The sequence below is a fragment of the Haloarcula sp. JP-L23 genome (assembly GCF_011602445.1).
GTDB classification, from domain to species: Archaea; Halobacteriota; Halobacteria; order Halobacteriales; family Haloarculaceae; genus Haloarcula; species Haloarcula pellucida.
The window spans coordinates 1-115,343 of the sequence record NZ_CP050014.1 but is presented as its reverse complement, the minus strand read 5'-3'; the positions used below and the strand labels follow the sequence as shown (position 1 = coordinate 115,343).

Here is a 115,343-nt window from a genome sequence, read left to right as displayed (position 1 = left end):
TGAATCTGGTGGGCATCAAACTCTCGCTGGGCACCGTCGCCGCACTCCTGATGCTTATCGGGTACTCCGTTGACTCGGACATCCTGCTGAACAACCACGTCCTCCGCCGGTCGGGCGGGTTCTACGAGTCCACCTACCGGGCGATGCGGACCGGTGTGACGATGACGCTGACCTCCATCGCCGCGATGGCCGTCATGGCCGTCACCGCGACGCTGTTCGGTATCGAGTTGATGGCCTCCATCGGTATCGTCCTCGTGTTGGGGCTGACCGCCGACCTGATGAACACCTACATGCTCAACGTCACGCTGCTTCGCTGGTACAAGTACGAGGGGGTCAACCGATGAGCGCCCTCCGCGAGAACTGGCGCATCGCCCTGCTCGTCGTCCTCCTGCTTGGCAGTGCCGTCGCGCTGTTCGTCCCCGGCGGCGTGCCGGGGACGACGCCCGAGGAGGGGGCCGGCAACGCCTCGAAGGTGAGCAACCTCCAGTACGGTATCCAACTCTCCGGCGGAACGCGTATCCGTGCCCCCATCGTCGGCACGACGGCAGAGGGTATCGACGTGGCGCCGAACCAGACGACCGGGCTCGCACAGAACGTCTCGAACGAACTCGGTGTCGACCCCATCGACGTCGAAGTGCGGCCGGGACAGCGAGGGGAGAACGGCACCGTCGAAGTGTTCACGCGAAACGTCACCGACGATGAACTCCGGGCCGCCATCGAGTCCGAGGGGTACCAGCCCTCGAGGATACGGCCGGGCGTGACACAGGCCACCCGCGAGGAGATGGTCGAGAGCGTCACCGACAAGATTCGGACCTCCGCACTCAGCGGCGGCCGGGTACAGGAGGTCAGTGGGCCCGGTAGTTCACGAAGCTTCATCAGCATCACCGCGCCGGACCGCGAACCAGAGGCGCTCGTCGACATCCTCGAAGAACGCGGTGTCGTCCGAATGTACGCCGTCTACCCCGCGGACAACGGAACCTACGTCCGTGAGCAGGTACTCTCACAGAACGAGTTCGCCGGCGTGGCGTCGGACAACACGCAGGCATACGGTCCGGTCGCCAGAGTCACCGTCGAGCGGAGCACCGCAGAGCGGTTCAGTCGGGACATGGTCGACGCCGGGTTCGGACAGGCGCGCAACTGCGGCAACTACAACCACAGCGACATCCAGCAGACCGAGGGGCGCTGTCTCGTCGCGACGCTCAACGACGAACCGTTCTACGCCCGCGGTGTCGCACCCGGACTCGCGGAGTCGTTCCAGCAGAACACGTTCAAAGACGATCCGGTGTTCGTCCTCCCGGCCGACGACATGGAGATGGCCCGCGAAATCGAACTGAACCTGAAGGCCGGCCGACTACCGGCGCCGCTGAACTTCGAGGACTCGGACCAACTCTCGCTGTCGCCGGCACTGGCCGAGCAGTTCCAGCAGAACTCCGTCGTCACTGGATTGCTCGCCGTCGTCGCCGTCAGTCTGGTCGTCTACATCCGCTACGGTCGACCGGAGGTGGCCCTCCCGATGATCGTGACGGCGCTCTCGGAGGTGTTCATCCTCCTCGGATTCGTCGCGCTGGTCCAGTACCCGCTGAACCTCTCGCACCTTGCGGGGTTCATCGCCGTCATCGGGACGGGGGTGGACGACCTCATCATCATCGCCGACGAGATACTCCAGCAGGGGAAAGTCGAGACCGGCCGGGTGTTCCAGAGTCGCTTCCGCAAGGCGTTCTGGGTCATCGGCGCCGCCGCGGCGACGACCATCGTCGCCATGAGTCCGTTGATGGTGCTCTCGCTAGGGGACCTCTCCGGGTTCGCCATCATCACCATCGTCGGCGTCCTCATCGGCGTCCTCGTCACCCGTCCGGCCTACGGTGACATCCTCCGGAACCTCGTGCTGGACGAGGACTGAACGCCGGCGTCGTCGGCCTCTCTCGGTCGTCTCGTACCCACCCGCCCTCGTTTCACGTCGCCGTAGCGATATTCCTTGGTACTTAGTGACAAATTCATTTAGATTGACTTATAACTCCTCCCGGCGTATGTTCAGGTCCCGTTGGAACGCGGGGACACACTGGACGACGTATCTCAGACTGTCCGTTCAGGACGGAAAGGGATGCGTTGGGGGCAAGAACCGAGCAGTCCGTCACAGGATTCCGAGGTCACCGCTCCGAAGGAGAACCGCCACAGCCCATCGCCGATCCGGCCGGCAGGGTCGGTAGGAAGGTCAAGTACCGGACGTCACGTAAGTGACGCTCGGGAACCCAGCACGTCGGCAAAGGCTGGTGCGAGCCCAGCTAAAGTCCGCAAGGACAAGGCCGGTGCAAGCCCGGCTAAACGCTGACACGAGTGTTGGAAGGGCCGCAGGGGCTGTCGAAAACATCTCCCGTCCAGGTCCAAGCCGCGTTCGCGGGGTTTTCTTCTCAGAACTCGCCGAGCGTCGCCTGTTCGGCCGCCGCGAGGACGTCCTCGCAGGTCGACCACGACGCTCGCGCGCAGTCGGGCAGTTCGCCGTGTTCGTCGACGTAGTCCGCGAGGAACGCTCGCGTCGTCGGGTCGCTCGGATATCCGGACCCGACAGCGCCGTACGCCTCGGAGAGCGACGTGACGTGTGCGTCGCGGGCCACTTTCGCCACGATAGAGGCCGCGCCCACCAGCGGGTCCGTCTCGTCGGCGCCGTGTTCGGCGTCGACGGTCACCGTCGCGTCGACGCGGCCGGCCACGCGGCGACCGAACCGCTCGGCGTCGGTGTCGCCCGCGTCGACGGTCCCGGCGAGGCCGTCCGCCGCGACCCCTGCCAGCGCCTCGCCGTGGGCCGCGACGGTCAGCGTGTTCATGTCCGTCTCCGGGTCGTCGATTCGCTCGACCGGTACCTCGGCGACGGCAACGGCGTCGGCCGTTTCGCGTATCGACTCGTCCAGTCGCTCGCGACGGTCCGGCGCGATGCCCTTCGAGTCGCCCACGCCGTCCGGGAGCGCCGCCGGGTCGGCCCGGACCGCGGCGGCGAACATCGACCCCAGTACGGGTCCTTTCCCGGCCTCGTCGACGCCGAATCGCATGGCTGGTCGGTCTGGGGGCGCGACGATAGTCGTTGTGGTCGCTCCGAATCGACCGAAGCCATCGATGACATCCTCCTCGGAGTAAACGCCGAGGTTTCCCCGCGCTTGGGGTCGGGCTGGCCCCGACTCCAACGGGGGCAAGATTCCCGCCGGACGGCGGTACTCCGGTTCGTGCGTGATGCTTCGGGCCTCGGGAGAGGCGTGGTGTGCTTGGGTATCCGCTCGCACCGCACAGGCCGTGCCATCGGCCCGACTCGGACTCACGTCCAAGCCTCACTTGGGCAGGCTCGCGTTTTTGATGATGGAGGAACGCCAACCCACCTCCAGTTTTCCCGAGTGAGTTGCAGTGACACACGACCCCGGCCATCCTACACGTTGTGTACGTGAGGGTGTTGTCGGATTCATGCCCGGCCTGAACGCCGGGACTCTCTCCTCGAATCAGGTAGCTCACAACTATTCGCAAGATTGACATTCGTGAGCGTATTCCCGACCGACGATGGTCGAACTGGACCGCGTCTACCGGGCACTCGCCGCCGAAGAGCGCCGTCTCGCGCTCGCATGTCTAGACCACCACCGGCAGTTGACGTTGCCCGACCTCGCGGAACTGGTCGTCGAATGCCAGCACGATACGGACGTCACGGCACTCTCGGGCGAACAACTCCGCGATACGTACTTTCGGCTTTACCACACGCACATCCCTATTCTTGAGGAGTGTGGACTGGTCACGTACAGTCAGGAAGCGGATCTCGTGGCCGCGACTGACCGGCTTCAGACGGCGCTGACATCGGTCGCGGAGAACGTCGAGCGCCTGCAGTCGTTTCCGACGGACAGTATCGGCGACTGACGACGCGGTCGAGACCCGTCGGTCACGCGAGATTCGGCCTCACCGGTGACCCGTCCCATCGGTCCGTCCCCACCATTGTCGAGGAGACGATGGTGCGGTCTCTCATTTTTGCCGGCCCGGGGCATCGTTACCCCGTCCGTTATCGCTGCCCGGCGGTCGCCGGAGGAAGGGCTCGAACTTGACGTTGCCGACGACGTCGCTCTGTTCGTCGTCGTCGGCGTCCTGATACAGATACGAGCGCATACCCCCGCCTTCCCGTGAGCGACAAGTGTTCCGACACTCTGTCCGAACCGAGGAGCGAACAGGCGGGGGTCGAGCGGACAGTAGTGTGTGACAGTCCACCGTTCTATTGCAGTCCCAGATTTCCCACCGTTTCACTTTCACTCTGGATCGCTGAGTTATATATCCCTCACAACTGAAAAGTGGAGTACGGCGCGATGGGTGAGGTCACAAAAACGCTCGAACTGAAGCTTGTGGACCCCAACCTCCACAAGCGACAGAAGCTTCGTGAGACGCGGGACGCGTACCAGCAGGCACTTCAAGCCACGTTCGCCGCTGGCTGTGACACACAGTCAGCGGCCAACGATGTGGTTGTCGAGTACGATCTGAGTGGCTACGCGAAAAACGCTCTCAAAAAGTACGTCCCGCAACTCCACGACAGCTACGACGCCGACGAGCTTCACGACGACCATCCGGTGCGATTCACCAACGAAGGACTGCAACTTGACTACCAACCACAGAACGCTATCGAGTGGTACGCCAAAATCCCGCACCACGAGGATTACCACCTCTGGATACCGGCACAGCCCAATCCCGAACAGCGGGAGTGGCTGGAAGCGGTGTACGCAGACGACGCCGAGATGGGTGAAAGTCGGCTGTTCGAGCGGAACGGGACGTGGTATCTCCACGTCACCGCTACCCGCGACGTGGAGGACCAATCTGCGGCGTCCGCCGACGAGCGGACGCCGATAGGCGTGGACATCGGAGAAGCGAGTCTCGTCACGGTGTGTCACCGCGACGAACACGGTTCTCCGACGCGCCCCGAACTGTGGGCCGACGACGGCAAAACCGTTCGTCGGCTCCGCAAGACCTATTTCACAGCCACAAGACGGCTTCAGAAGCGTGGCAGTGAGCGAATCGCAGCGTCCTACGGTGACGCACTGTGGGACCAGATTGACGACGTGTTCCACCGTGTGGCCCGCGAGGTCGTGGCGTACGCCGAATCTGTCGAGAATCCAGTGCTGGTGCTGGAAGACTTGACGTACATCCGCGAGAACATGGACTACGGCGAGTACATGAATCGGCGGTTGCATGGATGGGGCTTTGCCAAGCTCCACGCACAGATTCGCTACAAAGCCGCCGAGAAAGGGATTCCCGTCGAAACGGTGAATCCCCGCAACACGTCGAAGGCGTGCCACGCGTGCGGTGACACGGATACCGGCCACGACAAGCGACGTTCAGATGCTCGAACGATGACTGTTGGGTCGGTGAGTACCAAGCCGACGTGAACGGGGCGATAAACATTGCAGACCGCTACCGTAGTGGAGAGAGTCACCGCCAAAGCGACCGGGCTTCCCGGCAGAAGGCTGGTGCCGATGACTCGGCTACGGATGGGGCCTCTTTGACCGGGCCACAAGACAGCCACACCGATGCTGAAACCCAGCAGGGGACGTGTGGAACGTATGCGTCTTGAAACCAACAGGCCGTGACACTCGGTCTAAAATCCTGTGGTGGGATTCCTCCGCATTCACGCGAAGGAGGAGGTCAATGTACGTGGCTTCCTCGGGCCGTCGGGACTGCCCCACCAGTTGTCCCTCGCGTCGACTTCGGGGTCGTCAGACGGAACTCGTCTCCCGCCATCGGTTCCGTTCCGGTTGTTGAGGCCGACGGCGACGAGGAACTGGTTCGATCTGAACGTGAGCCCGCTCCCGTCGCCGTCGATTTTCACTGCCTCGGGAATATCCCGCCGCGCTCGTGATATCCTCGATGACGTTGCCGGCGATAGTCGTATCTGCAGTCGTGGTGAGGGCCTGGCCTGTGATATTATCGCTAATTCCGATACTGACGCCCTGTGCGAACGTGAAGCCGAAGTCCTCCCCGTCGGATGGGTCGGAGTCGGTGTCGCTTGCCGCGACGAGATCGCGTATCTCGTTGTCGTCGACGTTGACGGCGTCCGTGTTGTGCTGGACGACAATGCCCAGCGACGCGAGGTCGCTCTCGACGCCTTCGATGGTGTTGCTGTTCACCGTCGTATCCGTTACGGTGCCGGGGTCGGCGTTATCGGCGTCGAAGAGGATGCCGTTGGCCGTCGGGAACCCCGAACTCTCTGTCGTCTCCTGATCGAGGTTCTGAATCGTGTTGTTCGCTATCTCGACGCCGCCGTGGTCGCCCTGGCCCACGACGATACCGGCGACGCCCAGTCGGCCCGGTGTCTTCGACGGTGTTGTTCACGATAGTGGCGTCGTCGAAGCCTCGTTCGAGCTTCACTCCGAGCAGGCCATCGGGGTTCGTCACCGTCAGGCCATCCAGCGTCACACCGTCGGCCTCGATACTGACGGCTGCGTTCGTTCCGCCGTCGCCATCGATTGTGGGGTCGCCGTCCGTCTCGATGGTCACTGAGACGTCGACGACGATTGGGTCGTAGGTTGCCTTGTTGAACGCAAGACAGCGTCGGGATAGGGTCAATTTCCCCCAGTCTCACAGCGTCAGAGACGAGTTTTTGAATTCAGAAGATGCAGTAGCGGCCACTCACGGTGTCTGCTGAAGGGTCAAAACTATGGTATCTTGCTCCGTTGGTTCGGTGACGACGGCGATGCCTCTCCCGGATACGTCCGGAGAAAGGGAGCAGGCGGCGAGCCCTTAACTCGCCGCCTGCGTCAGGTTATGGATGATGCACTTCCGTGTCAGCTCCCGGAACTGGCCGTGCCACGTCCGGGAGCGGAGCTTCTCGCCGTCGTCTTCCTTCAACTGCGAGAAGCCGGTTTCACTCATCCAGCGCTGGTTGTAGTCCTGGTTCATTCGGGCGTTGTGGGCCTTTTGCAACGGTGTTTGCTCTCTGTGCTTGATCAACGGTCGCGTTGAGTTGGAGCGACACTCCTCACGGAGGTCGCTCCACGAGTAGTTCGCGTCAGCAGACAGTACACGCAGGTCTTCCGCGTTCCGGCGGAAGACCTGCATCCCGATGTGGCCGTCCCACGCCTTCTGCGTCGTGTAGTGAACGTCCTTGATCGCTAGCGAGTTCACGTCGATCAAGATCGTTGTCTTCATCGACTGGAATGAGTAATTCGCGCGGTCGCGGTAGTGGTAGCTGGTTTGATCGCGCTGGAAGCCGCTCGCGTCAATCGCGGCTTCGCCACTCCAGCCCGCCTGCTCCGCGCTTCGGCGGAGCAGGCGGCGGAGTTCACGCATCCGGTACTCTTGTTCCCACCGGCACAGCGAGCTGTAGTGCGGTGCCTCGTTGAGGCCGAACACGGCGAGAATACCGGGCATCTCGTTGAGGTAGTCTTCAGTCTCACGGAGACTCTTCTCCAGTTCGACACGGTACAGAATCAACGCGATCTGTACCCACTCGGCGTACCCGTCCGCGCCATCCGGCGCGGCGGGTACGTCCGGATCGTCTACGTGTTGTTTGGCAAGGTCCCGACACATCCGTGCGAGCCGTCTGAGCGATGCCATATCGCCAGACGGCGTCCATTTCCCGGTTAGCTTGACGGAATCTTCCCGTAGGTGCGTCTGAGACTGCCGTTAATCAGCGGCAAAACAAGGCATCGTAGGTTGCCGAATCGGTCACTTTGAGCGTGTCGCCGTCGCCGGCGTCGTTGATGGCGCTCTGGAGCGCGTCACCTCCGCCAGAGACAGTGCTGTCTGCGGCCGCCGGCCCGGCGAGCCCGCCGAGGCCCAACACACCGGCCGCTATCGTTCCTCGTTTCAGTACCGCCCGTCGTGAGACACCGGTGTCGGTCTCTCGCATATAAACCAAGCAGGCTACCCCGATCCACTCACGGGTTATAACTACGGCATTCCGTTCAGACGGTGGATACGGGCGTTAGAACGGACTTAATTGCTTCTCCAGAGAGGCCGTCGTCCGTGGCTTCGCTACTCTTTGAGGAACTCGGCCTTCGCGAACGGTTCGTCCTCTCCCTCCACGTCGACGACGTCCAGCGCGGTCACCACGGCGCCGACCCCCAGCAGACCGGACAGACTCGGCTCCGTTCGCCCTTCGTCGCTGGAGACCAGTTCCTTCACGTAGAGGCCGCCCTCGCCGTGGATGCGGATGTCGGCGTGAGTCTCGTCGACCAGTTCGCCGCTGGCGGCGTACACGTCGCGGGTGCGCGTGAGGTCAGCGCGGCGGTGGGCCACCCGCTGTGGCGTCTCCTGTTCGACGGTCGTCCCTTCGAGTTCGTCCAGCGCCTCCCGCAAAGCGTCCTCCGTCACGGGTTCCTCGAACTCGACGTCCATCCGGTAGGTCTTCGAGGCGTCCAGTTCCTTCACGCGTTCGACCATCTCGTGGGTCGCCAGTCGGAGGCCCTCCACCTCGACTTTCCCATCGGCGAACTCGTTGACGTCCGCTTCGAGCGCGTCGGTGTCGACGTCGCGAGTGCGGGGTTCGTCGACCTCGATGACGAACGGGCGGCCGGATTCGAGCATCAGGGCGTCGACGTCCTCGCGGCCGGCACCGTGGAACGTCGCGCCGTCGCCGTCCATGGCCTCCTCGACGACGGGCGCGGTCAGTTGCTCGACGCTCTCGTCGTAGCGGTAGCCGGTGCCGTCACAGCCGTCACAGGGCTGGCCCTGCCAGCGGCCAGTGCCGTTGCAGTCGTTGCAGGGCCACTTCGTCTGGGGGATGTCACGCTTCAGTTTTCGGTACCGGCCGTAGACGAACGCGGAGTTGACGCGCGCGTCGACCTCGTCCGTCGAGAGGTCGAGCGTGAACTGGACCTCCGGCCGGCCGAACTCGACCTCGGCGCCGGTCAGGTCGCCGATTCGCTTGCCCACCTCGCGGTTGAGTTCCGTCTTCAGCGCCTCGCCGGCGTCCTCGTCCAGCCCCACGTCCTCCCGGAGGAGAGCGTCGTTCTCCTCCAGTAACGGCGGGACTTTCGTCCCGACCTGATACGTCGAAAAGTCGTAGCCGCGGACGGCGGTGGCGGCCTGTTGGGCCCACCACTCGATGCGGTCACACTCTCCCTCACAGACCCAGCAGTCATCACCGGCCTCGAAGTCGTCGTCGGCTTCGAGCGCGAGCGTCACCCGTAGCGCGTGGCCCCGTTCGGCGTTGGTCAGCCCGAAACTCCGGTCGGCAAAGAGCCGTCCGAGACAGGCGTCACAGAGTGGCCCGGTGTCCAGCGCGGCCCGCGCGTCCTCCAGTACGGTCATTGTCTGTGCGACGCGGCCGGTCCGTAACTGCGTTTCGACCTCGCTACGTCTCACGCGTCGTCGCGGCCGCTGTCGGTCGGGAATCCCTCCCGGGACTGCTGGAACAGGTTTCCGGGTACGTCCGTCACCGACACCGAGACGTCCCGCTGTGGGAACGGAATCTCGACGCCGGCCGACTGGAAGCGCTCGTAGATGGCGCTGTTGAGGTTGTGGATGGCGCGCGCGTTCAGCGCCGGGTTCGACACCCAGCACAGGAGTTCGAAGTTCAGCGCGGACTCGCCGAACTCCCGGAAGCGAACTCTGGGCTTGGGTCGGTCGATGACCAGTCCCTCTTCCTCGGCCACCGTCGTGAGTATCTCCTCGACGGCGTCGATGTCGGTGCCGTAGGCGACGCCGATGGGAACGCGGATGCGACGCTTTTGCTTCGGGGTGGACTCGTTGACGATGGCGGCGTTGGAGAGTTTCGAGTTGGGGACGGTGACGAGGATGTCGTCGCGGGTCCGGATGACCGTCGAGCGCACGGAGATGTCCTCGACGCGGCCGCGTTCGCCGGTCTCCAGCACGACGTAGTCGCCGACCTTGTAGGTCCCGTCCAGATACAGCGACAGCGACCCGAAGAAGTTCGCCAGCGTGTCACGGGCGGCCAGTCCGACGATGATACCGATGAGGCCGGCCGACGCCAGTAGCGGCGTCGGATTGATGTCCCAGAGGACGAGCAAGAGTAAGACGCTGACACCGGCGACCACCGCGCTCCAGACGTTCTGGAGGATGGGGACGACCTGTCGGTCGATGTAGCGCGTGTCCGTGGCGGCGTTCGAGGCTTTTCGCCCGACCCGCATCAGCGTCACCGCCCAGACGACGATGATGACCGAGAGCGTCCCGGCCTCGAGCGGCACCGCGAGGTCCGGTGAGACGTCGTACACCTGCGTCCCGACGTAGACGCCGGCGACGCTCAGCGTGACATAGAGCGCCGAGTGAACCCCGCGGAGGACGATGTCGTCGACCTCGCCGTCGATACGGGCGGTCACCCGCTTGAGGTAGCGGTCGCCGACGACGCGGACGAGGAATCCGAGAACGAGGCCAGCGATAATCAGTACGGCGAACCCCTGCCACGCGGGAAACGGGGCAAGGAGGTCAGCGACTCCACCCAGTTGCATACCACCTGTTGAACGGCAGCGGTATATATACTGGTGACTCCACACGCTGGAACAGAAGACCGAACCACCTTTGCTCGCGGCTGACCGCCCCGTAACCGTGCATCCGATTCTCGTCGCCGTCCTGTTGGGTCTGTTGCAGGGAGTTCTGGAGTGGATTCCCGTCTCCAGCGAGGGGGGCGTCGCCATCGCGTCGACGGCGCTCGCGGGACTCGACCCGGGCGACGCCACTCGGTTGGCGCTCTTCTTGCACGCCGGGACGGCCGTCGCCGCCGTTGCGTACTACCGCGGTGAAGTCAGGGACGTGCTGGACTCGCTGACTGCCCTCTCCCGGCGTCCTTTCGCCGACGAGACGGCGGACCTCTCCTTTCTCGTCCTCGCCACGATGGCGACCGGCGTCACGGGCCTTCCGGCGTACCTCGCGCTCGATGCGGTCGTCTCCGAACTCGAAGGCGGCCTGTTTCTGGCGTTGGTCGGCGGCTTGCTCGTGTTGACCGGTCTCGTCCAGCGATCCGCCGCCGCGCTGTCGCTGGGCGAGCGCACCCGGCCGGACTGGATCGACGCCATCCTCGTCGGCGGGTTGCAGGGGCTTGCCATCCTGCCGGGCGTCTCCCGTTCCGGGACCACCGTCAGCGCCCTCCTCTTGCGCGGCCACGACGGTGAGTCTTCCTTGCGCTTTTCCTTTCTCCTCTCGATTCCGGCCGCGCTCGCGGCCAACGCCCTCGTCCTCGCCGACACGGGGCTCCCGTCGATAGCGCCGGTCGAAGCCGTCGTCGCCCTCGCGGTCAGCGCCGCCGTTGGCTACCTCACCGTCGACGCCCTCGTCCGTCTGGTGCGGCAGGTCCCGTTCTGGGCGGTGTGTACGGTGTTTGGCGGCCTCGGCGTCGTCGGTGGCCTGCTGGTGGCGCTGTGAGCGCGGTGCTGGAACTTATATAGGTGCCGGCGACAACTCACGGACGACTGCGGCTATGAGTGGTGACGAACGGAAGATACTCGACACGTCCGGCGACTACCAGTACGTCGTCCGGGACGGCGACCCGGTCGCCGACCCGCAGTGGCGCTCCTGCCGGCTTATCGTCACCAACAAACGTCTCGTGCTGGCGACCAACGACGGCAAACAACCGATTCCCCACTCGAAGATAGCGCTCGTGGACGACGAATCGACGGTCCCCGACGGGGTGCCGGCCGACGCCACCGCGCTGAAAGTGGGTGGGAACGTCCTGCTGGTCGACGCGACGTCCCTCGACGACTTCGCGTTCGAGTACTGCCGGGCGACGCTCCACGGCGCGGTCATCCTCGCGCGCCACCCGGCCGTCGTCGGCGGCGTCATTCAGGACGACGCCGAGTGGACCAAGGCCCGCTTCCGACTGGACGACGAGGAGGTCCGCCTGCAGTTCCCCGGCGGCGGGTCGACCGTCTTCGACATCGAGGACGTCGGGACCATCGAGACCAGCGAGAGCACGGTCATGGGCGAGGCGCGTACCGTCGTCGAAGTCGAGCACACCGACGAACAGGACCGGAGCGTCGAGACGCACTTCTCCGGGATGCCCCACCACACGGACGCCCTCGGACGACTGTTCTCACAGGTCGTCGAGCGCCGCTCGGACGACTACGAACTCACCGAGATGGAGAGTCAGGTGTTGATGGCGCTGTACTCCGGCGTCTCGCCGTTCGAGATGGCCGAATTCGTCGGGACGACCCCCGACGACGTCGAGGAGATCTATCAGAAACTGCTCGACGTCGGTGCGGTGGACAAGGTCCGGACCCGGACGGAGGTCAGCCTGAACGCGCAGGGACGGAACATGGCGAGCGAAGCGATGAGCGGGGAGTAGCGAGGGGCACGAACGCAGTGAGTGGCCCTCGAAGCGACGCGGTGACCGAAGGGAACCGCGGAGCAGTAGGGAGCAGCCGAGCGCAGTGAGGGTCCTCGAAACGCGAGGCGGTGGGCGGAACGACCCGCCGAGCAGCCATGGCGCCGACTGACGGCAGGGACCGCCGATAGCGGACGGTGTCACGACGCTTCGGCGGTCGGAAAACGACGAACGAGGGACTAGCCGTCGCCCTCGCGGACGGCCTCCAGCGACGCGAAGAAGCCGAAGTACGCCACGACGCCGCCCAACAGCGTGAGGTAGTAGAGCCACTGCGGACCGCCCGGCAGGAGGTCGAAGACGACGGTGACGACTGTCACCCACGCGATGGCGAACACGAGGTCGACGAACATTCCGGAGCGGTGCTCACGGACGTGCTCGCCGACGGTTTCGAGCAGGCGTTTCCCCGAGACCATAGACATCGGTCAGGCCTCCGCGCCCTCTTCGTGCTCCTCGTGCTCGTCGACCACCAGCACGGGGACGTGCGTCGAGCGCAGAACGCGTTCGGTGACGCTCCCGAGCAGGGCCCGGCGGACGCCCGACCGGCCGTGACTGCCCATCACGACGAGGTCGACGTCCTTCGCGTCGGCGTAGCCGGCGATGACCTCGTGTGGCGCGCCGACCCGGACCTCCTCGTGGACGTCGATGCCGTGGTCCGCGGCGGCCGCCGCGACGATGCCGGTGGCCTCGTTGGCTTTCTCCTCTAGTTCGGTCATCTCGCCGAAGTTGCCTTGCTTGATGCGATCGACTTGCTCGGTGCCGAGACCGAAGTTCACCGCGTCGATGTCGACGACGTACAGCGCGTGCAGTTTCGCGCCGTACTTCTCTGCGAGGTCGACGGCGTGGTCGACCGCCACGTTCGCCGTGTCGCTTCCGTCCGTCGGGATGAGGATGTTCTCGTACATTGTTAGTCGTCAGCGGGCGTCTCGCCGCCGCTGCCGGAGACGATGTCTTCGGCGGTCTGTTGCTGGCCCATCGGTTCGGGGCTGTGACACTGCCGGACCATCCGCTTGGTCTCCATCGGCGGTTCCGGCGTCGCAAGCGAGACGGCGATGGTCACGATGAACACCAGCGGCGTCCCGACCAGCGCGGCGCCGATAGGCGGCACGTACTGTGCGTAGATGGGGACGAGCGCCTGCCCGGAGCCACCGGCGATGTTCGCAAGCGCACCGATGTAGGCCGGCAGGACGCTGTTGATAATCGACGTGATCCACAGCAGGAGGCCGACGGACATCCCCGCCAGCGCCCCCTGTCGGTTGGTGTTCTCCCACCAGAGGCCGAGGAAGAACATCGGGAACAGCACGGTCCCCGCGAGCGAGAACGCGTAGGCGACGAGTTCGCCGATGAGCGCCGGCGGGTTGAACGCGGTCACCGTCACGAGTGCGCCGATGGCGACGATGGTCGCGCGGCCGATGAGGACTTGTTGGCGCTGGGTCGCGTCGGGGTTGATGAGTTCGGCGTAGATGTCGTGGGCGACGGCCGAGGAGGCCGTGATGAACAGCCCCGCGGTCGTCGCGATAGCTGCGGCCATCGCGCCGGCCGCGACGAGGCCGACGAACCACGTCGGGAGGTCGGCGAACTGCGCGGCGAGGACGACGATGACGTCACCTTCCGCGCCGGTCATCGCCTGTTCGCCCGTGAAGACGGCGTCCGGCGAGATGTTGTTGACCTGCGCGAACAGGTCGACGCCGAACGCGGCCATCGCGGGGGCGGCCCAGTACAGCAGGAGGATGAAGAACAGCCCCCAGACCGTGGACCAGCGCGCGGTTCGTTCGCTCTTGACCGTGTAGAACCGCACGAGCACGTGCGGGAGGCCACAGGTCCCGAAGATGAGCGAGAACGCCGTCGCGATCCAGAGGTAGTACGAGGCGTTCCGGAACGGGGCCGAGAACTCTCGGCTCAGGTCGTTGATCAGCATCCCGTACTCTATCTGCGGGAGAATCGTCGAGTACCCCTGCGTGAAGCCGACGACGTAGACGCCGGCGAGGAACGCGACGATGAGGATGACGTACTGCACGGCCATGTTCTTCGTCGCACCCAGCATGCCCGAGAGCGCGAGGTAGCCGACGGTGATGGTCATCATCACGATTATCATCGGGACGATGTCCAGCCCGAAGACGTACTGGCCGACCAGCCCCATGCCGCGGGCCTGTCCGACCGAGTAGACGTACGCGATGAGCAGCGTCGTAAAGGCCGCCAGCGCGCGAGCCGTCGGCGAGTTGAACCGGTCGGCGACGAAGTCCGGCGCGGTGTACTTCCCGAAGCGGCGCATCTGCGCCGCGAGGAAGATGAGCAGGACGAAGTAGCCGGTGGTCCAGCCGACGATGAACGCGAGGCCGTAGAAGCCGGCCAGCGCGACCAGGCCGGCCAGTCCGAGATACGACGCCGCCGACATCCAGTTGGCGCCGATAGCCATCCCGTTCTCGATGTTCCCGATGCCGCGGCCGGCGACCCACATCCCCTCGGTGTCGGCCACCTTGAACACGTAGCCGATGACGAGGAACGACGCCATCATCAGGAAGACGATGATGGCCGGCACGAGTTTGAACGAGATGTCGAGCGCCTCGGCCTGCAACGGAATCGTCACTGGTCGACACCCCCGTCGGTGGCCGTCGCCTCGCCGGCCTCGCTGCTTTCACCCTCTTCGGGGCCGCCGGTGCTGTGGTCGATACCGTACTTCTCGTCGAGTTTGTCCCGCTGGCGGGCGTACACCGCCGCGAGGATGAGCGCGCCGGTCGGCGCGCCGAAGGCGACGAGGAAGTAGTGCAGCGGGAAGCCGATGACCGGCATCGTCGCCGTCATCGCGCCGGGGGCGATGGCGGTCAGCGTCACCGGCCCGAAGACGATGAGCGCCCAGACGATGAAACTCGTCCAGACGAGTTTGAGGTGATCCCGCATGAACGCCGTGCTGGGGCTCAGCAGGTTCACCTCCTCGTCGAGGTAGTTCGTGTTCTGGTGTGCCTGTGCGGCTTGCGTGGCGGTGCCGCCGTCCGTCTGGACTGACGGCCGCCCGTCCGAGTCGTGGGTGTCTCTGTCTGCCATGGTTGTGTCCGTGGTTTCGCTGTGGGGGGTGGTCTGCTGGAAAAGCGGTGCTGCTCAGTCGCTGCCGACCTTCGACTGGATGTCGCTTACCACGTCCGGGTTGCGGAGCGTGCTGGTGTCACCCAGTTCTTCGCCGTTGGCGATGTCTTCGAGGAGTCTGCGCATGATTTTCCCGGACCGAGTCTTGGGGAGTTCAGGGGTGAAGATGACCTGTTCGGGCCGGGCGATGGGGCCGATGGCGTCCTCGACGCCCTCGATTATCTCCTGCCGAAGTTCATCGGTCTCCTCGTAGCCGTCCTCGGTGATGACGTAGGCGTAGACGGCCTCACCCTTGATTTCGTGTTTGCCGCCGACGACGGCGGCCTCGGCGACCCCTTCGACGCCGACGATGGCGCTCTCTATCTCCATGGTCCCGAGGCGGTGGCCGGAGACGTTCAGCACGTCGTCGACGCGGCCCAGCACGGTGATGTAGCCGTCCTGATCTATCTTCGCGCCGTCTTCCGGGAAGTACACCCAGTCGGCCGGGTCGTCGCTGTCGATGTCGGAGTACTCGCGCCAGTACTCGTCGATGAACCGCTCGTCGTTGTTGTACAGGGTCCGGAGCATCCCGGGCCACGGTTTGTTGACGACGAGGTAGCCGGCCTGTCCCGCCTCGACGGGACTGCCGCTCACGTCGACGATGTCGGCGCTGATGCCCGGCAACGGCGGGCCGGCGGACCCGGGTTTCATGTCGCCGACGCCGGGGAGGGTCGTCAGCATCATGCCGCCCGTCTCGGTTTGCCACCACGTGTCGACCACCGGGCAGGACTCGTCGCCGATGTGCTTGTAGTACCACTTCCACGCCCGGGGGTTGATGGGTTCGCCGACGGTGCCAAGCAGTCGCAGACTGGAGAGGTCGTGGCTGTCGGGGTACTCCTCGCCCCACTTCATGAAGGCCCGAATCGCGGTCGGCGCGGTGTACAGTTGGGTCGCCTCGTACTCCTCGATGATTTCCCAGAGACGGTCCTTGTCGGGGTAGTCGGGGGTCCCCTCGTACATCATCGTCGTCGTCCCGAGTGCGAGTGGCCCGTAGACGATGTAGGAGTGGCCGGTGATCCAGCCGATGTCGGCAGAACAGAAGTAGGTGTCCTCGGGTTTGACGTCGAGTACGGCCTGAGAGGTCCACGCGGCGTAGGAGAGATAGCCACCGGTGGTGTGTTTCACGCCCTTCGGTTCGCCCGTCGTGCCCGAGGTGTACATGAGAAAGAGCATGTCCTCGGCGTCACGGGGGACTGGGTCGACCGTCTCGCCCTCGTGGTCGGCAACGAGGTCGTCGAAGGCCACCTGGTTGTCGGCGTAGTCGTGGTCGAAGCCGTCACCGTCACGAAGTCGCTCGGCGACGGCGACCGTTTCGACGCCGTGGTCGACGCCCGCTAAGCCCTCGTTGGCCTTCGAGAGGTGGTCGAGGGGGTCGCCGCGGCGGTAGTAACCGTCACAGGTGACCAGATACTCGGAGTCGGCGGCGTTCATCCGTGTCGCCAGCGCGTCGGCAGAGAACCCGGCGAACACCACCGAGTGCGGCGCGCCGATGCGGGCACAGGCCAGCATCGCGATGGGCAACTGCGGTATCATCGGCATGTACATCGTGACGACGTCGTCCTCGGAGACGCCCTCCGCCCGGAGCGCGGCCGCGAACTCGTTGACCTCGCGGTGGAGGTCCTCGTACGTGTACGTGATGTTGTCTTCCTCGACCGGTTCGCCGACCCACTCGATGGCCGCCTCGTCGCCTCGCTCGTCCAGATGCCGGTCCAGACAGTTCGCCGAGGCGTTCAGCGACCCGTCGGTGAACCACTCGTAGAACGGCGGGTTCGAGTCGTCGAGTACCTGGTCGTAGTCCTCCTCCCAGTCCAGCAACTCGGCGGCCTGCTCCCAGCACTCGGGCCAGTTCTCCTCGAACTCCTCGTAGATACCGGGGTCCGAGACGTTCGCCTGTTCGACGAACGACGCCGGGGGCTCGAAGACCTCCTGTTCTTCGAGTCGCGCTTCGAGTTGAACGTCATCATCTGACATGGTCTATCACCCACAATCAACGGGTCACTGATAAACGGGGGGTCTAACTGTCTGAATACTTGGTTGATACTTGTTCGCCAAGTGCCGTCGGCGGCTCGGTGGGCGTGTCGGCGAAAAATGCCGTCAGAAGCTTTTGCTGGGCCTTCCTGAGGTGGTTGTGGAACGTCGGGGCGGAGACGTCCAGCGACTCGGCGAGTTCCTCGGCGGTGGTCCCGCGAGGCCACTCGAAGTAGCCGCTGTGGTAGGCGGCCGCCAGCACCGTCGACTGTCGCTCGGAGAGGCGGTCCGAGAGGCGTTCGCGAAACCCCGTGTCGGTCTCGGCGGGCCGCTCCGTCTCGCGTTTGGCAGTCAGCGACGTCTCCGGGTATGCCTCGACGACGGCGTCGACCACCTCCCGGAGGTTGCTGTCGCCCGGTAGTTCCACCTCGATGGTCGCCGTGCCCTTCTCGGCGGCGAGGCCGCGGACCCGGGCGCCGTTCTCGACCAAATCGAGCGTCGGCGCGGCCGTCACGACGACTTCGAGGAGTGCGCCGTCGCCGTAGTCCTCGATGAGGCGCGCGTCGGCGATGTCGGGGTCCTCGGCCGCATACGAGAGCGCGGGCCCCGCGGGCGCGCCGTCGACCACCAGATAGTACAGCAGGGAGCGGCCGCCGACGGGGACGACCCCAGAGAGTTCGAGCGAGCAGTCGAGTGTGCGGGTCAGCGACACGGTGAACGCGCCGCCGTCGGTACACTCGAAGGCCAGTTCCGTGACCGTATCCGCGAGCAGGAGGCGCTTGCGCTCGACGGCGGCCAGCGCCGCCCCGACCTGTGCGCCCAGCGCTGCAAGCAGGTCCTGTTCGGCGTCGACGACGTGGACGGTCGTCCCGATGGCCAACACGCCCGCGGCGTCGTCGTCCCGGATGATAGGGACGAGCGCCATCGGCCCCTCGCCGTCCTCGACTACGCGAACCTCGTGGCTGTCCATCGCGGCCGCCGCGGCGTCCCCCCGTCCCTGCAGGTGGTCGTCGATGCGACTATCGCGGATACCGGCAGCCGTCCGCGGCGTCAACCCGTCGCCGGTCCGTTCGGCCACCCACGCAAAGCGAAACCCCTCTGTGTCCGCCAGTCGGTCACACACTGTCTGCTCTATCTCCTCGACGGTGGCCGCGACGGCCAGCGACTCGCCGACGTCGGCGGCGACTTTGATGGTCCGGCGGAGGCGGGCCGGCGTCGGGGCGTCTTCGGCACCTTCGATAGCCCGAATCACCGCTTCCCGGTTCGGGTCGTCGAGCAGCGGTTCCAACCGTGCGAGGCGGTCCCATCCGCCGAGCGCACAGACGACCTGTGGCGGCACGCCCTCCGAGAGCATAGTCGCCGCGAACCGCCAGCGCAGGTCGCGCGAGGAGACGTCCCCGAGGCGCGGCGCGGTCTCCGCGGCGCGGTCGGCCACCTCGCCGACGAGCATCTGCAGGCGACGGGCCGACACCGACAGGAGCGGTTCGTCCGCCGCTCTGTCGGCCGCGCTGGCGAACTTCCGCATGTCGTGTTCGACGGCGGCCGGCAGGTACGCCTCCCGGTCGACGCCGTCGTCGTCACGCACGCGCAAGAAGAAGTGGGACTCGGTACTCGTCACGTCGGCCAGTCGGACCCGAGTCATCTCCGCCGGGCGCAGTCCCACCTCCGCCCCGAACCGCAAGACGAGGTCCTCTCGGTGGGTTTCGGCGGCGCGCCGTAGCTGTTCGTATCCACGCGCACCGAGAACGTCCGTCCGCTCTGCCATGTCGTTTCGTCTTTTCGGAGACGTGCGAAATAAGTGTGCGGGCCGCCGAGTCGACAGAACTTGCCACGGAGTGGTACGTGGCTGTCTATGGACCGAGCTATCGTGCCGAAATATTTCGGAAATATCCACGAAGGCGAAACAGAACTCACCGGTCGGGCGTCGCCGACTGCAACTCCCCGAGTATCTCGGGGTTTCGGAGCGCGCTGGTGTCGCCCAGTTCCTCGTCGTTGGCCACGGCGGTCAGCAGGCGTCGCATCACCTTCCCCGACCGGGTCTTCGGCAGGTCGGGCGTAAACACCACCGTCTCCGGGGTGGCGACGCCGCCGATGGCGTCTTCGACGGCCGACTCGATGCGCCCGCGCAGGTCCGCCTCGGTGTAGCCTCCCTCCGGCGAGACGTAGGCGTAGAGCGCGGTGCCGGTCGTCTCGTGGGAGGCGCCGACGACGGCGGCCTCCGCGACGCCTTCGACGCCGGTGATGGCCGACTCCAGTTCCATCGTGCTGAAGCGCCGCCCGGCGACGTTGATGGCGTCGTCGACGCGCCCGAGGACGGTGACGTAGCCGTCGACGTCGACCGACGCGCCGTCCTCTGGGTAGTAACGCCACTCGTCCCCACAGGTTGCCGCCGCGCCCCACCCCTCTCCGGTTCGCAGGTCGCTCGGCATCCCCGGCCACGGGCGCGTGACGACGAGTTCGCCCGCCTCGTCCACGTCGACGGCCTCGCCCGCGGGGTCTACCACGCTCGTCTCGATGCCGGGGAGCGGTCTCCCCGCCGCGCCGGGTTTCATCGCGTCGACGCCCGGCAGCGTCGAGACGAGGATGGCGCCCGTCTCGGTCTGCCACCACGTATCGACCACGGGGCATTCGCCGCCGCCGATGTGCTCGCGGTACCACCGCCACGCCCGTTCGTCGATGGGCTCGCCGACGGTCCCCAGTAGCCGGAGACTGGAGAGGTCGTGGCGCTCCGGGTACTCCTCGCCCCACTTCATGAACGTTCGGACGGCCGTCGGTGCGGTGTAGAACACGTCGACGGCGTACCGGTCGACGATCTCCCAGACCCGGTCCTTCTCGGGGTGGTCCGGCGTGCCGTTGTACAGCACCGCCGTCGTCCCGAGTGCGAGGGGCCCGTAGACGATGTAGGAGTGGCCCGTAATCCAGCCGATGTCGGCCGAACACCAGTAGGTGTCTTCGGGCTTGATGTCCAGTACGGACCGGGAGGTCCACGCGACGTGGGCGAGGTATCCCCCGGTCGTGTGGTCGACGGCCTTCGGTTCGCCGGTGGTGCCGGAGGTGTAGATGCGAAAGAGGGTGTCGGTGGCGTCCCGTGGCACTGGGGCGACCGTCTCGCCGTCGTGGGCCGCCCGCAGGCTGTCGTAGTCGTAGTAACCGTCGCCTAAATGCACGTCCCGGCTCAGGATGTCCAGTACGACTACCGAGACGTCCTGCTCGACGGCGATTCGGGCGTTGTCGGCCTTGTTCTTCTGTGCGACGGCGCTCCCCCGGCGGTAGTAGCCGTCGCAGGTCACGAGCATCTCGGACCCGGTCCGCTCCATCCGCTCGGCCAGCGCGTCGGCCGAAAACCCCGCGAACACGACGTTGTGGACGACGCCGAGACGCACGCAGGCCAGCATCACGACGGGGAGTTCGGGCACCATCGGCAGGTAGACGGTGACGACGTCGTCTTCCTCGACGCCCTTCTCGCGGAGCGCGGCCGCGACGGCGTTGACCTCGCGGTGCAGTTCCCGGTAGGTGTAGGTCCGGGACTCGTCCAGATGCCCCTCCCAGATGAGCGCCAACTGGTTCTTGCGCTCGGGGAGGTGCCGGTCGATGCAGTTGTAGGCGGCGTTCAGCCGACCGCCGGGGAACCACTCGAACGGCGGGTCGTCGCCGCCCCGAAACACCTCGTCGTAGGGGTCCGCCCAGTCGAGCAGGTCCGCGGCTCGTTCCCAGCAGTCGGGCCACTCCCGTTCGAACGTCTCGTAGACCGACGAGTCGACGACGTTCGCCTGGTCGACGAACCACTCGGGCGGGTCGATGGCTGGTCGCTCACCGAGCGCGGTGTCACGGCCGGAGCCGTCGCCCCCTGTCATTGGTCGAAGATTTGGTGGCGCCGTGATAAGCGTTGACGCTAGGCTGTTCATCCACGTTCTCCACCTGTGTCTCGCTCGCACGCGAGAGATCCAGATGAATGTGTCACAAACCTGGTCACACTCACGAAGTAACAGACCAAAACGACTGATTTCGGTAGCTATGGCACCGTTTCGGTGTTAAACATTGGCTACTCAGGGTTTGTGTTATGTTGACATAGAATCTTTCAGAGACACAAAGCATTTACCAACCCCGCCAGAACAGATGTCCGTACCCCTACCCATGGCGCCAGAAGTGAGTACACCGGTTCGGTCTACGCGTGGCCGCGGTCGCCGCGCACCGACCACGTGGAAAACGGCTGACGCCGCCCGATAGCAACCAACAAACTATGACAGAAACTAACGAAAAAATCCGCAGCCTGTTCCTGACAGCGCTGATGGTGTTCTCGGTGTTCGCGATGAGCACCGCGTTCGCCGGCAGCGCTGCAGCAGCAGAGCCTAGCGTGGACCAGGCGGTCCACTATTCCGCCGGGAACGCTGCAACCCAGTTCACTGGGATTAGCGAAAATGATCCCGTTCTAGAAGTAACGTTCGAAGACCAAGTCACTCTCGGAGACAGTGCCACTGTCGATATCGGCCTCTCTAACGGCGAGGTCGTAGAGGATGTCGATATCAGTGGCGCTAGCAAGATTGGTGACCGGACCATCATCCTCCCTGCTGCACAGGACGATGGTTCAGCGTACACCCGAATCCAGAACGTCAGCTTCACAGGTGTCTACGACGGTGCAGACACCACTGGCGATGAGGTTGACTCTGACGAGGACTTCGATGCTGTCTACGCTCCGACGACTGTTGACGTTGAGGCCGACGAGCGTGGTGGAGACTTCACCGGTGACGACGAAGACGCCTTCCGCGGCGCCGCCGTCGTCATCCAGGCTCCCCAGGACACAACGTTCGATATCGTCTCCGAGCCTCCGGAAGACCACAGTATCAGCCGACAGCGTGGTACTGGGTCTGACTCGGTCAGCTACGTCCTCCGAACGGAGAACCTCGAACTCGGTGACTACAACGTCAAGACGGGCACTACCAACAGCTCGCTTACTATCAAGGACCTCGGCTTCAGCGCCACTGCCGACCAGAGCTCCTTCGGTGAGGACGAGAACATCGAAGTAACGGTCGAGTCGAGTGCTATCGACCGAGACGTCGATGCTGAACTCATCGACTCCAACGGAAACGTTGACGAGTCTGTTACCGGTAATATCGACGCCGATGGTGAGACCACCCTCACGTTCAACACGGGAGACGATGTCGATACGGGTAACTACACGGTCAATGTGACCGACGTCGAGACCAGCATCACGGCCTCGACCGACCAGTTCACCGTCGCTCAGACTGGCGACGAGGAGGCAACCTTCGCCAACTCTGTCGTCACGGAGGACCGGGGTGACATCGCCCGCATCCCCGTCCAACTGCAGAATACGGATGAGGCTACTGTCACTATCGGTTCCCCGGAAAGTGACGCCTACTCGCTGACTGCGACTGTCGAGGACGGTAACGGCGACGGCGAGGTCGTCGTCGAGTTCAACACTTTCCTGGCCGGAGCGGATCAGGCTTCTGGTGTCGTTGACGTCGCAAACGACGATGACGACATCGAGATCCACCAGGAAGTCACCGGTACGTACACCGACGATGCTAACACGAACCTTGAAGCCGCTACGTTCAACATCCAGGATGTTGACGGAGACAACAGTGCCGACACCATCGGCAACAACCTGATTGACGACGGGTCCTACGACGTGAACGTCACGGCTGGTGCGGATGCAGGTGACCGGAAGGACACCGGTGTCGTCGACAGTCAGGACGACGTCGCGACCCTCCAGCTTCGTGAACGTTCGACCGACAACGCGCAGGTCTGGACTGCACCGACCGACTCGTTCGACGACATCAGCGACGCCGCTGATGACGACAACGTCAGCGCGGTCTACGACCTCGCTGGCAGCGACAACCTGACCCAGACCGACACGGTTGCCTTCGAAGACACGCTCGTCGTGCAGGTTGAGGCATCTGGTCTGGAAGGTCTCTACGAGTACGGCGGCGGCGATGCCGAAGCCTACAGTGATGTCTCCAACAACTTCGACGACGATCGGAGTTCTGTGACCGGCGCCGATCCTGAAGAGGACAACACCCTCGACGAACTCTTCAAGCTCGAGCTTGAGGAGGAGGACCCCGGTCAGAACACTGACGGGACCAACTTCCTCGTCGGTAACGAGATCGACTCGGAGAACGTCGCAGTCCTCTACGACGAGGCCAACGACACTCACTTCGTCGCGATCGACACCCAGGCAGAGAGCCTGGGTGACGATATCGACGACGGTGACTCGTACACTGCTAACTTCACGATGAAAGACGAGTCTGACCTCTCTGAGGACGACGTGACGGTCAACGATACGTTCTCCTTCGAGGACCGTGACTCGACCCTGAACGGTGACGAAGATATCACGGTTCAGGCTGCATCTGGCCAGGAGATTACTGGCACGACCAACGTCGCACCCGGTACGGAAGTCACTGTTGACGTCCGGAGTGAGGACGAATCCAGTCCGTTCCTGAAACAGCCGAGTGCTTACGTCCAGCCGGACGGTAGCTTCACGGCTGTCGCTGACTTCAGCGACCAGAGTCCCGGCACGAACTTCACCGCTGAATCCGACATCTCGGACGACGAGATCGACGGCACGATCGGTGCCGCTCCGTCCGCGTCCGTGAGCATCAGTGATCAGGAGTCCAACGGTGAGACGGTCGTCGTCGACAGCGCCACGCTGTCCGAGGGCGGCTTCATCGCCATCCACAACGGCTCCGCCTCCGGTGACGTCATCGGGGCCTCCAGCTACCTCGAAGCTGGCAGCCACGAGGACGTCGAGGTCACGCTGAACACCACGCAGTCCGAGGACTTCACCGCGGTCGCGATGCCGCACCTCGACACTGACGGTGACCAGACCTACGACTTCCCGGAGAACGACGGTCCGTACACGTCCAACGGCTCCGCCGTGACCGACTCTGCTGCCGTGACGATCACCACTGGCGAGCAGACGACCACGGAGCAGACCACGGAGGAGACGACTACGGAGCAGACGACCACCGAGGAGACCACCACCGAAGAGGCCACGACGATGGAGACGACCACGGAAGAGACGACCACTGGTGACAGTGGCCCCGGCTTCACCGCGGTCATCGCCCTCGTCGCCCTCGTCGCTGCTGCGCTCCTCGCGGTCCGCCGCGACAACTAACGGGATTTCCCGTCTCTGAGATTCCGCCCTTTCTTTCGCGCGCTACGTCGGTAGCGGCAGTCCTTGAGCAGGTGCCGGCTGTGGTCTGATTATTATATGCAACGTGAACAGTCGATACTGTCGCTATGATGCGAATAAAATCAAAATCCTATGCATCTGGTGTCTCTACGTACTGCCGTCTTGCAGTGTAATTGTCGTTAGAATTCTTTCTTGATTGCGAGTTGGCCGTTATCTACGGTCGTCGGTTGACAGTGGTACCCCGATGCAACTCGATAGTAATCAAGCACTTGTCGAACATCACCCGTAATAGTAGTTGAATTGATATCGGATTCAGCAATCACTGATCCCTGTTGGTCATACAGATCTTCTATCGAGACCTCCGGTGGAACCCGTGCGCTACCAGTTTCACTGGTGGTATAGCGACGGTCCACGTGTGTCTCGTATCGATTCCGGTCGATAAGCCAGATAGTCCCGTCTTCGCGTCTCTCGAAGACGACAGTCGGGTATTTTCGAATCTCACGCCGTCCAGACGCGTTGAGGATGAGATCGTACATCTGTCGTGGGACACTCGTCTGTAAGACATTTTTAGCCGAGAGATCTATCGCATTGATGAGATCTGCGTTGACGTCCGCAAAGAGCTCTGCAGCTGCTTCTTCGTCACCCTCCAAATAGATCACATTAGTGAATTTTCCTGGATTGTTCACTTGTGCTAATCCGGTCGTTCCTCGAACACTAATCACACGGGCATCTGCCCGCTCATCATAATTCAATTCAGAGCGAGCAATGCTGGTCTGAGGTCCGGACTGCAGTTTTTGGTATGCCTTAGTCATTGCTTTACAGTACATCGGAGTCAACTGGAATAGTTTCGGGTTTCTGAGTTGATGCAATCTGATTCTAATCGTCTCAAACCTGCAACACCTCACTCTACTCACTCGTGTTGTTAGCTCCTCGACAAGGGATTCACGTTCCCTCTACAATCGATGGTGACGATCCGCGTTCTCAGCATCGACACTGGCGGCGGAAGCTATATTCACGACCCTCGACAACGACGGATAGAGGCCGGTCACGGGGCATGAGCGACACAGAGAAGAAGATAGCCGATATGCAGGGGCAGTACCTGCTCGCCGTCTCGCAGGGCCAGCGGCTCACCGACGCCGAGTGGCGAAACTGTCGCGTCGTCCTCACGACCGAACGGATCGCACTCATCGGCGACAGCAAGCGTCAAATCGCGCTCGACGACATCGACCGCATCGCCGACCGCTTCGACGTGAACCAGCAGAGCGTGGGCGTCTCCGAGTACCTCGCCTTCCACGTCGGCGAGGACGTCGTCCTCGTCTCCACGTCGGACCACGACGTGTTCCAGACGGACTTCTACCGGGCGAGTCTCGACAGCGCGGTCATCCTCGCACAACACCCCGCGCTGAAAGGCGGCGTCGTACAGGACACCGCGTGGACCAAAGGCCGACTGGAAGTCACCGACGAGGCGCTTCGACTGGCGCTGGCGGACGGACAGGCCGTCGATATCGAACGGACCGACATCGGCGACCTGACCGTCGAGGAAAAGCAGGTTTCGGGCGAGGAACGCACCGTCATCCAGGTCGAACACAGCGAGGGCGACATCAGCGTCGAGACGCATCTGGCTGGCGAGGAGTTCCACGCCACCGTCCTCCGGACGATGCTCGAAGACAGCGCCGAGCAGAATCAGGCTGACCTCGACCTCTCTTCGACAGAGAAACGGGTCGTCATGGCGCTTCATTCGGGCGTCTCGCCGTTTGACATCCCCAACTTCGTCGGCATCGACGTCGAGAAGACCGAGGCCATCTTCGACCGCCTCGTCGAACTCGGCGTCATCAGCGTCGTCCGCGAGCGCACCGAGGTGGCGCTGACAACGAAAGGACGGCGTGTCGCTGGCGACCGGATGGGAGAGCAGTAAGATGACTCCAAGCCACGCAAGGAGCCCCCTCTTTGGTCGCTCTATGTTCCACTGCTTGAAGCGATGTATTTGAATTTTCTTTGAACGCTCGCATATTGAGAATACATGGAACACACATAGATGGGGAAAAACATTAGTCCGTTCATATATGAGAAATTGTATGACTGCGGAAAGTCTTTATTACCGGGTACAAAAGCGTGTTGTTCAGTCACTCACCAGACCGAACTTAGATGGACAATTGAACGATCTCGAACAGGAAGACTGGGATGTCGTCATCATTCTTGATGCCTGTCGAGCAGATACACTACAACAGGAAGCTAACTGGCCCGTTCAGACAGTACGATCGCCAGCAAGCTGTACCCGGGGATGGATTGAAAGAATTGGGCAAGCTGGCACCCTCTCTGAAGCCCGTGTTGTCTCTGCAAATCCGAAGTATTTCGAATTTGAATCTGGTGCAAAAGAGGTTGAGCCATACTGGGAGACTCATTGGGACAACAATCTCCAGACCGTGCCTCCCGAACCAATACTTGATCGGGTGACAGAACTTATTAGTGCGGGAGAGTCACCAGTAGTGGGTCATCTTTTGCAACCACATTGGCCGTATGTCGCTCGAACTGGCGACTCGTGGCGTCTGGCCTATGAGAACCTTGGCCCTTGGTCTAGTCGGAATGGGAAAGTCAGGAGCTTACAAGAAGGAATGGAGAGAGGTTTTGTAGAAGCAGAAACCGCGCTAATGGCGTATCAGGCTTCTGTATCGAGTATCTGGCGAACTATACTTCCATACATTGAACAGTGGGCAGAGGATACGACAGTAGTCGTGACGAGTGATCACGGTGAAACGTTCGGTCGGCTGTCTGATTTCGGTCTCTATGAACATCCAAACAAGTGCCACGTTCCTCCACTTACGGAAGTTCCCTGGGTAAAATTCGAAGCGCTGGATAACAATCGAGATACTGTAGATAGTATCGACGAACAGCTTGAAGCGCTGGGATATGCATAGTCTCGATATAGACCGACAGCAAATGGGCTCATTGAGAACGTGCTGACACCTCTATTTGTATACTGGATGATTTATTTTGCTAATGGTGAGATGGCGGCTTGGCAGGATTCGAGTCATGGGTTTGAAAGCCATCCTGATACAGGGTGGACCAGTAACTCTCTGCCCTGATCTGTCGTGGAGTCATAGTGGTGGTGGTGGTGGTTTCAAGACACGATTCGTAGAATAAACGCCAAGGAGAAGCGTGTCACTGAGGTTGGTCTGTTCACTATAGCTGAGCGCATCCTCACGTACGAGGCGGCCGTCCGTGAGGATGCCTCGTTCACTGACTCTGTCCAGTTGAGACCAACTGAAGCATACTCGATTTACTCCCTAACTGCCAGTACGTGTGGATTCGCGGAGCAACTCGAAATTCGTATTAGTCCCGCCATATCCAAATCTTCACTCCGGTTGACATGTATATGGGACTCGACACGACGGTTGTCCTCGTGGCCGGCGAGGGCACGAGGTTCGCCCGCTGACGCGGAACCGGCCGATTCTGGCCACGTCTTCGACGCGCTGGTCGAGGCCGGCATCGAGCGGCTGGTGACCGTCGTCGGCTACAAGCGCGACCGCGTTCAGGACCACTTCGAACCGACGTACTGGAGTGTCCCGATCACGTACGTCACACAGCACAAGCAACTCGGGAGCGGCCACGCGCTGTGCAGGCCCGCTCGGTGGTCGACCGCCCGCCGCTCGTGTTGAACGGGGACCGACTCGACGCCGAGGACTGGACCGTCACGACGCTCGACGGGGACTCGGTCGAGAAGGACGTCGACACCATCGAGTGGGACCCCGAGGAGACGGACAAGAGCGGCTACGACCACTACATGCTCAAGGAGATACACGAACAGTCACGGGCGCTCCGGCAGTGTTTACGGAGCCGCGTCAACGAGATAGCCGGGACCGTCGACGTCGAACGGAGCGACATCGGCGACCTGACCATTGAGGAAAAGCAGGTCTCGGGCGAGGAACGCACCGTCATCCAGGTCGAACACAGCGAGGCCGACATCAGCGTCGAGACGCACCTCGCCGGCGAGGAGTTCCAGGCCACCGTCCTCCGGACGATGCTCGAAGACAGCGCCGAGCAGAATCAGGCTGACCTCGACCTCTCTTCGACGGAGAAGCGGGTCGTCATGGCGCTCCACTCGGGCGTCTCGCCGTTCGACATCCCCAACTTCGTCGGCATCGACGTCGAGAAGACTGAGGCCATCTTCAACCGCCTCATCGAACTCGGCGTCATCAGCGTCGTCCGCGAGCGCACCGAGGTGGCGCTGACGACGAAAGGACGGCGTGTTGCGGGTGATCGGATGGGCGAACAGTAGCGAGAGCCCGAACAGCGAACGGCGCACACGATCTGGTACTTCTGCATCGCTTTTCGGTCGTCGACTTCACATCTCGATTGAGACCGCATTTTGGTGACAACAGTGGCGCCTTATGCCTCTCCGTCCTGGTAAAAGAACTGATTATGGTGGAGATATAGGTTCATGAGGAAATATGATAGTCGATATACCAATTCTGTGTGCGTATCTGGGATTTGAGTTACAATATGTTCTAGTACATGTGTATTAGCGGAAATTACATCTTTATATTGTGGGCGTATCTATCGATCTGGTAGAATGTTTCGAGCTGAACCCACGAGAAGCGATATCCCTAACTGCTCCCGCCGCAAACCGAGCGACGAGTTGCCAATGATGCACCACGACGTCGCCATCGTCGGCGGCGGCTGCGTCGGACTGTCTGTCGCGAAGCACCTCTCGGAACAGACGGACTTCGACGTCGCCGTTCTCGAGAAGGAACACCACCTCGCACAGCACCAGAGCGGTCGGAACTCGGGCGTCCTCCACCCGGGATTTAATTACCCACCCGAGTCGAAGAAAGCGCGCTTCGCCACCGAGGGGACCAGACGGATGAAGGCGTACTGTGCGGACCACGACGTGCCGTGCGAGGAACTGGGTGTCCTCGTCGTGGCGAAGACGGACCGCGAGGCGGCCCATCTGGAGACGCTCGCCGACCAGGCCGAGGCCAACGGCGTCGCCTACGAACTGCTGGAGTCACAGGAAGCGATTCGCGAGCACGAACCCCACGCCGTCGGCCAGCGGGCCTTCTACGCGCCGGAGGCCGCCTCGGTCGACTCACAACAGTACGTCTACGCGCTCGCGCGAGAGGTCCAGCGGGCGGGCGTCTCGCTGTACACCGGCCACGCCGTCTCGCGGATCGAACACACCGCCAGCGGCTACCGTATTACGACGAGCAACAGCGACGTCGCGGCGTCGTATCTGGTGAACGCGGCGGGCCTGCATGCTGACACGCTGGCCCATCAGGTCGGCGTTGGCGAGGGGTATCAGGTCGTCCCGTTTCGCGGGGAGTACTATGAACTCACACCGGAGAAAGCCGACCTCTGTCAGACGATGATCTATCCGACGCCGGACCCCGAACTGCCCTTCCTCGGTGTCCACTACACGCGACGAACCGACGGGAAGGTCATCGTCGGCCCGAACGCAGTGCTCGCGTTCGGCCGCGAGGCCTACGACAACACGGACGTGAACCCAGCCGATCTCGCCGAGACGCTCACCTACGAGGGTTTCAGGAAGCTCCTCGCCTCGAAGACGATGCTGTCGGTCGCGTGGTCGGAACTGAACAAGTCCTACCGCAAGCAGAAGTTCGCCGAGGCATCACAGCGGCTCGTGCCCGAGGTGCGTGCCGAGGACTTAGAGAAGAGTTACGCCGGTATCCGCGCCCAACTCGTCAGCGACGATGGCGAACTGGTAAAGGATCCACTGTTCATCGAACGCGAGAACGCGGTGCACATCCTCAACGCCGTGTCACCGGGCCTGACCTCGTCGCTCCCCTTCGGTGAACACATCGCAGAGAGGCTCGCCACGAAGGTCTGAGCCACATCGGCGGGTACGTCGACCGGCGGTGGCTACCGGACTTATCTCCGTGGGCCACCAGCCGCACGTATGGAGTCCGTCGAGAACCTTACCGTCGGGACGTGGGACAACCCGCACAGAATCGAACAGGCCTACGAGGGCATCGAGCGGCGCGTACTCTGCGTCGACGAGGAGACGATGCAGGTCCACTACACTGTCGAGGCGGGCGCGGTCTTTCCGGAACACGAACATGCGGAGACCAAACAGACGGTGTACGTCGTCGAGGGGGCCATCGAACTGTTCGGCGACCACGAGCGGACGCTGGAGGCCGGGGATTCGTTCATCGTCGGGCCGGGCGTCCGTCACGGTGTGCGCGGCCTCGCCGACCGGACCGAACTACTGGACACGTTCACGCCACGTATCGAGCGGTACGTGAGGTGACCTGGCGGTGTGAGTGGAGTTGTCACGGTGTCGTCGGCGGATAGACGATCGACTCGTCCAGCCACGACGGGACCGGGATACGCTCGAGTCCTGTCGTCACACGCATCTGGAACACCCGCTCGCCGCCGGAGGAGAACTGTCCGCTGTGGTCGACGTAGCGGACGACGCCGTCCCGACCGACGTACACCCGCGAGACGACGTCGACGGTCTCGTCGGGATCCGGATCGGGGCGGTAGACGAGCGTCGCGTTCGCCCCCAGCACCGCGAGGGTGTGCCCGTCCCGCTTGACCGTCCCGAGCACACGGTAGTCGTACGGCGAGAGGAACTGCTCGAGCGTGAACGCACCCGAGAGCGAGACGATATATGGCGTGTGTCCGCCGCGAGGGGTCCGCGTATATCCCGGGCCACGGTCTGCCGGTCGGTACGTCGCGTTGCCGGCCACGAGTGCCTCCCTCGTCGCTCCGCTCGACGACTGCCTGACGCGGACGACGTCGCCGGTCGGGGCCCTGTCGACCCACACCTCGCGTGAGCCGATCGGATCCTCGCGGTCGACCCGACGGTAGAACGACCGGGTCGCCAGTGCGGCGTCGTGTCGGGAGATCACCCGATCGATGTCGACACCCCCGTCGGTGTGGGGCACCTCGATGTCGGCAGCGGTCGCCTCGGATATCTCGACGGGCGTCACGCGCTCGTCGGTCGCCCCGTCGCTTGTGAGACCAGCACACCCGGCCAGCACGACGAGCGCGGCGACGAAGACGAGTCGGGACATGGTCGCGACAACGGCACACTCCTCCCTAATTGGTTGGCCAACGTGTGTCACCGGCGCCACCGCGGACTCGATCTCTTCTCGTCCCGAGACGGCACGAATCAGACAATTTATCATGGTTTGTCCGGAAGACTAGCACGATGCGAACCCTGACAGCAGAGCAACGCGAGTACGCCGAGCGCGCGGAATCGGTCGCTGCCGAGTTCGCCGACGAGGCGTACACCTGGCGCGGCGACGTCCCGTGGGCAAACCTGCAGCGACTGGCCGAGGCGGACCTCTACTGTCCGTCCATCTCCGAGGAGTACGGCGGGCAGGGTCTCTCGGACGTGACGGCCATGCTGTTGACCGAGGCGGTCGGTCGCGAGTGCCCGGATACCGGCTGGTTCACCTACATGCAGAGCATGGTCGCCCCGCGGGCCATCGACCTGTTCGGGTCCGAGGCGGTGAAAGAAGCGTACCTCCCCGACGTCACGGCGGGCGAGAGCTTCGTCTCCATCGCCATCTCTGAGCCGGAGGCTGGCTCGGACGTGGGGTCGATGACGACGGAAGTGACCGAGGAGGACGGTCAGCTGGTCTGCAACGGTGAGAAGACGTGGGTCGGTGGCGTCCCGTTCGGCGACGCCGCGGTGACGTGGGTTCGGTTTCCGGAGGGTCTGGGATCGGTCGTCATCCCGTACGACGACCCCGGCGTGGAAATCGCGGAGGTGTACACGAACATGGCCGGCTACGCCCAGACGCACTTCACCATCGACGACGTGGTCGTCCCCGAGAGCCACGTCCTCACCCGTGGGGAGGAAGCGTTCAAGGAGCAACTGGTGTCACTCAACTGGGAGCGCCTCGGGAGTTCGGTCCTCACCGTCGCGTGGGCCGAGGCGGCGCTCGAACAGGCGCTGGAGTACGCGAGCGAGCGCGAGCAGTTCGGGCAGACGCTCGACGAGTTCCAGGGCATCGAGTGGAAACTCGCCGAGATGTACCGACAGATCGAGACAGCAGCAGCGCTGGTGTACCTGTCTGCGGCGGGGGCACAGGGCCACGAACAGCCGCCATCTCGGCTCCGGACGTCGACGGCGAAACTCCACTGCTCGCAGATGGCCGAAGACGTCGTCAGCGAGGCCGTCCAGATCGTCGGTGCCCGGGCCTACCAGCAGGGCCACCCGCTGGAGCACCTCTACCGGTTTGCCCGGAGCAGACGCATCGCTGCGGGTACCGACGAGATGCAACTGAACACGATCGCCCGCGCGCTGAAAGAGGGTGGCCTCCCGGCCGTCTCGGAGCGGTAGCCGCCGTCCCCGCCGCTCGTTCTCGCTCTCTCAGTCGTCGTACGAACGGTCGAACTGCGGTTCCCGGCCCTCGTTGAACGCCGCCACGGCCTCTTTGTGTTCGTCGTCGACGACGCAGTCCCACTGGTATTCCGCGGCTTTCCGGCAGTAGTCGTCGAAGCTCTGCTGGGGGTCGACCAGTCGGTTCGTGTGCTGGACCGCCGTCGCGGGCTTGTCCCGGATTTCGGCGGCGAGGTCGCCCGCGGCCGTCAGCGCGTCTGCGGCCTGTTCGACCGCCAAACCGATGTCGACGGCGTCCTCGGGTGTGATGTCACGGCCCGTCAGGAGGTACTCGCGGGCTTTGGACTCGCCGACGAGACGGGGCAGGAGCCACGCACCGCCGTCGCCGGGCACCAGTCCGACGTTGACGAATCCCTCGCGCATGACGCCCTCCTCGCCGACGACGCGCAGGTCACAGGCCAGCGCGAAGTCACACCCCGCGCCGATAGCGGGGCCGTTAACGGCCGCGATAGAGGGCGTCGCCATCGTCCGGAGGTTCCAGACGAACTGCTGGATGAGCCAGAGGAACGCGCCGTACTCCTCGGGCGATTGCTCGTCCCAGTCGGGCATCTCCGTCGTGTCCGCGCCCGAGCAGAAGCCGTCGCCGGCGCCGGTCAGGACCAGGGCGTAGACGCCCTCGTCGGCCTCGGCGGTGCGGGCGGCGTCGTTGAGTTCGAGGACGGTGGTCCGGGTGAACGCGTTGTACACGTCGGGGCGCTCGATGGTGACGGTGGCGATGCCGTCGGTCACGGCGTAGCTGATGTCGTCGTACGCTTCCATGCCTGTCGCATCGGCCCGTCCCCACATATAGGTGGCCGGTCCGATCGTCGGCGGCTACCCCACTATTTATTATCTCAGATGTGGATATGCGACTAGCGACCGACAAACGGCGGCTCAGTCCCGAACGATAGCCGGGGCTGTGGCGTTCGCTATCCGGTGCTGAGTTGCCCATCCACAGACAATGTCTCCCCTCACGGACGGTGGCAGCAGGACTGCCACCACCGACAGTCGCATCGCTCGCACCCACCGCTCGTCTCGGCGACCTGTCCGGGGTGACCGACCGTGAACCGCGGCTCGGTCCCGGCGGACACTCCGCTCGAGCGCCGCCTGCACGGGGACCTCCCACTCACCGACGCCGCGTCGGTGGCGGCTGGCATCCCGGCCGACGCGACGGTCCTCACCAGCGGGTTCGGGAGCGTCGGCTACCCGAAGGCAATCCCCCTCGCGCTGGCCGAGGACGACCGCGACCTCGGACTCACCGTCGTCCACAGCGGCAACGTCGGCGCAGAGATCGACGTCGACCTCGTCGAGTCCGGTGCCGTCGATCGCCGCTTCTCGTACCAGTCCTCGAGTGTCGCCCGGGCCGCGACCAACCGGCGCGAGATCGCGTTCAGCGACCGGAACGCCTCGGCCATCGGCGACGAGGTGCAGTACGGCGGGCTGGTCGACCCCGACGTCGCGGTCGTCGAGGCCGTCGCCGTCGGTGAGGACTGGTTCGTGCCCTCCACGTCGCTCGGGCAGGTCCCGGCGTTCGTCGAGGCCGCCGACAGCCTTCTCGTCGAGCTCAATCGAAGGCAACCGCTCGAACTGCAGGCGCTCCACGACATTTATCGCCCCGGGAAGCCACCGAACAGAGGCCCCATCCCGCTCTCTGACCCGGGCGAACGGATCGGGACGACCCACGTCGGCTTCGACCCCGAGAAACTCGTCGGCGTCGTCGAGACGGACGTCGCCGACTCGACGTACATCTTCCGCGACCCGACGGCGGACGACCTCGCCATCGCGGCCAACCTTGGATCGTTCCTCGCCGCGGAGATGGAACGCTCGCCAGTGTTCGAGGACGCAGTCCACCTCCAGTTCGGAGTCGGATCGCTCGGCAACGCGCTGATGGGCGAACTGAAGGAGCTGGACTTCGGCGACCGCGACGTGGTGTACTTCGGCGAACTCATTCAGGACGGCCTCTTCGATATGCTCGACGCCGGCCGACTCGAGTGTGCGAGCGCGACGTCGATGGCGCTGACCGACGAGGGCCAGGAGCGCCTCTTCGCCGACGTCGAGCGGTACGCCGAGGACATCGTCCTCCGCCCGGCCGACGTCGCCAACCATCCGGGGCTCATCGACCAGTTCGGCGTCGTCGGAGTCAACAGCGCTATCGAATTCGACATCTACGGCAACGTCAACTCTACGCACGTCGGCGGGAAGCGGATGATAAACGGCGTCGGCGGGTCGGCCGACTTCAACCGCAACTCGTTGGTCACCGTCTGTGCGCTTCCGTCGACACTGGACGGCGGTGACATCTCACGGGTGGTCCCGATGGCGTTCCACGTCGATCACACGGAACACGACGTCGATGTCTTCGTCACAGAACAGGGAGTGGCCGACGTACGCGGGCGCTCACCCGTCGAACGTGCCGAGTTGATAATCGAGCACTGCGCCCACCCCGACTTCGCGCCGGACCTGCGGGCGTACCTCGAGGGCGTGCAACGACAGGACAACCACATTCCGCACGACGTCGAACGAGCGGCCCGGTGGCAGGACTGACGCCACCGGCGCCGAGCGTATCTGGCGACGTGGCTCAGGAACCGCCCAGCAGATAGAGGTACATCCACCAGACGTAGCCGACGATGAGCGCGGCGGCGGTGAGCAATTCGAGCACCGCGACGTACCGCTCGCCGTGGGTTTCTCGGAACGATTGGATCAGTTCGATGCGCCGCCAGACGGGCATGAGCGGTTCCGGGATGATCTCACCGAGACCACCAGCCTTCTCCATCGAACTCTCGGCCATCGCTTCGGGGGACTCGTCGGTCGAACTCATTGGCCTGCCCCCCTGCTAAACGGTAGCTTGAGACCGCGCATCATCACCTTCTCGGCGACGAAGACGCCGGCGAACACCGCGATGCCGGCGAGCTTCACGGCGGTGCTGGGATACACCATCACGACGACACCGAGTGCGGTCAGCAGCCCACGAACCCCGGCGACTCGTCCCGGACTCATCCGGAACGGGTAGTTCAGACCGTAGATTATCGTTATCGCGCCGAACAGCACCAGCGTCCCAATAACGAGCGTGTCGAGACCGACCGACATCGTGACCAGTCCCGGGTTGTAGACGAACGCAACTGGTAGGACGAACAGCGGGGCGGCGATCTTGATGGCTGCCCCGCACGTCTTCCAGAAGTTCGCCTCGGCGATGCCCGCTGCGACCACCGCCGCGGTCGCCACCGGTGGCGTGATACCCGCCAGTATGGCCGCGTAGAACATCGTGTAGTGGGCCGTGATCTGGCTGACGCCGAAGTCCGAGACGAACGTCGGGACGATGAGGATGGCGACGACGACGTAGGCCGCCACCGTCGGCATACCAACCCCCATGAGGATGGCGACGAACATCCCCAGCAAGACGGCGAACAGCAGGATGCCCCCGGAGATGTTGATCAACAGGAGCGCGATCTTCGCCGGGACGCCGGTCGTACCGAAGATGTTGACGACGCCGCTGATGACCACGAGGATGATCGCGATCGGCGCGAGGATGATTGCGCCGCGCCGGAACCCGTGGATCGTGTTCTTCAGCTGCGTTACCAGCTCCGAACCGGGCCCGGTGTCGGTGCCGTCTACGAGTCGCTGGACGGGCGGCATCAGGACGCCGGTGATCGTCATCGCCACGACGGTGTACAGCGCGGAGGTCATCACCGTGAACTGCGCGACACCCAGCAGGTAGATGAGGATGCCGAACGGGATGCCGAATCGGATCGTCTCGAACAGTTTCTGCTTGTTCGAGAGCGTCTCGTCGAAGAACTCCGAGAATTCCATGTCCTGGCTGCTACCGTCCGAGATGGCGGTGTAGTGGACCGCGATGACGATCGAGATGACCAGAATCGCCGCCGGCACGAGACCGGCGACGACGATGCTGAGGTACGGGACGCCGAGGTACGACGCCATCACGAACGCCGAAGCGCCCATGACCGGCGGGAGTACCTGCCCAGACGTTGAGGCGACGGCCTCGATGCCGGCCGCGCGGTGACCGTCCATCCCGCTCTCCTGCATGGTCGGGATGGTGAACGAACCCGTCATCGCCGCGTTGGCGGTGTAAGAGCCGTTGATAGAGCCGATGACGGCCGAGGCGAGGACCGCGGTCTGTGCCACGCCGGACTCGATGTACTTCGCCGTCACGATGGCGACGCGGAGGATCAGGTCGAACGCGCCGTACGCGAACAGCAGACCGGCGTACAGGAGGAACGGTGCGATCCACGAGGCCGTAATCTGGGTCAGACTCCCGTAGAAGCCGTACAGGTCGGTGACCGTCGCCTGCAACAGCGTGGCCTCGCTCATCCCCGCGTGACCGAGTACGCCGGGGACGAGATTCCCGTAGACTGCGTAGAGGAGTACGACGCCGACGAGGCCGAGGAAGACGTTCCCGAACTCGCGCCAGGTGAGGTACATGAGCGAGATGATTACGAGCCGTGCGAGCATGTACTCGTGTTCGAGCGCGAACCCCTGTCGAAGCAGGTAGACGTCCTCGAAGTTCAGCGCGAAGAACGCAGAGGCGGTCATGAGCGCGAGCGATGCCGGGATCAGCACCGCCCCGTCGATCCAGTCGCCGCTCTCGATGGCTTCGCGGGTTTCGTTGAGCGCGTACACGGTCATGATACCGCCGACGAACACCGTCGCGTACCGGACCTGTGAGATGGTCTGTGTCTGTGCCCAAAAGAGGACGCCGGCCCAGAACAGCACGGCTACTAGAGTGACTGTGATGTCCAGGCCCCGGAGTAGTCCGGTGACGCGTCCGGCCGAAGTCGATTGTGATGTCATTGATGTTTTGTATTACGTAAATGATGGGTTCGCCCGCGGGGGATGGGGTGGCACGCCGGGCTACCGGTGGTTTACTCGCCTTCCTGCAGGTTGCTGTCCCACGCGTCGTTGTCCTTGTAGTACTGGACTGCGCCGGGGTGGACCGGGATGTTCTCCGAGCGGAGCCCAGCATGTCGCTGGTGGATTCGAAGTCGTTGAACTGCTCTTCGCCCTCGTTGACCGTGTCGTTGTGCTCGTCGACGACGCGGCACAGCTCGTAGACGGCGTCGTTGTTGGCCTCGGGGTTGAACGTGTAGTTCACTTCCAGGTTCCAGTGGAACACTTCGTCGGTGCCGATGTCCTGGTTCATGCTCCAGTCGTCGTAGGCGGTGGTCCCAGCCCCGGCACCGGGGTAGGACTCCGCGGACTCCTTGAGGGCGTCGGTCGGCTCGACGTAGTGGACGTCGACTCGGGAGGCGAACTCCTGCACGAACCCGGTGTATCGGACGCCCGGGGTCCCGTAGGCGATCGACGCGTCGATGCTGCCTTCCTCCATCGCACCGGGCGCGTCACCGACACCCATGTTCTGGATGTTCATCTGTTCGTAGACGTCGGCCGTCGGGTCTTGCGACCAGACGTCGAGCGTCGTCGCACGCGTCGAGTACCCCGGCTCTGCCGGGTAGACGTTCGCACCGGCCAGATCGTCGAACGTCTCGATGCCCGTACCGTCCCGGGCGACGACGTAGATGCTGTACGGGAAGGCGTAGAAGCCGTAGTTCGGGATGCGGTCGACCGGCTGCTCCGAGAACTGACCTTTGTCCTGGATCGCCTTCGATAGCGAGTTGTTGTCCGTGATGCCCGCGTTGAACTGGTTGTTGGCCATCCGGCGGATAGTCCCGATGTACCCCGGGCTCTCGATGGTCGAGTACTCCAGTTTGTCGCTCTCTTGGCTCACGGCCCGCTCGACGGCTAGGCCGACGTCTTGCGTCCCGCCGGCGGACGTCCCGACGCGGAGCGAGAGGTTCTGGCTGCCGCCGTCGCTGCCGTCGCTGCCGTCGCTACTGCCGCCACTGCTGTCGCTCCCGTCACTACCGCCATCACTGCCGCCACCACCGCATCCTGCGAGTCCGATTACGCTCGCAGTTGCTGCCCCGTACAGGAATTTACGTCGCTGCATGCTGTCTTCAGGCATGTCCATTGGTCTCAAAACCGGCCTTACTTAACAATCTATCTGTTTGGTACACTAACGACCGTGATGAATACTGTGGGTGTGACGGAGAACCGGAAGTAGGGTCGCGAGACAGCTACCGCTCCGACAGCGACACCATCACCGGACACTCCGCGGAGAGCATCACCGACTGGGTGACGCTTCCGAACAGCACCTTTCCTGTCGGGCTCCGCTTGCGCCCACTCATGACGACGCTGTCGGCGTCGATCTCGTCGGCGACGGCGATGATCTGTTCGGCCGTGTCGCCGTGCTCTCGCCGTCTGGTCACGCTCACGCCGGCCGACTCGAGGTGCTCCTCGACGGCGTCGACGCTCTCGGGGTAGTTCTCCTCGTCCCAGACGTCCTCGGACTTCACCGGCCCGCCCTCGCCCGAGACCTCGAACTCCTCGAAGACGTTCAGGAGGACGGCCTGCACCTCCTCGGTGGCGTTCGGGAGCGATTCGACTGCCTCGGCGGCCAACAGCGCGCGATCCGTGTTCTCGTCGACAGGGATGAGTACGCGGTACACGCTAGCGAGTCACGCTCCGTGGGTAATAAATATGTCTGGCCGCCAGCGGTGTTACCGCGTCACTGGGGCCTCGACGGATCCGATCGATTCGACGGTCGCCTGCACGTGGTCACCGGGGTCGATGGGCGCCGCGCCCGGCGTCCCGGTGCTGAACAGGTCGCCCGGTTCGAGCGTCATCACGTCGGAGTGGAACGAGACGATCTCCTCGGGCGGGAACAGCATGTTCCGAATCTCGTTTTCGGACTCGACCGTCCCGTTGACCTCGGTCTGGACGGTCACGTCGGTGAGGTTCACGGGTTCTTCCGGCACCGCCAGGGCCGGGCCGACGACGAGGAACGTGTCGTAACTCTTCGCCCGAGTGAGAAAGCGGGGGTTGCGCTGGAGGACGTCCTCGGCGGTCATGTCGATGACTGGGAGGAAGCCCGCGACCACGTCGTGGACGGCCGCCTCGTCGACGTTCCGGCACTCCCGACCCATCACGACGGCGAGTTCGGCCTCCGCGGTCACGCGCTCGCTCTGGGACGTGGGTGGCAGACGGATCGGGCCACCGGGGCCCGTCAGCACCGTCGAGGGCTTCATGAAGCTTGCCGGTTCGTCTGGGCGCTGTTCGTCTAGGTCGCCGGCGTGTTCGGCGTAGTTCAGACCGATGCCCCAGAGTTTCCCGAACCGTTCGAGTGGCGGGCCGAACGTGTAGTCGGCCGCCGGGACGCGCTCGGCGGGCGCGTCGTCGACGTCGCCGAGCGTCCCCGCCGCGGCCCGAGGCAGCGCCTCGCGGACGCTGTCGAGGTCCGGTTCGACCGCGCCCAGCGGGACGAACCCGTCATTGTCGCCGAGCAGCGGCCGCCCGCTCTCGGTGCGTGCGAGGTACTTCATTCCTCGCGGTCCGTCCAGAAGTCGAACGAGCGACCCGGCGCGAACACGTCCAGTCCGACCGCCAGTTCGTCGCCCGTGTTCTCGACCCGGTGGGCCTCGTTCGACTCCAGGAGGACGGAGTCGTTCGGCTGGAGGGTGATCTCGTCGTCCTCGGTGGCGACGGTGAGTTCGCCCTCGAGGCAGAGACACACCTGCTCGTTCTCGTGGTCGTGCATTGGCGAACTGTGGCCTGGCGGCTTCTCGAACCACTCGAAGGAGAACTGGTCGCTGCCGGCCATCGAGACGCGCCGCCACCCGTCCTCCGGTTCGTACGTCTCTGCGTCGTCGAACGGGACGGGTTTCATAGGTTCGCCCCCGTCGACCCGCCGTCGATGGGCAGGGCGGTACCGTTGATGAACCCGGACTGGGGCGAGGAGAGGAACGCGACCGTGTTGCCCAGTTCCATCGGATCGCCGATGCGCTCTAGCGGGTTGCCGGCCCAGCCCTGTAACCCCTCTTCGTAGGAGTCGTACTCGCCGCGGTCGACGGCGTCGTTGACCAGTTCCTGTATCCGTGACGTCTCGTGGGGACCGGGCAGGACGGCGTTGGCGCGTACCTCGGGCGCGAACTCCTTTGAGAGGGTCTTCTCCAGACCGATGACGCCCATCCGCACGGAGTTCGAGAGGACGAGACTGTCCAGCGCCTCCTTGACGCTCCGGGAGGTGATGTTCACGATGGTTCCCCCCTCGCCCTCGCGGAGGTGCGGTTCGGCCTCGCGGGCGAGGCGGACGACGCTCATCACGAGCAGGTCGTAGGCCTGCTGCCAGTCCTCGTCGTCGGTGTCGAGAAACGCGCCCGACGGCGGGCCCCCGGCGCTGGTCACTAGATGATCGAGGCGACCGAACTCGTCGACGGTCGTCTGGACGAGGGTCGCGATGTCGTCGGCGTCGGTGAGGTCGCCGGATTGTGCGACCACCTCGCCGGTGGCGACGTCGGTGACCTCCTCGCGTGCTGCTTCGAGTCGCTCCTCGTCGCGGCCGTTGATGACCACGTCGACGCCCTCGCGGGCGAGCGCTTTCGCGGACGCCTTGCCGAGTCCGCTGGACGATGCTGTCACGAGCGCCGCGTTGCCGTCTATCTGCAGGTCCATGTCACACTCAATCAGGGTCTACCGTGAAAACGTTTCCGTACAGGCAACCGTCGGGGGCTGGTCTACGGGTCGGTGAACGAGGCTGTCCCGTCGGTGAAGGCCAGCGACTCCCGTTCGAGGATCGTCGCGGCGTCGGGCAGGTCCGGAAGAACGGTCTCGGAGACGCGCATCTCCGCGAGGTCTTGCGTGTTCCGTATCCAGAGGATGCGCACCGTCTCCGGGTCGTATCCGCCGAGTGCGGCCAGCGCCGTCCGCAGGGCGAACTCGTCGTCCGGCGCGACGACGGGTAGCTTCGCCTTCGCGAGCGACCCGCTCGTGAGCGCGTTCGAGTACGTCTTCTGCATGTCGAGCTGGTCGAACGCGGCTTTGCGAGTGATGTCGGCCAGTCCGATGCCGTTGCCGTTCCCCTTCGTCGCCTCGGTGAGACCGCGAGCGTAGATGAGCTTGATCGCGGGCTCGTCGGGGTCGTCGGTGTTGAGGACGCGGTAGCGGCCGATGACGTTGGTGTCCATCCCAGCGCCGGAAATCTCCTTGCCGAGTTCGTCGACGACCAGCAGGTCCACGTCGTCGACGGGCAGGGTCGGCATCTCCTCGTAGGCCCGCTCCAGCAGCGCAGGTTCGCGGTCGGTGAACGATGTGGTCGGGACGCCCTCGACGTGGGCAATCTCCTCGCGGAAGTTCTCGACGAGGGCGATCCCGCCCAGCAGCGGCGCGTTCGATGCGATGACCGACAGCGCGGCCCGCAGTGTCTCGACGTACCCCTCGGCGATGGCCGTCGAGTGGAACGACTTCGCGCCGCGCTGCTTGCCCAACCCGACGACGGTCATCTTCGAGAGGCCGCTCTCTATCGGGCCGGTGAAGTTCGTGTGGGCCTTGACGCGGTTGACGACGATGGCGGCGTCGGCCTCCAGCGCGGCGGTCGAGAGGTAGACCGGCATCTCCGTGTCGCCGACGGAAACCGCCTCGAGTCGCTCGGCGTCCATCCGCGCGTCTATCGGCGCGCCGGTTCGCTCCTCGGTGAGGCCCAGCGACTCGAGTACCTCCCGCTGTCCGTCGGCCGTCGCGCCGCCGTGGCTCCCCATCGCCGGCACGAGGATGGGGTCGAACCCGCGCGCCGCGAGCGACGAGACGACGGCGGTCACGACGTCGTCGATGGCGTGGATGCCACGGCTGCCGACGCCGATGGCGACGGTAGCGCCGTCGTTTAGCCCGTCGAGCGCGAGGGCGTCGAGTTCCGCCTGCGCCGCGCCAGCGGGGTCCGAGACTGTCTCAGTCGGTGGTTCGTACCGGGTCCGCGCGAACGTCGGGAGCGGTTGCGGGTCGATGAGGTGATCGACGTCACTGCGTTCGGGGACGTCCATACCGGTGTGTGTCGCCGGAGGCGTACAAATAGCCGGGTGGTAAGTATTGCCGTGACAACCGACTATTACTCCGTGTGTCGCGCCGCTGTTCCTATGGAAATCGTAGAAGTGGAGTCGTTTCCAATCGAGATACCGCTGGAGTCCCCGGTCTCGTTCTCCAACCGGACGCTCACGTTTCGCGACCACGCGATAACGTACGTCCGGACGGCGGACGGACTCGAGGGCGTCGGCTATTCGTTGGGCTACGAGGGTGCCGGGCTCGTCTCTGCGGCCGTCGAGTCACTCCTCGAACCGATGCTCGTCGGCGAGGACCCGCGCGACACCGAGCGACTCTGGCAGGAGATGTACGAAGGCACGGTGCAGATCGGGCGGACTGGCCTGCTGTTGCGGGCCATCTCCACGGTCGACATCGCGCTCTGGGACGTGAAGGCGAAGGCCGCCGGCGAACCGCTGCACAAACTGCTGGGCGGGTACGCCGATTCGGTCCCGTCCTACGCTAGCGGGGGCTACTACCGCGACGACAAGGGCCACGAGGCGCTCCGACAGGAGATGCGCCGGTACCTAGACGAGGGCCACGACGTCGTCAAGATGAAGGTCGGACGCCGCTCGGTGAGCGAAGAGGTCGACCGCGTGGCGGCCGTCCGCGACGAGATCGGCCCCGACCGGACGCTCCTGCTGGACGCCAACGGCGTCTGGTCCTCGCCTCCGGAGGCCATCCGGGCGTGTCGTGCCTTCGAGCCGTACGACCCGTACTTCATGGAGGAACCGGTGATGATCGACAAGGTGGAAACGATGGCACAGGTCAACGACGCTATCGACTACCCCGTCGCTACCGGCGAGCTCGAAGGGACGCGCCACAACTTCGCTCGGCTTCGCGATACGGGTGCGGCGAGCGTACTCCAGCCGGACGCGACGGTGTGTGGCGGCATCACGGAGTGGCTCCGAATCGCCAACTACGCTGCCGCTTACGACGTCCCCATCGCCCCACACTACAACTGGAACCTCCACGCCTCCCTGCTAGGGGCCGTCGAGAACGGCCTCTGGATAGAGTACTTCTACCGGGACATGGACGTGAAGGTGTTCGACGACGTAGTGGCCGATCCGCTCTCGCCCGGCGACGACGGGACGATTCCGCTCCCCGATACGCCCGGCCACGGTGTCCCGCTCGATACGAACGCACTTGAGGAATTCAGGCAATGAGAGACTACTCAGATCAGATAGCAAACCGCGACTCGGACCGTGACGTACAGATAACCGATATCAAGACCTGCGTGGTCGAGGGGAACTTCGAGTGGAACCTCATCAAGGTGGAGACGGACGCCGGCGTCACCGGCATCGGCGAGTCCTACCGGGGCGGCGGCGTTCCGGAACTCGTCGAGTACACCAAGCGGTTCCTCATCGGGGAGAACCCGCTCGACGTCGAGCGACTCACCCGGTACATCTTTCAGGAGATGTCCGGCCACGGCGGGACGACCGGCAAGGTCGTCACGGCCGCCTCGGGCATCGAGGTGGCGCTGTGGGACGCCGCCGGGAAGATCCTCGACCTCCCGGTCTACCAGCTGCTCGGGTCGAAGTACCGCGACGAGGTACGCATCTACTGTGACTGCCACGCCGGCGAGGCCTACGCCGTCGAGGACGGCGCGACCGCCTACGCCGACGCGGAGGCGTACTCCCCGGAGGCCTACGCCGCCGAGGCGGCCCGCGTCACCGACATGGGCTTCACCGCGCTGAAGTTCGACCTCGACTTGCCCGCCGACAACGACCCCGACCCGTACAACGGCCGCCTGACCAACGCCGCTATCGAGGAGAAACGCGAGATCGTCGAGGCGGTGCGCGAGGAGATCGGCTACGACGTGGACCTCGCCTTCGACTGTCACTGGGACTACTCCGTCGAGAGCGCGAAGCGACTGGCCCACGAACTGGAGGAGTACAAGCTGATGTGGCTCGAAGACCTCGTCCCGCCGGAGAACATGGACGCCCAAAAGGAGGTGACGAAGGCCACGCGAACGCCGGTCGCCACCGGTGAGAACCGCTTCCGGGTGTTCGAACTCTCCGAACTCGTCTACGAACACGGCGTCGACGTCATCACGCCGGACCCGACGACGGTTGGCGGCCTCGCCGAGACGATGCGGGTCGCCGACCGGGCCGAAGAGAACTACATGCCGATGTCGCCACACAACGTCTGTAGTCCCGTCGGGACGATGGCCTGCGTCCACCTGGGCGCCGCCACCCCGAACTTCGACCTGCTGGAGTACCACGCGCTGGAAGTCGACTGGTGGGACGATATGCTCGCACGCGACGAGCCACTGATTCAGGACGGCTACATCGAGGTACCCGAGGCACCGGGGCTGGGCATCGAACTGGACGAGGACGTCGTCGAAGAACACCGGCTCGAGGGGACGACCGGGTTCTGAACCGACTCCCTCAGATCTACGGGTAGGGTTATTTCACCGACGATGACGTTTCTGTGATATGCTCGATTACTTCGAGATGGAGGAGACCCTCTCGCAAGAGGAGCGCCTGCTCGTCGACTCGGCGCGGTCGTTCGTCGAGGACGAGGTCGACGATATCGGCCAGCACTGGCTCGACGGGACCTTCCCGACCGACCTCGTCACGAAGATGGGGGAGATGGGATTTTACGCACCGAACCTGGACGGATATGGCCTCCCGAACGTCAGCGAACGAGGGTACGGCCTCCTGATGCGCGAACTGGAGGCGTGTGACTCGGGGCTGCGCTCGATGGCCTCGGTGCAGGGGGCGCTGGTCATCTACCCCATCCACGCGTACGGCAGCGAGGCCCAGAAAGAAGCGTGGCTCCCCGCGCTGGCCAGCGGCGAGGCCGTCGGCTGTTTCGGCCTCACCGAACCCCAGCACGGTTCGGACCCCTCGGGGATGGAGACCTACGCACGGCAGGACGGCGACGGTTACGTCCTGAGCGGGTCGAAGACGTGGATAACCAACTCGCCCATCGCCGACGTGGCCGTCGTGTGGGCTCGCGACCGGAGTAGCGAGGGCGACCCGGTCCGCGGGTTCCTCGTCGAGACGGACCGGGATGGTGTCACCACCAACGAGATTCACGAGAAGCTCTCGCTACGGGTCTCGATCACCGGAGAGATCGGCCTGAACGACGTCTCGGTCCCCGAAGAAAACGTCTTGCCGGGCGTCGAGGGGATGAAGGGGCCGCTCTCCTGTCTCACGCAGGCCCGGTACGGCATCGCGTGGGGAGCGGTCGGAGCCGCACGGGACTGTTTCGAGACGGCCCGACAGTACGCCGCCGACCGCGACCAGTTCGGCGGACCCATTGGGCGGTTCCAGCTCCAGCAGGAGAAGCTCGCGGAGATGGCGACCCAGATAACGCTCGCCCAACTGCTGGCACACCGGCTCGCAGACCTGAAGGCGGCCGGCCAGATGCGCCCACAGCACGTGTCGATGGCCAAGCGCAACAACGTCAGGATGGCTCGCGATCAGTCCCGCATCGCTCGCGAGATGCTCGGCGGCAACGGCATCACGGCCGACTACTCACCGATGCGCCACATGGCCAACATGGAGACGGTGTACACCTACGAGGGAACCCACGACATCCACACGCTCGTCCTCGGCGAGGACCTTACTGGCATCCCGGCGTACAGCTAACTGACGGTTAGACGACCTGATTCTGCAGGTCCTCGTACGCGCCGCTCGTCGCGACGCGGTCGAGGTTCTCCACGAGGATGTCCGCCCGGCGCTCCCAGTACTTCGGCGTGTGGCCCGAGACGTGGGGCGTGAGGAAGACGTTCTCGAACCCCCAGAGGTCGTGGTCGCTCGGGAGCGGTTCCGGATCGGTCACGTCCAGCGCCGCGCCGTGGATGCCATTTGACTGGAGCGCCTCGACCAACGCTGGCGTGTCGACGACGCCGCCGCGGGCCACGTTGACGACGATCGCGTTCGTCGGTAACACGTCGAGCTCCGTCGTACCGATGAGGCCCTCGGTCGTCTCGGTCAGCGGACAGCAGAGAACGAGGACGTCCGTCCGCGCCAGCGCGTCCGGCAGGTCGTCGTACCCGAACACCTCGTCGGTCGGCCCGTCTTTCGAGGGGGTGTGGCGGACGCCGAGCGTCGTCACGTCGAACCCCTCGAACCGCTGGACGACGGCCTGCCCGATCGATCCGAGGCCGACGACGGTCACGGTGCTACCGGCGAGTTCGGTGAAGGACTGAAACCGCCGCCACTCGCGGCGCGCCTGTCGTCGGCGTCCCTCGTCCAGTCGCCGCGTGAACGTGAGCACCCACCCGAGGACGTGTTCGGCGATGTTCGGGCCGTGGACGCCCGACGCGTTCGTCACGGCGACGCCTCGGTCGGCGAGCGCATCCAGCGGGAGGTGGTTGACGCCGGCCGAGTTGCAGGCGAACAGTCGCAGGTTCTCGGCGGCGTCGATGTCGGACTCGTCGAGGTCGCCGCCGGCGATCACGGTCGCCTCGCCGAGCAGTCGCTGCCGGTCAGCCGGCGTCGCCGCGTGGCTAACGGTGTGCTCCGGCAGCCGACGTCGGAGAATATCGGCGTACTCGGCGGCGGGAATCCCGTGTGCGTCGTGGTCGAGGACAGCGACGTGGGGCGTGTCTGTGGGCATGTGTGCTGTCAGTAGTTCTCAGCGGGACCGACAAAATCCCTTCGTCGCCCGTGTCACGCCTCGATTTGGATCGGTCGTGACGTGCTCATCAGCAGCAGGCAGGCGATGCCGACGCCCACACCGAGTGCGGCCGTCCCGACGCCGACCAGCCGCACGGCCGAGGCGAACCCGAACTGCGCGTTTGCGAGGGCGATAGCGGCACCCATGAGAATCGGCGTCACCGTCGCTGCCGCACGGCCGCTGCCCTCGCTGAGGCTCACTAGCCCGCCTCGGAGTGTGGGCGGCGCGAGCGTGGTGATGACGCTCCGGTATATCGAGAGGACGATGCCGAACCCGATGCCCATGAACACGACGCCGACCGCCGCGATCCAGAGTGCGTCAGCGAGGAAGACGACCGAGAGGCCGACACCCATCGAGAGGTTCGTCGCGACGAGCGGGTATAGTCTGCTGTCGAACAGGACCGTGATGCGACCGGCCTGGGTCGCCGCGAGCGCGTAACTGATACTGGCGATGGCCGCGAGCACGCCGGCCTGTGCTGGGCTGTGCCCGAGGACGTCCACGACGACGATGGAGTTGTACGTCAGGAAACCGAACCACGCGAGGTTCGCAGCGCCGCGGGCGACGATCATCGTCCACGCCCGCCTGTGCGAGACGAGCGCCCACAGGTCGGCGAGTTGCTGTCGGACCGCCCGTCCGTTCGCCGCCTCGTCAGCGTCCGGATCGACCGGTTCCTCGAACCAGACGTAGACGACGGCGGTGATAGGGAAAGCGATGGCGTAGAGGAGGAACGGGTACTGCCACGCGAAACCGACCAGCACACCGGCCCCGAGCGGGAAGATCGTCTGCGTGAGCCCAGATCCGGTGAACCGGAATCCCTGTGCCGTCGCTTCTTTCGTCCCCGAGTAGAGGTCGCCGATACTGGTGATGATGATGGGCGTGAGCGCGGCGAAGCCGATGCCCTGACAGAACCGCAACAGCAGCGCCATCCGGAACTCCGAGACCAGCGCGATGGCCGTGCCGGTGATGCCGAACCACAGGAGGCCGAAGAGGATGACGGGTCGGCGGCCGTAGCGGTCGGCCAGCACACCCGTAATCGGGATGACAACGACGGCTGGCGCGGTGAACGCCGACATCATCAGCCCGATGTTCGCCGGCGTCGCGCCGAGCGGTTCGATGAGCGACCCCAGCACTGGCGAGAGGAGCGCCGTCCCCAGCGGCGGGAGCATGTTCGTGAGGAAGAGTAACTGGAACGGGCGCTCCCGGATGACGCCCGCATCAGTCCCGGCTATCGATGAGAGCGATGCCACAGTCACGCACACTCGTCACCGTGAATTAAATGTGCCTGTTGCTCGGCCGGGTCCGTCAGCCCACCTCGATACTGTGACCACTATTGGCATGTGGTGACGTCCCTATAGCTGTTCGACGGAGTCGAACCTATTTTATCGGTTGGAATATACCGCTTCGGTATGGGAACGCAAGCCGGCGACGAACTGCCCGATTCGGTCCAGACAGCCCGGACGCTGTTCGACGTGGTCCAGTGCGTCAAGGCAGGCGAGGGAATGACGCTCACCGAGTTGTCGACAGAGCTCGACTACGCGAAGAGCACCGTTCACCGGCATCTGCGGACGCTCGAACACCTGGGGTACGTCGTCGAGCGGGACGACGGCTACCACGTCGGCCTCCGCTTTCTCGACATCGGCGTGACAGCTCGGAACAGCTACGACGGCTACAAACTGGTGCGTGACAAAGTCGAAGAGATCGCCGAGATGACCGGCGAGCGCGCCCAGTTTTTCGTCGAGGAACACGGTGAAGCCGTGTATCTCGCGCGGTCGGTCGGCGACCAGGCAGTGCATACAGATCCCGGGATCGGTAGCCGTATCCCGCTTCACGCGGCGTCAGCGGGCAAGGCGATCCTCGCCGAACTTCCCGAGAGCGAGCTATTCGAAATACTCGAACAGATGGGCCTCAAATCGGTGACGGAGTACACAATCACAGACAGAGACGAACTGTTGATCGAACTCGAGGAGATTCGCGAGCGCGGATACAGCTTCAACAGGGAAGAGTCTCTCCAGGGGACGCACGCCGTCGGGGTCGCTATCTGTGGCCCCAGCGGTGACGTGATTGGTGGACTTAGCGTTACCGGCCCCTCGCACCGCTTGAAGGGCGAACGGTTCGAGACCGAACTTCCGGATCTGTTACTCGGGGCAGCGAACGAACTCGAACTCAATATCGCCCATTCGTAGCAGTCACACAGTCTCTCCCGAGTGATACTCGCAAGTAGACGTGAAATCTTGTGGCGACCACAGTCGTCTCGGATACTGTGAGTTCGACGACGTCGAATGGGCCACTTCACGTCAATAGTTCACACCAATAACGACGAGGTGTCGCTATCGACACGACGACGCCGGGTGGGAGGCGAGCTGTGTCGACAGATATCACGTGTACGGTTGTTATGGATCGCCGTTAGCTGCCTCAAACTACGAGCTATTCATTCTCGCACGAGTCCCCACTTCTCTCCTCGCCGACCGCTACGCGAGAGTGTTCGCCGCGAATTCGTTCGATGCATTCGAATATGCTATTCTACTCGGGTCCCGGTGACGTGGGTGGTGGCCGACGCCGTCGCCAAGACTTTGCGACTAGTCGTGGACGCGGTGATCCGTACTGGTTGACCCTTCACGCCGTCCGGAACTCTGTCAGTCTCTCAGTGAATATCTCACTTTCTTCGACAACTCAATCCATATTTCGATCTTATTCACTCTATATAGCCCAGATACACACACACTACTGAATAAGAAAACATATTTGCTCTATCTAAAAATGAAAACGGTTATTTGAAGCAATAGATCGCAAAACTACCTTGATAGGAGACTAGATATGGAGATCTAGTTACTGGATTTTACGATCTGGATATATTGGAGGACACCGGAAGCAATCATCTGGAGTTCCGCTCCCGAATTCCGTCGTTTAGCTTAACCCATCTCTCGACGGTTCCACGAACTTCTCCGACGCCTTGCATTGCGCCGACCCCTCCCAGTAGGTGAAGACTCTTAACCGCTCAACACTGGTAGTAGTCCCGCCATATTCAAATCCCCACTCCTGTTGATACGAGTATGGAACTCGACACGGCTGTCGTCCTCGCCGCCGGCGAGGGAACTCGTCTTCGCCCGTTGACGCGCAACCGGCCGAAGCCGATGCTGCCGGCCGGGAACCGGCCGATTCTGGCGCACGTTTTCGACGCGCTGGTTGAGGCCGGCGTCGAGCGGTTGGTGACTGTCGTCGGCTATAAGCGTGACAGGGTACAGGACCACTTCGGCCCGACGTACCGGGGTATTCCGATCACGTACGTCACACAGCACAAGCAACTCGGGAGTGGCCACGCGCTGTTACAGGCCCAGTCGGTCGTCGACGGCCCGACGCTCGTGTTGAACGGCGACCGGCTCATCGACGCCGCGACTGTCGAGGCCGTCGCGGACACGTTCTCGGCGACGGGCGACCCGGCACTCGCCGTCGTCGAGCGACAGGACACGAGCCGATACGGGGCCGTCGAAGTCCGCGACGGTGTCATCTCGGACCTCGTCGAGAAGCCCAGAGAGGGCGACTACCGCCTGATAAACGGCGGCGTCTACGCCTTCTCGGCGGACATATTCGACGCTATCGAGGACACGCCCCGGCAGGCGGGCGAACTCGCGCTCACGGACACGCTCGCGACCCTCGTCGACGAGAACCGTGTCCGGGGCGTGGAAGTCGACGGGATGTGGGTCGATGCAACCTATCCCTGGGACCTACTGACCGTCGCACGTGAAGTACTGGCCCGCGGACGCGTTGTCGAGAGTGATCGTCGTGAACAGGTGTGGATCGATGATTCCGCACGCGTGCACAACGAGGCTGTTCTTCAGGCTCCAGTCGTCATCGGCCCCGACTGCGAGGTCGGCCCGGACGCCGTCGTCGGGCCGAACGTCGCGCTCGGTGCGAACGTCACCGTCGGGGCGAACACTGTGGTGCAGCGAAGTGTGTTGGATGCCGACACGCGGGTCGACCCCGGGTCGACGCTGCTCGATACGATTACCGGACAGGACGTCCACCTCGGTGCCAGCACTGTCGTTCCGGGCGGTCCCGCGGACGTACAGGTCGGGACGGAGATATTCGAAGACCAGCGACTGGGTGCGGTCATCGCCGACCGGGCCCGCGCACGCGGTGACGTGAGTTTCTCGCCAGGGTCACTGGTCGGGCCGAACGCGACGCTCAACGCCGGCGTAACGGTCGACCGGAACGTCTCCGAGGACGCGGAGGTGACCCGCTGATGTGTGGCATCATCGGCTGTGTCGGGCGCGGCGACGAGACGCTCGACACGCTCGTTCATGGGCTCTCGAAGCTGGAGTACCGAGGCTACGACTCGGCCGGTGTCGCGATGGCCAACGGCGGCGTCGACGTCGTCAAGACCTCCGGTGAAATCGACGACCTGCGTGCGACGCTCGAAGGGTCGGCTTTGACCGGCGACGTCGGCATCGGGCACACGCGCTGGAGCACGCACGGGCCGCCGACCGACGCGAACGCCCACCCGCATCAGGACTGTACCGGTGACGTCGCCGTCGTCCACAACGGCATCATCGAGAACTACCAGTCGCTGCGGGACGAACTCGTCGGGGCGGGCCACACCTTCACCTCCGACACCGACACCGAAGTCGTCCCCCATCTCGTCGAGGACGCGCTGGAAGCGGGCGTCGACCCGGAGCGTGCCGTTCGCGACGCCATCGCGCGGCTGGAGGGGAGTTACGCCGTCGCCGTTGTCGTCGCGGGTCACGGTACGGTCTACGCCGCGCGTAACGACTCGCCGCTGGTGTTGGGGCTAGGCGAGGACGAGACGTTCCTCGCCAGCGACGTGCCGGCGTTCCGCGACTACACCGACCAGGTCGTGTATCTGGCCGACGGCGAGTTCGCCCGACTCGACGCCGAGGGCTGGACCGTCACGACGCTCGACGGGGACTCGGTCGAGAAGGACGTCGACACCATCGAGTGGGACCCAGAGGAGACGGGCAAGAGTGGCTACGACCACTACATGCTCAAGGAGATACACGAACAGCCACGGGCGCTCCGGCAGTGTTTGCGGGGCCGCGTCGACGAGATGGCCGGCACCGTCGACATCGAGGACCTCGGCGACCTTTCGCCGACGGGCGTGCAGTTCGTCGCCTGTGGCACCTCCTACCACGCCGCGCTGTACGGCGCGCAACTGTTCCGCGACGCCGGCATCCCGGCACAGGCGTTCCTCGCCAGCGAGTACGCCACGTCGGTGCCGCCTATCGGCGATGCGCTGGTCGTCGGCGTCACCCAGAGCGGCGAGACGGCCGATACCCTATCGGCGCTCAGGGCGGCCCGCAAGCGCGGCGCGCGCACGATGACGGTCACGAACGTCGTCGGGTCGACGGCCGCCCGGGAGTGTGACCACGCCTTCTACATCCGGGCCGGCCCCGAGATCGGCGTCGCCGCCAGCAAGACCTTTTCGTCGCAGCAGGTGGCGCTGAACCTGCTCGCGCTGGGGATGACGCGGACCGTCGACGCTCGCGACGTCATCACCTCGCTCCGAGAACTCCCGGGGAACGTCCAGCGCGTCTTGGACGAGTCGGCCGCCGAGACGGTGGCCGAGGTGTATCAGGACGCCGACGCCTACTTCTTCATCGGTCGGGGGTACCAGCACCCCGTCGCCCTCGAAGGCGCGCTGAAGATGAAAGAGATAACGTACAAACACGCCGAGGGGTTCGCCTCCGGTGAACTGAAACACGGCCCGCTGGCGCTGGTTACGGAGCACACGCCGGTGTTCGCCGTCGTGACCGGCGACGGCGAGCAGGCCCGAAAGACCGTCGGCAACGTCAAGGAAGTGGAGGCTCGCGACGCACCGGTCGTCGCCATCTCTGATGGCCAGACTGACGTCGCCCGCTATGCCGATCACGTGCTGGAACTGCCGGAGACGCACCCCCGGGCTGCCGCGGTGCTCGCGAACACGCACCTGCAACTGCTCTCGTACCACACGGCGGCGTTGCTCGGGCGGAACATCGACAAGCCGCGCAATCTGGCCAAAAGCGTGACGGTGGAGTAAGGGTATATCTGCCCGTTAGCGCTCTCTACCCGGGTCTTCTGGCGGTTTCAGCACTTCCCCGAGGAGCCGCCATGCGGTGCTCTGACAGACAGCGGTCCGAATCGGCGTACTAGCCCGACGCCACTGTCGAACGACGGTTCGCAAAGCCGACGCACGATAGCTCCGAGACGCGGTCGCGGTGGCTCGGTGGAGCAATCGAACGACCGGTCCGACGGTCCGCGTTCGTTCGAGGTCGACGACCACTGTCTCTCCGGTCGGTTCGCTGGTGAGCCACTGGACACAGGCCGACTGTGCGACGGCAGACGTGAGTCGGGTGGCCACGCTATCGGAGAGGCGGCCCGGTACCGAGTTCGAAGCGGCGGTCGCGAGTAACTGCCCGAGTCGTCGGGCCCGCCCGAGACACGACTTCTCGACGGCTGTCCGGAGTACGTCGTCGGTGGCATCTGGCATCGTTCTCACTGCTCGCTGGCGTTGGCCGGACCGACTCGCTGGAGACGACCGGAGACGACGGCGTCGTCGGTGACGACGGTCACACGGTTGTCGACGCGAAGCGGGGACCCGCCGAACCACGGCGTCCCGTCACGCGCCCACGTTCGGAGTTCGAGCGTGACCGCTCGCTTGCCGTCTGCCGCCGGTCCATCGCCGACACGCTCGACGGTCGCGACGGTGTGGTCGTCCACTCGTGCGGTCGCGCCGGTCTCGACCGACCGGGCGACGCTCTCGTTCACCGAGATGACGACGCTGACTCGGCTCGTCGGGAGTGTCGCCGTTGTCTGGTTGACGGCGAGTACGTCGGCGCGGGTGCGGTATCCGTTGGCAATCACCGCTGTCTCGTCCCCACCGTAGAGCGGGCGCGTGTCGTCCCGAACGATTCCGTCTCCCCAGACCCATTGGGCCGAGAGCGGTCCGGTGTAGGCGACCCGGGATACGACGTGTGCCTCGCCGCCCGGTGCGAAACTCCGTGTCACCCCGACCACCTCCAGTGGCTCCCCTGTCGGCGCAGGGTCGAGCGTCTCACCCGATTCGATCGCGGCCGCCCCGCTCGTCAGTGGAACTGCGTAGGAGACTGTCGCGTATTTCGTCGGTTTGGTGTTCGAGACATCGCTGTTGCCCCTATCGAGGACGAGTGCGGTTCCCGCGAGGAGTACCGTCAGGACGACGAGCACGACTACCGCGTCGACGACGTTGACGCGACCGAACAGCGCGCCGTTCTCGTCGATGATTCGGCCCGATCCGTCCGACTCGGTCATAGCATAGGTGTTTCAGTGTCGGTGTATGGGTGTTTCGCTTCCACCAATGGGGCTCAATTCGCGTCTGGATGATTCGTTTGCGTGAGGTAACGCACAGCGTCCGTGCCCACCTGATACAGTTGTCTGACGACGATCTTCAGGTCGAACGCGATGGACTGGTTGCGAATGTACTCGATGTCGTGCTGGAGTTTCCGGTGGGGTTCGTGGCCGGTGACGCCGTGTATCTGTGCGAGTCCCGTCAGTCCGGGTTTGACGAACCAGCGACTCCGCCACTCCCGGAGGTCCGATTCGATGTCGGCGTCCAGTTCCGGCCGTTCGGGTCGCGGGCCGACGACGCTCATGTCCCCGCGCAGGACCGCCACCAGTTGCGGAATCTCGTCTAGGTGGGTCGTCCGGAGGACGCGGCCCACGTCGGTCACGCGGGGATCGACCCCACCGGCGTCGGCGGCAGAGATGACCGCGCCCGACTGGTTCTCGGCGTCGGGCACCATCGTCCGGAACTTCGAGACGGTGAACGTCTCACCGAGCGTCGCCGTCCGCTCCTGTCGGTACAGCAGTGGACCCTCGTCGTCGAGTTTGATGGCCGCCGCGATAGCTGCAATGACCGGGAGGAGCGCACCGAGCGCTACCGTCGCGAACGTGACGTCGAACAGTCGTTTGAAGACGCGGTCTTGTACGTCCCACGGGTCGAGGTCGATTTCGACGAGGCCGTCGCCGCCGAGGTCCCGCGTCAACACGGCGTCGGCGTGGTCGCGGTGGATCTTCGCGGTCACGCCGTGTTCGTAGCAGACGTTGAGCGCGCCGAAAAAGGCCGAGCGGTCGGGCTGTCCGAAGGCAAGCACCGCGGTGTCGACGTCGTACTCGACGAGTACCGTCTCCAGTTTCGGGAGGCCGCCGAGGCAGGAGACGTTCTCCAGTCCCCGCACCTGGCCGCCGTCGGTGAAGCCGACCAACACTCGCTCGTCGGTCCGAACCGTCTCACCGACCCGCGGCGAGACGTATCCCAGTACGCTGCTGTCGACGTCTTCTAGCACCTCGGCGACCTGTTCCGGCGTGTCGCCGACGACGACGGTCCGACCCCCGCTTGCGGGGCGGCGCCGGATGGTGACGAAGTACAGCGGCAGGAACGCGACCAGTGCGGTGCCCGCGACGATGAGCGTCGAGCGCGGCAGCCGATAGGTGTAATCGAAGTACCCCACTGTCGCGAGCGCGAGCAGCGCGATACCGGTCCGCTGGAGGGCGAGCATCCACGTGTCGAGGATTCGACGCGGCTGGGGGCGATACAACGGGGCGAACGCCGCCACGACCACGACCGTCGTCGTCGCTATCTCCATCCCGAGCTCTCGCCCCGTCGCGGATTCGATCGGGAGGTCACCGACGACGGGCAGGAAACTCACGGCCGTCTGCACCACCGGCAGGTACGCTAGCGAGACGGCCACCCCCGTCACCAGTACTGTCCCCACCAACGCGGTGAGGCGGTACCGCCACCCGCTTTTCATCACTACAGAGACTCACGTCCCGCAAAATAAGTCCACCGGGCCCACTATCGTTGTTGAAAACGAGGGCTGTAGCACCCTATCCGTGGCTGACGAGGCGGTCTACCCATCTGGCACCCGTCTCCCAGAGCGTCCCCAGACCCGGCCGGCCGTCGGCCCACCAGAGGACCGTCGCGAAGACCAGTAAGGCGAGTTCGAACGTCACGTACGAATCGAGCGTGAGCTGGGCGACGTGAGCGAGGAAGCTCTTCCCGACATCCGCTTCGGGGACGGGCAGTATCGGCCACAGGAGGTAGCTCAGGTCGACGTAGCGTCCGTCGAGAACGGGGTAGAGCCCGTCGGCGATGACGTGACTGAGTGTGCCTGAGACGAACGCGAGGCTGGCGTCGCGCCCGCGAAAGCGGTACCCGAGATAGCCGGCGACGGCCGCGACGAGGGCCAGCGTCAACAGCGAGTGCGCCAGCGACCGTCCGCCGGGGAGGACGCCGAGCGTCCACCCGAGCGGTTTGTCGACGAGGTCCGGGAACTGCGTCCCGACGGCGAGTGCGAGCACTGGCGGTCCAGCGGGTATCCGGCCCTGCCAACGGCGAGCAGACGAGTACCAGAGATAGCCGACGGCGGCGTGTCCCCACGGCCACATGGACGTCGCTATGTCAGGGGTGGTGTTGACGGTACCGTTTCAGGTCGAAGGTCACCGAGCCACCGTTGATGACTGTTGGACAAGATATTTTGCTCTCTACTGACGCGGTAGCGCGGAGTCCCCTTCCTCAAGGAACGAGTGAAGCGAGTGAGTAGGGAGGGGAGGAGCGCGTTCGCAGAGGCTACAAATACAATCTTATAAGCAGCCATAGAACCACATTGAAACTGTGGCAGACGACTACGTGCGTCGGACGGCAATCACCCGCCTCTTGGTGACTGAGGAGCAACGCGACCTGCTCGAACAGACGATCACCGAGTGGAAGCGTGGTTGCCAACTCGCCACGGACATGTCGTGGGGTAAGTGCAACGCCAAGAGCGACGTACAACCTCTCGCCTACGACGCCGTACGTGAGGAAACCGACCTCGGGAGTCAGCACGCGATTCTCGCCACTCACCAAGCCGCAGAAGCCATCACCGGCTGTCTCGAACGCCGGTCGAACGGCAAAAAAGTAAGCAAACCGACGTTCACCGCGCCTACGGTGACATACGACACTCGGACGATGACACTGTTCGAGGACGATACAGTGTCACTCTCCACGACGGAGAGCCGCGTCAGATGTGACCTCGCCCTCCCCGACGACGAAGACGGCTACCAGCGACAGTACCTCGACTCAGACGAGTGGAGCGTCACGGAAAGCACGCTCACCGCTCGTGACGGCGACTACTTCTTACATATCGGCTTCCGCCGACACAAGACCGATACGGAGAGGAATACTGCCGAGGACGGAACGGTCCTCGGGGTTGACCTCGGTATCAAGAATCTTGCCGTTACGAGTACGGCCCGATTCATCAGCGGGCGAGAGTTAGCCCACGACCTCCGCGAATTTGAGAAAGTACGAGCTGGTCTCCAACAGACAGGGAGCCGAAGCGCCCACCGGACGCTGGAACAGGCGAGTGGCCGGGAACTGCGGTACGTCCGTGACGTACTCCACAGAGTGTCGAACGCCATCATCGAGGACGCACGTCGATAACGAGTGCGACGTAATCGCGTTCGAGGACCTGACGCATATTCGTGAGCGCACCGGCGCGTCGTGGGGACACAAGTGGGCGTTCCGAACGTTGTACGAACAAGTGGAATACAAAGCCGAAGCTGCCGGCATCGCCGTGAAGCAGGTGGGTTCAGCATACACGTCGAAGCGGTGCGCTGAGTGTGGTTTCACGGTAGACGAGAATCGCCCAACACGCAACGACTTCCGGTGTCAGAAGTGCGGGGCCGAAGCGAACGCGGACTACAACGCGGCGAAGAACATCGGGATGCGGTACGTCCGTCGAGGCCAACAGTCGTCTCGGCGGACGGGCGACAGTCAACTCGCCCTGAAGTCTGGAACCGTGACGCCGAGTGGGGGATTCACCGCCCACCCTGACGGGTTCGAGGCCGAGTTCACGGACAAGCCCCACCCTCAACGAGCGAACCCGTCAGGGTGAGCGAAGTAGGATGGGGTCGTTGACCGATTGCTCGTTGCTCCCTGCTATTTCGATAGGTACTCTCGTCGAGGTCTTGCTTTCGCGACAGAACAGTCACCGCTTCCTCGATATACGCTGCCTTGTCTAGAATACGTGTTTCGACCTCATCCGGGATGCTCACACTGTTTCCTCCAATCGGCCGAGTATCGAATCGAAGCGACGCATACGCTCGTCGTGTGTCTGTTCAGTATCCCTTTCGCGCTCGAACCGTTCGAGATACTCGGAAACTGTGTCTTGGTCTCCGACGAGAACGATACCTGTTCGAAGAGCAGACTGCCCTATGGAGGGCCTTATTGAATCGAGATCAGCAACGTCGACACTATCTGTTCCGAGCGCTTTACTCAACGCAACAGTGAGGTCGACCCGGCGTTCTAATCGCTCAGAGCTGGACCGTTCCCCCTCGAACGCGATCGCGATATCGACATCGCTGTCTGATGTTGCTGTCCCGCGAACGTGTGAGCCGTACAGTACGGCGAGCCGAACCGGCTGTTGCATCACTATTTCGGTGATGCGATTGACGTCGATGTCGACCGTCACGTCTCCAGATTCGCTCGGTTCGGACATACCTACTAATTTGACTGGGAGTAACTTATATATCTGGCCAGACGGATGACTTGTACTGACTCAGGACCGGCGGACGAGCGGTTCGTACCACTCGCGGTTGGCCTCGTACCAGTCGATGAACTTCGAGACGCCCTCCCGGATGGTGTGGCTCGCCTCGTAGTCGAGCAGTTCGCTGGCCTTCGACGTGTCTGCGTGGGTGTGTTCGGCGTCGGCGTCGTGGCGCGCCTCGAAGACGAGGTCGAGGTCCGGCGCCAATTGGTCGCGAATCTCCTCGGCCAGCGTCTTGATCTCGATGTTGTCGGTCGACCCGATGTTGACGGCCTCGCCGTCGGCGGCGTCCTCCTCTAAGAGGGTGACGTTCGCCTCGACGACGTCGTCGATGAACGTGAAGTCTCGGGTCTGGGTGCCGTCGCCGTAGATAATCGGCGGTTCGCCGTTCATACATCGGGAGACGAAGTTCGAGATGGCCATGTTCGGGCGCATCCGCGGGCCGTACACCGTGAAGTAACGCAGGGCGACGACGGGGAAGTCGTACACTTCGCCGTAGGCACAGGCGTAGCGTTCGGCCGAGAGTTTCGACGCGCCGTAGGGCGAGACGGGCGTCGTCGGGTGTTCCTCGTCGTATGGGAGATATCGCGGCACGCCGTACACCGACGACGAAGAGGCCATCACGAACCGCTCGATGCCCTCGTCGCGGCAGGCATCGAGGATGTTGAGCGTGCCGTCGGCGTTGACCTCGTGGTACTTCCGTGGGTTCTCGACGCTCGGGCGGACGCCGGCCTGTGCGGCCTGATGGTAGACGTAGTCGGCGTCGGCGACGAGGTCCGCGACGAGGTCGGCGTCTCGCACGTCGCCCTCGACGAGTTCGTAGCTCCCGCCGCCGTCTTCTGCGGCCTCGCGGCCGGTCTCGACGTTGTGATACTTGATGTCGAGGTCGTAAAACGGGTCGAAGTTGTCGAGGACGGTGACCGAGTGGCCGTCGCGGGCGAAGCGCTCGGCGAGGTTGCCGCCGATGAAGCCAGCGCCGCCGGTGACGAGGATGTTCATTGCTTGAATCGGGTCCAGCGACGGACAAAAAACCGTCGGGTCTGCTTACACCGGTGTTCGAATTCGATGACAGGGTGCCGAAAGCGTTACACGTTTCCCACTGTAAGTGGGAATATGACCACGGTTGATTCGAAGGGGCGAATCGTCCTCCCGAAAGAAATTCGCGATCGGCTCGGTATCGATCCTGGTACCGCGGTCGAGATCCACGAAGACGATGGCCGTGTGGTCATCGAACGAGAGGACGATCCCGAACAGATTCTCAGTGATATAGAGACGCTTTCCGAACAAGCTGCTTCGAAGCGAAAGCAATCGCCGTACAACGAGCTTGATTCGATAGCCCGCGATCACGTTGACTCAATTCGAGAGCGGGCGACTGACGATGAGTGACGAGCCATACCTGTTTGATGTTGGCGTGACGGCGCTTGCACATGCTGGAACACCAGTCAGTGATACAGCACTTTCATACGTTCGACAAGCAGTTACTGGTGAGATTTCCGCTATCGTTCCCTACGCTTCACTCCTCGGCGCTCATCACATTCTTAGCTCTGTCTATGGGTTCTCGAACGAAGACGCTTCGGCACTCATGCAACGCTTCATGGATGCCAAGCGGATTCACTGGTACGAGGGACTCCCCGAGGATACAGTTCGAACGGGGTTTGAGCGGGCTGGCACACTGAATATCGACGGCTGGGACGGGTACTACGCACAGGTCGCAGTCGAAGAAGGTGCCGAGACGATACTTACACTGGACGACGACTTCGACCGAATAGACGACTTCTCCACTGAAATCATCCTCTCGGGTTCGGAGTTCGAAGCGCTAAATGAGTATCTCGGGTACTAATCGGCAACCGAGAACGGAATCGCCCCCTCGCTTGCTATCGGTGGTAATGGCGTTGCCAGCGAGTTCACTTCACGTTGTGGTCCCGGGGTGGCCAGTATCGTTGCAAGCTGACATTAGTGTGTTTGGTGGTTGATGTGTAGTTCCGGTGAGCGCGAACACGATACACGAGTCAACCAACACGATTTTGTCATATCGACAGTCTCGGTTAGGTATGCACGGACAACGCGTGTTGGTTACTGGCGGTGGCGGATTCATCGGCTCGAACCTCGCGAATACGCTCGCTGTTGACAACGATGTGATCGTCGTCGACGACGGCTATCTCGGAACGCCCGAGAACGTTAACGATTCTGTCGAGTACGTCGAACGGAGCGTCGTCGAGGAGGACCTGCCGACGGACGTCGACGTGGTGTTCCACCTCGCGGCGCTGTCGTCGTACGCGATGCACGAAGAGAATCCAACCCACGGCGCTCGCGTCAACGTCGAAGGGTTCGTCAACACGGTCGAACAGGCCCGCGACGACGGCTGTGACACCGTCGTCTATGCCTCGACGTCCTCTATCTACGGAAGCCAGACCGAGCCGTCCCCCGAGGATATGGATGTGACCGTCAACACGGGGTACGAGGCGTCGAAGATGGCCCGCGAAACCTATGCGGAGTACTTCCACAACCACTACGACATCTCGCTGGCGGGGATGCGCTTTTTCTCCGTGTACCAGGGCTACGGCGGCGCCGAGGAACACAAAGGCGAGTACGCGAACGTCATCGCGCAATTCGCCGACGACATGGCGAACGGTGAGTCGCCCGTGCTGTACGGCGACGGCACCCAGACGCGGGACTTCACTCACGTCGAGGATATCGTCCGCGGTCTCGAACAGGCCGCCGACGACGAACTGCACGGCATCTACAACCTCGGGACCGGCGAGGCCTACGACTTCCTCACCGTCGTCGAGATGCTCAACGACGAACTCGGGACGGATATCGACCCGGAGTTCGTCGACAACCCCATCCCCGACGACGTTTACGTCCACGACACCTGTGGCGACTACGAGAAGATGCACGCGGCGACTGGCTGGGAACCCCAGATTTCCTTCGAAGAAGGCATCAGGCGGGTCTGCGAGCCTTACAACTGAGTCTCAGTGTGGTCTGCGTCGGCGAAGAGTACAGTTCCTGATAGAGAACGCGAGCGCATACCTCCGTCTTCAGGCGGAGGTTGAGCGGACACAGCGGCCACCTTCTACGAACGGTCGTCTGTCTGGATGTCCCACCGCAACCGATTTGGTGTGGCTCAACGTAGCACGAAGTGCTACGGAATCGGTGAGATGCCGGCCTCGAACCACAAGGGGCGGCGAACCAGCGGTGGTTCGCGCGGCGATGACACGGATTCCGATGGGGCCTCATTGGCCGGGCCACAGCCCTACGAGGGAGGAAACGAAAGTTCCCCCGGTGTGTCGCCGGTTCCCTTCGAGTGCGGGTTGGAACCTCGAAGGCTTCGCTCGAAGCCGACATCCCATGGTGGGATTCCACGTCCTTCAGGGCGTGGAGGAGGTCAATCGACACTACCGGTGATATCCACATTCTCTGCTTTGCTGGTTGTATCCTCGTGAGTCGAGGGTGCGAACAGTCAGTGTTCCAGCCGACTGACCGTTCATGTCGATCTCGCAATTTTCAGCGTATCGAAAGGCAGTGAATGTCTCACTGAGTGTTACCGAGGACCGTGGTGACAACTGCGTTCGCTTCATCGCCGACCACCCCCTCGTGCAACGCTGCGTATTGCCTCGGGCTGCTCAGCTCGAGTGCAGTACCCCAGTCAGACGAACTCTTTGCTCCGATACTCGGTCAGTATGGGGACGTCCCTGTGGTAGTTGATGAGCGACGCGAGCGTCAGGACGTGACAGAGTTCCTCCCGCGTGTACGACTCCGGGTCGTCGAGGACCGTCTGTTCGAGCCCCTCTCGGTCAAGGATCGACCGCGGGTTCCGAGTGACTTGGTCACGGAGGCAGTCGACGAACGGCGACGTCGCTTGGTCGGTTTCGCCGTTGAGCCCCAGCAGTGACTTGATCGTCGGCTTGACGACGGTGAAAAGCGCTGGATGTCGTTGCAAGACGTTGTAGAGGGCGACGCGCGCTTCGTGGGTGACGCTGGCCGGCGGCGCACCGAAGTTCGCGTTCGGCACCGCCGCCAGCTCGGGCGAGAGTTGCTTTAACACCGCCGCGTACAGCTGATACCGCCGTTTCTGGGCGTCCGGAATGGACATGGCATAGTTGACGACATCGGGCGCGTAAAACGGCGACGTCGTCCAGCAATGGTTCCGGTTCGTATCGGTCGCCTCGAAGAGCCACGAGAAGGCTCGCTGGAAGAGTTCGTAATGGACGAACTGCTTCGAGAGCGACGTTTCCGGGTAGTTACGAACGGTCTCGCGGACGTCCGCTCGCACCTCGGCTTCGGTGACGCCAGTCATCGCCTCGACGTCCTCGGCGCTGAACGTCTCCTCCGATTGCATGATGTACGAGACGAGTTCGTCGATGGTCTCGATATCGACGACGGGTGAGATATCGGGGACGAGTTTGTCACCGCCATCGCCCGTGTACGTCCAGACGGGACCGTCGTGATCAGCTCTAATCTGTCGGAGAAACGGTTGCATGTGTGCGATTCCGAAGGGATCCGCCCCACCGCTCATATCCAGATGGGCCAGCAAATCGCCCCCGTCTGGACCGGGCGTCGGCAAGCGGTCCCAGTTCGAACCGACGGCATCGGTCAACTCTCGTGCGAGGGCGATATCTGCTCGCGAATCGTGTTCGAAGTCACGCGTTGCGGCGCTGTAGGACACCCCACATCGCTCGAAGCCCCCAAGAATCGCTCGCGAGTCCAATCCACCACTCAACAACACCACGTTTGCACCGGGAGCGCTGTCAGCCCGACGCCTACAGGCGTCCGTAAACCGCTGCGCGAATTCGCGGGCGTTCTCCGTAACCGTGGCGTTGGCGTTCCGCTCGTCATCGAAATCGAACTCGTAGTGTTGTTCGATAGCCTGCGCGCCAGTATCCGTATCGATCTGGATGTGGTGTCCCTGCGGGAGCCGTCGCAGGTCGGCATAGAGAGTCCGATCCGCCAGCGCGTAGCCCAGACGGAGGTATTCGGCGACCGCCACCCGGTCGAACGTCGCACAGTTCCCGAGACGCGCCAGAATCGGTTTGTTGCGACCGACGAGCGCGTAGTCGGTGTGGACGGCGTAAAACAGCGGGAGTTGCCCCAAGAGGTCGGGCACGATAGTCACTGTCCCTGCAGCGGCGTCGTGGGCGTAAAAGACGAACTCGCCGTCGAGATCCCGGAGCCACGTCGGATCCACTGGTGAGGCCTCACCGTCGACGAATCGGCGCTCGAGTTCGGTACGGAGTGTCTCCTCGTCACGGTTGTAGACGACGCCCTCGACGAACACGGTACAGTCCCCGAACGTGACCCGCCTGAACGGGTACTCGGGGTAGAGGGCCCTCGCTACGCTGCAGTGGCCGACCTCGTAAGAATCGAACGTGTACCGGTCGTCGTAGAGCGAGGGACGGTGAGCTGTCTCGATGTCGTCGTCCGCCGGGATAGATCTCCCAGCGACCACGCTTATCCCGGGCATATCATCCCAACGCGGGGGTGGGTGCAAAAGTAATAGCCGTGTTCTGACTTTAGCTGGCGTCTACTGTCGTGGAGCAATCACTCTGTTCATCAGCTAGTCCCAGTTGCCCCAATTATGGTAGTCAATAGTCTTCGAAGCGGACATCCGACGCGTCTGTGAACCATATACGTGACCTAATTACTGTCGAGTGTATCGACCGCGTCCTGATACCGCTCAGCGTACGGCCCGATTGCCTCACCAGCCCGTTCGGACAGGGCTGCAATCGCGTCCTGTCGTTCGCCATCGTCTAGATCGGCTGCTTGCACACACTTGACGTAGCCGTCCAGTGCAGTCTGGAACGTTCGGGCGTAATAATCGTAGGCGGCGTCGATCCGGTCTTCGTTGGTTTCGACTCCTTCGGCGACGGCGCGGTAGATGGTTGCAGCCTCGGAATAGCGGTCGCGTGTGCGGTACTGCTCGGCTTGCTCGAAGAAGTGCGAGAAGTCGATAGCCTCTGTGACGACCGGGTACTCGACAGTGTACTCGTCGAACAGCTGGTCGATGTCGTCTCGATACTCCTCGACCGAGCGACCCTCGTCGTCGAACCGTGCGCGAAACCGATTGCGGAGGTCGTGATTCCGAACGAGTTCGCCGAGTAAGAACGACCGGAGTGCATCCGGATCGGCGTCCTGCAGCAGGCGTTCGACCTGCTCACCTTCGTCCTTAGGTGGCTGCGACGTCCAACAGAACGGCGACGACGTGCTTGCAGATGCTTGGGCCATCGTACGGACACGTACAGGATACCTCGAACGGCGTCACGGACAGGTCGACAGTCACGTCGTAGGACCGTGAGCCCTGCACGTCGGCGGTGAAGATCTCCCCGAACCGGGTAAGGCGTCCGATCTGACCATCTGCACGGTAGTTCTGGCCGCGCTCGAACACCGCGTCCGTACACCGTTCGCGAATCCCGGCCTCGTCGATTGGCATAGTGTCGTCAGGCCGCTCTTCGTCTGCTCACTCGCTCGCGGCGATGTTCTCGGCGGCGAGTTCGGGATTAATCTCACCCTGCAACCGTTCTTCGGCCTCGTCGCGGTCCTCGGGGTAGCCGATGTCGTTACGCCAGCCGTCCATGCGGATGGCGTCGATAGTCCGACCGGAATGGAGGAGCAGGTCAATAGCGTCACTTATCTCGTACTCGTCGCGGTTCGAGGGCTGGACGAGGTGGCAGGCGTGGAAGATAGCCGGCGTGAACGTGTAGAAGCCGGTCATCACGAGATTGGAGGGTGGGTCCTCGGGCTTTTCGATGACCTCTGTTATCTCGCCGTACTTGTTGGTGTCACAGACGCCGTACCTGCCCGCTTCCTCCCAGGGGACTTCCTCGACGAGGAAGGCGGCGTCAGCCCGGTCCTCGCGTTGTCGGTTGACGACGTCCTGGAGGTTCGCATCGAAGATGTTGTCCCCGAGCATCAGCATGAAGTCGTCGTCGACGTGTTCCTCGACGGTGAGGAGGGCGTGCGCGAGCCCCTTCTGTTCGCGCTGGTGGGTGTAGGTGATGGGGATGCCCTCGAACTCGTCTTCGTAGTGGTTGATGATGGCCTGTTTCTTGTACCCGACGACGACGAGCAGTTCGTCGGCACCGAGTTCTATCAGTTGCTCGAAACAGTGCGTGAGGATGGGTTTGCCTGCGACTTCGACCATCCCTTTCGGTTTATCTGTTGTGAGGGGTCGGAGGCGGGTCCCTTCACCGGCGGCGAGTACAACAGCTTTCATGTGTACGTGGTCTCTCGTCCGGTTACAAATGCTTTCTCTCCTTCTGCAATCTGTTTACTACTAGTCTAAATAAGCAAACTTTAGTCTCCGCTGATAGCCGCGTGGCCGAATCGTTCTATTGTCTATGAATCGTCCTGTCTCGGATGGATTTATATCGCTGTGACTGATTTGTCGAACTATGACTGACGTACGCGAGGCGACTCTGGACCTCCTCGCGGATTCACCAGAACTTACTGACGCTCTCAGCGAGGTTCTCGATGTCGACGCCGACGGTCCGTTCGAATTTGACGATGTTCCACTGGACTCCGGTCAGTTCGGTGAAGTAGTCGCGGCCGACATCGTACAAAAGGCAAACGACGGCTACCGAATCGCCGACAGGGAGGCAGTACAACAGGCACTTGCCCAGCGAACCAACGGCTCGACGAGATCTGAGAATATTTCGCCACAAACCACCACAGAGTCCAGAATCTCATTCTCTGGCATTTCGGGCTCGCTCGAGTCATACTCGTTCGACTATCGTTCCGTCGGCGTGCTGGCCGCCGTCCTTCTCGTGGTCGCGCTGGCCAGGACCGTGATTATGTGGGGGTTCGTGTTCCGAAACGGCGACATCGTCCTCGCTGGGAACGACCCTTATCTGTACCGATACTGGGGTGAACAACTAGTCGCGAGCGATCTCGGCATCCTTGATCTCAGTTCACTTGACGAAATCTCCCGAAGAATACCGACACACGACACGTTGACCATCGTAGCAGTCTGGTGGCTCAGTGAAACCCTGGGCGGAACACCCGACGTGGTTGGGATAGTACTCACGTGGTATCCCGTCCTCGCCGGTGTTGTGACCGCGTTCGGTTGTTACCTGCTTGCGGTTTGGCTCACCGATGACCGACGTATCGGACTCTCTGCAGTTCTTTTGCTCGCTGTCACGCCAGCCCACGCCTACCGAACAGCACTCGGATTCGGCGACCACCACGCAGCGGATTACGTCTGGCTGACCCTTGTTATCCTGGCTGTCGTTATCCTCGCACGGGAACGACTTCGCCTATCGTGGCTTAATGATACAGAGACAAGCTCTGATCTCGACGGACGCGTCTTGGCTGGCCTTACTCCTCGGGGTCTAGCCGCGGTCGCCCTACTCGGCGTCGCAATTTCCGGCCAAACGCACGCATGGCGTGCCGGGCCACTAATGAGCATCCCTATTGGACTGTATCTGGTGATACAGCTCGTCTTGGACGCCGAACACGATACGTCGCCGACCGCGGCACACGGACCCCTCCTCCTCGGCCTCGCTCTGGGTGCGCTTCTCTCAGCATTGCTGCACCTTGCCTTCGGCTGGGCACCGGTGTTCAGAGCGTACGCACCAGCATTCCTGCTAGCTGGCGGGATCGGGGTCGTCGGGTTCGGTGAACTCGCTATTCGTCTCGACCTATCTCCCCGAGCTGTTGGTGGGGCACAAATCGGGATTGGAACTGTGGGCTCAACAGTTGTCTTCAACACTATTCCCTCTTTCGCAGCAGCGCTTGACGAAGGAATCGCATACTTCACCCGTACTGGCCAGAGCAATATCGCTGAGACGGCGTCACTTTTTGACGCCAGTCAGGGTTTCGTCACGCCAATTTTCCTTTTCGGCTTCATACTGTTTCTCGCGGTGCCGTACTTCTTTTGGGGCGTCTGGCATGGCCGAGAGCAGAAACGGGCCGACTGGGTCGCGACATCAATATTTGGGGTGTACTTCGTGTTGCTGGCCGCGGTCCAGCTACGGTTTGCAGGCCAACTCTCGCTGTTTACTGCGGTATTTGGCGGCATCGGTTTCGTGCATCTGGCCAGCGTCGTTGACATTGCTGACTGTCCGAAGATTTTTTCAGGTGATGTTGGGGACCAAATATCTTGGGATGCGGAGAGTGACAGCGCTCGGCGGTCCTCACTCCCGATTCCGGATATTCATACTCTGTCCGCTCTCGTCGTTTTGTTCCTACTCGTTTCTAGTCTCGGCGTGATACAGACCGGGGTCAAGCAATCACAAATAGCTATCGAGGATGACACCTACCAAACTGCCACTTGGATCGAGAACTACGCAGACGAGCGTAATCAGACGTATCCCGAGAACTACGTGCTGAGTTCGTGGGGCCGAAACCGAATTTATAACTACTTTGTTGATGGGGAATACGAGAGCTATGAGTTCGCCCGACAGAACTATCGGGACCTGCTTACTGCCCGGACTGAAGCAGAAATTGCGCGCGTCACCGACCGTCTGGACAGCCATGGTACGGGCTACGTCGTCATAGCATCAGACACGCCCATCTCGGCGAACGATGCAGTCTATCGGCGACTGCAGGACCACAACGGGAGTCGTGCTGACGGCGTAGCTGGCCTCTCGCGGTTCCGTCTTATCCATCGCGGGAGGTCGACCGGTCAGAAAGTGTTCGCGTACGTCCCCGGCAGTCGGATTACCGGTACTGGGCCAGCAAACACGACACTGACTGTGCAGACGAGCACAACCTTTTCGAGTGATTCGATCGAGTACCGACGGCAGGTCAAGACAAATCGCTATGGAGACTACGGAATTACTGTCCCCTACGCTGGCGAGTACGTTATTGGCGATAGTCGCGTCACGGTATCTAATAAAGCGGCAACAGACGGACTTATCACCGGGCGTTATCTCGCACACTATCCCCTCGATGAAGGCACTGGTGACACAACAGTCAATTCTGTTGACAATACTGCAGGGACTATCGACGGAGCCTCTTGGACCACTGGTGTCACCGGTTCAGCACTCCGATTTGATGCTACTGACGGTAACTCCGTTTCACTACGATCGGAGCGAGTTGACCTAACCGGTGCTGACGAATTTACAATTTGTTCGTGGGCCCGGCCGACCAATATGGAGGATAAAGGGGACATTGTCCATCTTGGTCATTACGAGGTAATGCTATACTGGAATGGTGATGTGGATCAGTGGTCAGGGTACTTCCACAACGGAACTACCGGTACCCGGGTAACCACCCAAAGCCCTCAGAATATAGGGGAATGGGCACATGTTTGTCTGACGTATGATGGTCAGCGACTTTCGCTGTACGTTGACGGTGACAGACGTAGTCAGACTGCTGCTCGCGGCGTAGTGAGAGACAATGGTCGGTCCAGCACAATCGGTAGTAACAGCAGGAATCGTCGATTCTTCAATGGTCGTATCGATAGCGTCCGCATATATAATGAGGCATTAACTGATGATGAAGTTTCAACTTTGATCAGTGGAAACTATTCGATGTCCGAATAGGTGTTTCATCTGAAGCACCCCATCTCTGATTCGCTCATTCCGTCCTTTCAGTAGTGCATGTATTCATAGTTCCAGAGCTAGGATCTTGACCCTACAATATCGTGGGATTCAACTTCCACTCTCGAATGATTTTCGAATGCGTACTCAGCTAGCAGGGCTGCGTTTCTGCATCGTCTCCGCGAGAAACACGATCCCTCGGACGCTGAGTTTCTCGTCGATCAATTCGGCTATCGGACTGCCCTCTCACGACTCGGGTTGAGCGGTCGGGTCAACTACACCGACCGAAACCTGATCGAGAAGTGGGTTCATACCCTCAAGATGCGGGTCAACTGCTTCCATAATTCGTGGATGGGCAGTCGGACGAGCGTCCGCGAGTGGCTTGAACAGCTCATGCATTACTACAACCGTCAGCGACCGCACCAACCGGTCGACGGAAAGACGCCGGTCGAGGAGGTGCAGAACTAGACAGTGCCCATGACATTCAGGTATCAGAGAGAATATACATAAAAAAAGACCCAAAGATTGTCTGAATACCTAGTACTATCATGGTGAAAGCGACGATATCTGCCGAGACTAGCGGAAGGTCGGTGAATCTGCTCTGGAACCATTGCCAGATGAGGATGCCAGCCATGGTTGACCCGACAAGGAACAGTCCGGCCCCAAAGGTCACGCCACGCTCGAGCGTAAAGTATCGCTCAGCCCACTCCGTTAGGGTATCGTCCGGTCGACGTATGGGGTCACCAGCCGTCGCCGAGAGTAGGCCGAAGCTCCCGACTTGATACCCCAGCAGCGTCAGCAGGCTCCCGGCGATGAGCGAGTGAATTCCAAAGGTCTGGCCAAACAGGCTGACGCCAGCGTAGGCCAGCCCCATTATGAGCGCGCCGAGGATGCCTATCACCATCCCCGGAACCGAGAAGAGGTAGCCGGGTGCATTGACTAGCATGAACTTCACGTGGCGCCAGCCGTCGTGAAAACTTTCCAGTTTCGCCTCGCCCTCCCGCGGGTGGTAGGTGATGGGGACTTCCTTAATGACGAGGTTTTTTGAGGCAGCGTCCATAATCATCTCGCTAGCAAATTCCATTCCATCCGTGTCCAAGTCCAGCGTGGTGAGTGCCTCGCGGGTGAACACCCTAAAGCCGGAGTGTGCGTCCGAGACGTCCGCATCGTAGAACACGTTGAGGAACTTCGTCAGAAGCGGATTGCCGACGTACTGGTGTAGTTTCGGCATCGCCTCGGGCTTGATCGTCCCCTCCAGTCGACTCCCCATCGCGATGTCAGCCCCCTCTTCTCTTACGAGCGCCAGAAGCTTCGGCAGTTCCTCGAAGTCGTACGTTGTGTCGGCGTCACCCATCACGAGATAGTCGCCGCGGGCTTGTTCGAAGGCGTACCGATAGGCGTAGCCGTACCCTGGTTTGTCAGGTTCGACGACGGTGGCCCCCATTTCCCGGGCGATATCGGGTGTCTGGTCCTCAGAGGCGTCGCTGATGATAACCTCGCCGGTCACGTCTATAGCTTCGATGGCGTTTTTGGCCCGTTGGATACATTCGCGGATGCCCTCTTCTTCGTTCATCGTTGGCATGACGACGCTCACAGTTGGCGTCACCGTTGAGTCTGCGCCCAAAAGCGACCCCGGCGAGTGGAGTTCTGTGTCAGCAGTCTGTGCAGAATCTTGGTAACTAGTTGACATAGTTGGATAACAGTACTCTCGATGGAATCGAGCTTATCTTATGATTTCGTTAATTCAATAAGAAGGTTGTTGTTGCGTCAGGCCATGTCGTCCCTTCGCACGGCAGTACCCCGTGGATGTTTAGCCAGAAGTGTGGCTGCCGGTATGGAGATCCTACTGGGTGCTGGGACTAGAATTCAGATGGAAATACAACTCCTCATCGTTAACGTCTCTGGCGAGCGCTCCGCTTAGCCAGTCGTCACCGATTACGACGCCCGGGAAAAAACCGCAGTGGTCCGTAGGACCGAGTTCGCCGACAGCGTCCGGTCGCGACACTGGAGCATGACGTGTGGTCCGTTGACGCGCGTGTTGTTACCTGACGGGCCTTCAGACATGCCGAGAGATTTGACATCGAGCTGTTCGGAGTCTTTTGGCGACCTTTTTTGGCTAGTCTGGACAGCGGGTGGTACACGTGTCAATGCCACCGCATCTATTTAAATCCAATATATCCAATCAGTACAAGCTGAGGTGTAGTCAGTCGCGATAGTACGGAAGTAGAAATTTTGGCTCTGTTGAAACCTCACCCCCCTGATAAGAATGGTTTGCTGAATACAGAGCACGTATGCAGTAAAGAGCGACAAGGAACCGGTTGGTGAAACAGGGAGACAACTCACGGTCACAAGCGGGTTGATACACCCCTAGCCAGTCTGCCAACCGATTAACTTCTCGAACCCATATGTGTGCCCGAGAAAGACAACGGCAAACACGAATCACCAGAATACATCGAATGCCCCTGTAAAAGTGAGGACGTTGAAAATATACGATAATGACGCGCTGGCAAACGCAGCTACATAGAGGTTGCGTCGGCTGTTCACAGCAGGTACTCTAACGAGAATCGGTTAATTCTTTTCCCAAAGGGTGCCACCACGCGTCTACCCGATCAATTACATCTCACGATCTTATTCCATAGTGAATATGCTCACTCTAGTCACCTATGGAAACACTGCTGGCCAAACAAACAATCGCTGGCGATAAAATGATTGTCCCGTCCCGGGATTTACTGTACCCACAGGCGACAGGCGGTCAGTATCTCCTCGCGGTGCGGTAGCTGTCGGGCGAGAGCAGTGGCTCACGGAGGGTCTCGGCCGGCAGCTGAGGGCCGCCCGCCCGGCGGCCCTCGGTTCCCTCGTCTACGTACTCACACCAGGCGGCTCGTACACTTCTTCCCGGTCAAGCATCAGTACCTCACAAAGCGTCGCCAGTTGATCCGATCTTAGCCTGCCCTTCTGGCCTGAGGAGCCATCAGTCGCGGTTGGGATCTGTTGAGTGAGGCCGGAGCTGTCGCTGTCGGCGGCGATCAACCGCTGACGAGACAGCGTTGCCACTCCCGAAGAGGTGTGCTCGGTCAGTGATTAGCGGTAGAACCGGTCGTCAGGTAGGCGATTTGCGGGGACGGCTCGACACACCGCGAGAGCCGTCCACGCTGCCCGACACAGCATGTTGATGAACTCCTCGAACGACCATGTCCAGAGGCGACGCCCGCCACGGCGGGGCGTCGCCACATACTCCCAATGGAGGTACCGCCAAACATTCTGTAAGAGTAGACTCACCACGACGTACAGCAGCCGTACGACCGGATTCTGCGTTGTAGTCGTCGCAATGCTTTGTTCGGAGAGCCGGTAGCTGGCCTCGATACCGAAGCGTTTCGCGTAGTGGTATCGCGCATCTCGTGGTGTCTCGATAAACGGCGCGTCAGCGGCGTAGCCGTGACGTGCCACTCCGTGTTCGTCGTATCGTCCGTCTTGATAGGTACAGTCGATGTAGACGGCAAACTTGACGGTCCAGCTGTGACCGTCGAGTTTCCCTGTCAGCTCATGTTGAAGGACTCGACTCCACCTTTCCGAGAGTTCCTGCTTGATCGTCTTTCCCCATCGGACGATCGGCATCACATATGCGTAGTTGTGAGCGTGAAGGAGCGTGAGACACTTGCTATCGTAGAATTCCCGGTCAAGATAGACGGCCTTGACGCTGAGGTCAAGGCCGTCAACGAGGCCAAGAAACTCAGCGAGGACACTGCTGGCGGTGTCTCCGTCGACGAGACGGCGCACCGCCAGCGTGTATCGTTTATTCTCGCTAGTTGTCCACTCTCTCAATAGCGGCGGCAACAAGAAGCTGGTCTGACACGGTGAGAACGCCGAAACGAGGCGGAGTACATTTTTGGCACTACGGAGACTGGGAGAAGAGTCAAAGATCTGGCTACTTTCCGCTGTGACCGTCGCTCAAACCGCTCTCAGAAGACAGCTGTTGCTCCTCGCCAGCCTCGCTTCGACCGAAGCGAGGCGGCTCAGCCGAGTCCGTGCTCGTATCCTGGTGGCAGTCCTTTCCCGTTCGTCCGATGCTTGTTCTTCCAGCCCAGCTCGTCGTCCAACACCCGTTCGATCCCATGGAGAAACGCATCACTGAACGTGAACTCTACAGGGAGTGCTCGCCCGCCACGCCGTGGCCGGGCGAGCACTGCCCACTGCACCACCAGCCACAACTGCTCTATCAGGAAGCCAACACCCACGTAGAAGAGCCGAATTGTCGTCGATGACGTTGTTGTCAAGGCTCGTGCCTCACGGAACTTCTCGTAACTCTTCTCGATCTGTGAGCGCTTGTCGTAGATTGTTGCGACTTGCTGCGGCGTGCGGTCTTCCAGACCGTACGCCGCGTACCCCGTTGTTTTCACACCAGACTTCCCACGATCACCGTTCTGGTAGGTGACGCTCACCGCCAGCGGAAACGTCTGCTCGTGCTCTTTGTCTTCACAGATCGTCTCTTCAGTCATGTACGACGCCGTCGCTGCGAGTTTCTCCCGCAGCGACGCCTTCCCTGTCTTGACCGGGAAGACTGGCGGCGCAACCGCCCGAAGCACGCCGATCACCTCGCCGACGTAGGCTGCGCGATCCATAAGAAGCTGGTCAACGTCGAACGGATACACCGCGACGCGGGCGAGCACGCGCTCGACCGCGTCGGCCTTGCTGTCCTCACCATCGACCGGTTCAACCGCCAGTGTCAGTGGCTTTCCCTGCGCGATCACGAACGCCGTACAGTACCGATGACACTGCGTTGTCCCGTCCCGAGCAGCCATCCGGCGGATCTCGTCGTCGCTCTCCGGTGTCCCATGGAACGGGTTGTCCATGAAGTCGATGCAGACGGTTCTCGACCGCGACCGGTCGAGAACCGACACCGCCAGCAAAGCGAGAATATCGTTGATAGCGTCTAGCATTGGCTCTTTGGCGAGCGTATGAAGCCAATTCATGACGGGTTCTCTGTTGGGTGTCTCCTCTGTGTTGGTCGTGACGCCGTTGACCGATGTTGTCCCAACAGCTGCTCGCAGAATAACTTCCATGATATCGCCGGAATCGAGGGCGAGCCCTCGATTCCTGGCATCGGTACCAGCTCAAGCACCTCCAGAGCAAGAGATTTCAACTGGGCGTTCGAAATGAACTCGTCCGGATCTGTGAGAACTTCCTTGAGCAAGGGGACGTTCATCACGAGTGTATCCGGACAGCGGGTGAATCAGTAATCTGATTCATCCGCTTCACTCCTACAACGCGTCAGCTATTGGTCAGTTGAATCAGAGTGGACAACTAGCGACTCTATAGTCACGTCTACACCCAATTCCGTCCGTGCGACACGGTGGACGGCCTCCCGGAGTCGTTCGCCCTTCCGAACCCGACCGCCGGGGACGAACCACTCGCCCTTGGCCGGTTCGTTCGTTCGCTTCAAGAGAACGATTCCCTCGCCGGTCCGGACTACGAGGTCGACCGAGACGAGAGGCACCGACTGGACGATAGTCTTCCACTCCTCGTCAGGGATGTTCCCGGGACCGGCGAGTCCGTCCGGTTTCCCCTCGTCTTCGAAACCTCTGTCGTCGCTACCCATCGGTCTGTGGACCTCCAGTCGGGTGCTCCCCGCGGGCGCTCTCGTACCACTCAATAGTCTGTCGAAGGCCTTCTTCGAACGCCGTCTGTGCCTCCCAGTCGAAGTAGTCTTTCGCACGGGCGGTGTCGAGCCGTCGGCGCGGCTGACCGTCGGGCTTCGAGGTGTCCCAGTCAATATCACCGTCGAAATCGGTCAGGTCCGCGATGAGTTCGACGAGGTCGCGGATGCTGATCTCGGCACCACTGCCAAGGTTGACCGGGTCACTCCGGCTGTACCGCTCCGTGGCGTCAAGGATACCGCGGGTCGCATCCTCCACGTAGAGGAACTCGCGGGTGGGTTCACCAGTCCCCCAAGCCGTGATGCTGTCATCACCGCGCTCGCGAGCCTCAATACATTTCCTGATGATGGCCGGAATAACGTGGGCAGAGTGGAGGTCAAAGTCATCACGCGGTCCGTAGAGATTCACCGGCATCAGATAGATACTGTTGAAGTCGTACTGCTTGCGGTAGGCCCGCGATTGGGTTAGCAGCGCCTTCTTCGCGATGCCGTAGGGGGCGTTCGTCTCTTCCGGGTACCCATCAAAGAGGTCGTCCTCGCTGAACGGGATATCGGTGTGTTTTGGGTACGAGCAAATTGTTCCGAGGATGGTAAACTTGTCTATATCGAATTGACGAGCCATCTCCAGAAGTTCAATTCCCATGACGGCGTTGTCGTAAAAGTACCGTCCCGGGTTCTCACGGTTGGCTCCGATACCGCCGACCGTCGCGGCCAGATGGAGGACGACATCGGCGCCGGACTCAGTGAAGGACCGTCGGATGTCTGCTCGCTCGCGTAAGTCGTACTCGTCGCTCCGCGGGACGAACACATCAACGTCGTCCGACCGCATCCGCAGTTCCTCGATCAGATGACTGCCAAGGAACCCGGCGCCACCAGTGACCATCACGGTCCGTCCGTCCCAGTATCCACTCATCGCCAGTCCACCCGGCCATACCACGCCGGTTTGTTGTTAGCGTACCAATCGATGGTCTGATGGACACCCTCACGCCAAGAGACCTGTGGTTCCCAGCCAGTCGCTTCGGTGAGTTTCTCGTGACCGACGAGCAGTTCCTCGACGTCACTGTCACCGGGCCTGAACCGGTCGTCGTCCTGGACGATTTCTGGGTTGTCCCAGTAGCTGTGTTCGCTCCCAACCCCCAGGATTGTCTCGGTCCACTCGCGCATAGAGATGTTCTCGCCGTACCCGTAGACGTACTGCTCGCCAGGGTTACCCCCCAGTGCCACATGGAGGTGCCCGCGGACACCGTCGCTGACGTAGCACATATCCCGCTTTGGCTGAAGGTTCCCGAGTTCGACGATATCTCGTTCCAGAGCCTGCGTGATGATGGTTCCCGTAATGTAGCGTGGGTTCTGACGGGGGCCGTAGTTGTTGAACATTCGTGTCGTGACTGTCGGTAACCCGTAGGCGTCGTTGTAGTTCATCGTGAGGAAGTCGGCTGCGAGCTTGGAGGTTGCGTAGACGCTCGTCGGATTGACAGGCGAGCGCTCGCTCAGGAGGACACGGCCGTCGTCCTCAAACTCGTGTTTTTCGGCCATCTCCTCTTTCACATTGCCGTACTCCTCGCTGGTCCCGGCAGTGTCGAACTTCGCGATGTCTAGGTCGAGATCGACGACCGACTGCAACAGATTTAGTGTCCCGGAGACGTTGGTGTCAACCGTCTCGTAGGGCCGGTCCCATGACTCACCAACGTGGGCCTGTGCCCCGAGGTGGAAAATGAGCGTGTCGTCGTACCCCTCGAAGGTCGAAAGCGCCTGGTCAACCGAGTGTTTGTCCCGAAGGTCGCCGCGGTGAACAGTAATGTTCTCCCGCTGGTGTCGGATATTGTTCAGTTCGCCACTGGAGGTGGCCCGAACGAAAGTATGCACGTTCGCATCGTATTCAACAAGCGTATCAACAAGATGCGAGCCGACGAAACCGTCCGCACCCGTAACGAACACAGGGCGGTCGGAAAGTTCGTGGTGTAGGTCCATCTTACTGGCCGTATTTCTCGGAGGGCACGTCATTTTTCTTTCCATTTGAGTGCAGGAATGGTAAGAATGCCTACAATATCCGCCAAGGGCCATCTGCTATAGACGTTTCCGATTAGAATGACTCTGTTGAAATCCACTCTCTGTGGAACCAACCGGTAGGGCTCTCTGCAGAAGAGGTGTTTGTATCATCTATTCCAACCCAGTTTTTACCCTCATTAGATACATCAACAACATATGAATAATTTAAACTCTGCTTCGTGGCTGGCAGGTACTATCGAACCTATTGTCTACGGAAACTCGATTAGAGAATTATATCGTGGCCCCATACACTGCATCCCCCGTCTCGGTGTGTTCGAGGCGGTCTCTATCGCAACAGCCCTCCTGAAAACGATTCCCGGTGTCATTATAACATAGACAGTTTTTGGATTTTCCCGTACTAAGAACAACAATGCGGAGTTATTTTAGACTCCAGAAATTCTGTATAGATAGATGTCTACTCAACGTGATTTGGTGGCAGTCTTCTTGCTCGGACTCCCACTTAGGCTACACAATTTTACACTTGGTTCTGTCACGTGGGATCCTATCTGGTCTGTGTACTACTCTACGCCACGCCATCTCATTTCCCTACTAACCCATCCCTGGAACGAGCCGCATCCACCACTGTACTACATCGTGTTGGCAGTCAGTCGACTCCTGTTTGGTACATCTGAGATCTCAGTACGCCTCCCATCACTTCTCGCAGGTGTAGTGGTACCACCGATGGTCTATCTACTGGGTAAGGAACTAGAAGGGCGTCAGGCAGGTCTGATAAGCGGTGTGTTGGCAGCCGTCATGCCTATTCTCGTCACCTTCTCCCAAATCACTCGAATGTACTCCCAACTAGCTGCGTTCGGTACGCTCTCAATGCTTTGTTTTGTACAACTGTACCGGCAGGGTTGGGCATCATCGAGGGCGGCAGCTTACGTCGTTGCGAGCCTCGGGGCGTTACACACAATGGTGTTCGGTGGATTCGTAATCATGGCGCAAGCTTTAATCGTCGCTGCTGGTCTACTCGGGTATATCGAAGCGCCATCTGATGAAAAGTTACATCAATGGGGATTGCTAGGCTGTGTGTTGATTCTGGGGACAGTCCCGATTGCTGCCGCACTCTATATACGGACACAGATGGGTGGCGGAGCTGGCCCTTCACCACCACCAAGCATACTACAGTTTGAGGTTCTCCTCAACAGTTGGGTGGGACACAGTGCCTACGTCACTGCAACCGGATCCTTGGCCCTTTTAGGAGATTTTACCACAGTCGTCGTGTTCCTTATTATTATAGTTTCAGGTATCCTATTGCTCTTCGATAGTTGGCAGCTACGAATAGACCTTAGTACCTGGCTTCCGATTCTTTGGCTTACGACGACGGTCGTGACTCTCTTCGGCGTGTCCATAGTGATGCGGAACTTTACAAGTCAGCGGTTTTTTATTGGTGTAGCCGCTGCCGTGGCTTTGGGACTGGGCATCGGAATCGCCCGTTTCGACCGCCCCTCGATTCGGGGAATCGCGGTGGTCCTTCTTGTTGCCGCAATGGTGACGACATCTGTCGGATCGGTCTCCTCGGTGGCGACACCAGATTGGAAAAGTGGTGTTACTTATCTTGATTCCCACGCGGCTGAAGGGGCCACAGTTTTTACAGACACGGTGACAACACCCAACGAAGTTACTTTTTATAGCGACCGTGAGGACTATGCGGTCAGATACATCGAACGAAATGAACCACGGCTTCGTCAAGCGGCTAATACCAGCAGCGAAGTTTGGGTCATCGGCCAAAGTGCTCGTGCAAAATGGGCAATAGAATTTTATAATTCAAAGGAACAGAGGAGATACGCGGCTGATATTGATGGTATATATGTAGCCGGATATATGACAAATCAGGAGAGTGATTTGGACTCTGGTGACGATCTCGTCTATAGAACCCACACATCAGGGCTGTGTCGCCAAGATAACTATACGGGATATTATGAAATATCTGATTGAACTACCGGTTTGGGGATGAGTCTGATCAGATTTCTTTTCGAGCGATCATATAATAAATTGCCAATAGAAAGAAATGCCTTATATCGCTAAGAATATATTACCGGAGACTGAGGGGTTAACTATGCCTGCAGACAGTCGTCCAAATAGTGATGAGAGACAACACCAAGCAGAACAGGATACCCGTGCTGACGGTATGGATGTTCTGATAACTCCGAGTGGATCAGCGAACGGCGGATACGCATACCATGATATGGACAAAAAAGGACAACCAATTTGTAATGCGGGGGACCAGAATACAGAATTTAAGAAGGTGGAAATATCCGAAGCCAAGCGATTGAACAAAACCCCATGTGGGATGTGCAAGCGTCTCAGAGAGATAGCTTGAGAAGGAACTAGCTTCATTTCGTGGTAAAACTCGACATATGATTATGTCTGAATTGTGTATGCTCACGAGAAACCAAAGCGAGAACTATTTATATTAGACTCTCTCGAATGAGCGGTATGAAACGTTCTCGGCGGCAGTTATTGATTTTACCGGGCATTATTTCAGCAGTATTGATTGCTTTTGTTTACTCTCTAACACACGAGACAGGAAGATATCCAACTCTGTATTGGGCGATGGCAAAGGCGATATCTAACAATGGTTACCTCATCCCAAAGCAAATCAATCATTTCACCGCTGGCGGAATCCCTTTTGGATATCCACCACTGGCGTTCTACACTCTGGCCGCTGTTTCTGACATTACAAATCTCAGTTACCGTTTCGCATCCTACTATCTCCGAATTATTTACTTTATCGGGACACCAGTGACCGCATATTTTTTAACGACCCAATTCTCGAACGGACGATCAGCCAGTGTCGCATCTGTTCTAATCGCAGTGTCGTCTCCAATATTCCTGCTTCACCTCGGTCAAGGGGGGTTTGTTCGAGGGTTAGCCTTCGTACTGTCTCTCACAACACTCACTCTTGCAACACGAGCGCTGAAATCTTCAGAACGTCGGTACTATCTCACTGCAGGAGTTGTTTTCGGACTAACAGTTCTCACGCATCCGACATATGCTGTGTTTGCAGGAGTCGGAACTGCATCACTCTGGTTAGGCATTGATCGGTCTAGAAGTGGATTCAAAATAGGTGCGACTATTGCAATTACTGGCTTCCTCATTGCATCACCTTGGTTACTTTACGTCGTAACTACACATGGGCCGGACATATTTTTCCAAGCGTCACAGACACATGGTGGACTCCTCTCGTTCACCAGACATGTAAACAGTCTATTATCACCACCCGATTCGGGAATTATTGAGAGGGGAATCTGGGTTCTGGGTATTGGGTCACTCGCTGTCTTGGCTCACGAACGACGGTACGGACTTGTAGTACTGTTTGTTGGCGTCGGATTGATGCTGGGCGGACGTCTGAGATTCACGTACACAATTCTCGTAATCTCAGTATCGATCTTGATTGTCGAATATCTATCCCGGCACTTCGAACAGAACAGTATTTCGGTTAAAATCGATATGACGTACTTCGGGAAAGAACAGTTCCATCAAGTTGTCCCAGTCTTTGCAGCAATCTTCCTGCTTCTACCGGCAGTATATGCAGGCATAGGAGGTGCTGAAGATCTTCCGAAAGAGCCCTACAGTAACGCTGACAGTGAGGCGGTAGAGTGGGTGCGTAATTCCACGTCAACCAATGCTACGTTCATAACTCAATTCAGAGAAGAAGAATTCCCCTATTTCGCGAACCGAACGAATCTCATTGTTCCATGGGGTGCCGAGTGGGAAGGGCCCGAAGCATTCGCAAATCAACTTCGAATGAAAAGTGAAATATCGGGCTGTCAAACAGCAGGCTGCTTTTCTTCGTTTCTCCAGAGTAGTGGGTATAATCCGGATTACCTTTATCTGTATAATGAATATATTAATATTGAGTCATTCAATAGAAATAAAAGTTTCGAGATTGTATATCAAAATAAAAAAGTAGTGATTGTAAAACACATGTATGATGATGTCGAGCATTCATCTAATGACACTGCAGGCATAGAGAGCCGGCAGGTAGAGATGTCCGGTGATAGATGGAGTCAGTAGCAATAGCGCTTTTGTGAACAATTTGGTCTTATTGAAATCCTCTGTCGAGGATAGGTTTCAGAAGTCATGCTGACTTGATGGAAACGCTGCTACTCCATGCGAGCGTGAAACAAGATGGGGCGCAAGAGACCGACCTCTATTCCGTGCCATCGAGCACATCGTGCTGACTGGTCCGTGTGCGAAAGAAGCCGAGTCATGGGCGTGACAGCCCGGATGCCGCGCGGCGCGGCATCCGGGAAAGCCCGAATAGGTGATTCTCTGCTTCACGCACTGGCGTCCCGGGTGAACAAACCATGTACCTCAGAATTGATGTCCACAAACGGTACGCACAGGTGGCAGTAATGGATGAGGCTGGTGAGATAGTCGAAGAGGTTCGCGTCATAATGGTCAAGATAACTTCTGAAAGTTAAGGAACTTCTCACACCACTTCTTGGCGTAGCTAACTCGCTGCGTCACTTGTTCAAACACGTCTTTGACGAGATCGTGAAATTCATCCTCGTCGCCGACAACAATCGGCGACATCGTCCACTTCAACTGTTTCCAAACTTGCTCGATTGGGTTGAGATGCGGTGATCCTGACGGGAGAAAGATTAGATCGATGCCGAGTTGATGGGCACGCTTGCGCGTGTACTCACAGATATGTGATCCGTGCTTGTCCAAGACGAGCAGAATCCGCTGCCCCGGATTCTGCTCGCGAACCTTCTCCAAGACGCTACAAATCTTCTCTTTTTCCTCTGTTTCAGTCCAGCTAACCAGACTTTCTCCGTTCAACGCGTAGAACCCAACCGCCGAATCTTCGGTCTTGACGAGCGGCCGTTCTATGTGCGGGTCATCGACGTACCACACTCGCCGCGAATTATCGTACGGCTGCGGTTGTGACGCATCGAAAAAGCCGATGACTGTCCCGCCATCAGTACAGATATCGTCGTCGACAACCCATCCGTCCTCCTCATCGCCTTCCTGTTTGTTATGGGGTTCGTCGTCAGTCTCGTCGAGCGCGTCGCCGACGCGCTCGTCGAGGACCTCCTCGGGATTCTCCGGTCGGCTCGGCCGTTTTGGTCGTGGTTTCGCGTACGATAACCCAAGATCTCGGAGAAACTTCCCGAGGTAATCCGGGTGGTACTCGACACCGAACTCCTCGGCCAAAAGGTGCTGTATCTCCTGTGACTTCCATGGTTGACCCTCTTGGAGCAGTTCGAGCAGCTCATCCTGTTCGTCCTCGTCGAGTTTCGGGGGCCGACCGCCCCCGAAACTCGGCATCAACGCTTCGAGTCCGCCTTCGTTCCACGCATCCGCCCACCGGCCGCCGGTCGCTGCCGACCGTGCTTCTCGGTCGGCAGCTTCCGCAATCTTGTCGCCTTGGTAGAGATTCTTCACGAACCCTAGACGCCGAATTCTGTGCTTGTCTTCGGCGTCGCGGAGAAGCTCATCGAGCTTCACCTCTGAGATGTGACGCTTGATCTCTTTGCGTCGATCGCGTCCCATTGCCAGCACGTCGAGCCGACCCCACAAAAGATTCCTCACTCATTAGAACGCGAACCTCTTCGACTATCTCGCCCAGCGGTATGCTGGCGCACAAGCCGCGATTGAGGCGACCAGCAATTACTGCCACATCCATGATACGCTGTCTGAACATTTGGATGTGACTGTTGCCCACCCGAAAGAACTGAACCAGATCGCTGAGTCAGACAAGAAAACTGATCGCGTCAACGCCAAAGAGCTAGCGCGGATGGTGCGGTTGAATTCAGTGCCCGAGAGCTACGTTCCAACCGACGAGGTCAGGGAAGCCCGCGCACTCGTGCGCGGGTGACAAACACTGGTCGAAAACCGTACCAAGTACGCCAACAAAATCCATGGACTCCTCTCCGATCACGGTATCACGAGGATGTGAAGCCGTTGAGTGTGGAGGGACAAGATTTCCTCCGGGAACTCTCGCTCTCGACGCCGTGGGACGCGTTGTTGGAGTCGTACCTCGGGTTGATCGAGACGCTCACCGACGAGATTGAGAGTCTGGAAGAAACAATCGAAGAGCGCACTGGGTCTCTGAAGGAGATCCAGCTGCTGATGACCATTCCGGGTGTGAGTTACTATACAGCGTTGACGATATACGCGGAGTTAGGTGAGATAGAGCGGTTTGACAGTGATAAATCGGCCGTCAGCTACGTCGGATTGAATCCGGTGATCCGCGAGTCGGGCGACCCGCGGATCGAGGGGAGCATCTCGAAACGTGGTTCAGGAAGAGTTCGGTGGCTGCTGGTCCAGGCTGCTAATACCGCAGTACACACATGTAGCGACGAGTATCTGAGTCGCTTCTATGAACGGCTAGCAAGCCGGAAGAACTCACAGAAAGCGATCATCGCAACGGCACGGAAGATGCTGGTATCGATCTACCACATGCTCAGTACTTCACAAAGCCGGTGAGTTGAGAGGTCTGCTTGCTGAAGGTGTGTCTAATACCAAGCAATCAGACGGTGAAATCTATGAGGACCAGCTTCTTAACTTCCTCGTCAACACGCTTGACGAGGAAGTCACACTCGGTCTCGGCGCGAATGCTGAACTCGATGATGAGGATATCTGCAAGGTCCTCGTCGGCGCTTGCGCCGACGGGACCTCGATATCTGAACTCTGCGAGACCAGTGAAGATTCTCCCCACGAAAACACGATTCTGTATCACCTCCGCGAAGAGTTCGAACTAACGTCGGTTGAACAAGTCGGGAACGCACTCCTGCAAAAGGACGTTCTAGAGATCCTTCCCGAGCAGGTGGAGGTCGTCGCAGACCTCCACCTGCGGCCCTACTACTGTGACGAGGATGAGACCAATGGCCTCTATCACTCAGAAGCGAAGCGTGGAACCACCGCGTTCCACGCCTATGCGACGCTCTACGCGCGTGAGAAGAATCGCTAGTTGTCCACTCTGATTCAACTGACCAATAGCTGACGCGTTGTAGGAGTGAAGCGGATGAATCAGATTACTGATTCACCCGCTGTCCGGATACACTCGTGATGAACGTCCCTTGCTCAAGGAAGTTCTCACAGATCCGGACGAGTTCATTTCGAACGCCCAGTTGAAATCTCTTGCTCTGGAGGTGCTTGAGCTGGTACCGATGCCAGGAATCGAGGGCTCGCCCTCGATTCCGGCGATATCATGGAAGTTATTCTGCGAGCAGCTGTTGGGACAACATCGGTCAACGGCGTCACGACCAACACAGAGGAGACACCCAACAGAGAACCCGTCATGAATTGGCTTCATACGCTCGCCAAAGAGCCAATGCTAGACGCTATCAACGATATTCTCGCTTTGCTGGCGGTGTCGGTTCTCGACCGGTCGCGGTCGAGAACCGTCTGCATCGACTTCATGGACAACCCGTTCCATGGGACACCGGAGAGCGACGACGAGATCCGCCGGATGGCTGCTCGGGACGGGACAACGCAGTGTCATCGGTACTGTACGGCGTTCGTGATCGCGCAGGGAAAGCCACTGACACTGGCGGTTGAACCGGTCGATGGTGAGGACAGCAAGGCCGACGCGGTCGAGCGCGTGCTCGCCCGCGTCGCGGTGTATCCGTTCGACGTTGACCAGCTTCTTATGGATCGCGCAGCCTACGTCGGCGAGGTGATCGGCGTGCTTCGGGCGGTTGCGCCGCCAGTCTTCCCGGTCAAGACAGGGAAGGCGTCGCTGCGGGAGAAACTCGCAGCGACGGCGTCGTACATGACTGAAGAGACGATCTGTGAAGACAAAGAGCACGAGCAGACGTTTCCGCTGGCGGTGAGCGTCACCTACCAGAACGGTGATCGTGGGAAGTCTGGTGTGAAAACAACGGGGTACGCGGCGTACGGTCTGGAAGACCGCACGCCGCAGCAAGTCGCAACAATCTACGACAAGCGCTCACAGATCGAGAAGAGTTACGAGAAGTTCCGTGAGGCACGAGCCTTGACAACAACGTCATCGACGACAATTCGGCTCTTCTACGTGGGTGTTGGCTTCCTGATAGAGCAGTTGTGGCTGGTGGTGCAGTGGGCAGTGCTCGCCCGGCCACGGCGTGGCGGGCGAGCACTCCCTGTAGAGTTCACGTTCAGTGATGCGTTTCTCCATGGGATCGAACGGGTGTTGGACGACGAGCTGGGCTGGAAGAACAAGCATCGGACGAACGGGAAAGGACTGCCACCAGGATACGAGCACGGACTCGGCTGAGCCGCCTCGCTTCGGTCGAAGCGAGGCTGGCGAGGAGCAACAGCTGTCTTCTGAGAGCGGTTTGAGCGACGGTCACAGCGGAAAGTAGCCAGATCTTTGACTCTTCTCCCAGTCTCCGTAGTGCCAAAAATGTACTCCGCCTCGTTTCGGCGTTCTCACCGTGTCAGACCAGCTTCTTGTTGCCGCCGCTATTGAGAGAGTGGACAACTAGCGAGAGTCGTCACTCGGGGTCTACGAGCACCTCTACGGCACGGCCGAACTGGATGACGTCGGCGGGAAACACTACATCCCGAACGGGTTCGTAGTCCAGACAGAATCGGATTCATTCTCGCTCGATGAGCAACACGAGGCCGTCGACGTGTTCACGGAACTGCCCGACGACCTCCACGGATACGTTGAGGCGTACCTCGAAGACGCCGGCATCCGATAGTCGACTCGGGGACTCTCACACTCACATATAGCCGAGGTCCTCTAACCGGTCCTCTATGTCATTGTCCGGGTCACGCTTTCGGATGGCCTTACTCTCGAATACCGAGAGTGCCGTCGTCTCTGTCGGCGTTTCGGCAATCGTCGAAGGTACTCTACCATCAAGGTCGTCCGGAAGCGGTACATCCTGCAACGCGAGGACTATCGGTGCCACGTCGATCGCGTCGACATCAACGGTTTCACCGCTCGCTCCACTGTAGATGAATATACCTTCGGGGTGATGGTCAGCGATTCGCTCTCGCGGGTCGTGGATCCACCTGTCGCCGAAGTCTCCGTAGCACATGTAACTCCAGTCCCTCGGTGTCAGCAACAGATCGGGGGCAGCGTTGGCTTGTCCGCCGTGGTATACCTCTTCACCCGGTGTGACGGCCTCGAACACTGGATCGCCGGTCTCGGGGTGTTTGAGTTCGAGGAAGCGGTTACGTAACTCGGCTCGGTAATGTTCGTATCCGTCTTTCGTAACCGTCCCCAAAGGATACCGTGATTCTCTGTTGACGAACACTCGTCCCATCGAACCGAAACTGAACGATTGCGTCCCGTCCCAGTCAAGTCGCTCGTGGAGGTATTCCTGACCGGTTGCTCCCTCTACTATCTCGCCCGTCTTGACTAGCCACTTCGGGAGTATCTCTTTCGCAGTCCCGACGAGGCTTTTGCGGATTCCGGTCGGAATGCTGTCGAGGATCCGCAGTCCTCCGGCGATTGCGGTCGCGGCACCCCTTCGACACCCGCTGCCTTCATCTTGTTTTAAGTCACCTAGTGACTCTAGCAAACCATTGAGGTGTATCTCGCCCTCTAAGGGGGTAAATCCGTGGTCGGACACGAGCAGCACGTCTGTCTCGTCGTCGACGGCGTCAAGTAGTCGTCCGATCTGGGTGTCGATGTGTCTGTACATCTGTTCGACCGCTGGTTCGCCGTTGATGTTCTCGCCCCAGAGATAGTGCTGGACCCAGTCAATACCCATGAAGACTGGCCAAAGTAGCTCCGGGTCGTACGCTTCTGCCAGCGAGAGAGTCACGTCACAACGGCACTCTGTGAGTGAGGTCACCTCTTCAAGATAGCCCGATGGATTGTCGTGTGGGTCGGTCCCGGGTTGGATCCTGTAGTCGTCAGGGAGGTGGTCACGGATGGTGGGGTCGGACACGATTTCGTCGTCGGCAGCGGCCGGGAAGCCGGAGATGAAGAATCCATCAACGTCTGGCGCAGGCGAGGCGACAGGGAAGTTGACAATGCCGACCGACTGGCCAGCGTGGTTACAAGCGTCCCAGACCGTGGGTCGCTGGATATCGCTGTACTCTACGGGTGTGACTTCGTACGTGTCTGGATCTTGCTTCCGGAAATCGTAGATGCCGTGTTTGCCGGGATTCACACCGGTTGCCATAGACGTCCACGCGAGAGGGGTCATCGGTGGGCGGGTGGAGTTAAGGGTGCCACTGTCTCCCCCTCTCACGAGTCGCTGGATGTTCGGGAGGACATCGTTTTCACAGAGACGGTTGATGACATCCCACGTCGCCGCGTCGACACCGACCACGAGCGTCTCGACCATCGAAATTGGTTTCTTGGTGCTAATGTAAACACTTGTCTGTTCGGGTGTCGGTGTTCACAGTGATGGCCGATTCGAGCGAGGATAAGTCGGCGACAGACGGGAACAAGACACTTCTTCGCCAAGGGAGTATCACGCTTGTAGGGAACGTCCTCGGGAAAGTTCTCGGATTTGGCTTCTTTCTGTTAATACCTCGGCTAGTTGATAAGGATACGTTCGGTGTGTACACATTGGCGGTTTCTATCGTGACACTTCTTGTTGCAGTGGGCAGTCTGAATATCGACCGTGCGGTTGACTATTTCATCCCAAAGAATCAAAGATCCGAAAGTAGATCGGTCCCGTCAAAGATATTAGTGAAATTGGGAGGTATTGCAGCCCTCTGCTCACTTGTTGTTGCCGGTTTTCTGGTTATATTCAGCGGCAGAGTTGCGACTCTGTTTGGAGAACCACGGTTGGCATCGGTATTGCCAATCCTCGCTGTCCTCTTACCACTACTGTCTATACATCGGCTACAACTCGCGATTTTCAACGTGGTGAAACGTCTTCAGTATCGAGTTTATACAAAAAACTTCACACTTCCGGTAACCAAACTCACGGGTGCAGGGATTTTGACTGTCACAGGATACGGCTTGATGGGCATATCTGTGGGGCACGTCATTGCTGTATTACTAGCTGTCTCTGTCGGGTTTTTTATCGTCTTTTTTCAAATCCCTTGGTCAGCAAAGTCAACCGAAGGCTCCGTAACTATCAAAGAAATCCTGAAATATTCTCTTCCACTCTCATTTGCTGGTGTTGTGACGACGGTTGTAAGTCAGGTTGATTTCCTCGTCGTCGGCCTCTTCCGAAAATCAACCGAAGTAGCTACGTATCGTCTCGCCTTTCTGCTTGCAGTCAATATACTCCTTTTTCATCAGGCGGTCACGCCAATTTTCAAAACTTTGACGGCTGAGATTGCTGATGATACAACGGCTTTGAAAGATCGGTATCAGCTAGCACTCCGGTGGGTGACAATAGTGACACTGCCACCAGCAGTCACGCTATTGTTACTCCCTGGTCGATACTTTGGGCTACTATTTGGTCCCAAGTATTCTGCAGCGAGTACCGTACTACCAATTCTGGTTTTCGGACAGCTATTCAATACTTCAGTCGGTCCTTCCGGTCGTTTCCTCGAGGGTAGAGGCAGGTCTCGGCTTGTCTTATTGAATACTCTGCTTTTATTGACTGTGAATGCAACTCTTGACGTGATCTTCGTACAATCATTTGGTATCGCGGGGGTTGCTGCAGGTACCGCTACCGCCTTCGCGTTGGTCGGAATTGTTGAAGTACTTGAAATCTATATTTTCGAAGGGTTTTTTCCGATTCCTCCAAACGTTGGGAAGATATGGCTTGCTGGCGGTGCCTGTTATATTTGTTCTTTTTTTCTGCTCTCCTATTTCAGCTACCATAGCATTTTCACTTTCACTTTGCCAGCTATTGTACTGGTTTTGTATTTTTTCTTCCTCGTGCTCTCCAGAGCTTTCACCGAAAACGACCATCGTATACTCTCTTCTGTAGACGACTGGATTGGCTATCCGATTCTGAATCGCCTGATAATACGATGACACTACGGTAGAAGTGCTACTAACGATCAAACATCTACTTCTTCGATATCGCCTCTCGACTCACAAATATCCTAGATCCTCTAACCGCGATTCAGTTTCGCCAGATATCTCTGACGATTCGATTTCCTGGATTGGATTCATCTCCTGGTGCTCTTTTTTCCACTTTTCGACGACCTCCCACCCGAAACCGGGATTGTCATATGTGCGACGTGACTGAAGGTAGTGAAACACTGCATCAAGGAAGTTACCAGGCGTCCGACGGAGGTGCGTAGCTTGCCAGCCTGGAGCAGCTATCAGTCCGAGAACCGACAACGGACGCTTCGTGAGGTTCGTCCTGTTCAGGACACGGCCTCCCGCTTCATCCCAAACTCCAATCGCGTCGTGAAATGAAACGACTTTCTTCCGAATGTACTGGTTCATCGTCGATACAGTGTATCCCTGTTCTGGGGATTTTTCGAAGAGGTCAACACCGTTTACGTGATCGGGAATCTCTTCACCTGTCGCTGAGAGTAGCGTTGGATAGAGGTCGACGTGACGCATGATTCCCTCGGCGGATTCGCCGTTCGGCAATTCCGGATGAAAGAAGACTGTCGGTACGTACGCGGCCTCTGGGCGGAGTGGGGACGAATGATCCACAAGCCCGTGTTCCCCGAGGTACTCTCCGTGATCGCTGGTGAAGACGATCAATGTGTTCTCCAGTTCGTCCATTTCTCTGAGGATTGATAGTCGGTTCTCGAAATCAGTGACTGTCCCCTCCACTGCTTTCTGGTACCAGTGACGATGTTTCGCAGAATCGCCGCTAAACTGGTCAATGAATTCTTCGTAACTGTCTTGCCAGCCGGCAGCCTTGAACGGAGCGTGGCCGCCATGATGGCGTTCGAAGTAGGAGAACGGACTATTGAGTGACTCTAGTTGACGCCGTTCATCCTGTCGCAGAACCGAAAACGTCCCATCATTGATTGTCCCTTCGTCGCCGGGCATGAAATATCCGCAATCGAATCCCGGATGTTCCAGAAGGCTGGATACTTCCGGTACCTGTCCACGCCACGAAAAGACACCATGTCTTTCCGGCCAGAGCCCTGTTACCATGCTCGGGAGGCTTGTATGAGTCGTCAGTGAGGCGGCGACAGTCTTGCAAGTAAGTCCACGTTCTCGGATCGACTTGGGGAGATAATCCCAGCGGAGTGCATCAGCGACGAAGACACATATATTTTTGACCTCTCCGATTGACGGGAGGACTGAGGCTTCAGTTCTCATAGAGCTATTCCGTTCCTTTGCTGTTATAATATGACCGATCTATCTATCGGTGGAATATCGTGCCGTGATGTTTCCAATTTGGTGTCCTCATATGATAGATATTGTGCCTTGTTGAACGCAAGATGGCGTCGAGGTAGGATCGACGATCTACAGTTTCATAACTTCAGAGACGAGTTTTTGGACTCAGAAGATGCAGTAGCTGTCATTACCGGTGCTTGCTGAAGAGTCAGAACTATGGCATCTAGCACTCTCGTTTAGATGACGACGGCGATGCCTCTCCCGGATACGTCCGGAGAAGGGGAGCAGGCGGAGAGCCTTAACTCGCCGCCTGCGTCAGGTTATGCACGATGCACTTCCGTGCCAGCTCTGGGAGTGGAGCTTCTCGCTGTCGTCCTCCTTTAGCTGCGAGAAGCCTGTTTCACTCATCCAGCGCTGGTGGTAGTCATCATCGTCCATTCGGGCGTTGTGCGCCTTCTGCAACGGTGTCTGCTCTCTGTGCTTGATCAACGGTCGCGTTGACTCGGAGCGACACTCCTCACGGAGGTCGCTCCACGAGTAGTTCGCATCAGCAGACAACACACGCAGGTCTTCCGCGTTCCGGCGGAAGACCTGCATCCCGATGTGCCAATCCCACGCTTTCTGCGTCGTGTAGTGAACGTCCTTGATCGCTAATGAATTCACCTCGATCAAGATCGTCGTCTTCAGTGACTGCAAGGAGTAGTTCGCGCGGTCGCGGTAGTGGTAGCTGGTTTGATCGCGTTGGAAGCCACTCGCGTCAATCGCGGCTTCACCACTCCAGCCCGCCTGCTCCGCGCTTCGGTGGAGCAGGCGGCGAAGTTCACGCATCCGGTACTCTTGTTCCCACCGGCAGAGCGAGCTGTAGTGCGGTGCCTCGTTGAGATCGAATACAGCAAGAACACCGGGCATCCCGTTGAGGTAGTCTTCAGTCTCGCGGAGGCTCTTCTCCAGCTCGACACGGAACAGAATCAACGCGATCTGTGTCCACTCGGCGTACCCGTCCGCGCCGTCCGGCGCGGCGGGTACGTCCGGATCGTCTACGTGTTGTTTGGCAAGACCTCGACACATCCGTGCTAGCCATCTGAGCGGTGCCATATCGCCAGACGGCGTCCATTTCCCGGTTAGATTGACGGAATCTTCCTATGAGAGCTTCTGAGGCCGCCGTCAATCGGCGGCAAAACAAGGCAAGATATTGTATAGTTTAGGACCTCCTCAGATCACGTGCAGCCATCTAGTGCCTGGTTCGACCGACTTCGATTATAGTAGTATTTGAACCGATGCAGCCATCGCTTAGCGCTCGATTGATTGCCCCGCCAGAACGAGCGGTCGATCTTGGTGACCAATCAATTTGTGACGACCGGGAGCAGTCAAATATCCATCAGCATTGACGAGAAAAACCGTGCCTAAAATGTCTCATTTGCTGATAAAACGATAGAGAAGCGCTGCCGCGGGGTCAGTCCCGTGGCGTCCGTAGACATCCACCTTTATAAGGAGTTTCGAGTCCGTGTCAATCGCGGCGTAGATCCTTTTTTACCGTCTACCTTTTTTGTTTCTCGTTGACCGGCTCTGTTGAATCACTAGACCGCGGCAGGATCGTTCGCTAAATCGAAGGTGTTGAAGCGGGAGACTCCAGTTGTCCATGACGCAAATCTCCCGCTTCACTGGCGAGATTGTCCCGATTTCTCAAAGCGTTACTGGCGATGGAGACGAATCTGCCGCCCCGGAGGGTGGCGGCGGATTCGCCGACTATCGCTAGTTGTCCACTCTCTCAATAGCGGCGGCAACAAGAAGCTGGTCTGACACGGTGAGAACGCCGAAACGAGGCGGAGTACATTTTTGGCACTACGGAGACTGGGAGAAGAGTCAAAGATCTGGCTACTTTCCGCTGTGACCGTCGCTCAAACCGCTCTCAGAAGACAGCTGTTGCTCCTCGCCAGCCTCGCTTCGACCGAAGCGAGGCGGCTCAGCCGAGTCCGTGCTCGTATCCTGGTGGCAGTCCTTTCCCGTTCGTCCGATGCTTGTTCTTCCAGCCCAGCTCGTCGTCCAACACCCGTTCGATCCCATGGAGAAACGCATCACTGAACGTGAACTCTACAGGGAGTGCTCGCCCGCCACGCCGTGGCCGGGCGAGCACTGCCCACTGCACCACCAGCCACAACTGCTCTATCAGGAAGCCAACACCCACGTAGAAGAGCCGAATTGTCGTCGATGACGTTGTTGTCAAGGCTCGTGCCTCACGGAACTTCTCGTAACTCTTCTCGATCTGTGAGCGCTTGTCGTAGATTGTTGCGACTTGCTGCGGCGTGCGGTCTTCCAGACCGTACGCCGCGTACCCCGTTGTTTTCACACCAGACTTCCCACGATCACCGTTCTGGTAGGTGACGCTCACCGCCAGCGGAAACGTCTGCTCGTGCTCTTTGTCTTCACAGATCGTCTCTTCAGTCATGTACGACGCCGTCGCTGCGAGTTTCTCCCGCAGCGACGCCTTCCCTGTCTTGACCGGGAAGACTGGCGGCGCAACCGCCCGAAGCACGCCGATCACCTCGCCGACGTAGGCTGCGCGATCCATAAGAAGCTGGTCAACGTCGAACGGATACACCGCGACGCGGGCGAGCACGCGCTCGACCGCGTCGGCCTTGCTGTCCTCACCATCGACCGGTTCAACCGCCAGTGTCAGTGGCTTTCCCTGCGCGATCACGAACGCCGTACAGTACCGATGACACTGCGTTGTCCCGTCCCGAGCAGCCATCCGGCGGATCTCGTCGTCGCTCTCCGGTGTCCCATGGAACGGGTTGTCCATGAAGTCGATGCAGACGGTTCTCGACCGCGACCGGTCGAGAACCGACACCGCCAGCAAAGCGAGAATATCGTTGATAGCGTCTAGCATTGGCTCTTTGGCGAGCGTATGAAGCCAATTCATGACGGGTTCTCTGTTGGGTGTCTCCTCTGTGTTGGTCGTGACGCCGTTGACCGATGTTGTCCCAACAGCTGCTCGCAGAATAACTTCCATGATATCGCCGGAATCGAGGGGCGAGCCTCGATTCCTGGCATCGGTACCAGCTCAAGCACCTCCAGAGCAAGAGATTTCAACTGGGCGTTCGAAATGAACTCGTCCGGATCTGTGAGAACTTCCTTGAGCAAGGGGACGTTCATCACGAGTGTATCCGGACAGCGGGTGAATCAGTAATCTGATTCATCCGCTTCACTCCTACAACGCGTCAGCTATTGGTCAGTTGAATCAGAGTGGACAACTAGCGACTATGCGCTCGTTTCCCTGCATTGTCTACGGAGTTACCTTGACGCATCCTACCGAATGACCATTGACCTGTTCAAGGAGATGCCGCAAATAACCGGTGATATCGGCCTCAGCTCGGCCGATATCCCCTCCTCATCCATGTTGTGTAAAGCGTTCGACCGAATCAGTATGAGGGCACTGTTTAGTTGAGCGGCTTTGAGAAGCGAGCAGGTCGTAGCGAGAAGTGCTCATGCAACTCGCAGACCTGCTCAACGAGACGTTAGAAGTGGACAGCCAAGACGTTTGGTGAACGAGCGCACCCCGACACCCGTCCGGCGATTTGGGTGTGTCTCCACACGGCAGGGCTGTCGATCTGGGAGACGGTCGCAATCTTAGAATTCTTGGGTGTCCAACGCTCGCACGGTGCGATCTGGCAGTGGCCCCATCGGCTGGCCGACAGCGACTCGGACCCGGCGACGGCGAGAGTGATCAGCGCTACGTTTGAGCTTTCGGAGAGCGTCATAGATAGTGATGACGAGAAGTCGTCGGATAGAAGTGGTGCGACATTTGGTGGTTGAACAGCTTGATACGGCTATTAATGACGCTCAGAAGGCGGACGAGACCTGTCTCGTCCGGCGACTCTGTTTCATCAAGAACCTCTATTTCGATGATTCAACCGAGAGAGCCGCTCAGCGTGTTGGTGTTTCCCGCCATACCGGTGATCGATGGCTTGCTCGGTGGAACGATGCGGGTGTCGATGGCCTCCGGCCGAGCTTCGCGGGCGGACCGCCCGCGAAGCTCTCTCCTGAACAGTTTGAGGAGTTCTTCACCCTCCTTGAAGACGGCCAACCATGGACACCACAGGCGATTGACGATCTTCTCTGGGAGCGCTACGGCGTCACCTACGATTGAGCGCATCTCGCCCGAATCCTTCGTGCTGACGGCATGCAATACGCGAAACCACGGCCGATGGATCCGCGACAATCACCGGACGCAGAAGCGGATTTTCGTGAGCGCCTCTTCCAGGCGCTCACGAAAAACACTAATGAGAAACCACTCGTTCTCGGGTTTTTCGATGCCTCGTGGCCGCAACCGTTCGAGAATTCTCAACGCATGTGATCGTACGACCGCAGCGTGGAAATAGAGAAACCGCAGGTCACAGTGCCATGGAAAACGATCGGCTTCTATGCATTACTCGGCAGAAGTACGCTTACCTTCCGGGAACGAACGACCAAAGAGAGCATCTGCGTGGCGTTAGAGGCGATCCGTGAGCAGAATCCGATCGGGCGGATTCTGCTCATCGCCGACAACGATGGCGGTCATCACGCGAAACTCACCCAACAGTGGGCCGACGAACTCGGCATCGAGTTCGTCTTCGTCCCGCCGTCTTCACCGAACTTCAACGCGATCGAACCGCTCTGGAAGTGCCTCAAACGGAAGATTTCGCCAGAAATCTTGAGGACAAAGAGCATTTCAAACAGTTCGTTACTGACACCTTCCTAGAGCTTTCGAACCGTCTCAGATTCGCAAACAACTGGATTGAGAAGTTCCTCCCAGATGTGCAAAAGTTACGCTAACCACTCTCGTCGTGCGAGCGCGTTCCTGGTTTCGTGAGTTCCGAGAAATCGCTCTGATGTGTGTCATCTACAACACCAAACGACCCGTCAAGTAGTGAATTCGATCGCCTTATGGCGATTCAACACGGCCCGTTAACCACACCTCGCGATGACGAAGCCGCCGGCGGGTCGCTTTGGTCTTCAGCGAGCGTCTTCCTATACCAAACCGCTTGATGGCAACGATCAACATCCAGACAGTCTAAGATAGATTTAACTTCACGAAGCGACAACCCCATCGAATGAACTCGGACCGCGAATGAGCGTACCGGTGTCGGCGTGTGCTCGTTCTCCCAAGCGTCTTCATCGTCGACATCTAACGGCTCTCTAGTAGGTCTGCGAGTCGTATGAGTACTTCTCGCTACAATCTGCTCGTTCTTCACTCTCTCAACTGGACAGTGCCTATGATACAAAATGCGCTGGCAATCTCGATACCGAATAATTTAGATTGAGCCTCCACTGAGACATACCTATCATATTGCAATACCTGATAGCGGGTCAAGAAATGGTTGAATGAAATATGGTGAATAAGAATACAAAGGTTGTGGTCATTATTTCGTTTCTGACAGTAGCGTATCTATCTAGTATTACAGCGACATTCGGACTGAGGGCAATGAGGGATGAAGTCGCTCCTGCGTTGGACATTCATACGTTACTAGATGATGGTAGTATCGCTGGGACTTTAGCGTACGGGAACGGGGGCGCATATCAGACCGCGACGACAGTCGTTCTCCGCCTGTCAGGTGAAAAGTACCTCTTCACAGAGATACTGAGTCCCGTCTTGGGTTCCTTCGCAGTCGTCTTATTCATCATCATCTGCATTACAATCGTTCGCCGGTCGATACAGATAGTCGACTGGTGGGATTCACTCGTTTTTGTTCCGGTGTTCTTCGTGTTTGGTGGGTTCGTACTACGACCGTTGCAGACCTCACATAAATCTTACACATTTATATATATTTTTGTTCTAATTTATGCTGTGAATCGGCTACTACATGATAAAAAACCGGATGGTAGGTTCTATCTTTTGGCCGTTCTCACGATTATCCCACTGTGTCTGACTAATTACATATGGGGGGTGATTTACGGGGGTGTTCTCACTGCACCATTGCTGTTCTCTTCCAAAACTATCAAAAAGTATGGGCACGGTGCCATTGTCCCAGCCGCAGCCTCGGTTTTTGCGATACAGCTCCCCTTGATCAGGCTAGGAATTGGATATTTCCAGCGAACGATAATTAATCCCCTGTTTTATAACGAGGATAATAATGGTTCGTCCACTCCGTCAAGACCCAGAAGCGGCGATGGCAGCCAATCACCGTTGACCGAGACACCGGTTGAATCGACCAAGACGCCGGGTGGACCAACAGACACACCGGTTGAATCGACCAAGACGCCAGGTGGACCAACAGACACACCGAACGAATCCGTAGATACGTTTGTTCGAGTCGAGACGCCCAGAACTGGGACGATTTCATCAGACCAGCTGTCGGCACTTCAGATGATCTCTGAGTGGCCGTCGGTTCCGGGAACGGGTATCTCCGCTTGGTTCGTCTACATCTTCGGAATACTCGTCGTGGCAGGGCTCTCTGCCGTCGCCGCCGTAATCTCCGTACTTAAACTTGCGAGACGAGAACTCGACGCCCTAGGACTCCAATTCCTCATCGTGAGTATTGGACTCGGTGTCGCCGGTCTCGCACTATTCGTCGCAGGCGATTACGCGACCCTGAAGCGTGTCATCGTCGTCCCGGGAATCCTCGGAACGCTCGTTTGGACTGTCTCGTTGGCGTCTGAAACTATCCCCGAACCGCTCGTGTTCCTCAATAGACATAGGAGGGCCCTACTCGCAGGGACTTTCATTGTCCTCCTCCTCTCAGCCGCATTGGCTGTCCCCCGTGTGACACTGGACGGGCGGGGCTCACCATACGACGACTTTGCAGGAGAGTCGCAGGTCACGAAGATTTCCTGGTACGACCGATACGCCAACGAATGTCTTCAGACGCATCAAGAACTCGACTTGGAAGTGAGTGCTCGTCTCACAGGCGAACGGGTGCGGCCAGTTGAGTACGACCCCGGTTCGTCGGTAGTGTACGACAGTGGCGGTCCACGAGTCATCACTTGTTCGCCGTCTTGATTTCCAACCGACTTGAATGCGGAAGGACAGCTATTTGAGCGGACGAGGCACTTTTCGGAAACAATGCGTATAGGGGTAAACGGACGAACGTTCAGTGTTGACGAACCTCGCGGATCCGTTCAGGCAAGTATCGAGTTCGTCCGGGCTCTCGCCGAACGCCCGGAGACCGATGTTGTGGTGTTCGCCCACAAAAGCGCTCGTGAACACTTTCGAGACATCAATGTCGTTGCCCCGTGGAGTGCGCCACGCTCCCAGTCACTGGGTCTGGTCTGGGAACAGTCAGAACTCCCGCGACTCGCGACTCGACAGGATATCGACCTCCTGCTGTGTCCCAACAGCGACGGCCCGGTTCGACGGCTCGATGTTCCTACTATCGTTCGGCTTCACGACGTGTTCGGATACGTTGGCTACGGTCCCCGCCTTTATACCCTTCTCCAACAGTTTCGCGTACCAAGAATGGTCGACGTTGCGGACTTGCTTTTGACTCCCTCACGGTACACTGCGTCGACAATTCGGTCACGACTCGACGCTGACACTCCGACGGAAGTGGTCCACAACGGTCTCGACGAGATGTATCACGACGTTGGCGACGGTCGCCCTGTCGACCTGCCGGAAAATTTCGCGCTCTACGTGGGTGGAAACGAACCACGGAAGAACGTCGCGACGCTCGTTGAGGGCTTTGCCGAGTTCAGGTCAGCCCTATGTATGGACTACGAATTGGTCACTGTTGGGCCCAAAGCACGGTATATTGAGAACAGCAACGGCCAGACCCTCTCCGGTGACGCCGTCAAGGTACTTGGATATCTGACGCCACAGGAACTGCTGTTCGTCTACCAACAGGCCGACGTGTTCCTGTTTCCGTCACTCGAGGAAGGATTCGGACTGCCGCCCTTGGAAGCGATGGCCTGTCGGACACCTGTGATCAGCGCCAACAGACCGGCCATGACTGAATTACTTAATGAGTACGTCGAGTTCGTGGATCCAACCGATCCGAGCGATATCGCACACTGTCTCGCCGAGACGCTGCAGTCGCCGCCGGACGATGACGCACTGGATCGGGCGAGAGAATACGCCACATCTTTCGACTGGGGTCGGGCCGCCGCCGATACCGTCGAAACACTCGAACAGCATTTCGGTTTCGGGGAAGGTCGAGGGAGCGTACGATGACGGCCGAGATTCTCCTCTTCGATATGCACACTACCGGACATCATCTAGAGTATGCAAGCCGGTTGCAGTCGGAACTATCCCAACTACGGCCGGAATTGACTGTCCAGATGCTCGTCCCTCGCGAGGAGGAAGTCCACCAAGAATATTTCGAAGCTGACGAACTCGTCTCACTCGGTGTTGACAGTAGGACCATCGAAGCAAAAGACACGGTGGGTCTCTCTGGCCACTTCAGACGGGCAGTGTCGAACCCCCGTGGGGCTATCGTTCGCGAGGCGTTCGAATACGTGGAGGCCACCGATTGCGACCTTCTGCACCTGCTCCACGCCGACGACGTGCTGAAAGAAGTCCACAGACACGGTCAGGGCTGTCAGACGCCAGTCGTCGGGACTATTAACGGCTCTTACTTCCGCGTACAGGACGATACGCGAACTCGACTGGCAGTTGGTCTGGTAGATTGTGGGATGGAGGATATTGCGCTTGGTGTTCCCGACGTCCTCTCACGCCGAGGTCCGTGGAACCACCTGAATTTGGCACGCTCACTTCGGGATGGGGTCGTCAAGGACTTCTTCGTTGCCTCCAAACTCGGACGCGACGCGATTCGGCGTGTGACTGGACCGACAGTAAACCTTCCGAAGATTCCCGACCCAATCGACTGCTGGTGGGACGACGACCTCGACAAATCCACAGCACGAACGCGACTCAACCTCCCCGAGGAGGAATTCCTACTGATGTTCTTCGGTGAGATGCGGACGGAGAAAGGTGTCGACGTGCTCGTCGATGCGCTCGCGTCTTACTCGGGTCCGCCACTTACTGCGGTCTTCGCTGGACGTCCCGTTGACGTCGATACCGACGAGTTCGGTCGACTTGACGGCAACCCAGCCGTGTCGGTCCGGACGGTCCTAGAGTTCGTCCCCCAGTCTGATGTGAAGGCGTATTTCAAAGCGGCCGATGTCTTCGTCCTACCGTATCGACAGTCGTTCGGCACGTACCGGACAAGTGGAGTGTTCCACAAGGCGTGTGGGTCGCTCCGACCTGTCATTGCTCCGGCTTTCGGAATGTTCGAACACCTCATTGAGGGCTGGCAACTCGGCACGACCTACCGACCCGGGAGTTCAGTGTCTCTGCGCCGCGTTATCGAACGGACTCGAACCAATATTGAGCGTACATACGACCACGAACAAATGCGGGCCTACGCCGAGTCTCAGACCTACGAGGTTCTCGCAGGGGTAACGGCGGAGACGTACGAACGGGTACTAACCGGTGGCGTAACATGAGCACCACCGTCCGCTGTGGATGGACTTGAACTGTTGGGACCGATACAACGTCTTCGAAATGCTATTTATGTGCCCCTACAGATCATTTCATGAATGGACGACGGCGAGACTGAGTATCTACTCGTAACAGAGTACTTTCATCCAGACACTGCTTCGACGGGGCAACTGTTGACAGAGCTCGCTGTCGGGCTTGAGGACCGAGGCCTCGATATGACCGTCTATACCGGTCAGCCGAACTACCACAGTGGCGAGAACGAGATGCAACCACTCGAATCTGTCCACGAAGGTGTTCTCGTTAAGCGAATTCGTGCCCCACAGCTCCGACAATCGTCACTCGCTCGCCGATTGTTCAACTGGGTCGTATTCTCCTTGTGGATGTTCGTCACGCTCCTTCTCAGTCGAACGCATAGACCTCGAGAACTGGTCTTTGTTTCGAACCCTCCGTTCCTCCCGATAGTTCTCTGGCCTGTCTGCTGGATTCGTGGTTGGGAGTTCACGTACATCGTCCACGACCTCTATCCAGACCAACCGGTTGAACTCGGCTACATCAGACGCGGTGGCGTCATTGACGTCGTTTGGTCTGAACTCCATCGGCATGTGTTCCACGCGGCCGACCACGTCGTCGCACTTGGTCCAGTAATGAAAGAGCAAATCGTTCGGAATGCGAACCCTGGTTTCAAACCCTCAAAAGTGGAAATAATACACAACTGGGAAGACGAGGAGTTCATCGAACCTGTGGAGAAAGAGAACAACCCATTTAGTGAGAAGCACGATTTGATAGACCCATTTACAGTAATCTATTCGGGCAACATTGGAGAATTCCACGATCTTGAAACTATTGTCAAAGCTGCGAAAAGGTTAGAAGACGATAGTTTTAGGCTATTGATAATTGGTGAAGGAGATAACAAGCCAACAATCGTGTCGCTCGCGGAACAGCTCGATATCGCAGGCGATACAGTCAGGTTCCTCCCGTATCAACCTCACGAAGACTTGCCATATAGCCTCACAAGTGGAGATGTCTCACTGGTGACAATTCAACAAGGGTTTGAGGGAGTCTGTGTTTCGAGCAAGCTATATACTGCACTGGCTGCGGGCCTCCCTGTCCTTTGCATCGCTCAACCTACTAACGACGAAGCGAAAATCATATCACAGGCTGACGCCGGTCTTACAGTCCCTCAGGGAGATGTCGATGGAGTTGTCTCCGCTATTGAGAGGTGGATTGAGAACCCGGACCTAGTATCGTCCCACGGAAAGAATGCGCGACAAACCTTTGAAGCGAGGTTCACAAAGAGACATTCTGTCGATAAATACTATCGCTTACTCTCCTGAGAGACGGCACTGTCTAGTTCTGAACCTCCTCAGTACCTTCCCAAGCGTGGACAGTCTAGTATATCTCCTCTGAGCACGTCTCTACAGGAATGAGCAGGAAGAAGCACGTCGTCGATCTCTCGGACGAGGAGCGGAGTCAGCTCAAAGAATTCGCTTCGAAAGGTGAGCACAGAGCCGAAGCCATCACCCGTGCCAAGATTCTCCTGAAGGCCGACGAGGGGCTCACAGATTCAACGATCTGTGAGCACCTCGATTGCTCAATCGCCACGCCCTACCGGACACGGAAAGCGTACGCTGAGCGAGGGCTTGCGGCGATCCACCGCCGCAAGCCCGATCGGGACTACGAGCCGAAACTCGACGGGCGGGGTGAAGCCCACCTCGTCGCACTCGCCTGTTCAGAGCCGCCCGACGGACGCTCTCGCTGGACGTATGCGCTTCTTGCTGACCGCCTTGTGACTCTCGAGGAGATCGAGTTCGACTCGATCTCCGAGGAAACCGTCCGACAGCGGCTAAAAAAACGACTTGAAGCCTCATCGCTCTGAATACTGGCTCATTCCACCCAAAGAGAACGCTGAGTTCGTCTATCGGATGGAAACGCTTCTCTCGCTGTACCAAGAGCCGTATGACGAAACCTGTCCAATCATTTGCTTCGACGAATCCAGCAAGGCGTTGCGAAAGCACGTTCGCGACCCGCTCCCGGCGCGACCGGGAGCGGTCGATCGTACCGATCATCACTACGAGCGTAATGGCAAACGCATGCTCCATCTGGCGACGGAACCGCTCACTGGCTGGTGTCACATCGATGTGAGTCAGCGGCGCCGCACCTGCGAGTGGATCAACTGCATGCAAGCGATTGCTGATGACTACTACCCGGATGCGGGCCGCATCCGGGTAGTGCTGGACAACCTCAGCACCCACAATCCAGCTGCCTTCTCTCGGTTCTTTCCACCGGAGAAGGCACGCGAGTATCTTGATCGGTTTGAGTTCTACTACACGCCCACACACGGGAGTTGGCTGAACATGGCTGAACTCGTCTGGAGCACGCTCCAGACACAGTGTCTCAACCGACGCATCCCCGACGCAGCGACCCTCCGGTCGGAGGTCGCTGCGTGGGAAAGAGCGCGGAACGAGATGGATGTCACCGTCAACTGGCAATTCACGAACGAGGACGCACGAACGAAGCTTCACCGCCTTTATCCGTCCATCGAGGAGGTAGAGTACTAGTCACTCGACGCTTGGGAAGGTACTCAGCCGGCGCTCGTCTGTCGAGTGCTTGGTTCGGTCGTTCGTGGTTGTAGTGGTGTCTGAAGCGTCGTAGCCACTGTTTCGCGCTGGATTGACTGCCCCTCCAGAAGGAGTGGAAGCGGTCGATTCGCCTGGTCACAGTCTGGAACCATTTTTCGATGTGGTTCCGGGTTCGGTAGTTGAGCCGACCGCTCAGTTCATGGCGAGCAAGGGCAGTCAGATAGCCGCCAGCATCGACGAGAAACTCTGTATCGGCGACATCGTGTTTCTCGGTGAGCCGGTGCAGGAACGCCGCCGCGGGGTCAGTCCCGCGGCGGCTGAACACGTCAACTTCGAGCAGCAACTTTGATTCGGTGTCGACAGCGGCGTACAACCACTTCTTTTCTCCGTCAACCTGGATTTGTTTCTCGTCGACCGCGACCCGCGACGGCTCCGCCGTCGGCGGGTCGTTCTGGGCTTCAGACAACGTATGAACCCAATTCCAGATCGCACCGTGCGAGCGTTGGACACCCAGGAATTCTAAGATTGCGACCGTCTCCCAGATCGACAGCCCTGCCGTGTGGAGACACACCCCAAATCGCCGGACGGGTGTCGGGGTGCGCTCGTTCACCAAACGTCTTGGCTGTCCACTTCTAACGTCTCGTTGAGCAGGTCTGCGAGTTGCATGGACACTTCTCGCTACGACCTCCTCGCTTCTCAAACTCGCTCAACTAAACAGTGCCACCAAGTGCTATTATATAAAATCCGAGTGGTGGATAGCCGAATGGAATTTCCCCCCTAGTGTAGTGAGTAATGACGGGTGGGAGGGCGTAGTTGTTCTGTTGAATCAGGCGGGATGCATGAAGATAGAGGCCGGGCGTGTACGGTCCATCTGCCAGCGCGTACAATACACAAAGAAGTCCAGACAGAGAGATCAGTGATAGGACTACAGGAGCGTCATCTTTGTCGAACTCGCCTAATTACCCGCGACAGGTTCAATGTAATCATTGATATGGTTTCAGAGCTGTAATCCCGTGCTCGGTCTCACTTCTTTCGTTTGTACCGACTGTGTCGTACAATGGTTATTTAACTGATATCCAAAGATGCGTCTCGCGGTATGCTGTTCTAGACCCGTCGACCGATTGGGTGTCTCGGAATAGCCGGAACTGCAGGCGAAGTCGTTCGCCGGTCAGGTCCCTCGGAGTCACCGTCCGCGTGACGTGACTCGTCTCGTTGGCATCAATTTCCCATGTGAACTCGGCGAGTTCGACCTGTTCCATAACGGCCGTCTCGTTGCCATTGATGCGTACGCGCTGGAGTTCGGTGACGACGGTATAGGTCATTGACTGTCCCTCTTGATTAGTAAGGCCTATGACAAGTGGGTACTGCTCGCCCGTCGTCAGGTTAGTCGGATAGTCACCGGCGTATAGCTCACCCGATTCGTTCTCGGTGAGGAGGTAGAACTCAGTGAACTCCTCTTCAGGGCCAGCGTCCGTGGCGGCGTAGGCGACGCTCCCGGCCGCCAGTGCGATGCTCAGGACGAGCAAGACGTTCAGCACCAGATCCACCCGGTCGACGGGGTTCTGCAGGTCTGCCCATGTGTGTGCGAGCCACCGTCGGGGCTGGGGGTCGAACCGCTGGTCGGGTGGCAAGCGAGTTCGACGGGCCGTGGCTAACCCGAGCAGTGGACCGGTTACAAGTGTCAGACCGATCAGAATTGGGACTAGCCGAAGCCCCCATGGAGTGAAGTTCAGAATCAGACCGACCAGCGGGACGATTGCGATGGAGGCACCAAAGGAGAGGACAATTCGTTCGAGTGTGTCAATCCCGGTGTCACCGTCACTGTTGGTCGCTGATGTCTCCGTCTTCGGTATCACTACGTCTCCTCTTTCGGGGAATAAGACGGCAATGAGCCCGTAGCCAGGAATGAAGAGCGAAAACACGAGCGTGACCCCGATACGAACAGGAGTCTCACTGGCAATCGGCAGTAGCGTCACGAGCCAAAGCAGGGTGAGCGCCCCAAGACCGAGTTGTACGTCAACCGGTACGGAAAACCCCTGTAGTATTGCGTCTCTATCACCTCGCTGGTCAGTCATCTATCGAACCTCCCATATCGTAGGAAAAGCCAATCGGAACTCATGATTCGAAGTATCTGGAATGCCATTCAATTCGAATCACTGTGGACTGGCTCGGATCCGCATTTCACACAAACATAGGTTCCTTCTACCGTCTTGGAAACTGGCGCGTTACAGGAGATACACTTGATTTGAGCGGACCGAACGTTTTTCGGGTAGCTGCTCATTAACTACATCTCTTGGCTGGTTTGTAAAATCAGTTTCTATGTCGGGTATATGATATTACCCTCTTCCAAGCGGAAGTAGATGTAGCAATTCATATCTCACTGTATCTCGACCGTTCATCAATGGGATCCCCATGTGTATATTTTACCTCATCATATTGGAAAGAAGTGCTACTACTTACTGGACAGTGAAACTGTGGCCCGGAGTAGTATCGTCGTTGGTTTGGTTGCCTCGTTACTGTATATCATCATGGCGGCCAGACTCCCACCACGACGAACGCACCTATTGGGACAGCCGGATGTGTATATTTGGGGCGGTGATCGGTGTGACGATTGCTATTGTATGTGGTGCCGTTGTGACGTGGCTTGCTCTAAAATTTGCACCGTGCTAATACTTATTTGATGACGATTTGATATATCACTCGAAAACCACGGACTTTGGTGAAATACGTGGTTTAGCAGCAATACTACTGCCGTCTCTGACACTTTATCTCTACTAGTTTTGGGCACTACCGTGTTATCTCTTAATTATAGGCTGTCTACTATTAGACTCCGCGTCATCTCTTGTCGTTACTCGCATGCTCCTAGAACAAGCCATCTCCATTTTTGTACCATCTCATGCTCGCGATCAGTCGCTTCCTGCTGGGCACTTCTGAACTATCAGCCCGGCTTCCATCGTTTGTCGCTGGGCTGGCGGTCCCAGTGCTGGCGTATCTTTTCGGTCATAAAATAGGGGGCTGGAATCTCGACGGGGTACTGGTAGTAGCCATGATGATTTTCGTCCACTCATAGATTCCGCAGGTGTACTCCCAGCTCGCTGCGGCGAGGATTGGAATCGGATCTTTCACTGTAGTGGCCGCTCTCGCGATTCGAGTTCTGACCGACGGTGACGCTGGGCATCACTGCAACTCTTCAACCTGCACATCGAGAGGCTGGTTAACGGCACTGTTTAGTTGAGCGAGTTTGAGAAGCGAGCAGGTCGTAGCGAGAAGTGCTCATGCAACTCGCAGATCTGCTCAACGAGACGTTAGAAGTGGACAGCCAAGACGTTTGGTGAACGAGCGCACCCCGACACCCGTCCGGCGATTTGGGGTGTGTCTCCACACGGCAGGGCTGTCGATCTGGGAGACGGTCGCAATCTTAGAATTCCTGGGTGTCCAACGCTCGCACGGTGCGGTCTGGCAGTGGCCCCATCGGCTGGCCGACAGCGACTCGGACCCGGCGACGGCGAGAGTGATCTGCACTTGCTTTGCACTTCTTGAAAACAGCAAGTGATCAGTGGTACTGTCATTTGCTGGTTTTGCCGGTCTGGACATCCGTATAGCGAATCGTATGCTCAAACGCTATGCAGACCACTCAAGCCGTCGCGGGTCGCTGTCGACGAGACTGCTGTCCAAATCGGAACCGAGTGGTACTGGCTATACGCTGCAGTCGATCTTGATTCGTTGTATCTGCTGGCTATCGCGGTAATCAGCCGTCACGGCACCGATCCAGCTGCGGCGTTTCTCCATGGGCTCACCGAGAAATACGATGTCTCGGAGACGGAGTTCTTGGTCGATGCCTACGGATATCGGACTGTCATCTCTCGATTAGGATTGAGCGGTCGGGTCGAATACAGTGACCGAAATCACATCGAAAAATGGTTTCACACCCTCAAACAGCGCACCGACCGCTTCCAGACGTGTTGGATGGGCAGTCGGCCGGCCGTCACCGAGTGGTGCCAGCAGTTTAACGCTATTACAATCAGCAGCGACCGAACCAAGCGCTCAACGGCAAAACGCCGGCAGAGGTGCTGAACTAGACAATGCCGATTACAGGATACCATCACGGTTCCAATACAACACCGTGCTGGATTTCTGTGGTTGCATTAAGTAGCGGTTGTTTATTAGATCGACAGCAGCCATCCCGGGTGAAAGATCCGAGGTAGTCGCGTCGTCGATACGGTAGGGGTTATTTGGCCAAAAAAGGCGTTGGTCCTCGTTTGCGATGGTGACTTCACCCGGTCGGAGGTTTCCACCCAAGACCGTGTCGTTGTGGGAGTTGTTGTTCCCACCCAACACGACCGGCATCATCGTGTTCTCGAACGAGGCGTAGGTCGCAAAGTTCGTGTTCCCAGCACTGTCCTCTTGAGCGAGAATTCCGGTTTCGTGGTCGTTGATGAGCCCGTGTACTTGCAACTGCCCAGTTGACCCAGCCTGCACTTCGAGGGCGACGGTCCCAGAGGCACCTCTCCCCTCACAGTTTCCGAATTGAATGAAGCCGCCGCCCGTGCCACCGTACAGTATCCCCAACGGATTGTCTGCATTGTTGATTATTTCGGTGCCAAGCATAGTCGGCTTCTCAGAGAATTGTACCATGTAATTGCTACTACCACCGCCTCGAATAAGCCCACCGTAGATACGAGGTTGAGCGGCAAAATTCGCCCTACCATGGTTCTCGAACAGCGTTGTGGAGATCCATTCATTTCCGAACGGCGCAGTCGGATTCCCTCCGATAGTGTCGAATGGCGCGGCGTCGAAGTTGGATATGTAGCACTGCCGCCATCGGTTCGCACGGATGACGGGCGAGTTTGTCGTCTCCCAGCGGAATGGCGAAGCGGTTGACTCGAGATTTGTTTCCGGACGAATTCGTAAGCCGGCAAATTCCACACCTTCAACACGCGTGCTGCCGTCCGAGATATCGAAAACCGCTCCACTTGACCCATCTGGGACAACTAACTCTGCGGCGCGGTTCTCGTCTCGGATGTCCTCATTGAACCACTGGCCGTAGCCTTTCGCTGCGATAGAGCGGTTACTGTAAGTAATTGTATGAGGGAACTGGCTACTGTCCAGCATGTAGATTCCGGGTTCGATAATGTGAACAGTTCCGGCTTCGTTGTCGGGTGGTTCGTTGGCTATAGCATCTGCGATATCGGTATACGTACCGTCCTCAACGAGGCGCGTCAGATTTACCTCGTTGTTGTTTTGTTCGCCTGCACAGATCGATTTCACGGTTAAGTCGATCCGCTCTTTATTATGTGTGTCCCCTGACTCTGCGGTCACATAATCACCAGTCGTCTCGAAATATTCCGGCTGAGTACAGAACTGTCCAGCTTGATCGCTTCCGGCAGCTGCACTGCTGTTGGTAGCTGATAAACCAACAGCGCCAGCCGCAGCTCCGAGCCCCATTTTTATAATATCACGACGATTGGGAAGCATTCGCTGGAGTGTCTGGCGTATTTCCTCATTTTCCTCTTCCAACTCCTTAACCCGTTGATTAATGTCGTCCTCTGTACTCATCAAACCATCCCCGACGATTGATCATTTATAATAGTGGGGGGTCGAAATCGTCTCATAAGCGTTTGCCATGCTTTCATGTAATCCTCCTATTGGCGTGAATTGTGAGCTCACTATCCGTGGTGGACGCCAGACCTAGCAATCACTGGAATATTGTAATGAATCATGTAACTCAGAGCAGGGATTGGATTTCGCTAAGGGTATGTTTCGTGTGCTCTCATTTCTGTAAGTGTCAGGTGAGTAGCTAACAACGGTATTGGACCTTATTTTTCTACAGTCGTTAGAGCACGCGAAGCAAACGAAAACAGGATTCAAACGGCTGTGTTGAACCACTAGACGGCGTCGGGATAGGTCGCTAAATCAAAGGAGTTGAAGCGGGAGGATTTGGTTGTCCATGACGTAAATCTCCCGCTTCACTGGCGAGATTGTGAAGCGGCAGCTGAACGGGTCAAGCAGTTTTTCGAGACACCGGAGCGGTTCATTGACACAACGACCGAGGCCGTCAGTAACGGAATGTCGATTCATCGCGAGGAGTTCAGACTCGTTGACGGACGTGTCCTGGAGCGAAGCGCGATACCGGTCGACCTCGAGGCGGGGAGACCGGACATCTCTGGGTGTACCACGATTTCACCAAGCGGGCATGGTACGAACAGCAACCCAACGCGCTCCACGAGACGACGCGGAAGCTCATGGCGGCGACCTCACACGAGACGATCGCATCGCTCGGCAGTGAGGCGGCAAGCGAGATCCTCGATCTACCGCTGAATGGCATCCATCTCTATGACGATGCCACGCACGAACTCGCCCCGGTCGCCGTCTCGGGGACGACACGTGACATCGTCGGTGAGCCCCCGTCAATCCCGGCGGGCGAGGGGATTGCTTGGGAGGTATTCGATACCGGTGAGACACGAATCTATGACGACGTACGTACTGCTGACGCCGTTTTCAACCCCGATACGCCGATTCGAAGTGAACTGTACCTGCCGCTGGGCTCCCACGGGGTGTTCCTGCTGGGATCGACGACAGCCGCTGATTTCGATGACACCGATGTCGCGCTCGCAAACGTCCTGGCTGCCAACATCGAGGCCGCGCTCGATCGGGCTGCTCGCGAGCAGGAACTCCGTGACCGGGAGGCCCAACTCGGGCACGAGCGCGACCGGTTCGCCACGCTCTTCGAGTACATCCCGGACCCGGCGGTGATCGTTGCACTCCGCGACGGCGAGCCAATCACACGCGCAGTCAATCAGGCGTTTGAAGCGGTGTTCGGGTATTCTGAACAGGACGTACTGGGGACCTCGCTGAACGAGTTGATCGTCCCCACGGAGGCGATGGCTGATGCGGAGGCAATTGATGAGCGGGCGCTCGCTGGCGAGCAGCTTGTCCAGGAAGTGCGTCGCCAGACGGCTGATGGCGACGTGCGTGATTTCTTGTTCCGAAACGTACCAATTGAGGCGGATACGGCCCAGGCATATGGCATCTATACGGATATCACCGACAGAAAACGACGTGAACGGGACCTTCGTCGGAAAAACGAGCAGCTCGAAGAGTTCGCGAACATCATTTCACACGACCTTGCCTTGTTGAACGCAAGACAGCGTCGGGATAGGGTCAATTTTCCCCAGTCTCACAGCGTCAGAGACGAGTTTTTGAATTCAGAAGATGCAGTAGCGGCCACTCACGGTGTCTGCTGAAGGGTCAAAACTATGGTATCTTGCTCCGTTGGTTCGGTGACGACGGCGATGCCTCTCCCGGATACGTCCGGAGAAAGGGAGCAGGCGGCGAGCCCTTAACTCGCCGCCTGCGTCAGGTTATGGATGATGCACTTCCGTGTCAGCTCCCGGAACTGGCCGTGCCACGTCCGGGAGCGGAGCTTCTCGCCGTCGTCTTCCTTCAACTGCGAGAAGCCGGTTTCACTCATCCAGCGCTGGTTGTAGTCCTGGTTCATTCGGGCGTTGTGGGCCTTTTGCAACGGTGTTTGCTCTCTGTGCTTGATCAACGGTCGCGTTGAGTTGGAGCGACACTCCTCACGGAGGTCGCTCCACGAGTAGTTCGCGTCAGCAGACAGTACACGCAGGTCTTCCGCGTTCCGGCGGAAGACCTGCATCCCGATGTGGCCGTCCCACGCCTTCTGCGTCGTGTAGTGAACGTCCTTGATCGCTAGCGAGTTCACGTCGATCAAGATCGTTGTCTTCATCGACTGGAATGAGTAATTCGCGCGGTCGCGGTAGTGGTAGCTGGTTTGATCGCGCTGGAAGCCGCTCGCGTCAATCGCGGCTTCGCCACTCCAGCCCGCCTGCTCCGCGCTTCGGCGGAGCAGGCGGCGGAGTTCACGCATCCGGTACTCTTGTTCCCACCGGCACAGCGAGCTGTAGTGCGGTGCCTCGTTGAGGCCGAACACGGCGAGAATACCGGGCATCTCGTTGAGGTAGTCTTCAGTCTCACGGAGACTCTTCTCCAGTTCGACACGGTACAGAATCAACGCGATCTGTACCCACTCGGCGTACCCGTCCGCGCCATCCGGCGCGGCGGGTACGTCCGGATCGTCTACGTGTTGTTTGGCAAGGTTCCGACACATCCGTGCGAGCCGTCTGAGCGATGCCATATCGCCAGACGGCGTCCATTTCCCGGTTAGCTTGACGGAATCTTCCCGTAGGTGCGTCTGAGACTGCCGTTAATCAGCGGCAAAACAAGGCACACGACCTTCGAAACCCGCTCACTGTCGCCAGCGGCCGGCTGGAACTACTCGACACGGATGAACATGCCGAACATATCGACACGATTCGGGAAGCACATGACCGAATGGCCACACTCATAGATGATATCCTGACACTGGCACGGCAGGGTCAAGCCGTCGGTGAGACGACGCCGACGCCAGTCCAGCGACCAGCCACCCAGGCCTGGGAACAGGTCAATACTGGGGTGGCAACGGTTGACGTCGATCTCGACACGGTGATCGAGGCCGATGAAAGTCGGCTCCAGCAGTTGTTCGAGAACCTCTTCCGGAACGCGATCGAACACGGCGGCGAGGCCGTGACAGTTCATGTCGGGGCCCTCGAAGACGGCACCGGCTTCTACGTGGCGGATGACGGCCCTGGCATTCCCTCCGAAAAGCGTGACCAGATTTTCGATCATGGCTACTCGACCGTCGCTGACGGGACCGGTTTCGGGCTCACGATCGTCCAACCGATCGTGCAAGCTCACGGCTGGGAACTTGCAGTCACTGAGTCCGCCGAGGGTGGCGCACGTTTTGAGATTTACGCTGATTCGGCGGCCAGCAAGCCCTAGCTACTTCGATGTGGAAATCTCGCCGAATTACCCGGTGTTGCTTGACTCCTTGTTTCACCATATGACTTTTTTCACCCGGCGTTGTAGGTGTACTATGCGGATATCCGAGCCTGTAGCGGACCTCAGAACAATACTCGGCGTACGAAGGTATCAGCCATGACGCAACATGGTGACGAGTTGGTTGATTTCCTCCTCGAAGAGACTGGTGACACACTGTACGTCGTGGTTGAGTACGACGCCGATGAGTGGCGATTTCTGTACGTTCGAGACGCGGTTCGCGAACGGATTGAAGGCTGGAAAATACACACAGATGAGATCATCGATGATTTCCGCCGCGAGGCGCACAGAAACACTGATCGAGAACAGTTGTTCGACGTCGGGTCGTTTTACTGCTCGCTGCATCTCTTCGATGAGCTACTGCTCGTCCACTTCAGCCAACCTGACGAGCAGGGAATTATTTTCGGATATGACCCGGCCGCAGCATCTCATCTCACAACCTTCGTCAAGCTGTGTTTGCCACACCTCCGCGAGCAGGTACTGGCTGATGTCGGCGGTCAACCCTCCTGGCAGAACTAACCAACACTACGGGAGTATATCCGCCATTGTTGGTTAGCTGCGCCGGCCACACTAGTTGCTGACCTGACGCCTTGCTCAGCCCCGTCTCCCGTATTCACCCTCTGTGACAGGTCGACAAACGGAGCTGCAGTTCGGATCGAGACGATCCCTGCCACGGGCAAACACTAACACTCCGACGGGTGCTTGACAGCGGTATGGGAAGACTGACTGCACTGGTGATGGGCACGCTCGTCACCGTGCTCGTGTTCCTCGCCCTTGCACAGCCGCTGTTGCTGGAGGTGCTCGGCCCGCAGGCACTTCTCGCCACCTACGCGGGGGCAGCAGTTGCGGCCGGCGCCACTGCATATGTACTCGTACGCCGTGCAAGTGCCGCACTTACGAGTCGTCGCGACAGCGTGTCCGAGAGTGCGAACGACGACAAGTCCCCAGAGTCGAGCGTGGACGACGACCTCGTTGAGCGCGAACTCCAGCAACTCGGCGAAAAATGACCTGTCCGACTGCAAAACAGCGACTCCACTTTCTGGCACAGAGACAGGTCACTGCTTTCGGATAGACACACCTCACGCCGAGTGAAGAAGTCCTCATGAATGTCGGTAGATGGTCTGGAGACGTCAAATACAGATCGAGAGGGAGGGGTAGATTTCGTATCTTGCACCTATGGGACACACAGCCCTCAGAGACAGTCTCACACTCCTGGTTGAAAATCTCGATATACAAACCACCCCCACACCCCACAACGAGTGAAAATTGTCCGAGTCAATCAGCTAATCCCCGATGTATCCAGTGCTTCGACGACGATCTTCGGGTCCCGCAAAAGACGGTGTTCAAGATAACTGCCTTCACTTTGGCCGCCACCGGTGTGATTCGACTCTGTCACTCCGAGGAACGACTGCTCTTTGAGGAGCCGATAGACTCGGTCTTCAGAGAGTGGATCAGATCCCTCCTGTTCTGCAAGCGTTGTGTATAGATTGTATATCCGGTGGGTACGGAACGCCTCCTGTTCTGGATTATCCGCGGTTAGCAACGCCAGAGCATGAAGGATATATTTTACGTGCGGTGTCGTCCCGCTCACCAGTTTCTCGAATCGGTTCACTTCTGCTTGTTTCACCGCGTCGTCGACGTGAGCTACTGTGACCGTTTCCGTCCCTTGCTTCTCTGCAAGACGTCCAGCCTCGTACAGGGTATCGATCGCTTTCCGTGCGTCGCCGTGTTCCTTCGCCGAAAGAGCTGCCACCTTCGGAATGACATCTGTTTCGAGAACGTCGTCTTCGAAGGCATCCGTCCGATTTTCGAGAATCGCACGGAGTTGGCTTGCGTCGTATGGGTCGAACACTATCTCGTTGTCTTGCAAGCTGGAGTCGATACGCTCGTTCAGTCGTTCCCTGTACTCTATCTTGTTACTGATACAGATCGCACCGACGTGTGTCTCTGACTTCCCACTTTCACGCGCTCGAGAGAGGCTTCGGAGCAGTTCGTCGTCGTCGAGTTTATCGATCTCGTCGAGAATGACGACGAGTGAGTCAACGGCAAACTCCCCGAGAAGATCCCACGTGATATCTCGATAGTCCGAAGCAGCAATTCCGACCCGTGGGATATCCACGTCGGCGTTGAGATTAGTCGCGAGCTGCCGTGCCATTTCCCGGCTGGCTTTTGTTTCGGTCTGGTAGTCTGAACAGTCGACGTATGCATGCTGGAACACGACGTCGTTCGTCTCGGCCTCTCCGTGAGCCTTCCGAGCCACACACCTCGACACAAGTGATTTTCCCGTTCCCGTTTTCCCGTAGATGATCGTGGTTTCGGGTGGACCACCGATTGTTGCTGGTCCGAGTGCTTGTCCGATTGCATTCACCTCACTGTCTCTGCCGACAACACGGTCTAACTCGGGCACGTGGCCAACGCGGAGCAGTTCTCGATTGGCAAATACGCCCCCTGTTTTGAAGATATTGTCCGTCTGTTCTGGCTCGGACATCGGATACTCTAACGGACACAGAGCTGTGGTATAAACCTATCTACCTAGTAACGAGTGAAAACCGTATAATGGCTCAAAATCTATTTTTAGACGACTTTCAAAGATATTCATATACTCCATTTATCGCAGACACACACCACGTACCGAGTGAAGTTCCGTAATCTGTTATTTGGTCTGACCGGCTAGACACTCTTTCCTCGAAGCCATCTTCGCAACCAGTAATTTCATAATGACTGCAAGGCGGAAACCCGCGCCTTTACAGTAGTTGCCGATTCAAACTACAGAGTGTTCGCTGAGGTACGACGAGATTACTGAAATCTGGCTTGAGCCGGTTGCTCGAGCGGTGATTCGAGTAGGCGGTGATAGGCGAGACGTGAAATTCACGGCAATCGTCAGTCTCGCCAGTACGGAGGGGCGTGCTGACCCGGGCGCAGCCCGGGTCTGCCGCCCCGACGAGGCTTATCCGTACGTCACTGGCCCGAGGAAGTACCGAAACGTCGCCGTTGAGACTGCTGGTCGCGTTTTCACCCGACGTTGCTCCGAAAGCAGCAGACACACTACGATCCAAAGATTGTACAGCGCCACAGCGAACAGAAAGTAGAACAACCGCACCGCAAACACCGGCGACGTCGTACGGGGTAGAAACTCACCGATCTTCCGATATGAGGTCTCTATCCCCCACCGACGCCGATATGCTTGCGCGAGCGGTACTGCTTCATCCACCGCTCGTGCCCGGTTCGTAATCAGACACAGAGAGTCGTCGTCCCGCGAGTGGTGCGGGACGACGACGAGCGTCACCGGCACACGCATCGTTGGTGACTGCTTTCTGACCAGCTCGTAGTCGGTGACGAATTTCTCTTCATCGTGTTCGGCAAGAACGCGCTTGATCCCCGGCGTTTTGGGTGCGCGCATAACGAACTCCACACCGAGATCGGTGAGTTCACCGACTAATTCTACCCGATACAATCCACGATCACAGTAGATGCGGGTGATCGAGACGGCCTGACGCGCCGTCTCGATCACCGCACGGATCGCCTCAATCAGGGACGGTGTGTCGGTCCGGGCAACGTGCTCGGACGCGAGCGTGAACCGTGCCGCAGGTGACACAATGCATAGTGTCACGAAGACGTAGGCGAGATCAGTCCCTCGGTCAGGATTGATTCGTGACACCATGGGTGTCTGCTTTGAGCCGTAATAGAGTCACTCGTGGAGGTCTAACGCAACCTCTGCGGTGTTCGGAAAGCGACGAGCTTTGCGTGTCTGGGTGATGAACTGGTCGCGGACGCCATCGAACTGAGCGTCGATGGCGTCCGCGTTTATCCGACCGAGATTGTACAGAAGTGACTTCGCCAGCGGACTCCGGTCTTCGAGGTCGAGATCGTCACCTCTGGCTAGTTGGAGATGTCTGGCACTAGTGTAGCTCCAAGCGTGGATCTACTAGTTCAAACCGGTAGACGAGGGTGGCCCACCACTCGTAAGACGAAGCTTGAAGCTACACTAGTGTTGGTAAACTCCCGTTCGAAGGCACTCCGAGTGAGGACTCTGGCGAAGTCCTCACTCGGATAGGTGCCATTGATCTTCGCTCCGAGGTCTAAGGAGGGATAGAGAAGCGATCCTGCGGCACGGCAGACCTGCCGTGCCTCGGCGGTAGCGACCATACCCTCGTACGGTGTCACCGAAGAAATCTGACTCTCAACTACTT

Annotated in this window: 86 protein-coding genes and 21 pseudogenes (1 of these 107 running past the window's edge); 51 read left to right on the top strand and 56 right to left on the bottom strand. The window is 59.8% G+C overall.

What is annotated here, in order from left to right:
* Both secF and G9465_RS00510 read left to right on the top strand, forming a co-directional pair.
* Positions 1–344: the 3' end of a protein translocase subunit SecF gene (secF, locus tag G9465_RS00515; protein WP_166966513.1), read on the top strand. The gene continues 520 nt to the left of window position 1, outside the view; 344 of the gene's 864 nt are visible here — the last part of the coding sequence; its start codon lies off the left edge, out of view; the stop codon is at positions 342–344.
* Complete coding sequence (locus tag G9465_RS00510) at positions 341–1,900, top strand: preprotein translocase subunit SecD (RefSeq protein ID WP_166966511.1); 1,560 nt, start codon at positions 341–343, stop codon at positions 1,898–1,900. Before secF ends, G9465_RS00510 begins: the two co-directional genes overlap by 4 nt.
* Positions 1,901–2,408: 508 nt before the next feature.
* Here the strand turns inward: G9465_RS00510 and rnhB are convergent.
* Positions 2,409–3,044 (bottom strand): ribonuclease HII, encoded by a 636-nt coding sequence (rnhB, locus tag G9465_RS00505; protein ID WP_166966509.1) that lies wholly within the window; start codon positions 3,042–3,044, stop codon positions 2,409–2,411.
* A gap of 496 nt (positions 3,045–3,540) precedes the next feature.
* Between rnhB and G9465_RS00500 the strand changes: the two genes are divergently transcribed.
* Positions 3,541–3,888: a hypothetical protein gene (locus G9465_RS00500; RefSeq protein ID WP_166966507.1), complete on the top strand. Its 348-nt coding sequence runs from the start codon at positions 3,541–3,543 to the stop codon at positions 3,886–3,888.
* Between the two features lie 102 nt (positions 3,889–3,990).
* Here G9465_RS00500 and G9465_RS00495 read toward each other — a convergent pair whose 3' ends face one another.
* Positions 3,991–4,131 carry a hypothetical protein gene (locus tag G9465_RS00495; RefSeq protein WP_166966505.1) on the bottom strand — a complete coding sequence of 47 codons (141 nt, stop codon included), beginning with the start codon at positions 4,129–4,131 and terminating at the stop codon, positions 3,991–3,993.
* A 194-nt stretch (positions 4,132–4,325) separates the two neighbouring features.
* Between G9465_RS00495 and G9465_RS00490 the strand changes: the two are divergent.
* Positions 4,326–5,581, top strand: a pseudogene (locus tag G9465_RS00490) (RNA-guided endonuclease InsQ/TnpB family protein).
* Positions 5,582–5,723: 142 nt separating this feature from the next.
* On the opposite strand, the gene G9465_RS00485 reads toward G9465_RS00490, so the two are convergent.
* The 5 genes from G9465_RS00485 to G9465_RS00465 all read right to left on the bottom strand — a co-directional run bounded on the left by G9465_RS00485 (position 5,724) and on the right by G9465_RS00465 (position 10,418).
* Entirely contained in the window at positions 5,724–6,287 is a 564-nt protein-coding gene (locus G9465_RS00485; RefSeq protein WP_166966503.1) for a hypothetical protein, read from the bottom strand.
* Positions 6,288–6,747: 460 nt separating this feature from the next.
* Positions 6,748–7,563 (bottom strand): IS5 family transposase, encoded by an 816-nt coding sequence (locus G9465_RS00480; RefSeq protein ID WP_166966501.1) that lies wholly within the window; start codon positions 7,561–7,563, stop codon positions 6,748–6,750.
* 73 nt (positions 7,564–7,636) lie between these two features.
* Positions 7,637–7,858, bottom strand: a complete 222-nt coding sequence (locus G9465_RS00475; protein ID WP_166966498.1) for a twin-arginine translocation signal domain-containing protein — start codon at positions 7,856–7,858, stop codon at positions 7,637–7,639.
* A gap of 125 nt (positions 7,859–7,983) precedes the next feature.
* The gene (locus G9465_RS00470) at positions 7,984–9,261 is read right to left on the bottom strand and encodes a tRNA pseudouridine(54/55) synthase Pus10 (protein ID WP_166972817.1); all 1,278 of its coding nucleotides are present in this window, start codon (positions 9,259–9,261) and stop codon (positions 7,984–7,986) included.
* A gap of 50 nt (positions 9,262–9,311) precedes the next feature.
* Complete coding sequence (locus G9465_RS00465; RefSeq protein WP_166966496.1) at positions 9,312–10,418, bottom strand: mechanosensitive ion channel family protein; 1,107 nt, start codon at positions 10,416–10,418, stop codon at positions 9,312–9,314.
* Positions 10,419–10,515: 97 nt separating this feature from the next.
* On the opposite strand from G9465_RS00465, the gene G9465_RS00460 reads away from it, so the two are divergent.
* The gene (locus tag G9465_RS00460) at positions 10,516–11,328 is read left to right on the top strand and encodes an undecaprenyl-diphosphate phosphatase (protein ID WP_166966494.1); all 813 of its coding nucleotides are present in this window, start codon (positions 10,516–10,518) and stop codon (positions 11,326–11,328) included.
* A 55-nt stretch (positions 11,329–11,383) separates the two neighbouring features.
* On the top strand, positions 11,384–12,247 hold the full coding sequence (locus tag G9465_RS00455) for a CheF family chemotaxis protein (protein ID WP_166966492.1): 864 nt from the start codon (positions 11,384–11,386) through the stop codon (positions 12,245–12,247).
* 218 nt (positions 12,248–12,465) lie between these two features.
* Here the strand turns inward: G9465_RS00455 and G9465_RS00450 are convergent, their stop codons facing one another.
* The 7 genes from G9465_RS00450 to acs (G9465_RS00420) all read right to left on the bottom strand — a co-directional run bounded on the left by G9465_RS00450 (position 12,466) and on the right by acs (G9465_RS00420) (position 21,225).
* On the bottom strand, positions 12,466–12,705 hold the full coding sequence (locus tag G9465_RS00450) for a hypothetical protein (RefSeq protein ID WP_227015656.1): 240 nt from the start codon (positions 12,703–12,705) through the stop codon (positions 12,466–12,468).
* 3 nt (positions 12,706–12,708) lie between these two features.
* A complete protein-coding gene (locus G9465_RS00445) occupies positions 12,709–13,188 on the bottom strand; it encodes a universal stress protein (protein ID WP_166966490.1) in 480 nt (159 codons plus the stop codon).
* Positions 13,189–13,190: 2 nt separating this feature from the next.
* Positions 13,191–14,870 carry a cation acetate symporter gene (locus tag G9465_RS00440; protein WP_166966488.1) on the bottom strand — a complete coding sequence of 560 codons (1,680 nt, stop codon included), beginning with the start codon at positions 14,868–14,870 and terminating at the stop codon, positions 13,191–13,193.
* Entirely contained in the window at positions 14,867–15,325 is a 459-nt protein-coding gene (locus G9465_RS00435) for a DUF4212 domain-containing protein (RefSeq protein ID WP_166966486.1), read from the bottom strand. Before G9465_RS00435 ends, G9465_RS00440 begins: the two co-directional genes overlap by 4 nt.
* 54 nt (positions 15,326–15,379) lie before the next feature.
* A complete protein-coding gene (gene acs, locus G9465_RS00430) occupies positions 15,380–17,374 on the bottom strand; it encodes an acetate--CoA ligase (protein WP_166966484.1) in 1,995 nt (664 codons plus the stop codon).
* Positions 17,375–17,417: 43 nt separating this feature from the next.
* Positions 17,418–19,136 carry a bacterio-opsin activator domain-containing protein gene (locus G9465_RS00425; RefSeq protein WP_166966482.1) on the bottom strand — a complete coding sequence of 573 codons (1,719 nt, stop codon included), beginning with the start codon at positions 19,134–19,136 and terminating at the stop codon, positions 17,418–17,420.
* 145 nt (positions 19,137–19,281) lie between these two features.
* A complete protein-coding gene (gene acs, locus G9465_RS00420) occupies positions 19,282–21,225 on the bottom strand; it encodes an acetate--CoA ligase (RefSeq protein WP_166966480.1) in 1,944 nt (647 codons plus the stop codon).
* Between the two features lie 386 nt (positions 21,226–21,611).
* Here acs (G9465_RS00420) and G9465_RS00415 point away from each other — a divergent pair, with 386 nt between their 5' ends.
* Positions 21,612–24,503, top strand: coding sequence for a BGTF surface domain-containing protein (locus tag G9465_RS00415; protein ID WP_166966478.1), 2,892 nt, complete (start codon positions 21,612–21,614; stop codon positions 24,501–24,503).
* A gap of 197 nt (positions 24,504–24,700) precedes the next feature.
* On the opposite strand, the gene G9465_RS00410 is transcribed toward G9465_RS00415, so the two are convergent.
* The gene (locus G9465_RS00410; RefSeq protein ID WP_166966476.1) at positions 24,701–25,333 is read right to left on the bottom strand and encodes a hypothetical protein; all 633 of its coding nucleotides are present in this window, start codon (positions 25,331–25,333) and stop codon (positions 24,701–24,703) included.
* 242 nt (positions 25,334–25,575) lie between these two features.
* Here G9465_RS00410 and G9465_RS00405 point away from each other — a divergent pair, with 242 nt between their 5' ends.
* The 6 genes and pseudogenes from G9465_RS00405 (at position 25,576) to G9465_RS00380 (ending at position 30,786) form a co-directional block, all read left to right on the top strand.
* Entirely contained in the window at positions 25,576–26,436 is an 861-nt protein-coding gene (locus G9465_RS00405; RefSeq protein ID WP_166966474.1) for a CheF family chemotaxis protein, read from the top strand.
* Between the two features lie 160 nt (positions 26,437–26,596).
* Positions 26,597–27,436, top strand: coding sequence for a hypothetical protein (locus G9465_RS00400; RefSeq protein WP_166966472.1), 840 nt, complete (start codon positions 26,597–26,599; stop codon positions 27,434–27,436).
* Positions 27,437–27,894: 458 nt separating this feature from the next.
* Positions 27,895–28,191 (top strand): annotated as a pseudogene (locus tag G9465_RS00395) (sugar phosphate nucleotidyltransferase); the annotation flags it as partial.
* A 111-nt stretch (positions 28,192–28,302) separates the two neighbouring features.
* Entirely contained in the window at positions 28,303–28,797 is a 495-nt protein-coding gene (locus G9465_RS00390) for a CheF family chemotaxis protein (protein ID WP_394353984.1), read from the top strand.
* A gap of 366 nt (positions 28,798–29,163) precedes the next feature.
* Positions 29,164–30,366 (top strand): L-2-hydroxyglutarate oxidase, encoded by a 1,203-nt coding sequence (gene lhgO / locus G9465_RS00385; protein ID WP_166966470.1) that lies wholly within the window; start codon positions 29,164–29,166, stop codon positions 30,364–30,366.
* A 69-nt stretch (positions 30,367–30,435) separates the two neighbouring features.
* Positions 30,436–30,786, top strand: coding sequence for a cupin domain-containing protein (locus tag G9465_RS00380; RefSeq protein ID WP_166966468.1), 351 nt, complete (start codon positions 30,436–30,438; stop codon positions 30,784–30,786).
* A 22-nt stretch (positions 30,787–30,808) separates the two neighbouring features.
* Here G9465_RS00380 and G9465_RS00375 read toward each other — a convergent pair whose 3' ends face one another.
* Entirely contained in the window at positions 30,809–31,555 is a 747-nt protein-coding gene (locus G9465_RS00375) for a hypothetical protein (protein WP_166966466.1), read from the bottom strand.
* Positions 31,556–31,692: 137 nt separating this feature from the next.
* Between G9465_RS00375 and G9465_RS00370 the strand changes: the two genes are divergently transcribed.
* Positions 31,693–32,832 (top strand): acyl-CoA dehydrogenase family protein, encoded by a 1,140-nt coding sequence (locus G9465_RS00370; RefSeq protein WP_166966465.1) that lies wholly within the window; start codon positions 31,693–31,695, stop codon positions 32,830–32,832.
* 30 nt (positions 32,833–32,862) lie between these two features.
* Here G9465_RS00370 and G9465_RS00365 read toward each other — a convergent pair whose 3' ends face one another.
* Positions 32,863–33,651, bottom strand: a complete 789-nt coding sequence (locus G9465_RS00365) for an enoyl-CoA hydratase/isomerase family protein (RefSeq protein WP_166966464.1) — start codon at positions 33,649–33,651, stop codon at positions 32,863–32,865.
* Between the two features lie 282 nt (positions 33,652–33,933).
* Between G9465_RS00365 and G9465_RS00360 the strand changes: the two genes are divergently transcribed.
* Positions 33,934–35,412 carry an acetyl-CoA hydrolase/transferase C-terminal domain-containing protein gene (locus G9465_RS00360; protein ID WP_227015654.1) on the top strand — a complete coding sequence of 493 codons (1,479 nt, stop codon included), beginning with the start codon at positions 33,934–33,936 and terminating at the stop codon, positions 35,410–35,412.
* A gap of 34 nt (positions 35,413–35,446) precedes the next feature.
* Here G9465_RS00360 and G9465_RS00355 read toward each other — a convergent pair whose 3' ends face one another.
* From G9465_RS00355 to G9465_RS00320, 8 genes and pseudogenes are all read right to left on the bottom strand, one after another.
* Entirely contained in the window at positions 35,447–35,686 is a 240-nt protein-coding gene (locus G9465_RS00355; protein ID WP_166966463.1) for a hypothetical protein, read from the bottom strand.
* On the bottom strand, positions 35,683–37,674 hold the full coding sequence (locus G9465_RS00350) for a TRAP transporter fused permease subunit (protein ID WP_166966462.1): 1,992 nt from the start codon (positions 37,672–37,674) through the stop codon (positions 35,683–35,685). The genes G9465_RS00355 and G9465_RS00350 overlap by 4 nt, the downstream gene beginning before the upstream one ends.
* 71 nt (positions 37,675–37,745) lie before the next feature.
* Positions 37,746–38,845: pseudogene (locus tag G9465_RS26215) on the bottom strand (TAXI family TRAP transporter solute-binding subunit).
* Positions 38,846–38,957: 112 nt separating this feature from the next.
* Complete coding sequence (locus G9465_RS00340) at positions 38,958–39,389, bottom strand: universal stress protein (protein ID WP_166966461.1); 432 nt, start codon at positions 39,387–39,389, stop codon at positions 38,958–38,960.
* Between the two features lie 51 nt (positions 39,390–39,440).
* Positions 39,441–40,262, bottom strand: coding sequence for a fumarylacetoacetate hydrolase family protein (locus tag G9465_RS00335; protein WP_166966459.1), 822 nt, complete (start codon positions 40,260–40,262; stop codon positions 39,441–39,443).
* A complete protein-coding gene (locus G9465_RS00330; protein ID WP_166966457.1) occupies positions 40,259–40,606 on the bottom strand; it encodes a cupin domain-containing protein in 348 nt (115 codons plus the stop codon). Before G9465_RS00330 ends, G9465_RS00335 begins: the two co-directional genes overlap by 4 nt.
* Entirely contained in the window at positions 40,603–41,391 is a 789-nt protein-coding gene (locus G9465_RS00325) for an SDR family oxidoreductase (RefSeq protein WP_166966455.1), read from the bottom strand. Before G9465_RS00325 ends, G9465_RS00330 begins: the two co-directional genes overlap by 4 nt.
* 62 nt (positions 41,392–41,453) lie before the next feature.
* Positions 41,454–42,752, bottom strand: coding sequence for a DUF362 domain-containing protein (locus tag G9465_RS00320; protein WP_166966453.1), 1,299 nt, complete (start codon positions 42,750–42,752; stop codon positions 41,454–41,456).
* 93 nt (positions 42,753–42,845) lie between these two features.
* Between G9465_RS00320 and G9465_RS00315 the strand changes: the two genes are divergently transcribed.
* From G9465_RS00315 to G9465_RS00305, 3 genes are read left to right on the top strand one after another with little or no spacing between them, the layout of a single operon-like run.
* Positions 42,846–43,952 (top strand): mandelate racemase/muconate lactonizing enzyme family protein, encoded by a 1,107-nt coding sequence (locus G9465_RS00315; protein ID WP_166966451.1) that lies wholly within the window; start codon positions 42,846–42,848, stop codon positions 43,950–43,952.
* Positions 43,949–45,166 (top strand): mandelate racemase/muconate lactonizing enzyme family protein, encoded by a 1,218-nt coding sequence (locus G9465_RS00310; RefSeq protein ID WP_166966448.1) that lies wholly within the window; start codon positions 43,949–43,951, stop codon positions 45,164–45,166. Before G9465_RS00315 ends, G9465_RS00310 begins: the two co-directional genes overlap by 4 nt.
* 58 nt (positions 45,167–45,224) lie before the next feature.
* On the top strand, positions 45,225–46,385 hold the full coding sequence (locus G9465_RS00305; RefSeq protein ID WP_166966446.1) for an acyl-CoA dehydrogenase family protein: 1,161 nt from the start codon (positions 45,225–45,227) through the stop codon (positions 46,383–46,385).
* Positions 46,386–46,392: 7 nt separating this feature from the next.
* Here the strand turns inward: G9465_RS00305 and G9465_RS00300 are convergent, their stop codons facing one another.
* Complete coding sequence (locus tag G9465_RS00300; RefSeq protein WP_166966444.1) at positions 46,393–47,358, bottom strand: D-2-hydroxyacid dehydrogenase; 966 nt, start codon at positions 47,356–47,358, stop codon at positions 46,393–46,395.
* A 53-nt stretch (positions 47,359–47,411) separates the two neighbouring features.
* Positions 47,412–48,665: an MFS transporter gene (locus G9465_RS00295; protein ID WP_166966443.1), complete on the bottom strand. Its 1,254-nt coding sequence runs from the start codon at positions 48,663–48,665 to the stop codon at positions 47,412–47,414.
* Between the two features lie 159 nt (positions 48,666–48,824).
* Here G9465_RS00295 and G9465_RS00290 point away from each other — a divergent pair, with 159 nt between their 5' ends.
* From G9465_RS00290 to glmS, 3 genes are all read left to right on the top strand, one after another.
* Positions 48,825–49,601: an IclR family transcriptional regulator gene (locus G9465_RS00290; RefSeq protein ID WP_166966442.1), complete on the top strand. Its 777-nt coding sequence runs from the start codon at positions 48,825–48,827 to the stop codon at positions 49,599–49,601.
* An 867-nt stretch (positions 49,602–50,468) separates the two neighbouring features.
* Positions 50,469–51,659, top strand: coding sequence for a bifunctional sugar-1-phosphate nucleotidylyltransferase/acetyltransferase (gene glmU, locus G9465_RS00285; RefSeq protein WP_166966441.1), 1,191 nt, complete (start codon positions 50,469–50,471; stop codon positions 51,657–51,659).
* On the top strand, positions 51,659–53,449 hold the full coding sequence (glmS, locus tag G9465_RS00280) for a glutamine--fructose-6-phosphate transaminase (isomerizing) (protein WP_166966440.1): 1,791 nt from the start codon (positions 51,659–51,661) through the stop codon (positions 53,447–53,449). The genes glmU and glmS overlap by 1 nt, the downstream gene beginning before the upstream one ends.
* Before the next feature lie 15 nt (positions 53,450–53,464).
* Here the strand turns inward: glmS and G9465_RS00275 are convergent, their stop codons facing one another.
* The 4 genes from G9465_RS00275 to G9465_RS00260 all read right to left on the bottom strand — a co-directional run bounded on the left by G9465_RS00275 (position 53,465) and on the right by G9465_RS00260 (position 56,835).
* Positions 53,465–53,899, bottom strand: coding sequence for a hypothetical protein (locus tag G9465_RS00275; RefSeq protein ID WP_166966439.1), 435 nt, complete (start codon positions 53,897–53,899; stop codon positions 53,465–53,467).
* Between the two features lie 5 nt (positions 53,900–53,904).
* Positions 53,905–54,699: a DUF4330 family protein gene (locus G9465_RS00270; protein ID WP_166966437.1), complete on the bottom strand. Its 795-nt coding sequence runs from the start codon at positions 54,697–54,699 to the stop codon at positions 53,905–53,907.
* A 53-nt stretch (positions 54,700–54,752) separates the two neighbouring features.
* On the bottom strand, positions 54,753–56,198 hold the full coding sequence (locus tag G9465_RS00265) for a sugar transferase (RefSeq protein ID WP_166966435.1): 1,446 nt from the start codon (positions 56,196–56,198) through the stop codon (positions 54,753–54,755).
* A 76-nt stretch (positions 56,199–56,274) separates the two neighbouring features.
* Entirely contained in the window at positions 56,275–56,835 is a 561-nt protein-coding gene (locus G9465_RS00260) for a metal-dependent hydrolase (protein WP_166966432.1), read from the bottom strand.
* 226 nt (positions 56,836–57,061) lie between these two features.
* On the opposite strand from G9465_RS00260, the pseudogene G9465_RS00255 reads away from it, so the two are divergent.
* A pseudogene (locus tag G9465_RS00255) lies at positions 57,062–58,319 on the top strand (RNA-guided endonuclease InsQ/TnpB family protein).
* Between the two features lie 156 nt (positions 58,320–58,475).
* On the opposite strand, the gene G9465_RS00250 reads toward G9465_RS00255, so the two are convergent.
* Both G9465_RS00250 and G9465_RS00245 read right to left on the bottom strand, forming a co-directional pair.
* Entirely contained in the window at positions 58,476–58,922 is a 447-nt protein-coding gene (locus G9465_RS00250; RefSeq protein ID WP_166966430.1) for a nucleotidyltransferase domain-containing protein, read from the bottom strand.
* Positions 58,923–58,982: 60 nt separating this feature from the next.
* Positions 58,983–59,969: an SDR family oxidoreductase gene (locus G9465_RS00245; protein WP_166966428.1), complete on the bottom strand. Its 987-nt coding sequence runs from the start codon at positions 59,967–59,969 to the stop codon at positions 58,983–58,985.
* 114 nt (positions 59,970–60,083) lie between these two features.
* Between G9465_RS00245 and G9465_RS00240 the strand changes: the two genes are divergently transcribed.
* From G9465_RS00240 to G9465_RS00230, 3 genes are all read left to right on the top strand, one after another.
* On the top strand, positions 60,084–60,356 hold the full coding sequence (locus G9465_RS00240; protein ID WP_166966425.1) for an AbrB/MazE/SpoVT family DNA-binding domain-containing protein: 273 nt from the start codon (positions 60,084–60,086) through the stop codon (positions 60,354–60,356).
* Positions 60,349–60,810, top strand: coding sequence for a hypothetical protein (locus G9465_RS25360; protein WP_193571720.1), 462 nt, complete (start codon positions 60,349–60,351; stop codon positions 60,808–60,810). The genes G9465_RS00240 and G9465_RS25360 overlap by 8 nt, the downstream gene beginning before the upstream one ends.
* 211 nt (positions 60,811–61,021) lie before the next feature.
* Positions 61,022–61,939, top strand: coding sequence for an NAD-dependent epimerase/dehydratase family protein (locus G9465_RS00230; RefSeq protein WP_166966423.1), 918 nt, complete (start codon positions 61,022–61,024; stop codon positions 61,937–61,939).
* A gap of 677 nt (positions 61,940–62,616) precedes the next feature.
* On the opposite strand, the gene G9465_RS00225 is transcribed toward G9465_RS00230, so the two are convergent.
* From G9465_RS00225 to aglF, 4 genes are all read right to left on the bottom strand, one after another.
* Positions 62,617–64,431, bottom strand: a complete 1,815-nt coding sequence (locus tag G9465_RS00225) for an asparagine synthase-related protein (RefSeq protein ID WP_166966421.1) — start codon at positions 64,429–64,431, stop codon at positions 62,617–62,619.
* A 173-nt stretch (positions 64,432–64,604) separates the two neighbouring features.
* Entirely contained in the window at positions 64,605–65,192 is a 588-nt protein-coding gene (locus G9465_RS00220; protein WP_227015652.1) for a hypothetical protein, read from the bottom strand.
* Positions 65,134–65,397 (bottom strand): SWIM zinc finger family protein, encoded by a 264-nt coding sequence (locus G9465_RS25475; RefSeq protein ID WP_227015651.1) that lies wholly within the window; start codon positions 65,395–65,397, stop codon positions 65,134–65,136. Before G9465_RS25475 ends, G9465_RS00220 begins: the two co-directional genes overlap by 59 nt.
* Positions 65,398–65,424: 27 nt before the next feature.
* Entirely contained in the window at positions 65,425–66,180 is a 756-nt protein-coding gene (aglF, locus tag G9465_RS00215; RefSeq protein WP_166966418.1) for a UTP--glucose-1-phosphate uridylyltransferase AglF, read from the bottom strand.
* Between the two features lie 178 nt (positions 66,181–66,358).
* On the opposite strand from aglF, the gene G9465_RS00210 reads away from it, so the two are divergent.
* Both G9465_RS00210 and G9465_RS00205 read left to right on the top strand, forming a co-directional pair.
* Complete coding sequence (locus G9465_RS00210) at positions 66,359–69,451, top strand: LamG-like jellyroll fold domain-containing protein (protein ID WP_166966416.1); 3,093 nt, start codon at positions 66,359–66,361, stop codon at positions 69,449–69,451.
* Between the two features lie 156 nt (positions 69,452–69,607).
* Positions 69,608–69,916, top strand: a pseudogene (locus G9465_RS00205) (integrase core domain-containing protein); the annotation flags it as partial.
* Positions 69,917–69,932: 16 nt separating this feature from the next.
* Here the strand turns inward: G9465_RS00205 and G9465_RS00200 are convergent.
* The 6 genes and pseudogenes from G9465_RS00200 to G9465_RS00175 form a co-directional block, all read right to left on the bottom strand.
* Positions 69,933–71,138, bottom strand: coding sequence for a glycosyltransferase family 2 protein (locus tag G9465_RS00200; RefSeq protein ID WP_166966414.1), 1,206 nt, complete (start codon positions 71,136–71,138; stop codon positions 69,933–69,935).
* A gap of 1,391 nt (positions 71,139–72,529) precedes the next feature.
* Positions 72,530–73,249 (bottom strand): annotated as a pseudogene (locus G9465_RS00195) (ISH3 family transposase); the annotation flags it as partial.
* Between the two features lie 212 nt (positions 73,250–73,461).
* Positions 73,462–74,651, bottom strand: a pseudogene (locus G9465_RS00190) (ISH3 family transposase).
* A gap of 105 nt (positions 74,652–74,756) precedes the next feature.
* Positions 74,757–74,978 (bottom strand): annotated as a pseudogene (locus tag G9465_RS00185) (NUDIX domain-containing protein); the annotation flags it as partial.
* Positions 74,979–75,036: 58 nt separating this feature from the next.
* Positions 75,037–76,014, bottom strand: coding sequence for a GDP-L-fucose synthase (locus G9465_RS00180; protein ID WP_166966407.1), 978 nt, complete (start codon positions 76,012–76,014; stop codon positions 75,037–75,039).
* Positions 76,011–77,165 carry a GDP-mannose 4,6-dehydratase gene (locus tag G9465_RS00175; protein ID WP_227015649.1) on the bottom strand — a complete coding sequence of 385 codons (1,155 nt, stop codon included), beginning with the start codon at positions 77,163–77,165 and terminating at the stop codon, positions 76,011–76,013. The genes G9465_RS00180 and G9465_RS00175 overlap by 4 nt, the downstream gene beginning before the upstream one ends.
* Before the next feature lie 396 nt (positions 77,166–77,561).
* Between G9465_RS00175 and G9465_RS00170 the strand changes: the two genes are divergently transcribed.
* From G9465_RS00170 to G9465_RS00160, 3 genes are all read left to right on the top strand, one after another.
* On the top strand, positions 77,562–79,091 hold the full coding sequence (locus G9465_RS00170) for a glycosyltransferase family 39 protein (protein ID WP_166966404.1): 1,530 nt from the start codon (positions 77,562–77,564) through the stop codon (positions 79,089–79,091).
* Between the two features lie 121 nt (positions 79,092–79,212).
* Positions 79,213–79,476, top strand: coding sequence for a hypothetical protein (locus tag G9465_RS00165; protein ID WP_166966388.1), 264 nt, complete (start codon positions 79,213–79,215; stop codon positions 79,474–79,476).
* A 116-nt stretch (positions 79,477–79,592) separates the two neighbouring features.
* Positions 79,593–81,173, top strand: coding sequence for a glycosyltransferase family 39 protein (locus G9465_RS00160; RefSeq protein WP_166966385.1), 1,581 nt, complete (start codon positions 79,593–79,595; stop codon positions 81,171–81,173).
* Positions 81,174–81,560: 387 nt separating this feature from the next.
* On the opposite strand, the gene G9465_RS00155 is transcribed toward G9465_RS00160, so the two are convergent.
* Positions 81,561–82,658 carry an IS630 family transposase gene (locus tag G9465_RS00155; protein ID WP_166966382.1) on the bottom strand — a complete coding sequence of 366 codons (1,098 nt, stop codon included), beginning with the start codon at positions 82,656–82,658 and terminating at the stop codon, positions 81,561–81,563.
* A 46-nt stretch (positions 82,659–82,704) separates the two neighbouring features.
* Here G9465_RS00155 and G9465_RS00150 point away from each other — a divergent pair.
* From G9465_RS00150 to G9465_RS00140, 3 pseudogenes are all read left to right on the top strand, one after another.
* Positions 82,705–83,594 (top strand): annotated as a pseudogene (locus tag G9465_RS00150) (IS110 family transposase); the annotation flags it as partial.
* Positions 83,595–83,619: 25 nt separating this feature from the next.
* Positions 83,620–84,075: pseudogene (locus G9465_RS00145) on the top strand (ISH3 family transposase); the annotation flags it as partial.
* 82 nt (positions 84,076–84,157) lie between these two features.
* Positions 84,158–85,365 (top strand): annotated as a pseudogene (locus tag G9465_RS00140) (ISH3 family transposase).
* Between the two features lie 451 nt (positions 85,366–85,816).
* Here G9465_RS00140 and G9465_RS00135 read toward each other — a convergent pair.
* The gene (locus G9465_RS00135) at positions 85,817–87,394 is read right to left on the bottom strand and encodes an alkaline phosphatase family protein (protein WP_166966379.1); all 1,578 of its coding nucleotides are present in this window, start codon (positions 87,392–87,394) and stop codon (positions 85,817–85,819) included.
* 62 nt (positions 87,395–87,456) lie between these two features.
* On the opposite strand from G9465_RS00135, the gene G9465_RS00130 reads away from it, so the two are divergent.
* Positions 87,457–88,992 carry a flippase gene (locus G9465_RS00130; protein ID WP_166966376.1) on the top strand — a complete coding sequence of 512 codons (1,536 nt, stop codon included), beginning with the start codon at positions 87,457–87,459 and terminating at the stop codon, positions 88,990–88,992.
* 60 nt (positions 88,993–89,052) lie between these two features.
* Here the strand turns inward: G9465_RS00130 and G9465_RS00125 are convergent, their stop codons facing one another.
* The 3 genes and pseudogenes from G9465_RS00125 to G9465_RS25470 all read right to left on the bottom strand — a co-directional run.
* A complete protein-coding gene (locus G9465_RS00125; protein ID WP_166966373.1) occupies positions 89,053–90,249 on the bottom strand; it encodes a sulfatase-like hydrolase/transferase in 1,197 nt (398 codons plus the stop codon).
* A 316-nt stretch (positions 90,250–90,565) separates the two neighbouring features.
* A pseudogene (locus G9465_RS00120) lies at positions 90,566–91,362 on the bottom strand (IS5 family transposase).
* A 122-nt stretch (positions 91,363–91,484) separates the two neighbouring features.
* A pseudogene (locus tag G9465_RS25470) lies at positions 91,485–91,797 on the bottom strand (IS6 family transposase); the annotation flags it as partial.
* A 109-nt stretch (positions 91,798–91,906) separates the two neighbouring features.
* Between G9465_RS25470 and G9465_RS00115 the strand changes: the two are divergent.
* Positions 91,907–92,017 (top strand): annotated as a pseudogene (locus tag G9465_RS00115) (IS5/IS1182 family transposase); the annotation flags it as partial.
* A gap of 213 nt (positions 92,018–92,230) precedes the next feature.
* Here the strand turns inward: G9465_RS00115 and G9465_RS00110 are convergent.
* Positions 92,231–93,420, bottom strand: a pseudogene (locus G9465_RS00110) (ISH3 family transposase).
* A gap of 100 nt (positions 93,421–93,520) precedes the next feature.
* Here G9465_RS00110 and G9465_RS00105 point away from each other — a divergent pair.
* The 4 genes and pseudogenes from G9465_RS00105 to G9465_RS00090 form a co-directional block, all read left to right on the top strand.
* A pseudogene (locus G9465_RS00105) lies at positions 93,521–93,694 on the top strand (IS5/IS1182 family transposase); the annotation flags it as partial.
* 58 nt (positions 93,695–93,752) lie between these two features.
* Positions 93,753–94,044 (top strand): annotated as a pseudogene (locus G9465_RS00100) (IS6 family transposase); the annotation flags it as partial.
* A 28-nt stretch (positions 94,045–94,072) separates the two neighbouring features.
* On the top strand, positions 94,073–94,414 hold the full coding sequence (locus G9465_RS00095; RefSeq protein WP_166966370.1) for a helix-turn-helix domain-containing protein: 342 nt from the start codon (positions 94,073–94,075) through the stop codon (positions 94,412–94,414).
* Between the two features lie 222 nt (positions 94,415–94,636).
* Positions 94,637–95,005 (top strand): transposase, encoded by a 369-nt coding sequence (locus G9465_RS00090; protein ID WP_166966367.1) that lies wholly within the window; start codon positions 94,637–94,639, stop codon positions 95,003–95,005.
* 205 nt (positions 95,006–95,210) lie between these two features.
* Here G9465_RS00090 and G9465_RS25465 read toward each other — a convergent pair.
* Positions 95,211–95,483, bottom strand: a pseudogene (locus G9465_RS25465) (hypothetical protein); the annotation flags it as partial.
* A 245-nt stretch (positions 95,484–95,728) separates the two neighbouring features.
* On the opposite strand from G9465_RS25465, the gene G9465_RS00085 reads away from it, so the two are divergent.
* The 6 genes from G9465_RS00085 to G9465_RS25455 all read left to right on the top strand — a co-directional run bounded on the left by G9465_RS00085 (position 95,729) and on the right by G9465_RS25455 (position 102,237).
* The gene (locus G9465_RS00085) at positions 95,729–97,243 is read left to right on the top strand and encodes a hypothetical protein (protein ID WP_166966363.1); all 1,515 of its coding nucleotides are present in this window, start codon (positions 95,729–95,731) and stop codon (positions 97,241–97,243) included.
* A 12-nt stretch (positions 97,244–97,255) separates the two neighbouring features.
* Positions 97,256–98,410 (top strand): glycosyltransferase family 1 protein, encoded by a 1,155-nt coding sequence (locus tag G9465_RS00080; protein ID WP_166966360.1) that lies wholly within the window; start codon positions 97,256–97,258, stop codon positions 98,408–98,410.
* Positions 98,411–98,517: 107 nt separating this feature from the next.
* A complete protein-coding gene (locus G9465_RS00075) occupies positions 98,518–99,684 on the top strand; it encodes a glycosyltransferase (protein WP_166966357.1) in 1,167 nt (388 codons plus the stop codon).
* Between the two features lie 93 nt (positions 99,685–99,777).
* Positions 99,778–101,013: a glycosyltransferase family 4 protein gene (locus tag G9465_RS00070; RefSeq protein ID WP_166966354.1), complete on the top strand. Its 1,236-nt coding sequence runs from the start codon at positions 99,778–99,780 to the stop codon at positions 101,011–101,013.
* Positions 101,014–101,102: 89 nt separating this feature from the next.
* Positions 101,103–101,555, top strand: a complete 453-nt coding sequence (locus G9465_RS25460; RefSeq protein WP_227015647.1) for a helix-turn-helix domain-containing protein — start codon at positions 101,103–101,105, stop codon at positions 101,553–101,555.
* Positions 101,536–102,237 carry an IS630 family transposase gene (locus G9465_RS25455; RefSeq protein WP_227015646.1) on the top strand — a complete coding sequence of 234 codons (702 nt, stop codon included), beginning with the start codon at positions 101,536–101,538 and terminating at the stop codon, positions 102,235–102,237. The genes G9465_RS25460 and G9465_RS25455 overlap by 20 nt, the downstream gene beginning before the upstream one ends.
* A 22-nt stretch (positions 102,238–102,259) precedes the next feature.
* Here G9465_RS25455 and G9465_RS00060 read toward each other — a convergent pair.
* Together G9465_RS00060 and G9465_RS00055 are read right to left on the bottom strand one after the other, a co-directional pair.
* Positions 102,260–102,924: pseudogene (locus G9465_RS00060) on the bottom strand (IS6 family transposase); the annotation flags it as partial.
* A gap of 395 nt (positions 102,925–103,319) precedes the next feature.
* Complete coding sequence (locus G9465_RS00055) at positions 103,320–104,333, bottom strand: DUF1616 domain-containing protein (RefSeq protein WP_166966351.1); 1,014 nt, start codon at positions 104,331–104,333, stop codon at positions 103,320–103,322.
* A 1,200-nt stretch (positions 104,334–105,533) separates the two neighbouring features.
* On the opposite strand from G9465_RS00055, the pseudogene G9465_RS26370 reads away from it, so the two are divergent.
* A pseudogene (locus G9465_RS26370) lies at positions 105,534–106,337 on the top strand (IS6 family transposase).
* A 10-nt stretch (positions 106,338–106,347) separates the two neighbouring features.
* Here G9465_RS26370 and G9465_RS00040 read toward each other — a convergent pair.
* Positions 106,348–107,814: a hypothetical protein gene (locus tag G9465_RS00040; RefSeq protein ID WP_166966347.1), complete on the bottom strand. Its 1,467-nt coding sequence runs from the start codon at positions 107,812–107,814 to the stop codon at positions 106,348–106,350.
* 611 nt (positions 107,815–108,425) lie between these two features.
* Between G9465_RS00040 and G9465_RS00035 the strand changes: the two genes are divergently transcribed.
* Positions 108,426–109,502: a PAS domain S-box protein gene (locus G9465_RS00035; protein ID WP_166966344.1), complete on the top strand. Its 1,077-nt coding sequence runs from the start codon at positions 108,426–108,428 to the stop codon at positions 109,500–109,502.
* Positions 109,503–109,597: 95 nt separating this feature from the next.
* Here G9465_RS00035 and G9465_RS00030 read toward each other — a convergent pair whose 3' ends face one another.
* On the bottom strand, positions 109,598–110,413 hold the full coding sequence (locus G9465_RS00030) for an IS5 family transposase (RefSeq protein WP_166966341.1): 816 nt from the start codon (positions 110,411–110,413) through the stop codon (positions 109,598–109,600).
* 101 nt (positions 110,414–110,514) lie between these two features.
* On the opposite strand from G9465_RS00030, the pseudogene G9465_RS25995 reads away from it, so the two are divergent.
* The 4 genes and pseudogenes from G9465_RS25995 to G9465_RS00015 all read left to right on the top strand — a co-directional run.
* Positions 110,515–110,643: pseudogene (locus tag G9465_RS25995) on the top strand (histidine kinase dimerization/phospho-acceptor domain-containing protein); the annotation flags it as partial.
* Between the two features lie 87 nt (positions 110,644–110,730).
* Positions 110,731–111,096, top strand: coding sequence for a HAMP domain-containing sensor histidine kinase (locus G9465_RS00025; protein WP_255491984.1), 366 nt, complete (start codon positions 110,731–110,733; stop codon positions 111,094–111,096).
* Positions 111,097–111,252: 156 nt separating this feature from the next.
* On the top strand, positions 111,253–111,672 hold the full coding sequence (locus G9465_RS00020) for a hypothetical protein (RefSeq protein ID WP_166966338.1): 420 nt from the start codon (positions 111,253–111,255) through the stop codon (positions 111,670–111,672).
* Between the two features lie 194 nt (positions 111,673–111,866).
* Positions 111,867–112,160, top strand: a complete 294-nt coding sequence (locus G9465_RS00015) for a hypothetical protein (protein WP_166966335.1) — start codon at positions 111,867–111,869, stop codon at positions 112,158–112,160.
* Between the two features lie 272 nt (positions 112,161–112,432).
* Here the strand turns inward: G9465_RS00015 and G9465_RS00010 are convergent, their stop codons facing one another.
* Positions 112,433–113,641 carry a Cdc6/Cdc18 family protein gene (locus G9465_RS00010; protein ID WP_166966309.1) on the bottom strand — a complete coding sequence of 403 codons (1,209 nt, stop codon included), beginning with the start codon at positions 113,639–113,641 and terminating at the stop codon, positions 112,433–112,435.
* Between the two features lie 459 nt (positions 113,642–114,100).
* Positions 114,101–114,748 (bottom strand): transposase, encoded by a 648-nt coding sequence (locus G9465_RS25450; protein ID WP_227015645.1) that lies wholly within the window; start codon positions 114,746–114,748, stop codon positions 114,101–114,103.
* Between the last annotated feature and the right edge of the window lie 595 nt (positions 114,749–115,343).

Coding starts and splice junctions, on each gene's coding strand:
- rnhB (WP_166966509.1), bottom strand. CDS start 3,044: ATGCGATTCGGCGTCGACGAGGCCGGGAAAGGACCCGTACTGGGGTCG.
- G9465_RS00245 (WP_166966428.1), bottom strand. CDS start 59,969: ATGAACATCCTCGTCACCGGCGGCGCTGGCTTCATCGGCGGCAACCTC.
- G9465_RS00125 (WP_166966373.1), bottom strand. CDS start 90,249: ATGAGAACTGAAGCCTCAGTCCTCCCGTCAATCGGAGAGGTCAAAAAT.
- G9465_RS00380 (WP_166966468.1), top strand. CDS start 30,436: ATGGAGTCCGTCGAGAACCTTACCGTCGGGACGTGGGACAACCCGCAC.
- G9465_RS00330 (WP_166966457.1), bottom strand. CDS start 40,606: ATGAAACCCGTCCCGTTCGACGACGCAGAGACGTACGAACCGGAGGAC.
- G9465_RS00220 (WP_227015652.1), bottom strand. CDS start 65,192: ATGGCCCAAGCATCTGCAAGCACGTCGTCGCCGTTCTGTTGGACGTCG.
- G9465_RS00265 (WP_166966435.1), bottom strand. CDS start 56,198: ATGAAAAGCGGGTGGCGGTACCGCCTCACCGCGTTGGTGGGGACAGTA.
- G9465_RS00310 (WP_166966448.1), top strand. CDS start 43,949: ATGAGAGACTACTCAGATCAGATAGCAAACCGCGACTCGGACCGTGAC.
- G9465_RS00130 (WP_166966376.1), top strand. CDS start 87,457: ATGGCCGATTCGAGCGAGGATAAGTCGGCGACAGACGGGAACAAGACA.
- G9465_RS00165 (WP_166966388.1), top strand. CDS start 79,213: ATGCCTGCAGACAGTCGTCCAAATAGTGATGAGAGACAACACCAAGCA.
- G9465_RS00075 (WP_166966357.1), top strand. CDS start 98,518: ATGCTCGTCCCTCGCGAGGAGGAAGTCCACCAAGAATATTTCGAAGCT.
- G9465_RS00260 (WP_166966432.1), bottom strand. CDS start 56,835: ATGTGGCCGTGGGGACACGCCGCCGTCGGCTATCTCTGGTACTCGTCT.
- G9465_RS00480 (WP_166966501.1), bottom strand. CDS start 7,563: ATGGCATCGCTCAGACGGCTCGCACGGATGTGTCGGGACCTTGCCAAA.
- G9465_RS00225 (WP_166966421.1), bottom strand. CDS start 64,431: ATGCCCGGGATAAGCGTGGTCGCTGGGAGATCTATCCCGGCGGACGAC.
- G9465_RS00365 (WP_166966464.1), bottom strand. CDS start 33,651: ATGGAAGCGTACGACGACATCAGCTACGCCGTGACCGACGGCATCGCC.
- G9465_RS00230 (WP_166966423.1), top strand. CDS start 61,022: ATGCACGGACAACGCGTGTTGGTTACTGGCGGTGGCGGATTCATCGGC.
- G9465_RS00370 (WP_166966465.1), top strand. CDS start 31,693: ATGCGAACCCTGACAGCAGAGCAACGCGAGTACGCCGAGCGCGCGGAA.
- G9465_RS00015 (WP_166966335.1), top strand. CDS start 111,867: ATGGGAAGACTGACTGCACTGGTGATGGGCACGCTCGTCACCGTGCTC.
- G9465_RS00315 (WP_166966451.1), top strand. CDS start 42,846: ATGGAAATCGTAGAAGTGGAGTCGTTTCCAATCGAGATACCGCTGGAG.
- G9465_RS00020 (WP_166966338.1), top strand. CDS start 111,253: ATGACGCAACATGGTGACGAGTTGGTTGATTTCCTCCTCGAAGAGACT.
- G9465_RS00375 (WP_166966466.1), bottom strand. CDS start 31,555: ATGTCCCGACTCGTCTTCGTCGCCGCGCTCGTCGTGCTGGCCGGGTGT.
- G9465_RS00510 (WP_166966511.1), top strand. CDS start 341: ATGAGCGCCCTCCGCGAGAACTGGCGCATCGCCCTGCTCGTCGTCCTC.
- G9465_RS00320 (WP_166966453.1), bottom strand. CDS start 42,752: ATGGACGTCCCCGAACGCAGTGACGTCGATCACCTCATCGACCCGCAA.
- G9465_RS00465 (WP_166966496.1), bottom strand. CDS start 10,418: ATGCAACTGGGTGGAGTCGCTGACCTCCTTGCCCCGTTTCCCGCGTGG.
- G9465_RS00300 (WP_166966444.1), bottom strand. CDS start 47,358: ATGCCCACAGACACGCCCCACGTCGCTGTCCTCGACCACGACGCACAC.
- G9465_RS00445 (WP_166966490.1), bottom strand. CDS start 13,188: ATGTACGAGAACATCCTCATCCCGACGGACGGAAGCGACACGGCGAAC.
- G9465_RS00275 (WP_166966439.1), bottom strand. CDS start 53,899: ATGCCAGATGCCACCGACGACGTACTCCGGACAGCCGTCGAGAAGTCG.
- glmS (WP_166966440.1), top strand. CDS start 51,659: ATGTGTGGCATCATCGGCTGTGTCGGGCGCGGCGACGAGACGCTCGAC.
- G9465_RS00405 (WP_166966474.1), top strand. CDS start 25,576: ATGAGCGACACAGAGAAGAAGATAGCCGATATGCAGGGGCAGTACCTG.
- G9465_RS00170 (WP_166966404.1), top strand. CDS start 77,562: ATGTCTACTCAACGTGATTTGGTGGCAGTCTTCTTGCTCGGACTCCCA.
- G9465_RS25460 (WP_227015647.1), top strand. CDS start 101,103: ATGAGCAGGAAGAAGCACGTCGTCGATCTCTCGGACGAGGAGCGGAGT.
- acs (WP_166966484.1), bottom strand. CDS start 17,374: ATGTCAGATGATGACGTTCAACTCGAAGCGCGACTCGAAGAACAGGAG.
- acs (WP_166966480.1), bottom strand. CDS start 21,225: ATGACAGGGGGCGACGGCTCCGGCCGTGACACCGCGCTCGGTGAGCGA.
- G9465_RS00180 (WP_166966407.1), bottom strand. CDS start 76,014: ATGAGTGGATACTGGGACGGACGGACCGTGATGGTCACTGGTGGCGCC.
- G9465_RS00155 (WP_166966382.1), bottom strand. CDS start 82,658: ATGGGACGCGATCGACGCAAAGAGATCAAGCGTCACATCTCAGAGGTG.
- G9465_RS00305 (WP_166966446.1), top strand. CDS start 45,225: ATGCTCGATTACTTCGAGATGGAGGAGACCCTCTCGCAAGAGGAGCGC.
- G9465_RS00070 (WP_166966354.1), top strand. CDS start 99,778: ATGGACGACGGCGAGACTGAGTATCTACTCGTAACAGAGTACTTTCAT.
- G9465_RS00135 (WP_166966379.1), bottom strand. CDS start 87,394: ATGGTCGAGACGCTCGTGGTCGGTGTCGACGCGGCGACGTGGGATGTC.
- G9465_RS00390 (WP_394353984.1), top strand. CDS start 28,303: ATGCTCAAGGAGATACACGAACAGTCACGGGCGCTCCGGCAGTGTTTA.
- G9465_RS00470 (WP_166972817.1), bottom strand. CDS start 9,261: ATGACCGTACTGGAGGACGCGCGGGCCGCGCTGGACACCGGGCCACTC.
- G9465_RS00010 (WP_166966309.1), bottom strand. CDS start 113,641: ATGTCCGAGCCAGAACAGACGGACAATATCTTCAAAACAGGGGGCGTA.
- G9465_RS00450 (WP_227015656.1), bottom strand. CDS start 12,705: ATGTCTATGGTCTCGGGGAAACGCCTGCTCGAAACCGTCGGCGAGCAC.
- G9465_RS00425 (WP_166966482.1), bottom strand. CDS start 19,136: ATGGCAGAGCGGACGGACGTTCTCGGTGCGCGTGGATACGAACAGCTA.
- G9465_RS00495 (WP_166966505.1), bottom strand. CDS start 4,131: ATGCGCTCGTATCTGTATCAGGACGCCGACGACGACGAACAGAGCGAC.
- G9465_RS00250 (WP_166966430.1), bottom strand. CDS start 58,922: ATGTCCGAACCGAGCGAATCTGGAGACGTGACGGTCGACATCGACGTC.
- G9465_RS00475 (WP_166966498.1), bottom strand. CDS start 7,858: ATGCGAGAGACCGACACCGGTGTCTCACGACGGGCGGTACTGAAACGA.
- G9465_RS00270 (WP_166966437.1), bottom strand. CDS start 54,699: ATGACCGAGTCGGACGGATCGGGCCGAATCATCGACGAGAACGGCGCG.
- G9465_RS00500 (WP_166966507.1), top strand. CDS start 3,541: ATGGTCGAACTGGACCGCGTCTACCGGGCACTCGCCGCCGAAGAGCGC.
- G9465_RS00160 (WP_166966385.1), top strand. CDS start 79,593: ATGAAACGTTCTCGGCGGCAGTTATTGATTTTACCGGGCATTATTTCA.
- G9465_RS00210 (WP_166966416.1), top strand. CDS start 66,359: ATGACTGACGTACGCGAGGCGACTCTGGACCTCCTCGCGGATTCACCA.
- lhgO (WP_166966470.1), top strand. CDS start 29,164: ATGATGCACCACGACGTCGCCATCGTCGGCGGCGGCTGCGTCGGACTG.
- G9465_RS00350 (WP_166966462.1), bottom strand. CDS start 37,674: ATGACATCACAATCGACTTCGGCCGGACGCGTCACCGGACTACTCCGG.
- G9465_RS00030 (WP_166966341.1), bottom strand. CDS start 110,413: ATGGCATCGCTCAGACGGCTCGCACGGATGTGTCGGAACCTTGCCAAA.
- G9465_RS00290 (WP_166966442.1), top strand. CDS start 48,825: ATGGGAACGCAAGCCGGCGACGAACTGCCCGATTCGGTCCAGACAGCC.
- G9465_RS00200 (WP_166966414.1), bottom strand. CDS start 71,138: ATGTCAACTAGTTACCAAGATTCTGCACAGACTGCTGACACAGAACTC.
- G9465_RS00410 (WP_166966476.1), bottom strand. CDS start 25,333: ATGACTAAGGCATACCAAAAACTGCAGTCCGGACCTCAGACCAGCATT.
- G9465_RS00355 (WP_166966463.1), bottom strand. CDS start 35,686: ATGAGTTCGACCGACGAGTCCCCCGAAGCGATGGCCGAGAGTTCGATG.
- G9465_RS00085 (WP_166966363.1), top strand. CDS start 95,729: ATGAGGGATGAAGTCGCTCCTGCGTTGGACATTCATACGTTACTAGAT.
- G9465_RS25475 (WP_227015651.1), bottom strand. CDS start 65,397: ATGCCAATCGACGAGGCCGGGATTCGCGAACGGTGTACGGACGCGGTG.
- G9465_RS00435 (WP_166966486.1), bottom strand. CDS start 15,325: ATGGCAGACAGAGACACCCACGACTCGGACGGGCGGCCGTCAGTCCAG.
- G9465_RS00055 (WP_166966351.1), bottom strand. CDS start 104,333: ATGACTGACCAGCGAGGTGATAGAGACGCAATACTACAGGGGTTTTCC.
- G9465_RS00325 (WP_166966455.1), bottom strand. CDS start 41,391: ATGGACCTGCAGATAGACGGCAACGCGGCGCTCGTGACAGCATCGTCC.
- G9465_RS00400 (WP_166966472.1), top strand. CDS start 26,597: ATGACTGCGGAAAGTCTTTATTACCGGGTACAAAAGCGTGTTGTTCAG.
- aglF (WP_166966418.1), bottom strand. CDS start 66,180: ATGAAAGCTGTTGTACTCGCCGCCGGTGAAGGGACCCGCCTCCGACCC.
- G9465_RS00040 (WP_166966347.1), bottom strand. CDS start 107,814: ATGAGTACAGAGGACGACATTAATCAACGGGTTAAGGAGTTGGAAGAG.
- G9465_RS00175 (WP_227015649.1), bottom strand. CDS start 77,165: ATGGCCCTTGGCGGATATTGTAGGCATTCTTACCATTCCTGCACTCAA.
- G9465_RS25360 (WP_193571720.1), top strand. CDS start 60,349: ATGAGTGACGAGCCATACCTGTTTGATGTTGGCGTGACGGCGCTTGCA.
- G9465_RS00335 (WP_166966459.1), bottom strand. CDS start 40,262: ATGAAGTACCTCGCACGCACCGAGAGCGGGCGGCCGCTGCTCGGCGAC.
- G9465_RS00455 (WP_166966492.1), top strand. CDS start 11,384: ATGAGTGGTGACGAACGGAAGATACTCGACACGTCCGGCGACTACCAG.
- G9465_RS00240 (WP_166966425.1), top strand. CDS start 60,084: ATGACCACGGTTGATTCGAAGGGGCGAATCGTCCTCCCGAAAGAAATT.
- glmU (WP_166966441.1), top strand. CDS start 50,469: ATGGAACTCGACACGGCTGTCGTCCTCGCCGCCGGCGAGGGAACTCGT.
- G9465_RS00415 (WP_166966478.1), top strand. CDS start 21,612: ATGACAGAAACTAACGAAAAAATCCGCAGCCTGTTCCTGACAGCGCTG.